Here is a 112985-nt window from a genome sequence, read left to right as displayed (position 1 = left end):
CACCGCGAGGGCGTGGCCAGCCTGACCTTCAACCCGGCCCTGGGCGTCGAGCGCACTGTCGCCCTGGATCTGGCCCGCATCGCGCCCAATCAACTGGTGGGCTTGCTGCGCGACGTCACCGTCGAGCGAAACCGCGAGACCGCTCTGGATCAGGCTCGCGTCGACGCCGAGGCCCTGGCCGCCGGCCGCGCTCGCTTCCTGGCCAACATGTCCCACGAGCTGCGCACGCCGCTGAACGCCATCATGGGCTTCTCGGACATCATGCGCGCCAGGATGTTCGGCCCCCTGAGCGACCGCTACGCCGAATATGCCGAGTTGATCCACGAGAGCGGCGGACATCTGCTGGACCTGATCAACGACGTGCTGGACATGTCGAAGATCGAGGCCGAGCGCTTCGAGTTGCAGCGCGGCGTGTTCGACGCTCGCGAGGCGGTGCAGGCGGCCATGCGCCTTTTGCGCGTCCAGGCCGACGGGGCCGGCGTCCAGTTGCGCGGCGTGCTGCCGCCGGGCGAGCTGGAAGTCGACGCCGACCGCCGCGCCCTGAAGCAGATCGTGCTGAACCTCGTCTCCAACGCCCTGAAGTTCACCCCGCGCGGCGGCCAGGTAACGGTCACGGCCCACGGCTATGACGGCGTGCTGGAGATCATCGTCGCCGATACCGGCGTCGGCATCAGCCCCGAGGACCTGGAACGTCTGGGTCGTCCCTATGAGCAGGCCGGCGGCGTCGAACAGCGCGCCAAGGGCACGGGCCTGGGTCTGTCCCTGGTCCGCGCCTTCGCCAAGCTGCACGGCGGCGAGATGACGATCGAGAGCCGCCTGGGCGCCGGCACCAGCGTGGCTGTGCGCCTGCCGGTGCTGCTGGCGCCTCTGAAATCGGTGACGCTGGAAACCCTGACCGAGCCCGCGCCGCCGGCCGAAACCCCGATCGAGGGCGAGCCCAAGCCCGCGCCGACCGCCCTGGGCGACAACGTCATCGCCTTCGCGCCGCGCTGATCAGCGCAGGAACGCGCAGCCCGCCGCGAAATCGCCCACCTCGATATAGGCCTTGCGGGTGACCTCGTCGCCGCCGCGGCCCTGGAACACGAACTCCACCGTGACCGCCTCGCGCGGATCCAGCTTCAACATGGAGTCGATCGCCGCCGGCGGGAAACGGAAGGCTAGGCCGGTCTTGGCGCTGGTCGGCAGCAGGGTGAGGGGCGATTCCTCGCGGGTCTGGGCGGCGAACACCAGGCTGGCGTTACGCGGCGCGACCTTGGCCGCCAGATTCCTGCCCGCGTTGGAGGCGATGTAGGGGCCCAGGGTCCGGCTCGTGTCCCGCATGATGATCCGCGCCGCATAGGGGCGTTGGCCGTTGTCGAAGGTCGCCACCGCCGTCAGCGCCAGGTTGCGGCCCACCAGGCCGAACATCAGACGGTCGCCACCGAAGGTCGCTGGCTGCGACAGCCGCCAGACGGGGATGGTCGCCGACACCGAGCGCTCGGCCTTCCAGGACGCGACATCGCCCGGATAGGTCATGGCCAGCATCTGGGTATAGCCTTCGAAGGCCTTTTTCACCCGCGAGGCGGCCAGGATCAGGTCCTTGGAATCGCAGGCCGCGCCAGCGGCCTTGGCGCGGGCGCGCTGCTCCAGGGCGGTGACCTGCAGTTCGCTGGCGCCGGAGCGCAGGGTCGCACCGCGCGCCTGGGCGCGCGAGGCGTCGAGGGCGACCGAGACGGTAGGCGTGAACAGCCTGCAGCGACCGTCGGCCGCGGTCATCAGCGTGCGTTCGTAGAGCTGGTCGGCGGCGTTGGCGTACAGCGCCGTCGGAACGGCCGCGGCCGTCAAACCGATCAACACCCCGATCCATCGCGCCCAGCGACCTTTCTGGTGCGTCCCGAAGCGCGATAGCCGAAAGTGGAAGCCGGTTTCGGCGGCCATCGCGCGTCAACTCCTGGAAATTCCGCTCACTCATTTAAGGGAGCGGAGGGGCGAGGTTTTCTCGTATGCTTCGAGACTTAGAGGGCGACCTATGCGCCCCGTGGGGTTGCGGTTCGGTTAGCGATGCTTCTTTCGACGGATATCTGGGTCGGCGCGTTGATCCGCCGCGCCGAACTGGGCGGCGCCTTCGCCATGGTCGCCCGCAAGGGCGACGCGCGGGCCGGGGCGGTGCTGGTCAAGATCGTCGACCGCCGGGCCGGAACCGCGCGGCTCTACAGCGAAGCCACGCGCGGTGACGGCGAGCGCTTCTGGATGCAGCCGGTCCGTTCCGAATTCGAGCCCGATCTCGACGCCTATGCGGAGCGCGCCGCCCGAATCGACCCGGACGTATGGGTGGTGGAGATCGAGGACCGTGACGGCCGTCACTTCCTGACCGAGCCGGTGGAGCCCTAGGCGCTTTCAATATCGGTGGAAGGATTGGGGAGAACTCGACTCTAGGGAGCCATTAACCCTGCTCCTAAACCGGACCTAAAGCTCATTTTGGGCATGCTGCGCGAGCTTTCGAACCCCCTCCCCAGAGTTCAGCAGCCAGTATCCGCCATGCTTTTTCTCATGAACGACGTCATTCTAAGCTTTGACGCGGCCGACCTCGCGCCCCCGATGGCGCGCGACCGTTTCGCCGCGCTGTCGCTCAACTATGTCGGCGAACTGGGCAAGGAACTGTTCGCGGAAGAGCCGCTGCTGCACCACAAGGACCGTGAGCGAGCCGAGCGCCTGGCGGCGCTGATCGTGGCCAAGGCGCCGGACGTCAATGCCGCGTTGTTCATCGCGCCGGGCCGCGGCTGCCGCAAGGAAGACGTTCAGGTTCGCTATGCGCAGCTGAGCATCGAAATCATGGCCGCGCTGCTGCAGCGCCAGAATTCCGGCGCGCTCACTAACCTGGAAGCCGATCGTCAGGTCTGGCGGCGCCTGGCCGCCTAGGGCCTCAGAATCGAACCAGGGTCATCAACCAGCCAAGCGTAACGGCCAGAACGACCAGTCCGGCCAGGGTGACGCCGAAGCAGAGCGCGCTATTGGCCGGATGTTGTCGGCCGGGCGCGCGGTGATGGTCAAGCAGGGCCATCGTTCGATTTCCTCCATTCGCCCGACGATCTGACGCCGCCGGTGCCGAATAAGGAAAGCATGACTCCAAACCCATTCTTCGAATAGGGGCATTTTGACCCATTTCCGGGCGAATTGCGGCTTTCAGAAGAACGCGGGTGTGCGAGGCTTCATCAAACCGACGTCTCACCGTCGCCGACTCGACAAGACCCGCCGCTACGCCGCGCTGAAACTCTCCAGTGCAGGTTGACGATGAAGCTCATGTCCACGGTCGCTTGGGGCGCGCTCGCCCTGGCCCTCTCCAGCCAAGCCCACGCCCAGCAGGCGGCTCAGCAGGCGACCGCCACCGAGGTCGACACCGTCGTCGTCACCGGCACCCGCCGCGTCGATCGCACGGCCTTCGAGTCGGTCGCCCCCGTGGACGTCGTCAGCCAGGAAGCGCTGAAGAACACCGTCTCTGACGAGATCATGGACAAGCTGGCGGCGACGACGCCGTCGTTCAACGTCCAGCGTCTGCCGGCCGCCGACGGCCAGGCCTTCGTGCGCCCGGCCACCCTGCGCGGACTTTCGCCCGACCAGACCCTGGTGCTGGTCAACGGCAAGCGCCGCCACCGCTCGGCGGTGCTGGGCGGACGCGGCCAGCAGGGCGTCGACCTGGCGTCCCTCGGGACCAGCGGCATCGAGCGCATCGAGGTGCTGCGCGACGGCGCCTCGGCCCAGTACGGCTCTGACGCCATCGCCGGGGTGATCAATATCATCCTCAGCGACAAGACCGGCTTCGACGGCTATGGCCAGTTCGGTCGCTACTATGCCGGCGACGGCGACAAGACCGAGATCGGCGCGCGCTACGGCCTGGCGATCGGCAAGGGCGGCAGCCTGGTCGGCGCGATCGACTACACCAACGCCGAGGCCACCTCGCGCACTCGCCAGCGTCCGGACGCCATCGCCTTCCAGGCCGCCAATCCCAGCATCAAGGTGCCGAACCCCGTACAGCGCTGGGGGCAGCCGGACCGCGAGGTGTGGCGCGGCTCGCTGAACCTGGTCCTGCCGATCAGCGAGGCGGTCGAGGCCTACGGCTTCGCCACCTACAGCGACCTGCACGGCGTCACCGACTTCAACTGGCGCAACCCGTCAACCGACACCTCGTACAGGACCAGCCCCGTCTTCCCCGGCTGGTCGCTGAGCCAGATCTATCCGGCCGGCTTCTCGCCGAAGTTCGGCCAGGACGAGACCAACGCCTCGGTCAATGGCGGCCTGCGCGGCGACGCCATGGGCTGGTCGTGGGACCTGTCGGCCGGCTGGGGCAAGGACAAGGTCGACTACTTCCTCAACAACAGCATCAACGCCTCGTTCGGTCCGCAGTCGCCGACCAGCTTCGACGCCGGTGCGCTGATACAGGAAGAGAAGACGCTGAACTTCGACGCCTCGCGCCCTCTGGACTGGTCGGTCCTGGCCAAGCCGGCCAACCTGGCCCTGGGGTTGGAAGCCCGCAAGGAGACCTACACGATCCAGGCGGGCGACCGCTATTCGTGGGACGTCGGCCCTGGCGCGCCGGCCGGCCTGCCCAGCGGCTCGAACGGCTTCCCGGGCTACGCGCCCAGCCAGGCCGGAGCGTGGGACCAGACCAGCTACGCGGCCTATGTCGACCTTGACCTGCCGATCACCGACAAGCTGGACGCCGACATCGCCGTGCGCCACGAGGACTTCTCGGAGTTCGGCCAGACCACCGACGGCAAGATCGCCGCGCGCTATGAGTTCACGCCGAACTTCGCCCTTCGCGGCGCGGTCTCGACCGGCTTCCGCGCCCCGACGGCGGGCCAGATCAACAACACCCGCACCTCGCAGGGCCTGAACACCACGACCCTGCTGCTATTCACCTCGGGCCGCCTGTCGCCGATCAATCCGATCTCCGTGGCCCTGGGCGGCAAGCCGCTCGAGCCCGAGGAATCGAAGAACCTTTCGTTCGGCGCGGTCTTCCGCCAGGGCGGCTTCACCGCCTCGGTCGACTACTACCGCATCGAGGTCGACAACCGCTTCGCCGTGTCGCCGAACTTCACCGTGACCCCGGCGCTGCGGGCCCAGTTGGTCGCGGCCGGCGTCCCGGGCGCCGACAGCCTGACGACGGTCAGCTACTTCACCAACTCGTTCGACACCCGCACCCAGGGCGTCGACGTGGTCGGCTCGTGGCGCGGCCAGCTTCTGGGCGGCCGGGCCGGCGTCACGGCGGCCTGGAACTGGAACGACACCAAGGTCACCCGCTCCAAGCTGACCGAGGTCTCGAACCTGGCCCGCATCAATCTGGAAAACGGCCTGCCGCAGAACGCCGCCAACGTGTCGTTCGATTACGCGCGCGGCATCTTCAGCGGCATGGTCCGCGCTCGCTGGTCGGGTGAGTGGACCGACGCCCAGGCCAACGGCGCGGCCGACCTGATTCAGAAGTTCGCGGGCAAGACCCTGGTGGACCTGTCGGTCAGCGCCCAGGTCACCGACGCGATCAAGCTGACGGTGGGCGCCGAGAATCTGTTCGACACCTATCCGGACGAGGCGACGTTCCAGGCCTCGCGCGGCCTGATCTATTCGCGCAACGCGCCTTACGACACCGACGGCGGCCTCTGGTACGCCCGCGTGTCGGCGAAGTTCTGACGGGCAAGTCCGCGCGGCGAGGTTGTGTCACGACGCGATCGCATGTCAGATCGCGTCGTGGCTTGAGTGACCGAGGAGTGGCGTGATGCGTCGAAGGATGTCGCGGCGGATATTCGTGACCAGCGTCGCCGCCGCGCCTCTCCTGCTCCGCGCTGGAAGGGCCGTGGCGCTCGGGAGCGCGGCTTGGCTGCACACGGAAACGCGATCCTTCTCCCTGTATGGGCGGGTGAGCGAGCGGGTGCTCACGCAAATGGCGCGGGACCTCGAGGACTTCGATCGGTTGCTCCGGGAGCTACACGGTGTCGACGCGCGGCAGGCCCGGCCGCTGCCGATCTATCTGGTTCCGCGCGACATCGATCTTCGCAAGGTAAGGCCGACCCTGTCGAAGGACATCAGCGGCTTCTACTCCGCATCCGTCGGCGATGTCTTCGCGGTCATGAGCGTGGACGACGGGGAGGAGCGTGGTCGCCGCGTGCTGTTCCACGAGTACACGCATCATTTCATGATGCAGCACGCGCCCGCCGCCTATCCGTCATGGTTGGTCGAGGGTTACGCTGAATACTTCTCGACCGCCCGCTTCAAACCCGACGCTGTCGAGCTGGGCGTCACCAGTCCCCGCATAGCTTGGCTGCGCGGCACGAGCTGGACGCCGTTCGAGGATATTCTGGGGCGGAGGGCCCTCTGGGGCAATCGATCCGACATCGCCGCCTTCTATGCTCAATCCTGGCTCCTCACGCACTACATGATGTCCGATCCCGAGCGGCTGGCGCGCTTGGCTCGCTATGCCGAGGCGGTCGCGGCAGGCGGCGATCCGGTGACCCTGATGTCCGAAGCCGTCGACGCGCCGCTGGACAGGCTGCCGCTCGTGCTTCGTCGCTACATGGACGCCCTGCCGGGGCGCCGGATGTCGCGACCGCCCTCGACGACGACGCCGTCGCCGATCACGCGTCTGCCCGACTCGGCGGACGATCTGCTGCTCGAGAACCAGCGCCTGAAGATGGGCGTGCCGCCGGACGAGCGTCCGCAAGTCCTGGCCATGATCCGGGATCGAGCCGCGCGCTACTCCGGCGATCGGCTGGCGGACATGACGCTCGCGCGGGCCGAGAACGACTTTGGGGATCGCGCGAAGGCCCAGGCGCTTCTGAAGCGGCGGATCGAGATCGACCCCCGCGACGTGGAGGCCCTGCAGACACTCGGCTGGTCCTGCATGCGGCAGGCGGCGGCGGAGCCGGCCCAGGCGCAGCGCTTGCTGAACGAGGCGCGCGACTGGTTCGGCAAGGGCTTCGCCGTGGATCGCGACAATCCGCTGCTGTTGTTCGACTACGGGATCAGCCGGCGTGGAGAGCCCGGCTATCCCAGCGACAATGTTGTAAACGTGCTGCTGCGCGCTCAGGAATTGGCGCCCCAGGTGGCGCCGTTCCGTATGGCCGCGGCGGACGCCTTGATGCGGCGAGGACGCTTCGACGAGGCGGCCGCCATGGTGCAGCCGGTGTTCAATGATCCGCACGCCGGCCCCGAACGGCTCGAGGCTAAAAGGCGGTTCGACGAGGCCTTGGCGCGTCGGCGACCGACTGATACGCCGTCGGAAGGTGACAAAAAGGGCTGATGGGGCTAGTCCCCGCGCATGAGCTCTTCCCCCGCCGCTGAAGCCGCCCGTCGGCGCACCTTCGCCATCATCAGCCACCCCGACGCCGGCAAGACGACCCTGACGGAAAACCTGCTGCTGGCCGGCGGGGCGATCCGAGCCGCGGGCGCCGTGCGGGCGCGCGGCCAGACCCGCCGCACCCAGTCAGACTGGATGAAGATCGAGCGCGAGCGCGGCATCTCGGTCTCGGCGTCGGTGATGACGTTCGACCACGACGGCCTGATGTTCAACCTGCTGGACACGCCTGGCCACGAAGACTTCTCGGAAGACACCTACCGCACCCTGACGGCCGCCGACGCGGCGATCATGGTGCTGGACGCGGCCAAGGGCATCGAGCCCCAGACCCTGAAGCTGTTCGAGGTCTGCCGCCTGCGCGACATCCCGATCATCACCTTCATCAACAAGATGGACCGTGAGGCGCAGGATCCGTTCGAACTGCTGGACGAGGTCTCGTCCAAGCTGGCCCTGGACCCGGCGCCGCTCTACTGGCCGGCCGGTTCGGGCGGCCGCTTCAAGGGCATGATGGATCTGCGCGGCAAGAAGTTCGTGCCCTATGCCAAGAAGAGCTCGACCGACGAGGAGGGCCACCCAGACCCCGTCGCCTTCAACTCCAACGCGGTGGTCCAGTACCTGACGCCCGAGGAGCAGGCCGAGGTCGAGGAGGGCGCGATGCTTGTGTCCGAGGCCAGCAAGCCGTTCGACGTGCAGTCGTTCCTGGAAGGCCACATGACGCCGGTGTTCTTCGGCTCGGCCCTGCGCCACTTCGGCGTCTCGGAACTGCTGGCCGGCATCGGCGCCTACGCCCCGGCCCCCAAGCCCGCCGCCGCCACGCGCAACGGCGTGGAGACCCACGTCGCCCCGGGCGACAGCGAGGTGTCTGGCTTCGTGTTCAAGGTCCAGGCGAACATGGACCCCAACCACCGCGACCGGATCGCCTTCCTGCGCCTGACCAGCGGCCGCTTCACGCGCGGCATGAAGCTGAAGGCCCAGAACACCGGCAAGGCCATGAGCGTCAACGCGCCGATCATGTTCTTCGCGTCCGACCGCGAGCTGGCGGAGGACGCCTTCGCCGGCGACGTGATCGGCATCCCCAACCACGGCGTCCTGCGGGTGGGCGACAGCCTGTCCGAGAGCGGGACCCTGCGCTTCGCAGGCCTGCCCAACTTCGCTCCGGAAATTCTGCGTCGCGTGCGGGTCAAGGATCCGCTGAAGGCCAAGCATCTGAAGAAGGCGCTGGAAGGTCTGGCCGAGGAGGGGGTCACCCAGCTGTTCCGTCCAATGATCGGCAGCGATTTCATCGTCGGCGCCGTGGGCCAGCTGCAGTTCGAGGTCATGGCCGATCGCCTGGCCAACGAATACCAGCTGGAGTGCATCTTCGAAGCCAGCCCCTATGCCGAGGCCCGCTGGCTGGGCGGCGACAAGGCCGACGTCGAGGACTTCGTGAACAAGCACAAGTCGGCCATGGGCCAGGACATCGACGAGCAGCCGGTGTTCCTGGGCAAGTCGTCCTGGGAAATCGGCTACGTCGCCGAGCGCTACCCGAAGGTGCGCTTCGAGCGGACGAAGGAACGGGCGTAACCGCTACGCCGCCCTAAAGGGTGGCGTAGTAGTCCAGTTCCGCGTGCTGGGCGTGGTCGCCCAACGCCATCGGCTTGGCGTCCATGACCTCTTTGAACGCGACCTTGAACTTGGCCATCTCCTCGGGCGTGCCGACCGAGACGCGGACGGCGTTGGGCCAGATGGGCCAGGTGCGGCCGATCAGGACGTTCCTGGCCTTCATCGCCGCGAACACCGCTTTGCCGTTGCGGCCGGTGTCGATCATGAAGCAGTTGGTCTGCGGATCGCCGATGACCTTGTAGTTGTTGGCCTTCAGCCAGGCCAGGGTGTCGCGGCGGGTGTCGCCGATGATCTTGCGGCGGGCCGGGACCAGGTCCGAGTCCTCCAGCGAGGCCCGCGCGGCCGCCGAGCCGGTGATCGGCATGGCGTTCTGGCCGAACGGCGTCAGCTTGGCCAGCAGGTCGGGCCGGGCGACGGCGAAGCCGCAGCGGATGCCCGCCATGCCGTAGATTTTCGAGAAGGTCCGCAGGACGATCAGATCCTTGCCGGCGGCCACCAGGTCCAGGGTGTCCTGGGCGTCGGTCAGGTGGATATAGGCCTCGTCGACCAGCAGGATCGAACCGGTCGGCTTGTTTTCCAGCGCCCAGACGATGTCCTGCTTGGTGGTCAGCGTGCCGGTCGGATTGTTCGGGTTGCAGATATAGATGACGCCGGCCTGGGCGTCGGCCTTGACCATGGCCTTGACGTCGTGGGCGCAGTCGGCGGTCAGGGGCACCTTCACCACCTTGGCCTGGCTGGTCTTGGCCGCGTACATGCCCGCCTCGTAGGACGGATCGGCGGTGACGAAGCTCCGCGTGGGCGAGGTGAAGGCCAGCACGCTGTAGTGCAGGGGCTCGGACGAGCCGGCATAGACGGCGACGTTCTCGAGCTTGAGGCCGTTCTGGGCGGCGAAGGTTCGCGCCAGAAGGTCGGTCTCGCCGTTCAGGTCGTAGCGCCCACCCAAGGGGGCGACCCGGGCGATCGCGTCGCACGCGGCCTTGCTGGGACCCAGCGGGTTTTCGTTGGCGTTGATCAGCGTCATGCCCGGCGGCGGCGCATTGGGACTCTGGCCGTGCAGGGCCATGCCGGACGGCGGCGTGCTCGTCTGGGCGGCCATGGCCAGCTGGGCCTCGGTCAGGATTGGCGCCGCGGCCGCCAGGAAGGCCGCGCTCCGCAGAAAGGATCGGCGCCCCAGCGCCGGCTCGCCAGTCATCCGTTTGGTCATGATCGTTCTCCCCATCGCCCGACAGGCTCAGGACGAACCTCTCCGGCGGCGGGCGCAAGAGGTGGCCGGCGCAAAAGCGCGCCGTGCTCAAGCCGCGAGCACAGCGATGCTTGCCATCGGCGCGGGGGCGCGAAATGAGTGCGGCCCCAGCCGTTCCGGAATCGCGCCATGCCCGCTCCCCTCGCCATCGGTCTCGTGGCCCACGACGACAAGAAGGCCGCTCTGGTCGACTGGGCCGTGGCGCACGAAGGCTATCTCAAGGACAAGGCGCTGTTCGCCACCGGCACGACCGGCGGCCGGATCCTGGACGCGCTGCCGCATCTTGATCTGGTGCGGCTGAAGAGCGGTCCCTTGGGCGGCGACCAGCAGCTCGGGGCGATGATCGCGGAGGGGCGGTTGGACGTGCTGATCTTCTTCGTCGACCCGCTGTCGCCGCAACCGCACGACGTCGACGTCAAGGCGTTGATCCGCATGGCGACCCTGGCGAACATCCCGTTCGCCTGCAATCCGGCGACGGCGGACCTGATCGTGGGCGCCTAGCCTGGGAACTTGAGCAGGTTCGGTCTCGGGATCGCGGCCTTGAAGCTGCCGCGCGACTTGGCCGTGTCCAGCCCGAAATCGGCCCAGGCGTTCAGAAAGCCGTTCGCCGGGGCGGAGGACGGCGTGGGGACCAGTTCCAGAACGGGACGGCCCGCGAGCGCGGCGCGCGCGGCGGCCCAAGCTTCCGGCTCGGCCGTGGCGTAGGCTCCGTCGGACGCCACCAGTTCCGCGGCCAGATCAGGATCGGCGAAGCGCAGGATCACCGGCGTGTCCTTGGGTAGGTCCGAGAGGCAGTCCAGCGCCTCGGCAAGGGCCGTCAGGCTCATCTTCGCGGCGCTGGTGCGCCGCTCGCCGCCAGCCGCGCCCTTGATCGCCGCCGCGCCGGTCTCGCCGTCCAGCCGCCGCACAAAGGACCAGCCGCCATAGCCCGGATCGGGACGGCAGACGCTGGCGATCCACAGGGTGACAGCGGCCATGGGTGGGCTCCAGAAAAGGCGTTCCTGGCCCGGTTCTAGCCTGCTTCGCCGTGAGAAGGGGAGGGCGCCCGTGAACGAAAGGTAAACCAGGGCTTAAATCTTATGGTTAACGTCATTTTCAGTTCAATGAACGAAGTTCTAACAAGTCGCGTCGATTGTCGGCTCCGCTTGTATTCAGAAAAGCAAGAAGTGTGCCAATTCACTACATGTTCAACCAAATTGGCCGAAATTTGAAGCAAGGTGTAAAAATATGGAAAATATTTATGGTTAACGCGCTGTAAACACCTGTTAACCACTTGTTAAAGTCGCTGGCTCCGGTTTTGCTGATTATGCGTTGAACCTCCGTCGGGCTGTCCCGACGTGGGACGATCCGTAGGCGGAGTGCGCAAGGCGATGTTCGAGTTCGGACGGGATCTAAAGCGGTTGTTTGGTGTGGACGCCGACTCCAAGGGAGCCTGGCGTGAAGGTTTGACCGGCGGGGACACCTCGCTGCTCGAGCTGCTCGACCTGCGCCTGCTGAACAATGAGGCCCGCTCGGCCGACGTGGTCGCCGGCCGGATCGGCGCCAAGGATCGCGGCGCGCGTCTGCTGGAGGCCGCCGTCGTCTGGCGCGAGCTGGCCCGCCGCGGCGGCGACGCCGCCGCGCTGCGCAAGGGCGCGGCCCAGGCCGAGGCCGGCGTGAAGATCTTCGAGGCCGAGCGCCGATCCGAGGCCTTGGCCGCGGCGCGCTGCGAGCAGGCCATTCTGGCCATTCTGGGCGCGGACCTGTTCGGCGACGAGGGCCTGATCGCCGCGGCGTCCGCCACCCTGGCCCGCACGCCGGTCAGCCAGCGCACGCCGCTTTGCAACGCCTTGGCCGCCGGCCTCGAAGGCCGAGCCGCCCTCTCCGAGAACAATGTCGACCGCGCCTTGGCCGCGGTGCAGGCCTATGAGGCGCCGCTGCGCGCTCTGGCGGCCGTCAAGCGGGTGAAGGGCGGTCCGGCCCGCCTGTTGCTGGCCGACCAGCGCGCCGCCCGTATCGAACTGATCCTGGCCTGCGCCGAGCGCCTGAAGGATCGCGCCCTGGCCGAACTGGCCGCGGTCGAAGCCAAGACGGCCGCCAGCGCGCTCGACTCCGACTTCGAACCCCTGGGCTGGGCCCGCCTGGAAGGTCTGCGTGGTCAGGCCCTGGTCCTGCTGGGCGAGCTGGACGGCGAGCTGACCCACATCACCAACGGCGTCGAGGCCCACTTCGCGGCCGTCGACGTGCTGGCGATCGAGCACAGCCCGATGGACTGGGCCCGCGCCGGCGCGTCACTGGGCGCGGGGCTGCAGGCCCTGGGCGAAGCCTCGACCAGCGAGCGCGCCTTCGAGCAGGCCGTCTCGGCCTATGACCGCGCCACCCAGGTGCTGAAGGCCCAGCCGGCCCTGGCCCTGCGCGCCGTGGTCGCCAACAACCGCGCCCTGTGTCTCGCGCGTTGCGCCGAGCTGACCGCCGATCTCGCGGTGCTGGACGCCGCCGAGATGGCCTTCAAGGCCGAGCTGGCCGCCGCGCCCGGCGGTCGCGATCCGGCCAGCTGGGCCGTGGCCCAGATGAACCTGGCCCGCCTCTACGAGGCCCGGGTCGAGATCACCGGCCGCGACGATGGTCGCCTGGCGCGCGCCGGCGCGGCCCTGGCCAGCGCCTTCGACGTTTTTTCCGAGCTGGGTTTGCGCTCGCTCACGGACTTGGCGGCACAGGGCCTGCAACGGCTGAAGCAGGCTCAGGCCGCCTGATCCGAAACGGAACACTCCCAAAGCGGGAGAAGGGGCGGCGGAAGGCCGGCCAACAAAGATAAGTAAGGGATGAACTCGTGATCGCTTCGCTCGCTCTCGCCGCCGCCGTCGTCGCCACTCCGGCTCAAGCCAAGGCTCCGTCGGACCTGCTGACCCCCGTGTCCGAGCCGCGCGTCGCTGTCGCCCTGCTGAACTGCATGGTCAAGCAGGACGGTCGCCTGACCGCCTGCACCGTGCAGGAAGAGAGCCCGAACGACCTCGGCGTCGGCCAGGCCGCCTTGTCGATGATCTCGCAAACCCAGGTCGACCTGCTGGGTCCGGACGGCAAGAGCCGCGCGGGATCGTACATCCAGGTGCCGGTGCGGATTCGCATCCGCTAGGCGCGCAGGCGGGGCGTCCCGGCGCCTTCGTCCTTCATGACGCGGAATAAACGCGACAGCCTGCCCCGAGCCCGGCCAGATTAAGCCGTGGCTTGGAGGGGGCGATGACGGCGGTTGATGCGAACGCGGGAACGACGGTCCCGCCGATCAAAGCCAAGGCGCGGATCCAGGCGCTGGACCTGATCCGCGGCCTGGCCATTCTGGGCATCCTGGCGGTCAACGCCGACGGTTTCGCCGCGCCGATGCTGGGCTCGCTGAACCCGGCCACTTGGCCGTTCCCCCACGAGGGCTGGACGGCGATCGCGTTCTGGATCGTCCAGGCCTTCTTCCACGAGAAGTTCGTCACCCTGTTCTCGATGCTGTTCGGCGTCTCGCTGTTCCTGGTGGGCGGCGAGCTGTCGGACAGGACGCGCGGCAAGTTCCTGGCGCGGCGCCTGGTGGTGCTGCTGGTCCTGGGCATGATCCATGGTTTCGGGATCTGGTGGGGCGACATCCTCACGCTCTACGCCTCGGCCGGCGCGATCATGTTCTTCTGCCGCTCGCTGTCGGCGCGGACGCTGATGATCGTCGGGGTGCTGCTCTACGGCGTCATGACGCTGCGGCACCTGCCGCCCGGCGCCCTGCCGCTCGCGCCGCCCGAGGCGCGGGCCAGGGCCGAAGCGCAACTGACGCCGCCGCCCGCCGCCATCGCCAAGCGCAAGGCCAGGGCCGAGGCCGATCTGGCCGAGGCGAAAGGTTCTGGGGCCGGCGCCTATCGCGTTAACACTAAGGAATACCAGCGGCTGCTGTCAGGCTATCCGCGCCTGCTGCCTTCGACCCTGGGCCTGATGATGATCGGCCTGTCGCTGTTCAAGTCCGGCTTCCTGGCCGGCCGGTCCAGCACGCGGCGCTATGGGGTGATCGCCGCTGTCGGCGCCGTTGGGCTGGCGATCGTGTCGTGGCTGGCCTGGCGCGGCGTCATGGTCGGCGCGCCGATCCTGGGCGGGGAGGTTCTAGGCCGACTGCTGACGCCGTTCATCTCGCTGGCCTATGCCAGCGTGCTGATCCTGCTGCTGAAGGCCGGCGCGGCGGCGGTGCTGTCGCCCCTGGCGGCGGCCGGGAGGATGGCCTTCACCAACTACCTGACCCAGTCGCTGATCATGACCGGCATCTTCTACGGCGGCCGAGGCGCGCTGATGGGGCAGGTCGACCGGCCGGCGCTGTGGGGCATCGTCCTGGCGATCTGGGCGCTGCAGCTGACCTGGTCGCCGCTGTGGCTCAAGCGGTTCGAAATGGGGCCTTTCGAGTGGATCTGGCGCTGCCTGACCATGGGCCGCCTGCTGCCGATCCGGAAAAGCGCGGCGGGCGGGGCGACGGCCTGAGCTCCACGCCCGCGACCCACCGTCGCGCCCCGCTTATCCAGGCGTCCGGGTGACAACCCCTAACGCCCTGTTAACCATATTTCGCCCATCTTCGGGCCTCGAAACAACGCGGCCAGTACGGCCGATTCCCACGAGGCTTCGCATGACGGGCGCAGAGGTTCTTGATGTCGGCCGGGACGCGATCTGGCTGACGCTTCAGCTGTGCGCCCCGTGCCTGATCGTCGGCCTGGTGATCGGCGTCGCTATCGGCCTGTTCCAGGCCCTGACCCAGATCCAGGAACAGACCCTGGTCTACGCCCCCAAGATCGTCGCCATCTTCGTGTCGCTGCTGATCTTCCTGCCGATGATGGGCGCGCTGATGAGCGGCTTCATGCGCCAGATCGCCGCCCGCATCGCCGGCATGTAGCGCAAGGGCAGGGGCCTTCAGGTGAACTCCTTCGCCACGGCGTTCCAGGTCTATGTCGCCGGCCTCGTCTTCGCGCGGGTCGGGGCCATGGTCATGACCATGCCGGGCATCGGCGAGCAGTCGGTGCCGCCGCGCGTTCGCCTGGCCTTCGCCCTCTTGATGGCCCTGCTGCTGGGGCCGCTGGTGCAGAACACCGCGCCGCCGATTCCGACCACCCTGGGCGGCCTGGTCGGCGGGGTGATCCACGAGATCCTGATCGGCCTGATGATCGGCTCGGTGCTGCGCCTGTTCATGAGCTCGCTGACCACGGCCGGTGAAATCATCTCGATGCAGACCACCCTGTCCTTCGCCCAGAGCGTGAACCCCTCGATGCAGGGCTCGAGCACGGCGGTGGCCACCTTCCTGTCGATGATGGGCCTGACCCTGGTGATGGCCACGGGGATGCATCACCTGTTCATCGGCGCGATCGTCAAGTCGTACACGATCTTCCCGTTCACCCGCGCCGTGCCGATCAACGACGCCGTCACCCTGGCGGTGCGGACGGTGGCGCAGTCGTTCTCGCTGGGCATCCAGCTGGCCGCGCCGGTGATCGTGTTCTCGCTGGTCTTCAACCTCGCCACGGGGCTGGTCGGCCGGGTCATGCCCGCCTTCCAGATCTTCTTCGTGACCTCGCCGCTCAGCGTGATCCTGGGCCTGTCCTTGCTGGCGCTGTCGCTGGGCGGCATCGCCATGGTCTGGACCGATCGCTACCGCGAACTCCTGGCCGTGTTCAACTAGGGGCGCGGCATGGCGGAAGATTCAGATCCCGAGTCGAAAACAGAAGAGCCGTCAGCCAAGAAGCTGTCGGACGCTCGGGCCAAGGGCGATGTCGTCAAGTCGGCGGACATCCCGCAGCTGGCCTCGCTGACCGGCGCGGTCTCGGTGATCCTGCTGGCCGGCGGCTGGCTGACGCGCGACCTGGTGAGCGCGCTCTATCCGTTCATCGCCCACGCCGGCACGATCGAGATCTCCAGCGGCGGCGCCGTGCTGATCATGAAGCAGGCGGTGATGGCCGCCCTGCCGCCGCTGCTGCTGGTGATGATCGTCACCGCCACCCTGGGCGTGATCGCCAACGTTTCGCAGACCGGCTTCATGCTGACGCCGGACAAGCTGAAGCCCGATTTCAGCAAGCTGAACGTGCTGAAGGGTCTCACCCGCATCTTCGGCATGGACGGGCTGGTGCAGTTCGCCAAGTCGGTCCTGAAGATCGGCGTCACGGCCTTCATCGCCTGGATGGTGCTGAAGCCCAATGTCGGCGAGGTGCGCAACCTGGTCGGCATGGACGTGTCGCTGCTGATCCCCGAGGCGCTCAAGCTGTCCAAGAAGCTGCTGATCATGGTGATCATCTTCCTGGTCGCCACCGCCGCCTTCGACTACTTTTGGCAGCGGATCCGGTTCATGAACCGCATGCGCATGACCCTCCAGGAGGTCAAGGACGAGTACAAGCAGTCGGACGGCGACCCGCACATCAAGGGCAAGCGCCGCCAGATCCAGATGCAGCGCTCGCGCCAGCGGATGATGCAGGCCGTGCCCAAGGCGACCGTCGTCGTCATGAACCCCACCCACTACGCCGTCGCGCTGAAGTACGAGGCCGGCGAGACCCCCGCGCCGATGTGCGTGGCCAAGGGCGTCGACGAACTGGCCTTGAAGATCCGCGCCCTGGCCGAGGAGCACGGCGTGCCGGTGCTGGAGGATCCGCCCCTGGCCCGCGCCCTCTACGCCAGCGTCGAGGTCGACCAGGAGATCCCTGTCGAGCACTTCGAGGCTGTCGCCAAGGTCATCAGCTTCATCATGAACGGAAAGAAGCCCCAATCGCGGCCCGAGGGGCGCGGCGGGCAGCGCGCGCGTCCTCTATAAGACTCAATTTCCGGAAAACTGACCTAGCTGTCGGGAAAGGCTATTCTTTTCCGATTACAGGTGAGTCGCGGCTTCGCCGTAACAAAGGTAACAATCCCGCCCATGGCCGATTTCCAGCTCCAGGACAAAGCTACGACCGGCGCGCCCCGCCGGCGCTTCGATCCGTGGCTGGCGGGCGCGGCGGTATTCTTCGTGGCCGCGGCGGCGTTCGCCGTGGCGCCGGCGCTGAAGGCCGGGCCGGTGACCCTGGCCGGCCTGCTGCTGCTGCTCGGCGTGGCCGGCGTGGCGATCCTGGGCCTTGTGGCCATCCGGGGTTCGGCGGTGACGGGCGCCGACGTCGACCAGGCCGAGGGCTTCATCGACGCCCTCAGCGAGCCGGCGGCCCTGGCCGCGCCGGACGGCCGCCTGCTGGCCGCCAACCTGTCCTGGCGCGAGGTGATGGGCGACCAGCGCCGCCTGCCCAAGGGCGTGGCCGGCTCCAGCCTGTTCGCCGCCCTGGTCCAGGCCCGCAAGGGCGAGATGGCTCAGGGCGTGCTGCGGGCCAGTGGCGTCGACCATACGGCCAATGTCTCGCGCCTGGCGGGCGGTCGCCTGCTGATCCGTCTGACGCCGATCGTCGAGCTTGAACGCGTGGTCGAGACGCTGGCGGCCGCGCCGGTCGCCGAGCGCGTCGCCCCGCCGCCGACCACCCTGGACGCCTTCGCCGGCGCCTCGCCGTTCGGTGCGGCTCTGCTTGAGGGGCTGGATCCCTTCAAGTCGAGGGTGCTGGAGGTCAATCCGGCCCTGACGACCATGACCGGCGGAAAGGCCGGCATGGTGTTCGGAGACCTGATCGATCCGGCCTCGCGCGCCGAGGCCGAGACCCGCCTGAACGAGGGCAAGGCCGGCCCGTTCGAGGTGCGTCTGGCCCGCGATCAGACCCGCATCGCCCATCTCTATCTCTACCGCGCCGAGGGCCGTGTCGTGGCCTACATGATCGACGTGTCCGAGCAGAAGCAGATGGAGCTTCAGCTGGCCCAGTCGCAGAAGATGCAGGCCATCGGCCAGCTGGCCGGCGGCGTCGCCCACGACTTCAACAACCTGCTGACCGCCATCCAGTTGCGCCTGGACGAACTGCTGCACCGTCACCCGGTCGGCGACCCGTCGTACGAGGGCCTGAACGAGATCCGCCAGACGGGGGTGCGCGCCGCCGACCTGGTCCGCAAGCTGCTGGCCTTCTCGCGCAAGCAGACCGTCCAGCGCGAAGTGCTGGACCTGGGCGAGCTGATCTCGGAGTTCGAGGTCCTGCTGCGTCGCCTGCTGCGCGAGGACGTCAAGCTGATCACCGACTACGGCCGCGACCTGCCGAAGGTGCGAGCCGACAAAAGCCAGCTCGAGACGGCGGTCATGAACCTGGCCGTCAACGCCCGCGACGCCGTTCGCGCGGCCAAGGGCGGCGGCATCGTGCGCATCCGCACGGCGCGCCTGACCCGTGACGAGGCCATCGGTCTGGGCTTCCCGGCCGCCGAGAGCGACGTCGCCTTCATCGAGGTGTCGGACGACGGTCCGGGTATCCCGCCCGACGTGATGGGCAAGATCTTCGACCCGTTCTTCACCACCAAGCCGGTGGGCGAGGGCACGGGCCTGGGCCTGGCCACGGTCTATGGCATCGTCAAGCAGAGCGATGGCTGGATTCACGTCCACAGTCGTCCAGGCGAGGGCGCGGCCTTCCGCATCTTCCTGCCGATCTACGACGCTCCGGCCGGCGCGGCCGCCGTCCAAGTCGCCGCCGAGCCGGTGAAGCCGCGCGCCGCCCGCGACCTGTCGGGCGCCGGCCGCATCCTGTTCGTCGAGGACGAGGACGCCGTCCGCAGCGTGGCCGCCCGCCTGCTGCGCGCGCGCGGCTACGAGGTGCTGGAAGCCGCCGACGGCGAGGAGGCCCTGCTGATCGCCGAGGAGCACGCCGGCACGATCGACCTGCTGATCTCCGACGTGATCATGCCCGGCATCGACGGCCCGACCTTGCTGAAGAAGGCCCGCGGCTATCTGGGCAATGCGCCGGTGATGTTCATCTCCGGCTATGCCGAGGCCGAGTTCAGCGATCTGCTGGAAGGCGAGACTGGCGTGACCTTCCTGCCCAAGCCGATCGACATCAAGACCCTGGCCGAGCGGGTCAAGCAGCAACTGCAGGCCGCGTGAGGCTCGTTGGCCGCTCCCCTATCGTGAAGCGACCGAGGTCTTGGCCGGCAGGAAACGCGGGTTTCGCACCAGGGCCGCGCTGACCAGGGCGACCAGCAGGCCGACGGGGAAGATCTCGGCCATGGTCATTGGTATGCGGAACAGCGGGTTGGCGTAGCTCGCCTTCATCTGCTCCATCTGGGCGACGGCCTTCGCATAGTCCGCGCCGCTGATGCCGGCGGCCTTCTTTTGGGCCAGCATGCTGGCCGTGTACTCGTCCATGAAGCGGTAGTGGGTGATCGCCAGATAGACCTCCCAGACGGCGGCGTAGGCGATGGTCGCCACGACCGCGACGCCGAGGCCGATCAGGAAGGCCGGCCAGAACCTGATGACCCCGCCCAACGCCTTGTCGCGGTGCGACTTCACGGCCAGCAGGATCGCCGACAGGCCGATCAGCATGATCAGGTAACCTAGCCAGACGCTGCCGTGCGAATGGCCGCCGGGGTTGAAGACGATCGTCGCCAGGATCCCCAGCAGGATGATGACGCCCGAGATCAGGCCGTAGGTCAGGATGGTGCGTGCCATGGGATTTCCTCCTCCGCGCCGCCCCGCGACGCGTCCCGAGGCTGCCGTCGCCGTGTCCGCGACGGTATCGCCCGAAAGGGTGAGATCGACAGTTTCGTCCTAACGGGCGGCGGTCAAGCTAGGGGATCAGCGCCAGATCCCGGGCCTTGCCGATCGCCTGGGTGCGACGGCTGACCTCCAGCTTGGCGTAGAGGTTGGCGACGTGAGTCTTGACCGTGTTGGGCGAGAGGCCGAGGTCGCGGGCGATCTCCTTGTTGGAGCGGCCGGCCGCCAGGCGCTCCAGAACCTTCACCTCCTGGCCCGTCAGGCCCAGGGCGGCGAGGGCCGCGTGGTTACGCTGGAAGCTCTCGGGTCGCGCCCGCGCCGCCAGCTTCCAGCCGACCCAGACGCCGCCGGCCGCGAAAGCCGCGCCGATCAGGCCGACATAGATTTGCCAGGAGAAGGCGCGGGCCACGAACCGGTACTCCAGCCACTGCAGCGCGAACGCGCCCAGCGCCAGGACCAGCGCCCACAGGAGGATCGTGCGGATCATCTCCCCCCGCATGATCCGGTTCAGCCTAGACGCGCCTTGGCCTCGGGCGGGGCGACCTGGTCGAACAGGATCTTCAGATGCTGGTCCTTGGCGTGGTCGTTGTGCAGCTCCCACGCCAGCGAGACCGGCAGGCGCAGGCGGCCGCCGTCGGGCAGACGGGCGATCAGCACGCGCCAGGAGAAGCCCTCGCCAGGATCGCCCAGTGGGTCCTGGAACTCGACCAGGGCCGGATCGCGCAGGCGGAAGCGCCGTTCGGGATGAGCCTCGAACCAGGCGCGGTCGGCCTCCGCGGTCGGATCCTTGATGACTTTGGCGGTGACTTTGCGAACCATGGACGCGTCCTAGCACCGGATGCGGAAACTTCCCATCGTGCGTCCATGAGGACCGTGGTCGAACAGCTGGGCCTGGAGCCCGTCTAGGAGAGGACGGCGTTGGCCGCCGGACTTTGGGAGAAGTCCAGCGGCCCTCGCGCTAGAAGCCGAAGCGCGCCCCGATCCGCAGGCCGCCGCCCTGTCGACCGCCGCCGTAGTCGCCGCCAGCCTCCGCGAAGGTGATCATGCCGCCAGCGGACCGGTAGCTGACGCCGACGGTGACTTGGCCAAAGGTGCGGCCGCCGTCCTTCGACAGGTGCTCGCTCTCACCGCCGCTGACCAGGGTGAGGCCGTTCTTGACCGTGAAGTCGTGGACCACGAACGCCGCGCCATAGGTGGTCAGGGCGCCGCCCAGCAAGTCGTTCCGCGCCGCGCCGCGCAGGCCGGCCCTGGCGGTGAAGCCAGTGGCGTGATCGAAGTCCAGGCGCTGGCCCAGGGTCTCCATGTCGTCGAGGCGCGTGCTGACATAGTTGACGCCCAGCAGCGTCTCATAGGCCAGATCGCCGTCGCCGAACCGATGGCCGGTCTCGACCTGGGCGCCGTAGGCGGTCCCGTCGAACTTGGCGTCGATGCCGTCGACATCGTTGCGCGCCTTGATCGACTGGCGGTCGGCCTTGGCCAGGGCGTTGAGGAAGAAGCCGCCCTGGGTCAGGGCGACATAGCCGCCGAAATTGACAACCCTAAGCTTGACCTCCTGGCCCGCGACGCCGCTGAACCGCATCTTCGCGTCGGCGTAGCCACCGGTCAGGCCCAAGGCGATGCGTCCGTCGTCCAGGCCGGCGTTGAGCAGGTCCAGACCCATCTGGCCGCCATAGGTGGTCTGCTCGTAGTCGACGGCGACCTCGCGCTGGGCCGACGCGGCGACATCGTCATCGCGGTCCTGCCGTCCGCCATAGGACTGCCCCCACAGGCCCGCGCCGTTGGCGGCGGAGCCGGCGTCGCGCAGGCTGGCCACATGCGCGCTCCAGGCGTCAGCCGATTGGCGCCAGACGGACCCGGCGCCCTCGGAGATCTTCAGCGCTTCATAGGTCCTTTGACCCGCCACGCCCTTCAGGCGGTAGGTGGCGGTCTTCGCGTCGAAGAGCAGGCCGTAGCGGATCAGACCGATCTCGTAGTTCTCGATGCGGAAGGCGTCCGCCTTCGAGTCCGCGCCGGCCTGGATCAGGATGGGGCCCTTGTCGCCGGTGAGGACGGCGGTCTTCGCCGAAACGCCGCCCAGGAGAATCTGCGTGCTGCCGTTGGCGACGTCGCCGACGACAAGCATGTCGGCGCCGTTCGGCCCGACATCGAGGCCCAGGCGCGCCTTGCTGGTGGCCCCGTTATAGTCGCCTGAAAGCGTCAGGACGTCGCCGACATGGCCGTTGCGCAGGTCGATCAGGCCCTGGTTCTTGAGGGCGTCGAGCGACAGCAGGGACACTTTCACGGGGGCCGTCGCGCCGGCGCCGACCGTGATGACGTCGTTGTTCACCAGCGCGTCGGAGCCGGCGAGGAAATCGACGTCCGCGGTAAGGTCGACGGGACCGTTGTTGGTGACCTCGTCGTCACCGTCCGTGAGCGGCTTGTCGCCGAAGATCGGGCTGGCCTTGGACGGATCGTCGGCATGGGCGGCGACGGGCGACAGCAGCAGCATGGGGGCGAGGATGGCCGAGAGCGCGGTCGACACGCGGAATCGGCCCGTGGCCGGCGTGAGCGCGCCAGCCCGGTGAGCAGAACTCAACACTTACTTGGACTCCGTAAGCGATCGCGCCCCCGCGACGCCGCGGAACCTATGGGGCGCGACGGCCCGGATCAAGCTGAAGTTTCGTAAAAACTGTACAAGCGTTACCGACGCCGCTCCAGCATCATGATCGGCGAGCCCCTGAACGTCGTATGGGTCTTGACGGTGAAGCCGACCTTGGCGGCAAGGGCCAGGGAGGCGGCGTTTTCGGGGCCGATGATGCAAGGCACGACCGGCGGGGCAAGGGTCTCGTCGATCCAGGCCAGGCCCGCGCGGACCGCCTCCGCACCGAAGCCCTGACCGTGCGACCAGGCCGACAGCACCCAGCCCATCTCCGGCAGGCCGTACAGGCTGGGCTGGATATCGCGGCGCAGGTCGGCGAAGCCGACCTCGCCGACATAGCGACCGGTCGAGGTCTCTCGCACCGCCCAGTAGCCGAAACCCAGCACCTCCCACAGGCCCCGGGCCCGCATCAGCCGGGTCCAGGTCTCCTCGTCGGTGAACGGTCGGGCGCCGACGTGGCGGACCACCACCGGATCGGCCCACATGTCGCGGCTGTCCTCGAAGTCGCTGAGTGTCGGAGGCGCCAGGGTCAGGCGGGCGGTGGTCAGGGTCGGGGCGGGCATCGCGGCTCTGAGTTTGCGTCGAACAATGAGCAAGCTACACCGGCGCGCAGAGTAGGGAAGACCATGACCACGCCGGAAGACGCCATCGCCGCCCGCCGCAAGCTGACCAACAAGCTGATCGCCGCCAAGGACGCCGCGCGCCTGCGGCCGTTCTTCGATCCGCGCGTCACCCTGATCGCCGGCGACGGCTCGCTGCTGCTGGGGGCCGAGGACGTGCTGGCCGCCTTCGCCAGCCAGTTCGCCGAGAAGGGCTTCGGGGCCTACGTCCGCACGACAGAAGAGATCAGCCTGAACGCCGAAGGGACCCGCGCCGCCGAGCGCGGCCGCTGGGTCGGCCAATGGAAGGACGCCCCCGAGCAGTCGGGAACCTACCTGGCCACCTGGAAGAAGGTCACCGGCCAGTGGGTGATCGAGAACGAACTGTTCGTGACGCTGGCGTGAGCTTGATGATTGCAATCGCCCGCATGAAGCGGAATTAATTTCGCCAAAGCCGGGCGGGGGCTTACGCCTTCGCCCTCAATTGGGGCCCTGGGGAGGAAAAGCCTTGCTCAACCGTCGTCACATGATGTTCGCCACCGCCGCGGCCGGCTTCGCCGCCACCGGCGGCCTTCCGTCCCTGGCCTTCGCCCGCGAAGGCGAGGTCGCCAAGCTTAACGTCCTGTTCGACGAGATCATGGCCAAGCAGCTGCGCCAGTCGCCCGAGACGGCGACCGGCCTGGGCCTGGACAGCGGTGACCTGGCCTGGACCAAGGGCTTGCTCAGCGACCGCTCGTTCGCCGCCATCAAGGCCGGCGCGGCCCAGACGTCCGAGCAACTGGCCGCCCTGCGCGGCATCGACCGCCGCGCTCTGAAGGGCATGGACGCCGCCAACTACGACACCGTCGAGTTCGTGCTGGCGGTGCAGGACGAGGGCAACAGGAAGTTCACCTGCGGCGGCGGCGGTTCGGGCGCGCCCTACGTGCTTAGCCAGCTGACCGGCAGCTACCAGCAGATGCCGGACTTCCTGGACACCCAGCACAGCATCGAGACCAAGGCCGACGCCGACGCCTATCTGTCGCGCATGGAGGGCTTCGCCCGCCTGATGGACCAGGAAAGCGCGATCGCGAAGCAGGACTTCGCCGACGGCGTGATCCCGCCGGACTTCATCATCGACAAGACCCTGGTCCAGATGAAGGCCTTCGCCGACACCCCGACGGCCGACGCGCCGCTGGTCAAGTCGATCGCGCGCCGGACGAAAGAAAAGAACATTGGGGGCGACTGGGCCGCCGAGGCCTCGCGGATCTACGAAGGCTCGGTCCTGCCGGCCCTGAAACGTCAGATCGCCCTGCTGGAGAGCGTCCGTGGCAAGGCCACCCACGACGCCGGCGTGTGGCGCCTGAAGGACGGCGGCGACTACTACGCCGTGTCGCTGAAGAACTACACGACCTCGGACCTGAAGCCGGACGAGATCCACCAGCTGGGCCTGGACCTGGTGAAGTCGATCAACGCCGAGGCCGACAAGCTCTTCAAGAGCATCGGCATGACCAAGGGCACGGTCGGCGAGCGCCTGGCCAAGCTGGGCGAGGACATCTATCCGAACACCGACGCGGCCAAGGAACAGCTGATCAAGGACCTGAACGAAAAGGCCGCCTGGATCCAGAAGCAGCTGCCGGCCTATTTCGGCGCCCTGCCCAAGGCGCCGCTGGAGATCCGCCGTGTGCCCAAGGCCATCGAGGCCGGCGCCCCGGGCGGCTACTACAACTCGCCCTCGCTCGACGGCAAGCGTCCGGGCATCTACTGGATCAACCTGCGCGACACCAAGGAGCAGGCCAAGTACACCCTGACCACCCTGACGGTGCACGAGGGCGTCCCGGGCCACCACCTGCAGCTGTCGATCTCGAACGAGGCCAAGGGCCTGCCCATGATCCGCAAGATCATCGGCTTCTCGGGCTACACCGAGGGCTGGGCGCTCTATTCCGAGCAGTTGGCCGTCGAGATGGGCATCTACAAGACCGATCCGCGCAGTCACATCGGCATGCTGCACGACGCCCTGTTCCGCGCTGTCCGCCTCGTGGTCGACACCGGCATGCACTACAAGAAGTGGAGCCGCGAGCAGGCCGTGAAGTACATGGCCGAGACCATGGGCGACGAGGAGAGCGGCGCGATCACCGAGATCGAACGCTACGTCGTGTGGCCGGGTCAGGCCTGCAGCTACATGATCGGCAAGATCGTCTGGCTGCGCGCCCGGGCCAAGGCCCAGAAGGCGCTCGGCAAGAAGTTCGACATCCGCGAGTTCCACGACGCGGGTCTGCTCTCGGGCATGACCCCGCTGACCACGCTGGAACGCGTGATCGACGACTACATCGTCAGCAAGGGCGGCAAGGTCTGAGCTAGCTGGAAATCTCCTCCCCCAGGCGGGGGAGGAGGGTTATGGTCTACCCCCAGCTCTCCGACGCTCCTGTCCGGCGGGCCACCGCGGCGACCGCGGGGGTGGGGCGCAAGGGCGGGCTCGGCTTGTCGGCTGGCTTGCCATAGAGCCAGCCCTGGGCGAAGTCGACGCCGGCCGCGCGGACGATATCGGCCACCTCCACCGTCTCGACCATCTCGGCCACGGTGCGGATCTTCAGATCCTGGCACAGCTCGACCAGACGACGCACCAGGGCGCCATCGCGCCCATTGTCGGCCAACTCGCGGACATAGCGGCCGTCGATCTTGACGATGTCGAGCGACAGCTGCTGCAGATAGGCGAACGACGACGAGCCCGCGCCGAAGTCGTCCAGGCAGACCATCGAGCCCAGGCTGCGCAGGCCTTGGATATGACGGTTGGCGCGCGGCAGGTCGTCGATCGCGGCCGTCTCCGTGACCTCGAAGATCAGCCGGCCCTTGGCTTCGTCGTGCTTGGACAGCAGGCGGCCGACGTGGTCGACGAAGGTCTCGTTGACGATCGTTCGTCCCGAGACGTTCACCGCCAGCTTCAGCTTCCGGTCCTGGTCGTTGGACAGCTTCTTCACCGCCTGTTCGACGATGGCATGGTCCAGCTCCTCGATCAGGTCGAATTCCTCGGCCATGCGGATCAGGGCGAACGGGCTGCCGCCGTCCTCGAAGCGCACCAGCACCTCGTGATGGTGCGCTTGACCGGTCATCAGCGACACGACCGGCTGGTAGGCGAGGTTGAAGCGGCGCTGGCTGACAGCCACGCCCAGGGCGCCGGCGCGGGCCAGGGTGCGCTTCACGGACCGGTTCATCGCCTCTGACAGCGTCATCGGCGGCATGTCCTTCAGGCCCTCGCGCAGGAAGTCGTCGAGGGCGTAGCGAAGCGCGCGAAGCGCGCGGGCCGAGCTGCCGCCGGCCTCCAGGGGCACGATGTGGGCGCGGGCCTCGGTGCTGACCATGCGGGTCAGGCGCTTGATCATGTTGTCCGGACGGTCGTCGCGGGTGCGCAGCAGGGCGAAACGATCGGGCGACAGCTGGGTGGCGGCCGAACCGCCGTGTGACTCGGCGCGCACGGCGCTGGCCACGCGCATGTCGAGGGCAACCGCCTCGCCGGGCGGCAGGCCGTCACGCATCGTCTCCAGACCGGCGAACTCGACCATGGCCAGTTCCAGCTCCAGGCCGGTGACCCGGGCGGCCTCGAACAGACCCTTGGCGATGTCGTCGAACGACTCGCGGGGATGCAGCGTACCGGCCGTCAGCGGCGGACCGGCCGACTGGGCTGCGGTGACGGCCAGCGAGACCCGGCCGTCGTTCTCGGGCAGGGCGCGCAGGATCACGCGGACGTGGCGGTTTCCGGGACCACCGAGGCGCAGCACCACCGGACCACGGCGCACGCCGTCGTCGGCGCAGTTCAGCATGGCGTCCATCAACGGCTGGTCATCGGGGTGGAACAGGTGCGGCCACACCTTGCCGGTCAGCCCCGCCTCGCTTTGGCCCATGACTTTCTGCGCGGCGCCCAGCACCAGGCGCACGCGGCCGTTTTGCAGTTCGACGAGGAGATCGGCGCTGGCGAACGCCAGGCCCAGAAGGCGACGCGGATCGATAGACAAGTCGGTAGTCCCCCCAGAAAACCGGGCCCCTAAGAAGCGGCGAAGCTGGCATGACGGGACTTAAAGAGCCGTTTCGGGCAGGGACGGGCGACCTCATATCCGGTTATCGCCGGTGCGACACTATGACCTACGACAGAAACGGTCGTTTCTATGGAGGGGAACATCTTGCGAACATGGAACAAAGAGCGTACGACTTGATCATGTTCCACAGGTCGTTGGGACGCGGCGCGGGAAGCGCCGATCGGGCGACCGGAATCATGGGATAGAGGGCGGACAACAATGGCTAGTCAGGCGGCTTTGAAACTCGTGGGCAAAGAAGAAGGCGACAAGCAACGCGCGCTAGAGGCGGCTCTCGCCCAGATCGACCGCGCGTTCGGCAAGGGCTCGGTGATGAAGCTGGGCGAAAAGGGCAAGGTCGAGATGGAGTCGGTGTCGACTGGCTCGCTGGGTCTCGACATCGCGCTTGGCATCGGCGGCCTGCCCAAGGGGCGGATCATCGAGATCTATGGCCCTGAAAGCTCGGGTAAGACGACCCTGGCCCTGCACGTGGTGGCCGAGGTCCAGAAGGCCGGCGGCACCGCCGCCTTCGTCGACGCCGAGCACGCCCTGGATCCGGGCTATGCGTTCAAGCTGGGCGTCAATCTGGACAATCTGCTGGTCTCGCAGCCTGACAACGGCGAACAGGCCCTGGAGATCACCGACACCCTGGTGCGTTCGGGCGCCGTCGACATCGTCGTGATCGACTCGGTCGCGGCCCTGACGCCGAAGGCTGAAATCGAAGGCGAGATGGGCGACAGCCTGCCGGGCCTGCAGGCCCGTCTGATGAGCCAGGCGCTGCGCAAGCTGACCGCTTCGATCAACAAGGCCAACACCATCGTCATCTTCATCAACCAGATCCGTCACAAGATCGGCGTGATGTACGGCAGCCCGGAAACGACCACGGGCGGCAACGCGCTGAAGTTCTACGCCTCGGTGCGCCTGGATATCCGCCGCACCGGATCGGTGAAGGTGCGTGACGAGATCATCGGCAACAACGTTCGTGTGAAGGTGGTCAAGAACAAGGTCGCCCCGCCGTTCCGCGAAGTCGAGTTCGACATCATGTACGGCGAGGGCATCTCCAAGCTGGGCGAAGTCATCGACCTGGGCGTCAAGGCCGGGATCATCGACAAAGCCGGCTCGTGGTTCTCGTACGGCAGCCAGCGCATCGGCCAGGGCCGCGACAATGTCCGCGAGTTCCTGAAGACCAATCCCGACGTCGCCGCCTCCATCGAGGCCGCGGTTCGCAAGTCGTCGCAGAAGATCGAGGAAGAGCTTCTGGTCGGCGGCCCGGAGGACGGCGAGGAGGAATAGTCTTCTCGCGAGGTTTCGCGGCCCTCGCCCGACCCCGGGCGTCCCCGCCTTCAACACGCCCGCGGCCGGACCGCCGCGAGGGCCGCGATCGCAGGCCGCCTGGACCCCATGCCAGGCGGCCTTTTTCGTTCGTCGGATGAAGATGCTCCCCCGCATCGCGGGGGAGCATCGGCGCGCCCAACCCGCCCTTTTCCGCTCCGTCCCGAGCCCCCATCTGCCGAGTCGGTTTCCCCTCCGCCAAAAACCGCGCTATGCAGCGCGCGACTCCCGGCCGCTCGCCGGACGCCCAGACTTGAGACGCTCATGCCCAGCCTGAACGAGATCCGCAGCACCTTCCTCGACTATTTCGGCAAGGCCGATCACGCCGTCGTCCCGTCCGCGCCGCTGGTGCCGCAGAACGATCCGACGCTGCTGTTCGTCAATGCCGGCATGGTGCCGTTCAAGAACGTGTTCACCGGCGCCGAGACCCCGGCCTATCCGCGCGCGGCAAGCTCGCAGAAGTGCGTCCGCGCCGGCGGCAAGCACAACGACCTGGACAATGTCGGCTATACCGCCCGCCACCACACCTTCTTCGAGATGCTGGGCAACTTCTCGTTCGGCGACTACTTCAAGGAACAGGCGATCCATCATGCCTGGACCCTGCTGACCCGCGAGTTCAAGCTGCCGAAGGAAAAGCTGCTGGTCACGGTCTACCACACCGACGACGAGGCGGCGGACCTGTGGAAGAAGATCGCCGGCCTGTCCGACGATCGCATCATCCGCATCCCGACCAGCGACAACTTCTGGTCGATGGGCGACACCGGCCCCTGCGGCCCGTGCTCGGAAATCTTCTTCGACCATGGCGAAGGCATCCCTGGCGGCCCTCCGGGCAGCCCCGATGAGGACGGCGATCGCTTCATCGAGATCTGGAACCTGGTGTTCATGCAGTTCGAGCAACTGGCCGGCGGCGAGCGCGTCGCGCTGCCCAAGCCCTCGATCGACACCGGCATGGGTCTGGAGCGCGTCGCGGCCGTCCTGCAGGGCGTGCACAACAACTACGATGTCGACCTGTTCAAGGCCCTGATCGCCGCCAGCGTCGAACTGACCGGCGTCAAGGCCGAAGGCGACCAGGCCCCGTCGCACCGGGTCATCGCCGACCACCTGCGCTCGTCCTCGTTCCTGCTGGCCGACGGCGTCACCCCGTCGAACGAAGGCCGCGGCTACGTCCTGCGCCGGATCATGCGCCGCGCCATGCGCCACGCCTATCTGCTGGGCGCGAACGAGCCGCTGATGCACCGCCTGGCCCCGACCCTGGTGGCCGAGATGGGCCAAGCCTATCCGGAGCTGCGCCGCGCCGAGGCCTCGATCGTCGAGACCCTGCGCCAGGAGGAAGAGCGCTTCCGCGTCACCCTGGGCCGCGGCATGGGCCTGCTGGACGAGGCGACCGCCAACCTGACCGCCGGCGGCGTGCTGGACGGCGAGACCGCCTTCAAGCTCTACGACACCTACGGTTTCCCGCTGGACCTGACCCAGGACGCCGTGCGCGCCAAGGGCCTGACCGTCGACACCGACGCGTTCGACGCGGCGATGCAGAAGCAGCGCGATATGGCGCGCGCCAACTGGGCCGGCTCGGGCCAGCAGGCCGGCGCGGCCGCCTGGTTCGCGATCAAGGAAAAGGCCGGCGCGACGGACTTCGTCGGCTACGAGACCACCGAGACCACGGGCGTCGTGAAGGCGATCGTCGTCGATGGGGTCGAGGTCGAAAGCGCCACGGGCGGGGCGACCGTCGAGGTGCTGCTGGATCGCACCAGCTTCTACGCCGAGAGCGGCGGTCAAGCCGGCGACACCGGCGTACTGGAAGCCAACGGTCGCGAGAACCGCGTGGTCGACACCCAGAAGCAGGCCGGTGAGCTCTATGTGCATCGCGTCGAACTGTCGGGCGATCTGAAGGTCGGCGACCAGGTCGTAGCCTCGGTCGACGCCGAGCGGCGCCACACCACCCGTTCCAATCACTCGGCCGCTCACCTGGTGCACGCCGCCCTGCACCACGTGCTGGGTCCGCACGTCGCCCAGAAGGGCCAGATGGTCGACGGCGAGCGCATGCGCTTCGACTTCAGCCACGGCGGCCCGCTGACGGCCGAGGAACTGGACAAGATCGAGGCCGAGGTCAACGCGGTCATCCGCCAGAACGTCCCGGCCGAGACCAAGGAAATGGCCCCGCAGGAGGCCATCGAGGCCGGCGCCGTGGCCCTGTTCGGCGAAAAGTACGGCGACAGCGTCCGCGTGCTTACGCTCGGCAAGTCGCTGAGCGATGAGGCCAAGGCCTATTCGGTCGAGCTGTGCGGCGGCACCCACGTGGCCCGCACGGGCGATATCGCCCTGTTCAAGATCGTCTCGGAGCAGGGCGTGGCCGCCGGCGTGCGTCGCATCGAGGCCCTGACGGGCGAGGCGGCCCGCCGTTTCCTGCTGGACCAGGCGGGCGTCGCCAAGTCGCTGGCCGAGCAGTTCAAGACCCCGGTCGCCGAGGTGACGCTGCGCGTCGACGCCCTGATCGCCGACCGCAAGCGTCTTGAGAAGGAACTGGCCGAAGCCAAGAAGCAGCTGGCCCTGGGCGGCGGCGGTGGCGCGGCGGCGGGCCCGGAAGACGTCAATGGCGTCGCCCTGATCGCCCGCGTCCTGGACGGCGTCGGCGGCAAGGAACTGCGCGGCGTCGCCGAGGAGTTCAAGAAGCAGCTGACCTCGGGGGTCGTGGCCCTGGTCGGCGCCTCGGACGGCAAGGCCGCCGTCACCGTGGCCGTCACCGCCGACCTGACCGGCAAGTTCAGCGCCGCCGACCTCGCCAAGGCCGCCGTGATCGCCATGGGCGGCCAGGGCGCCGGCGGCAAGGCCGACTTCGCTCAGGGCGGCGCGCCGGACGACAGCAAGGCCAACGAAGGCTTGGCCGCCGTCAAGGCGATCCTGGCCGGCTGATCGGCCTACGATCGCCTGTGATAGAAAAGACCCGCCGCGTCGCGCGGCGGGTCTTCGTCGTTCAGGCCGCCTTGAACATCGCCGACAGCTTGTTGCCGTCCGGATCGCGGGCATAGGCGATGTAGAAGCCTTCGCCATACTGCGGACGCGGACCGGGCGGACCGCCGCAGGTTCCTCCGTGGGCCAGGGCCGCGGCGTGCATGGCGTCGACCTGGGCCGTGCTCTCCGCCTCGAGCCCAATGGTCACGCCGTTGGCGGCCTGGACCGGCTGGCCGTTCTCGGGTTTGCAGATATAGACCGACGCCTCCACGCCGGGCGGCCCGTAGGCGATCCAGTCGCCCTGACGCCAAGCCTGCACAGCGCCGAGCGCGCCCAGCACCGCGTCATAGAAAGTCGCCGCCCGATCCAGGTCGCTTGCGCCGATGGTGATGTAGTTCAGCATGTCCATTCTCCCGCACCGTCGAGGGACGGCGATCGCGGGGATCGAACCTCATCGCCGCGCCAGGACGAGTCAGCAGGAGCAGCGTGGGGCGCGGGTCTTCCAGCCGTCAGCGCTTCAGCAGCAGCGCGACAACAGACAGGGTAATCGCCGAGAGCGCCGTGGTCAGGGCCACGATCCGCGCGGCGCCGCGCGGCCAGACGCCGTACGCGCGGGTCTGGATGAAGACGTTGACCGCCGTCGGCGCGGCCGCCAGCAGGGTCGCGCCGGCGCGGAAGAGGGGCGGGGCCGGGGTCAGGCCGACGGCCAGCCAGACCAGCAGCGGGAAGGCGGCCAGCTTGACGAGCGTGGCCAGGACCACCGGCGCGGTCGCTGGGGCGGCCTCGTCCTCCGCCTCGTTCAGGCCCAGGGCCGCGCCCAGCGCCACCAGGCCGACCGGACTGCCCGAGGCGGCGGCCATGCCGACAGCGCGGTCCAGCGGCTCGGGCAGGGCGATGTCCAGCAGGGCCAGGGCGACGCCGCCCAGGGCCGCGGCCACGACCGGATTGCGGAAGGCCTGGGCGGTCGAGCGCCAGACCGACCGTCCGGCCGCCCAGCCGAGCAGGCCCACGCCGGCGGTCGCCAGCACCGCGAAGTCGATGGCCACCACGCCCGCGGCCAGCCGCGCGGCTTCGGCCCCGAGGACCGCGGCGGTGACGGGCAGGGCCAGGAAGGCGCTGTTGCCGACGCCGGACGCCATGCCAGCCCCGGCGCGCTCGGCCCGGTTCCAGCCCAGCGTACGGCCCGCCGCCACGGTCGCGGCCATCAGCAGAAGGCCGATACAGGCATAGGCGACCAGGCCCAGGATCAGGTCATGGCTGGGCCGGCCCAGGCGCGACAGCGAGTGAATCAGCAGGGCGGGAAAGCCGACCCAATAGACATAGGCCGACAGACCTTGGGTCATCCGTCCGTCCAGCAGGCGCAGCCGGGCGAGGGCCACGCCGGCGCCGACCAGCAGGAAGAAAGGCCAGACCCGGGCCAGAACGTCGAGGACGAGAGGCGTCACGAGAGGCGGATCAACCTTGGCGCTCGTCGCCGGGCAGGCGGATGTGCACCAGCTTCCAGGTGAACAGCGCCCTGCGCTCGAAGGTGAAGATCGTGACCCTGCCGCTGCCGTCCGGTCGCTCGACCGCGATGCGCACGCGGTTGGGGTCCCAATAGGCGATGCCGGGATAGGGGCCCTTGATGGTGTCCTTGACCTGGTCGCCCAGCGAAGCATCGCGGGACATGGCGGGCGGGGCCTTGCCGGGGGCGTAGCCCCGGGTCAGGGCCGAGACGCCGGCCACGGTCAGGTAGCGGTCGACCTTGGGTTCGGGCGGGGCGAGCGGTTCGATGGCCTTCCTGAAGACGTTGAGCGGGTCGCGCCAGATCGACGGGGCTTCCGGCTGGGCGGCGGGGGCCTCGGCCACCAGCTGGCCGGTCAGGCTGCGGCGCACGGCGGGGAAGTCGACCAACTCGCCGATCGCCTGCACGTCCTCGTACTGGGCGGCGGCTTTCAAGGCGCGGAACGCGAACCACGGCGCGGTGGCGAAGGCGGCGGCGAAGACGAAGATCGCCAGCACGATCAGGTCCCAGATCCGCTTCTGCAGGGTCATGCCGCCTCCGAAAGGTTAACGCCGGATATCCCAGCTATCGCCGTTCCCCGCAAGACCGCTCGCGCGAGAGGCGCGGAGGGTGGGAGAGGGGCTGGCGAAGTGACCCGCGGAAACGAAAAACGCCCCGGAGGCGATCCTCCGGGGCGTTCTCGTTCAGGCCGGAGCCCGGAGTGTCTAGGCCATGGCCTTCTTCAGGTTCTCGTCGATCTTGTCGAGGAAGCCTTCGGTGGTCAGCCAGCCTTGCTTGTCGCCGACCAGCAGCGCCAGGTCCTTGGTCATGAAGCCGCTTTCGACGGTGTCGATGCAGACCTTTTCCAGGGTCAGGGCGAAATTGGCCAGGTCCTGGTTGTTGTCCAGCTTGGCGCGGTGGGCCAGGCCACGCGTCCAGGCGAAGATCGAGGCGATCGAGTTGGTCGAGGTGCTCTCGCCCTTCTGATGCTGGCGGTAGTGCCGGGTGACGGTGCCGTGTGCGGCTTCGGCTTCCACCGTCTTGCCGTCCGGCGTCATCAGCACCGAGGTCATCAGGCCCAGCGAGCCGAAGCCCTGGGCGACGATGTCCGACTGCACGTCGCCGTCGTAGTTCTTGCAGGCCCAGACGTAGCCGCCCGACCACTTCAGCGCCGAGGCGACCATGTCGTCGATCAGGCGGTGTTCGTAGTGGATGCCCTTGGCCTTGAAGGCCTCGGCGTATTCGGCGTCGAAGATCTCCTGGAAGATGTCCTTGAAGCGACCGTCATAGGCCTTGAGGATCGTGTTCTTCGTGGAGAGGTACACCGGATAGCCGCGGCCCAGGCCGTAGGCGAACGAGGCGTGGGCGAAGTCGCGGATCGACTCGTCCAGATTGTACATGCCCATGGCCACGCCGGCGCCGGGAGCCTTGTAGATCTCGTGCTCGATGACCGCGCCGTCCTCGCCGACGAATTTCATCGTCAGGGTGCCCTTGCCCGGGAACAGGAAGTCGGTGGCCTTGTACTGGTCGCCGAAGGCGTGGCGGCCGACGATGATCGGCTGGGTCCAGCCGGGCACCAGGCGCGGCACGTTCTGGCAGATGATCGGTTCGCGGAAGATCACGCCGCCCAGGATGTTGCGGATCGTGCCGTTCGGCGACTTCCACATCTTCTTCAGATTGAATTCCTTCACGCGGGCCTCGTCCGGCGTGATGGTGGCGCACTTGACGGCGACGCCATGCTTCTTGGTCGCGTTGGCCGCGTCGATGGTCACCTGGTCGTCGGTGGCGTCGCGGTTCTCGACCGACAGGTCGTAGTAGTCCAGCTCGAGGTCGAGATACGGGAAGATCAGCTTGTCCTTGATGAGCTTCCAGATGATGCGGGTCATTTCATCGCCGTCCATGTCGACGACGGGATTGGCGACTTTGATCTTGGCCATTGCGGGGATGTTCCTCTGGCGGTGGCGCGACTGTGGCGATCTGGCGCACAGGGCCAGGAAGCGGCGCGGTCCGGGAGGCTATAGACTGTTGCGTCGCGGGGGAAAAGCGGGTCGGTTGGACCTCGTGATCAAGTTCGGTTTTCCAGCGTAGGGTTTCGAGGGCGACGGCCCAGGGGCGCGGGCCAGGCCGTGTTTCTTGAAGCACGGCTCTTTCTTGAGGACGCGAGCCGGTCTGTCCCAGACGGGCTGGGGGAGCAATTTTTGAATACGAGTTCCGGAGCAGTCACGAGCGTGACGACGCCGCTGGCGCGGCGGCTTCTGACCATGGTGGCGATCCTGTCGATCGCGGTGACAGGCGTCGCGACGGCGGCGGCCTTCGTCTTCGTGCGCAAGAGCGCGGCCGACACCCAGACGCGGCACCTGGCCGAATATGTCGGCGAGCGGGTCAAGACCGAGGACCGGCTGTTCTCCGACCTGGTCAAGGTCCACGACGCGGCGAGCGAGGCGCTGACGCGGCGTCTGAACATGGGCGACGATCCCGAGATCTTCGCCCAGTTCCAACGGCTGTTCCCGGAAAAGGGCGACGGCACCCGGCGCTCGGTCGACGGTCTGTTCGACGGGGCGCGGATCGGTAACCGCTACGTCTACGGCATCGGCGGCTACCTCCCCAATGCCGTAACAATGAGCCTGCCCGAGCGGGAGTTGTTCGTCGCGGCCACGGACGTGGTGGCCGCGACCGGCGAGGCCCAGATCCGCCACTACGACAACTTCTACTTCTTCACGCCCAAGACGCGGATGGTGATGTTCGGTCCGCACCGGCAGGACAAGCTGCTCTACTACCGACGCGACGCACCGCCGACCCTTTCGATCGCCAGCGAGGAGATGACCCTCCTGACCCTGCCGGAGAACAATCCGGACCGGGTGATGAAGTGCACCAAGCTGCGGCGCCTGATCTCCGATCCCAGCGGCCGAGGGCTGAACGCGGCCTGCATGACGCCCTTCTACTACAAGGGCCAGTTCATGGGGGCGTTCGGCACCAGCCTGTCGCTGGACAGCTACCTGCTGCGCGCCGTGGCCGACGCTCTGCCGGGCGGGCGTAACCTGATCGTCGCCGACGATGGCGAACTGATCGGCGCCCAGGGATTGGCTCGAGACGGCGTGGTCGACGTTGGCCTGCTGCGCAAGTTCGAGGCCGACAACGACCTGAAGAACCTGGTGGACACGATCCGCGCCCAGAAGCGCGACGTGGGCGCCGTCCTCACACCAAGGGGCGACCGACTGGTGGCCTATGGCCGACTCGTCGAGCCGGGCTGGTGGTTCTTGATGACCTTCCCGCCGGGCGACATCGTTCTGTCGTCGCTGAAGACCGCCTCCTGGGTGCTGCTGTTCGGCTTCGTCGGCGTGGCCCTGCAGGTGCTGCTGCTCTACCGCCTGACCAATCAGATGGTGGCCGCGCCGCTGGAGGCCCTGGCCGAGACCCAGCGACGGGGCGATCCGACCGCCGCCGAGCCGATCGAGGCCCGCACCGACGAGATCGGCTCATTGGCTAGAGCGCTCCGCAGCCAGCGGGAGCGCAACGAGGAGCTGCGCCGCTCACTGGAGGACCGCGTGGCTGAGCGCACCGCCGAGCTTGAGCGCGCCAACCAGGCCAAGTCGGTGTTCCTGGCCAACATGTCTCACGAACTGCGCACGCCGCTGAACGGGGTGATCGCCATCGGCGACCGCCTCGGCGACGAGGACGATCCGATCGCCCGTCGCGAACTGGCGGCTTTGGTCTCGTCGTCGGGACGCCTGCTGGAGCAGGTGCTGGGCGACATTCTGGACGTCTCCAAGATCGAGGCCGGCGAGTTCCAGCTGACCGTCGGGCCGTTCGACCTGACCCAGCTTGTGCGCGGCATGGCCGAGCTGCACGCCGCCGCCGCCGAGGCCAAGCACCTGGTGTTCCGCTGGTCGGTCTCGTCCGAGGCGGAAGGGACCTATGAGGGCGACTCGGGGCGGATCAGCCAGATTCTCTCGAACCTCCTGGCCAACGCCGTGAAGTTCACCGTGCGGGGCGAGGTCTCGCTGGAGGTCGACCGGGCGGACGACAAGGTCCGCTTCGTCGTGCGCGATACCGGGCTCGGCTTCGACGAGGGCGTGCGCGATCGCCTCTTCAAGCGCTTCGTCCAGGCTGATCAGTCGATCACCCGCCAGTTCGGCGGCACGGGCCTGGGCCTTTCGATCTGTGCGGCCCTGGCCGAGATGATGGGCGGCGGCATCAGCGCCGACGCCTCGCCGGGCCACGGCGCGCGCTTCGAGGTGCTGCTGCCGCTGAAGCGCTGCGCGACCCTGGCCGAGACCGCCGTCGAGGAGGATCGCGAGATCTCGCTGGAGGGCATGCGGGTGCTGGTCGCAGAGGACCACCCCACCAACCGCAAGGTCGTCGAGATCGTTCTGGAGCCGTTCGGCGTCGACCTGACCATGGTTGGCGACGGCGAGGCGGCGCTGCGGGCGCTGGACGAGGCCAGCTTCGACGCGGTGCTGATGGACATGCAGATGCCGGTCATGGACGGACTGACGGCCACGCGGGCGATCCGGGCTCGCGAGGCCGCCTCGGGCGCGCCGCCGATCCTGGTGGTCATGCTGACGGCCAATGCCATGGAGGAGCACATCGCCGCCGCCGAGGCCGCTGGCGCCGACCTGCACCTGGCCAAGCCGTTGCATCCGGCGCAGTTGCTGGAAGCCCTGGCGCGGGCTCGAAAGGGTTAGAACTCCTTCAAGACCGCTCGGCCGACGTCCGTGATGATCGCCTCACGCTGGGCCGCGTCGGCGGTCGAGGCGGTCAGAAAGACGACGAAGGCGATCCGGCGGCCGTCCTTCAGTTCGACGAAGGCCACGGCGTGGTTGGTGGGCTGGACGCCGAGGTCCGACCGCGGGGCGCCGGCCGACTGGATGATGCTGGCGCCGTCGGGCAGGGCGTCGGCCAGGTAGCCAGGATCGCGGTCCAGCAAGCGCGCCGGATCGGGTTTGAACAGCAGCTCGCGATTGATGAAGGCTTCCAGCAGGCGGACCAGGCCGATCGGGGTGGCGGTGTCGCGCGGGTCGGTCGCGCGCGCCCGGGCCGCGCGGGCCCGGGCGTCGGCCGGCACGGCGTCGACCGCCTTGCGCCAGGCGGCCTCGCCTTTCCAGTCGGCGCGGAACGAGGCCAGGCCGCGGGCGTCGGTGGCGATCTGGCGGCGGTAGCGGTCGACGCTGACGTGCTCGATCCGCTTGACGTCCAGCCAGCCGTTGACGCCGCCCGGCCCGCCGACCCGCTTGATAAGCAGGTCCAGCGCCGTGTTGTCGCCTTCGCGCGCCAGGGTCTCCAGCTCGGCGACGCTCCAGGTCCGGCGGCCCGGCCAGGCGTCGGCGACGGCGCTGGGCGGCGGCGACAGGTCGACATCACGAACGGTCAGGATTTCATCCAGCGGCAGGCGCCCGGCCTCGGTCTCGGCCATCACCGCCGCCAGGATCGGGATGCGCGCGGCTCCGCCCAGCGGGAACGGCCGGTCGCCGTTGAACGCCCAGAGCTGGCGCGTGCCGAGATCCTCGACCGCCACGCCCAACACGGCGGGCGCGGCGCGGACGGCGATGGCCTCGATACGCTTCTGGAGGTCCTTCGGCTTCATGGCCGGCTCTTCCTGCCCCAGCATCGGCTTCTCGCCGCAAGAGGCCAGCAAGGGCAGGGCGAGGAGGGCGGTCAGGAGGGCGCGGCGGGACATGCGGGCTAAACGCGGCCGTGGCGGTTCGGCTGCGCTGCCTCTTGCATACGGTGCGCGGTCGGCGGCAAAGGGTGCGGATGACCGAAGACTTCAAGCCCGTCCCGCCCAAAGTCACGCCCCCTTGCGTGATCCTTAACGAGCCCCAGTTGGCCGAGAATATCGGCGCGGTGGCCCGGGTGATGGCCAATTTCGGGCTCTACGACCTGCGCCTGGTGCGGCCGCGTGACGGCTGGCCGCAGGAGCGAGCCTGGGCCAGCGCCTCCGGCGCCAACTGGCCGCTGGACGACGCCAGGGTGTTCGACACGCTGGAAGCGGCGATCGCCGATCTCAAGCTGGTCTACGCCACCACCGCCCGCCCGCGGGAGACGCGCCTGCCGGTCTACACCCCGCGCGAGAGCGCCGGCCACCTGGCCGAGGAGGTCGCCCTGGGCCGCGGCGTCGGCCTGCTGTTCGGCGGCGAGCGCGCGGGGCTTGAGACCCACGACATCGCTCTGTGCCAGGCCATCGTCTCGATCCCGATCGACGAGCGCTTCCGCTCGCTGAACCTGGCCCAGGCGGTGTCGATCAACGCCTACGAATGGAAGATGACCCAGGACGACCGCCCCTGGAAGAAGTTCGAGCAGAACGTCGAGGAGCCCGCCGATCAGGCGACCCTGATGGGCCTCTACGAGCACCTCGAGGGCGAGCTGGACAAGGCCGGCTTCTATCATCCGCCGGAGAAGAAGCCCTCGATGGTGCGCAACCTGCGCGTCCCCCTGGCCCGCGCCCGCCTGACCGACCAGGAGGTCCGCACCTTCCGGGGTGTGATCACCGCGCTCAGCAAGGGGCGCGGCCGCGTCCTGGCCAAGCTGGCCGCCAAGGCCGCCAAGAGCGAGGCTCCTTAAGGATCAAAGCTCGGCGCGAATTTGACTTTAATCATCCTTTCGCCGCTCCGGCGGGCGCACGCTCCAGCCGTGGCAAAGTAAGGAACGTCCATGACCCCCGATGCAACAACCCTGATCGTCGTCGCCGATGGACGTCGCGCCCGGCTGCTGGAGCAGACGCGGATCGACGGACCGCTGCATGATCGGCCCGAATGGCTGGCTGACGTGAAGGAACATCACGACCACGCCGCGCCCAGCCATATCACCCACTCGGGCGACGCGCACGATCGGGCCGAAAAGGCGTTCCTCGCCGATCTGGCCAAGCGCGTGGAAACCCTGGTGGCCAAGCATGACCTGAACCAAGTGGTCCTCGTGGCGCCGCCCAGGGCCCTAGGACATCTGCGCGAGGCCCTGTCGTCGGCCGTCGCCAAGAAGGTCGTCGGCTCGGACGCTCACGACCGCGTCGACGCCACGCTGATCACCCTGGAAAGTGTCGTTCACGCCGCGCGTTTCGCAAGCGCGGACTGAACCGACTGACGGCGCGCGACGCTTGCGTCCCGCGCCGTTCCCGCGTTCACTCCCTTCAAACAAATGTTGGGGAGGGCGGAATGAACCGTCGTGAACTGCTGGCTCTGGCCGGATTCGTGGGGCTAACGCCGAGCTTGGCGCGCGCCGCTATCCAGGAAAAAATGGATGGCGACGCCATCGCCGCGCGCAACGCCTATCTCTACGCCCTGCCTCTGATCGAGATGGCCACGACCCGCACGCGCCTCCTCAAGGCCCCCGGCGCGGCGATCAACAGGCTGAGCCATACCCGCACCCTGTCGGACCATGCGGCCCGCTGGGTCACGACGCCCAACAACGACACCCTCTATTCGTCCGCCTTCCTGGATCTTTCCAAGGGGGCGGTGACCCTGACCATCCCGCCGATGGGCAAGCGCTACTATTCGGTGGCGGTGATGGACATGTTCACCAACAACAATGTGGTGCTGGGGACGCGCACGATCGGCGGCGAGGGCGGGACCTTCACCCTGGTCGGACCGGGTCAGGCCTCGACGGGACCGAACCCCGTCCGCATCGCCACGCCGCATGCCTGGACGCTGATACGTATCCTGACCGACGGTGGCGAAGACCTGGCCGCCACCCACAAGGCCCAGGACGGCTTCGTGCTGAAGGGGCCGGCTGGCGGCCCGCTCGCCGCCTACGCCGCCCGCGACGCCAAGCCGGCGGACTATTTCGCCGCCGCGCGGACCCTGCTGGCCAGCGACCCGGCCCCGCCGACCGACCTGAAGATCCTGCGTGGCACGGGCGCCTTCCTCGGTGCGGGACCCTTCAGCGAGACCGCGGCCGCCGACGGCGTCGACGAGGCCAAGATGATCACCGTCTTCGCCAAGGGGCGGCAGGTGTTCACCGGCGGCTGGTCGTATCCGCGGCCCAATCTCGGCGACTACGGCCAGGACTATCTCTATCGCGCCATCGTCGCCCTGCAGGGCCTGGGCGCGCTGCCGGTGGCCGAGGCCATGTACCTGAAGGCGGCCGGCGACGACGGGGCGGGGACCTTCACGGGCGATGGCCCCTATCGCCTGAGCCTTCCGGCCCAGCTGCCGCTGGACGGCTTCTGGTCGCTGTCGATGTACGAGGCCACCGCCGACGGCCAGTTCTTCTTCACCGACAACCCGCTCAAGCGTTACGCGATCGGCGACCGCACGCAGGGCCTGAAGCGCAACGCCGACGGGACCCTCGACCTCTGGATCGGCCGCGCCGACCCCGGCGGCGACAAGACCGCCAATTGGCTGCCCGCGCCCAAGTCCGGCCCGTTCGCGATGTACCTACGGGCCTACCTGCCCAAGGCGGAACTGCTGGACGGCCGCTTCCGGTTGCCGGCGGTGGTCAAGGTCTAGCCGGCCTCGGCCAGGCTGCGCTCCAGGTGCTCGACCAGCAGGCGGGCCTTGGCGGGCAGCAGGCGCAGGTGCGGATAGACGGCCCAGACGCCCTCGTCGGCGGGGCGGTGGGCCTCCAGCAGCGGGACCAGACGGCCGTCGGCGATGGCGGCGTCGACATAGAAGTTCGGCAACTGGCAGATCCCCAGCCCCTGCAGCGCCGCGTCCAGCACCGCCTGGCCGCTGTTGCAGCGCCAGCGCCCTTGCGGCTTGAAGGCGATCTCGCGCTCGCCGTCGGGGCCATGCTCACGGAGCGGCCAGGTGTCGACCGCGCCCAGCACGCAGGCGTGGCGCGAGAGGTCGGCGATGGCGCGCGGGGCGCCGGCGCGCGCCAGGTAGCCGGGCGCGGCGCAGAGTCGGCGGGTGCGCGAGGCCAGGCGCTTGGCGATCAGTCGGCTGTCGGTCAGGCGGCCGAAGCGGATGGCCAGGTCGAAGCCCTCGCTGACGATGTCGCGCACCGCGTCGTCCAGCTCGATCAGGATCGACAGTCTGGGGTGGACCAGCATGAACGCGTTGACCGCCGGGGCCACGAACCGCTCGCCATAGGCCGTCGAACAGGTCATGCGCAGCAGGCCTTTCAGTTCGCCATCCTCCTCGCCGACGGCGGCCAGGGCCTCGTCGCGGTCGAGGATCAGCTGGCGGCAACGAGTCAGGAAGGCGCGGCCGGCGTCGGTCAGGCTGACGCGGCGGGTGGTGCGATAGAGCAGGCGGGTCTGCAGCCGCTCTTCCAGCCCCGCGACGGCGCGGCTGACGCCCGAGGTCGATAGGGAGAGGCGCAGGGCGGCCCTGGAGAAGCTCTCGGCCTCGGCCGTGGCCACGAATTCGTCGATCCCGTCCCAGCGGCTCATGGGCCAGAGATGCGATGATTATATTGTATAGGCAACAATGTTTTGCGCAGATCGGGATTATCGACGCGGCCCGCGCGGCGTACCAAGATCGCGCAAATCTCTAGGGAGTCTCTCCATGAAAACCCGCGCCGCCGTCGCCTTCGAGGCCAAGAAGCCGCTGGAGATCGTCGAGGTCGACCTGGAGGGGCCGAAGTTCGGCGAGGTGATGGTCGAGATCAAGGCGACCGGCGTCTGCCACACCGACGCCTACACGCTGGACGGTCTGGACAGCGAAGGCATCTTCCCGTCGATCCTGGGCCACGAGGGCGCGGGCGTGGTGGTCGAGGTCGGTCCGGGCGTCACGTCGGTGGCGGTCGGCGATCACGTGATCCCGCTCTACACGCCCGAATGCCGTCAGTGCAAAAGCTGCCTTTCCGGCAAGACCAACCTCTGCACGGCCATCCGCGCCACCCAGGGCAAGGGGCTGATGCCCGACGGCACCAGCCGCTTCTCGTACAAGGGCCAGGCCATCGCCCACTATATGGGTTGCTCGACCTTCTCGAACTACACGGTGCTGCCCGAGATCGCGGTGGCCAAGATTCGCCGCGACGCGCCGTTCAAGACGGCCTGCTACTGCGGCTGCGGCGTGACCACGGGCGTCGGCGCGGTGACCAACACCGCCAAGGTCGAGCCGGGCGCCAACGCCATCGTCTTCGGCCTGGGCGGCATCGGCCTGAACGTCATCCAGGGTCTGAAGCTGGTCGGCGCCAACATGATCGTCGGCGTCGATCTCAACCCGGACCGCGAGGCCTGGGGCCGCAAGTTCGGCATGACCCACTTCGTCAACCCGAAGACCGTCGACGGCGATCTGGTTCAGCATCTGGTGGCCCTGACCGACGGCGGCGCCGACTACACCTTCGACGCGACCGGCAACACCACGGTCATGCGTCAGGCGCTGGAGGCCTGCCATCGCGGCTGGGGCGAGAGCATCATCATCGGCGTGGCCGAGGCGGGCAAGGAGATCTCCACCCGCCCGTTCCAGCTGGTCACCGGCCGCGTCTGGCGCGGCACCGCCTTCGGTGGCGCGCGTGGCCGCACCGACACGCCCAAGATCGTCGACTGGTACATGGACGGCAAGATCCAGATCGACCCGATGATCACCCACGTCCTGCCGTTGGAAGACATCAACAAGGCGTTCGACCTGATGCACGCGGGTGAGAGCATCCGGACCGTGGTGACGTTCTAGGATGACCGTCGAAACCACCGCCACCCATCGCGTCCACGGCGGAACGCTGCGCTACTGCAAGCACGCCTCGACCAGCACCGGCACGCCGATGAAGTTCACGGTGTGGGTTCCGGACGGGAAGGGGCCGTTCCCCTATCTCGTCTGGCTGTCGGGTCTGACCTGTACCGAGGACAATTTCACGGTGAAGTCGGGCGTCTACGCCTATGCGGCCCAGCACGGCGTGGCGATCGTGGCGCCGGACACCTCGCCGCGCGGTGAGGGCGTGGCCGACGATCCAGCCTACGACCTGGGGCAGGGGGCGGGCTTCTATGTCGACGCCACCCAGGCGCCGTGGGCGCCGCATTTCATGATGCATTCGTACGTCACCGGCGATCTGCTGGCGGCCGTCGATGGGGCGTTCCCGCTGGACCCGGCGCGCCGGGGGATCTTCGGCCACTCGATGGGCGGCCATGGCGCCCTGACCATCGCCTTGAAGCACCCCGAGCTCTTCAGGTCGGTCAGCGCCTTCGCCCCGATCGTCTCGCCGTTGAACTGCCCGTGGGGCGACAAGGCCCTGACTGCTTATCTCGGCCCCGACCGCGCGGCCTGGCGCGCCCACGACGCCTGCGCGCTGATCGAGGACGGCAAGGGGGCCGCGTTCGACGACATCCTGATCGACCAGGGCCTGGCCGACAACTTCCTGGAAAGCCAGCTGAAGCCCGAGCTGATCGAAGCCGCCGCCGCCAAGGCCGGCCGCAAGGTCACGGTCCGGCGGCAGGAGGGCTACGACCATAGCTACTTCTTCATCACAACCTTCATTGGCGAGCACGTGGGATATCACGCTCAACGGCTGTGATCTTCAAAGCCAGTCATTGAAGTGGCGGGGCTATCTGTCATGCTGGCTCAATGGCTCTGGAACCGTCTATCTTTGAGGCTATCGAGGATGCCGAAGCAGCGGCCGACGCCGAAGGCATGGCGGATATCGTCGCCGGCCGTGTGGTCCCGCATGAGGAGGTCGCAGCCTGGCTCAATGCGTGGGGGACGCCCCATGAAGAAGCCGCTCGAGCCAGATTAGGCAGGGTATGGCCAGAAAGCTGAGTGGACGTTTCGAGGCGCGGCCAATCGCGGCGATTAACATCACGCCAATGATCGGCGTGTTGCTGGCGGTATTCGCCGTGTTGACGATTCCTGCGGCGATCACGATCGGAAGTAGCTTGTATCAGGCGCCGATGGACTGTTTCGGGCAATGCAGGGCCAGTGATCCGCTGTTCATCAGTCTCCGCTCGGACGGCTTGATATTCCTGGGTGAGCAGCAGGTCGACGAATCCGAGTTGATGCAACTTCTAGCGTCTCACGACCCCGCACGGGCGTCGCTCGGTGTGCGCGCTGACGCGGAAGTTCCCTACAGCCGGATGTTTCAGGTGATGCGGAAAATCAAGGCGGCGGGGTTCAAGCCCTATCTGATCAACGAGGACCTTCACTAGCCCCGCCCACATTGACTCCCCGCCACCCCTCCGGCATAAACCGCGCCTTCACGCCGCCGGCTCGCCGGACGGCGCGAAAAACGCATGACGGATTGACCCGAAGCCGCCGTTGAGATCGCACCTCGTTCGAGGGGCCGGCACGGATCGAATAAAAAGAGTGACTTATGTCCAAGCGCCATAGCGCCAAGTACAAGATCGACCGTCGCATGGGTGAAAACCTGTGGGGCCGTCCCAAGTCCCCGGTCAACCAACGCTCGTACGGCCCCGGCCAGCACGGCCAACGCCGCAAGCAGAAGGTTTCGGACTTCGGCCTGCAGCTGCGCGCCAAGCAAAAGCTGAAGGGCTACTACGGCAACCTGACCGAGAAGCAATTCTCGCGCACCTACGAGGAAGCTGCTCGCCGCAAGGGCAACACCTCGGAGAACCTGATCTCGCTGCTCGAATCGCGCCTGGACGCCATCGTCTATCGCGCCAAGTTCGTGCCGACCGTGTTCGCCGCCCGCCAGTTCGTGAACCACGGCCACGTGACCGTGAACGGCAAGCGCGTGAACATTCCGTCGTACCGCTGCAAGGCCGGTGACGTGATCGCGGTCCGCGAAAAGTCGCGCAACATGGCGCTCGTGCTCGAAGCCGTCGCCTCGAACGAGCGCGACTTCGCCGAGTACGTGTCGGTCGACGCCAAGGGCCTGTCGGCCACCTTCGTCCGCGCTCCGGAACTGTCGGAAGTTCCGTATCCGGTGAAGATGGAACCGAACCTGGTCGTCGAATTCTACGCTTCGTAAGCGTCGGATCCGAACAGATACGGAAAAGGCCCCGGAGCGATCCGGGGCCTTTTTTGTTGCACCCTCCGCGCATCGCGGGGGAGGGTCTTGTCCTTAAGGGCTTCGCGCCTCTTGAAACGGCTAGGGCGCTATCCCAGCTTTAGGAGGCGGGACCGGGCCCCTCTGGCGAGTGATGCAAGCACTCGTGATGTCGGACCGCATCGGGTGTTCTCGATGTCTGGGTCCGGCCGCCACCGCCCCCCTCCCCAAAGGCGCCGCCTGTCATCGAGGACACCCGATCCATTCCCTTGGACCGGAGGTTCCTTGATGCCCCTTCTGATGTGCCCCAACTGCGATGGCTCCATGCAGGCCGTGCAGCGCGCCAGTGTCGAGTTCGACATGTGCCCGCGCTGCCGAGGCGTCTGGCTGGACCGGGGCGAACTTGAAAAGCTGATGTCCCTGGAGCGCGAAGAGACCCAGGCGATCTACAACGAGCCGCGGCCCTACACGCGTCCCGACCATCACCACGATCACCATAAGCGCGATCATGGGCGCCATGACCATGACGATGACCGTCGCCATTCGGGCTCGTACGGCCAAAAGAAAAAGCGCTTCGACCTATTCGACATCTTCGACTGACGACCCTGATAGACCGATGAACCACCTCAAGACCTACATGCTGCTGGCGGGCCTGACCGCGCTGTTCATGGGCGCCGGCTATCTGATCGGCGGTCCCACGGGGATGCTGATCGCCCTGGCCTTCGCCGTGGCGTTGAACGCGTTCTCGTATTGGAACGCGGACAAGATCGTGCTGCGGACCTATGGCGCGCAGACGGTGGACGAGAGCCATCCCGAGCCGCTGATCCGTCACTATGTGACGGACGTCGTGGAGATGGCGCGGAAGGCCGGCCTGCCGCGTCCGCGCGTGACGGTGATCCAGAGCGACCAGCCCAACGCCTTCGCCACCGGCCGCGACCCGGCCCACGCCGCCGTCGCCGCGACCACGGGCCTGTTGTCCCTGCTGACTCGCGATGAGATCCGGGGCGTGATGGCCCACGAGCTGGCCCACGTGAAGAACCGCGACACCCTGACCATGACCGTGACGGCCACCATCGCCGGCGCGATCTCGGCCCTGGCCAATTTCGCGTTCTTCTTCGGCGGTTCGCGGGACGAGGAGCGGCCGGGCGGCGTGATCGGGGCGATCGCCATCGCCATCCTCGCGCCCATCGCCGCCATGCTGGTGCAGATGGCCATCAGCCGGACCCGCGAGTACGAGGCCGACCGCATCGGCGCGTCGATCGGCGGCGACCCGGCGGCCCTGGCCCGCGCGCTGGAGAAGATCGAGGCTTACACCCGCGGCGGCTATGTGAACTACGAGGCCGAGCGCAATCCGGCCACGGCCCACATGTTCATCATCAACCCGCTGAACGGCAAGGGCGCCGACAGCCTGTTCTCGACCCACCCGGCGACCCGCAACCGCGTCGAGGCGCTGATGCGGCTGGGCGTCTCGCGCCAGGCCCGTCGCCCCGTCCCGGCCATGGCGACCGCGCCCTCGGTCCCACCCAGCTCCGACCGCGAGCCCGGTCCCTGGGGGTAGCCAGCCGATCCTCGTTAGGGGATGCTCCGCCTCCGGGCGGTTAGCGACATGTGGAGTGGATGGCGAGCGGAGGCTCACGCAGGCGTTTCATGCTCTCCGGCGCGGCGTTCGTGCTGGCCGGCTGCGCGACGACGCCGAGGCTTGTCTCCGGCGAAACCTGGCCGGAGCTGGAGCCTCTGCTCATGGTCTCGCTGGAGCGCCGCGCGGTGACGATCCGGATCGAGAGCCGAGGCTGCGCCAACCGGGCGGATATGGCCTTCCGGGTGGACCGCGAGGATGGCCGGGCGGTGGTCGCCTTCGCCCGTCGCCGACTGGAGACCTGCAAGGGTCCCAAGGTCTGGGCGGACATGACGTTTAGTTATGAAGAGCTTGGTCTGAAGCGCGGCGAGCGGGTCTTGATCGCCAATCCGACAGTGTCTGAAGGGCAGCGGCGAGGGGGCCTCTGATGTTCGACAAAATCCGGAAGGCCCTCGGCAACTTCGCCGAGAATGTGGCCCGAGAGTCGAGCGCTTGGAAGATCCAGTGCACGAGCTGTGGTCGGCAGCGGTCGTTGGCCTCCACGGGCGGCATCCGCTACGGAGGCTTTGGAACGAGCTACACGCTCGGCACATGTTCGCGGTGCGGCGGCCTCCGGATGCTCCGGATCTGCAAGCCTGAGAAGACGCTTCCCTAACCCTTCGGCGTGAAGCGCTCGATCATCCAGGGCAGGACGCGCGCGGGGCGCTTGGCGGCGATGTCGAGCAGCACCCAGTCGGTGCGGCTCTGGGCGCACATCTCGCCGTCCGGGCCGTCGATGCGGACATAGCGCTCGAAGCGCGGACCTTTCAGCTCGCCGACCCAGGTGTAGCCGGTGGCGATTTCGCCTGGCAGCAGCTCGCGGCGATAGTCGATCTCGTGGCGGCGCGCGATCCAGCTCCAGGGCGCGCGCTGCTCCTCGGTCGCCCAGGCTTCCCAATGGGCGATGGCCAGGTCCTGGGCCCAGCCCAGATAGACCACGTTGTTGACGTGGCCGTTGGCGTCGATGTCCGACGCCCTGGGCTCGAAGGTCAGGGAATAGGCGTCACCCGGAGGGACGAACAGGCGGCTCACGCGCGGATCAGGCCGCGATGAGGCCCTGGTCGACGAAGAGGGTCTTCAGTTCGCCCGACTGGAACATCTCGCGGATGATGTCGCTGCCGCCCAGGAACTCGCCCTTCACATAGAGCTGCGGGATGGTCGGCCAGTCGGTGAAGGTCTTGACGCCCTGGCGCAGGTCGTCGTCCTGCAGGACGTCGACGCCGATGAACTCGACGCCCAGGTGGTCGAGGATCTGGACGACGACCGACGAGAAGCCGCAGCGCGGCTGGTCCGGCACGCCCTTCATGAACACCACGACCGGATTTTCGGCCACGGTCTTGGCGATGAAGTCGAGGGCGGGGGAGGAGGCGACGTCGGTCATCGGGATTGTCCTGGAACTCAAGGCTTTCAGCTAGGCACCCCGGGCCGAAGGGTCAAGTGCGCCCTGTCTATCAAGTACGATTGGCGGCCTTCTCGCGTTCCTGGGCCGAGAAGCGGGCCATCTCGATCTGGGCGCAGACGCCGTTGGGCAGGTCGCGCTCGACCACGGCGGCCAGGCGCTCGACATCCTGGCGGGTGTCTGCGGTGATGCGCACGGTCGACAGCGACGGCTCGGTCAGGGCGTAGCCCAGGCAGATATCCTCGCCGCTCCAGCCCTGGGTGGCGTGCAGGAACTCATAACCGCCGATGTCGGCCAGAGGGTCGGATCGGCGCCGCCAAAGGGACGGCTTCGGAGCGGCCAGGCCGCCGCCCTCGCGCAGGACCTGGGGCCAGAAGTCCTCGCCGATCACGGCGAAATCGTGCGTCGAGGCGTGGCGGATGCGGTGGCGCTCGGCCCAGCCGGACGACAGGTTGAACGGCGAGGAGATGGTCGTGACCATCCCGTTCTTCAGCAGATGCGGATCGATGTCGCCGCGGCTGGCGACGCCCAGGCCATGGATCGCGTGGCTGTCGTACAGCGAGCGCAGGCCGGCCTCGAAGACGGGCGGCAGGGCCGGGGCCAGCGGGTCGTTGATCAGTACGAGGTCGAGATAGTCTAGCGAAAGACCCTCGAACGCCGACTTCAGCAGGTCGTCGACGGCCTCGTGGCCCAGGGCCGCCGCGTCGCCGCGCACCCGCCAGGTCAGGAACAGCAGCCGCCGCTCGACGCTGGCGAAGGCCTCGGCCGCACCCTTCAGCAGTTCGGGCGAGTCGCCCTCGACCTGGAAGCTGTTGATGCCGTTTTCCAGCGCCGTGAAGATCAGGGCGCGCCATTCGCTGGTCCGGAGGCGCGAGCTGTCGGCCAGGCGCAGCGTGAGCGCCGAAATCGCCATGCCCGAGGCGCCGAAGGGCCGGTAGCGCACGCCCTTCTCCTATTCCGCCGGAGCAGCGGTTTCGAGGGCCAGGGCGTGCAGAGTCCCGCCCAGCACGTCGGCCAGGGCCTTGTTGACCAGCTGGTGCTGGCGCACGCGCGGCAGACCCTTGAAGGCCGGCGAGACGATGCGGGCCTTCCAGTGGTCGTTGTCGCCGGCCAGGTCGGTCAGCACGATCTCGGAATCGGGGAAGGCCTTGGTGAGGCGGGCCTCAAGCTCGGCATGGGACATGGGCACTGGGAAGGCTCCGGTCTCTGAAGGGCTTATGTGGCCGGGATTTCTTAACAACGAGCCTACGCTGACAGCGTTGGTCACGAGGGTCCACGGCGATATGAGCGAGATTTAATTGAATTCGCCACCTCGCGCACGGCATGTAGGCGCCATGATCCGTCTTTCTGCGCTGATCGCCGCGGCGATCCTCTCCGCCGCCGCGCCGGCGCTGGCCGCTCCCGGCGACAAGGCCATCGACGATGTCCGCACCCTGTCGGCCGACGACATGCAGGGCCGTGCGCCCGGCACGCCGGGTTCGGAAAAGGCGCGGACCTACATCCTGTCGCGCTTCGCGCAGATCGGCCTCTCGCCGATCGGCGACAGGTTCGAGCAGCCCTTCGAGTTCGCCAAGCGCGACGGGACCAAGCTGCAGGGCGTCAACCTGGTGGCGCGCATCAAGGGGGCCAAGCCCGGCAAGGCGATGGTCGTCTCGGCCCACTACGATCATCTGGGCGTCCGTAACGGCGAGATCTACAACGGCGCCGATGACAACGCCTCGGGCGTGGCGGGTCTGCTGGCCGTGGCCGAAGCCTTCAAGGCCAAGCGGCCCAAGCACGACGTGATCTTCGCGGTGGTCGACGCCGAGGAGAGCGGCTTGCGCGGCGCCAAGGCCTTCGCCGCCGCCCCGCCGGTTCCGCTGGAGACCATCGCGCTCGACGTCAATTTCGACATGCTGAGCAAGAACGCCAAGAACGAGCTCTACGCCTCGGGCGCTTCGCCGTTCCCCTTCCTGAAGCCGATCCTGGTCAAGGTCGCCACGACCGCGAAGGTGACGCTGAAGCTGGGCCACGACACCGACACCGACGGCAAGGAAAACAACTGGACCACCCAGTCCGACCACTACGCCTTTGGCGAAAAGGGCGTGCCGTGGGTCTATTTCGGGGTCGAGGACCATCCCGAATATCATAAGCCCACGGATGATTTCGCGACCGTGCCTCAGGACTTCTTCAAGCGTTCGGTGGCGACCGTCGTCCAGGCCAGCCTGGCGCTCGAAAAGGACCTTGACGTCGTGGCCAAGGCTTCGGGGCGCTAAGTCTCGGGTTTGATTTGAATTTCCGCGCGACGAAATGTCGCCGCGGCTGGCGGAGCCACGCAATCTTTCCTTATTCTGGCGAGGTGCAACGTGATTCAGTCGGCAGCGGGAGCACACCATCAACCTGGGCGTCTTGAAAGATCGGATCTTTGGAACCGCGCCGACGGTGGCTCTCATCGTGTGCGCGGTCATGGCGACGGACTATCTGGTCAACATCGTCCTGTTGAACACGCCGAACGCCTACACGCCCCTCTCGACCCTGCTGATCGCGCTGGTGGTGGCCGCGCCGCTGTCCTACTGGCTGACCAGCCAGCGCCTGCGGCTGGAACGCTTGCGCGACGACCTCTCCGCCAGCCTCGACGCCAAGCAGGAAGCGATCGAGGAGGCCGACCGTCGCCGGGTCGAGGCGGAGGAGGCCGAACGCCTCTATCGCCTGCTGAGCGACAACCTGACCGACCACGTGGCCCTGTGGTCGCCGAAGGGCGAGCGCGTCTATAGCTCGCCCAGCATCCAGCGGATCACCGGCTATACGCTGGACGAGTTCATGGCCTTGCCGCCCCAGGCCATGGTCGGCGAGGTCGATTTCGCGCGCGTCCAGAAGCTGATCCGCGGCCTGACGCCCGGAGGCCCGCCCGCCACCGCCGACTACGAGTGCACGCGCAAGGACGGAACATTGATCTGGCTGGAGAGCGCCTATTCTCTGCTGGGCGACGGCTCCGGGATCCTGCTGGTCACCTCGCGCGATATCACCGAGCGCAAGCAGCTGGAGTTGGACATCGCCAAGGCGTTGGAGCTGGCCGAGACGGCGTCGGCGGCCAAGTCCGACTTCCTGGCCAACATGACCCACGAGCTGCGCACGCCGCTCACCGCCATCATCGGTTTCGCCGAGGTGCTGCGCCGCTCGCGCGGCCTGAGCCAGACCGCCGCCCGCCAGGTCGGCCACATCCTCGACGCCAGCAACACCCTGCTGAGCGTGGTCAATGACGTGCTGGACTTCTCTCGGCTGGAGGCCGGCGGGCTGGAGCTGGACCCGGCGCCGTTCGATCCCGCCGCCATGGCCTCGTCCTGCGCGGCGCTCGTCGAGGAGCGGGCCGTCGCCAAGGGCCTGGTCATCAAGGTCAAGACCAGCAAGGGCCTCAGGCCCATGAACCTGGACGGGCCGCGCCTGTCGCAAGTGCTGCTGAACTTCCTGTCCAACGCCGTGAAGTTCACGGCCCACGGCTCGATCACGGTGGCGCTTAGCCAGAAGGTCGAGGGCGACGCGGCGCTGTTGCGCGGCGCGGTGAGCGACACCGGCATCGGCATCGCGCCGGAGCATCTGGACAACATCTTCGATCGTTTCTCGCAGGCCGACGCGGCTGTCTCGCGCCGGTTCGGGGGCACGGGCCTGGGCCTGGCCATCTCGCGCCGCATCGTCGAGCGTATGGAGGGCCAGATCGGCGTCGACAGCGTCGAAGGGCAGGGTTCGACCTTCTGGTTCGAGGTCCGCGGGCCGCTGGCCGAACTGGCCGCGCAGGAGGCGGAGGCCACGCCGCTGCTGGACGGCGAGGCGGGCGTGCGCCTGCTGCTGGTCGAGGACAACGCCGTCAACCGCGAGCTGATCAAGACCATGCTGGAGCCGTTTGGCGTGGACGTGGAGACCGCCAATGACGGCGTCGCCGGCGTCGAGGCCATGCGCCAGGGCCATTTCGACCTCGTGCTGATGGACGTGCAGATGCCGGTCATGGACGGCTTGACCGCCACCCGCGAGATCCGGGCCATGGAGGGCGCGCGCGGCGCGGCCACCCCGATCGTGGCCATGACCGCCAACGTCCTGCCCGAACAGATCGCCACCTGCCTGGCGGCCGGCATGGACGACCACCTGGGAAAGCCGATCAACCCGACGAAGCTGCTGGAGACGGTGGCGCGGTGGTCGGGCCGGACGCACGCTGCCTGATTCGACTTGGTTGTATATCGGCGTTATTCTAGTTTGGATTGCGATCCACGCTGGGAGGATAGCCATGCCCGCCGACACCGCTGAACCGCTTGCCGCCGCCTCGACGGAGGTGGCCGCGCCAGATTTCGTCAACGAGTCCAACGACCGTAACCAGGCCGACGTCACCGCTTTCGCTCAGGCGGGCGATGAGCGGGACGGCCATGCCGTCAAGCTGAACTTCATCAATCAGTCGAACGATCTCAACAGCAGCGACATCGTGATCTTCGGCAGGAACGCCTCGACATCGTTCGACGAACTGGCGGTGGCCTGGCGGGTCATCAAGAACTGCGGCCAGGGCTGGAACCACCCCTTCACCTATCCCATGAGCAACATGGTCTCGGCTTCCGACAGCTATGGCAATTATTCGCCGCAGATGTCGGCGGCGAATGGCCAGGCGTTCGCTCTGTCGCTAACGGCCTCGGGCGACACGTTGCAGGCCGCCGGTCCGGCGACCAGCGTGACCGAGATCGAAGTCCGCAACAACCTGGCCATGGGTGCGATCAACGCCAACATCTACAAGGCCGGAAAGCTCTTCGCGAGCAAGACCAGCATCGCGCCCGGCCAGAAGGCCGTCTTCTCGTTCAGGCCGACGATCTGGATCGGCGTGGTCTCTCAGGTCGTTGAGGGCGAGGTGATGAACGCGGCCATCCTGTCCCAGGTCAACACCGAGATCTCACTTCTGGGCTTGGCCAGCGCGGATATCGTGATGACCGGCGGCGGGCCGGGACGAACGTCCACGCCCTTCGCCTTCAGCCTGGAGAACGTGACCTACGCCTGACCCCGGGCGGGATCAGTCGACGCAGATCGCCCCGGTCGACTTGCCGTTCACCACCTTGGCGTAGCAGCCGAACTGGCGATTGGTCTTCTGGCACTGGCCGGTGACGTCGCTCGCGGGTTCCAGGTTGCCCTCGAGGATGCACGCGCCCTCGCACTGGCTCTTGTCGGTGCAGGCCTTGCCAGCGTCGGCATAGGGCACGACGCAGGTCGGGATCTGGGCCTTGCCGACCGGCTGGATCGAACCGCCCTTGGCCGAGCACTGGGCGGCCAGGGTCTGGGCGGACGGAGCCGGTTCGGCGGCCTGTTGGGCGCTGGGCGCCGCGCAGGCGCTCAGCATCAGGGCGGCGATGGCGGCGGTCAGGGCGGGGATACGCATCGTACTGGAGCCTTTCGGGCTTAGGCCTTGGGGGCGTTCATGTAGCCCGGCAGCCAGGCTTCGTGAGCCGTGCGCAGGGCGTCGAGCGAGACGCTGAAAAGGTCCTTCGACGCGAAGTCGTTCCCCCCCGCGACGCCGGCGACACTGGCGCGAACGTCAGCGTCCTTGGCCGCGTCCAGCACCGCGTCGGGATCCGGCGTGGCGATCAGGTAGCGGGCCTGATCCTCGCCCAGCAGATAGTGGTGGGCGTGGGCGGTGCTGGTGGCGTTCAGGGTGACGCCGACCTTGCTGGCCAGCGCGATATCGGCCGCGGCGATCAGCAGGCCGCCGTCGGACAGGTCGTGGACCCCCGCGACAAGGCCCGAGCTGATCAGGCCGCGCACGAAGTCGCCGTTCTTACGCTCCAGCGCCAGGTCGACCGGCGGCGGCGCGCCGTCCTCGCGGCCCAGGATCTCGCGCAGATAGATCGAGGCGCCCAATTCGCCGCGCGTCTCGCCGATCAGCACCAGCGTATCGCCCTCGGCGACGCTGGAGAAGTCGGTGCGCAGGTCGTAGTCTTCCAGCAGGCCCACGGCGCCGACGGTCGGGGTCGGCGGAATGGCGACGCCATTGGTCTCGTTGTAGAGGCTGACATTCCCGCTCACGACCGGGAAGTCCAGCGCGCGGCAGGCCTCGGCCATGCCGTCGGTGGCGCGGACGATCTGGCCCATGGTCTCGGGCTTTTCGGGGCTGCCGAAGTTGAGGTTGTCGGTGATGGCGATCGGCAGGGCGCCGGCGGCCGTCAGGTTGCGCCAGGCCTCGGCCACGGCCTGTTTGCCGCCCTCGTAGGGATCGGCCTGGACGTAGCGCGGGGTGCAGTCGCTGGTGACGGCGATGGCCTTGCCCGTGCCGTGGATGCGCACGATGCCGGCGTCGCAGCCGGTGGCGCTGTCTTCCAGGGTGTCGGCCATCACGTGGCGGTCGTACTGCTCCCACAGCCAGCGCTTGGAGGCCATGTCGGGGCAGCCGACGATCTTCAGGACCGCTTCGTTCCAGTCGATCGGGGCGGGGATGGTCGCGGGATCGAGGCGCGGGTCGAGCTTGGGCTGGACCCACGGGCGGTCATACAGCGGCGCGTCGTCGAACAGCGGCGCCAGCGGCACGTCGCAGACCGTTTCGCCGTGGTGCTTCAGCACCAGGCGGCCGGTGTCGGTGGTGTAGCCGATGACGGCGGCGTCCAGGCCCCACTTCTCGAAGATGGCGTGGCCGTCCTGCTCGCGGCCAGGCTTCAGGACCGCCAGCATGCGCTCCTGGCTTTCCGACAGCATCATCTCGTAGGCCGACATGCCGGTCTCGCGCTGCGGGACCATGTCCATGTTCAGCTCGATGCCGACGCCGCCCTTGCCGGCCATCTCGACCGACGAGGAGGTCAGGCCCGCCGCGCCCATGTCCTGGATGGCGGCGACCGCGCCGGTGGCCATCAGCTCCAGCGTGGCCTCGATCAGCAGCTTCTCGGCGAAGGGGTCGCCGACCTGGACGGTGGGGCGCTTTTCCTCGGAGTCCTCGGTGAACTCGGTCGAGGACATGGTCGCGCCGTGGATGCCGTCGCGGCCGGTCTTGGAGCCGAAATAGACGACCGCCAGGCCCGGGCCCGGGGCGGCCGAGTAGAAGATGCTGTCGGCCTTGGCCAGGCCCACGCACATGGCGTTGACCAGGATGTTGCCGTTGTAGCCCTTGTGGAAGTTGGTCTCGCCGGCGACCGTGGGCACGCCCACGCAGTTGCCGTAGCCGGCGATGCCGGCGACCACGCCGTCCACCAGGCGCTTGGTCTTCGGGTGCTCCGGATCGCCAAAGCGCAGGGCGTTCAGCAGGGCGATCGGCCGCGCGCCCATCGTGAAGACGTCACGCATGATGCCGCCCACGCCCGTCGCCGCGCCCTGGTAAGGCTCGATGTAGGACGGGTGGTTGTGGCTCTCCATCTTGAAGATGATCGCGTCGCCGTCGCCGATGTCGATGACGCCGGCGTTCTCGCCAGGCCCGCAGATCACGCGCGGTCCGTCGATCGGGAACTTCTTCAGCTGGTTCTTCGAGGACTTGTACGAGCAGTGCTCGGACCACATCACCGAGAACACGCCCAACTCCACCAGGTTGGGCTCTCGCCCCAGGCGCTTGAGGACAACGTCATATTCGGCCGGTTTCAGGCCGAACTCGGCGGCCAATTCGGCCATGGGCTTTTGGGGCGTGCTCATGGGCGCGCCTTCTACCCCGGTCGTTCAGATTCCGCCACAGTCTGTCGCTCTTCTTGCCGGCCGAACGGCGGGCTACATCGACCTGATGAGGCGCTCCATGTGGGCGCCGCCCTCGCCGAGCCAGTGATCGATCACGACGCCACCCTTCTCGACCGAGCCCATGCGCAGCGACACGCCGATGACCACGGCCCCGAACAGGGCCAGCAGGATGAGGACTAGATTCAGCAGGGGATGCACGCTGGAGCGCTTGCGGCGCTTGGCCCAGACGGGCACGCCGCTGACATAGGTCTCGGGGAACCGAACTTCGTGGTCGGCCATGGTGTTTTGACTCTGTGCGTCTTCGGAGGGCTCCGCCGACGCCTCCCCATTCAGTGTTCGGCTGACGTTGCGCGCTGCGAAACGAGGATTCCAGTTCTCTCCCCCGCAAAGTGCGGATTAACCTTGAATCTCACGCTGGAGGCGAAAGCTTTGCTTTAAGTGGCGCGATCAGCGGAATGAACGTTTCGGCTTCGGGCGATCGCGGCAGCGTGGCGAGGGTTTCTGGCAAAGCTGTGTAAATTCCAAAGCTTAGCCTGAATTAAGGCGGCTCGGCCGTAGGAACGCCGCGAGTCCCGACCCGTTCTATCTCCGTGCGTCACGAGCGCGCTGTGTAACAGGAGTAAGGCCCATGGCTGACAACAACCGCGATCCGCAGCAGCAGCAGAACGACCAGCAACGCCGAACGCCCGGCCAGCAACAGCAGCAAGGGCAACCCAGGCAGGACGGACCCAGGCAGGACGAGCAGGGCCGCAACCCTGGTGGCGAGGCCAATCAGCAGGATGAAAACGTCAGGCGCGGCGACCGCTGACCTGATCGACACTCTCTCCGTAGAAGGAAGGCCGGCGGTGACCCCGCCGGCCTTTCTCGTTGTTACTTGGCGTCCACCACCGGCAGTTCGATGAAGCTGGCGTCGGCGCCGCTGTGGAACACCCTCTGCGTGGCCTTCACGTAGTCGGCCGGTTTGGCGAAGAAGATGTTCGGGACGAAGGTCTGCGGGTTGCGGTCGTACAGCGGGAACCAGCTGGACTGGACCTGCACCATGATCCGGTGGCCCGGCTGGAAGGTGTAGTTCGCGGTCGGCAGGATGAACTGGTACTTCAGCGGCTTGTTGGGCGTCAGGGCCTTGGGTTCGCTGAAGCTCTCGCGATAGCGGCCGCGGAAGATGTCCATACCCACGGCCAGTTCGTAGCCGCCCAGTTCGGGCTGGCTGGGAACCTCGTCGGGGAAGACGTCGATTAGCTTGACCACCCAGTCGCTGTCGGTGCCGCTGGTCGAGGCGAACAGGTTCACCTTCGGCACGCCGGCGATCTTCAGCGGCTCCTTCAGCGGCTCGGTGACATAGCTCACGACGTCGGTGCGGCTCTCGGCGTGGCGCTGGTCGCTGACCAGCCAGGCTTTCCAGCGGTCGCCGTCGGCGAACTGCACCGGACGCTGCACGTACGGCACCGGCTTGGCCGGGTCGGAGACGTACTCGTCATAGGCCGCCGCGCCCTTGGCCGGCGCCGGGGCCGAGAAGGAGAGGGCGCCCTGGGCGCTGAGATAGAGGTTCTTGCCGGCCTTCGCCTGCGTTCCTCCCTGGGGCCAGCTGGCGTAGCGGTTCCACTTGTTCTGGCCCGGATCGTAGATCAGCACCGGCGGGGTGTCGGCCTTGGGGCCGTCCTTCAGATACTGGTCGAAGAACGGCTTCATCACGTCGCGGCGGAACTGCAGGGCGGTGTCGCCGTCCCACTTGAACGGACCCAGGTTGTAGCCGTCGTAGTTCACCTGGCTGTGCCGCCAGGGGCCCAGCACCAGATAGTTCTTGTCGTTGTTGACGTCCTTGGACTCCAGCGCCGGGTAGCTGTGCACCGCGCCCCAGATGTCCTCCTGGTCCCACAGGCCCTGGATCCACATGGTCGGCACCTTCAGCGGCGTCTTCTCCATGGTCTTGTCGAGGGCTTGCTCGCTCCAGAAGCTGTCATAGGCCGTGTGCTGGGCCAGCTTCTTCCACCAGGTCAGCTGGTCCAGGCCATGGTTCTTGGCGTAGTCGCCGGCCGAGCCCTCGCGCAGGAAGTTGGCGTAGTCGTCATAGCCCTGGCGCTGGACGCCCTCGCCGGCGCCCCGGACGGTGGTCTGGCGCGCGAAATAGTCGAAGTTGATCTGGCGGAACGCGCCGTACTGGAACCAGTCGTCGCCCATCCAGCCGTCGACCATCGGGCTCATCGGCGCGGCGACCTTCAGGGCCGGGTGCGGATTGACCAGGGCCATCACGACCGTGAAGCCCTCGTACGAGCTGCCCAGCATGCCGACCTTGCCGTTGGTCTCGGGCACGTTCTTCACCAGCCAGTCGATGGTGTCGTAGGCGTCGGTGGAGTGGTCGACCTCGGACGAATTCAGCGGCCCCTTCAGCGGCCGCGTCATCACGTACTCGCCTTCCGAGCCGTACTTGCCGCGAATGTCCTGGAAGACGCGGATATAGCCGCCGTCGGCGACGAACGCCTCGTCGCCCTGGGGCATGGCGGCGACCATGCGCGGGCTGTCGGCCCGGGCGGCGCGCCTGGCGGCGTTGTAGGGGGTGCGGGTCAGCATGATCGGCAGGTTCTTGCCGCCCTTGGGGACCACGATGACTGTGTAGAGCTTGGTCCCGTCGCGCATCGGCACCATGACCACGCGCTTTTCGTAGTCGTAGTTGATCTTGGCGGCGACGTACTTGCCGTCGATGTCCGGCGTCATCGGCGTGACCTGGGCGTGGGCGGCGACGCCGAAGACGGTCATGGCCGCGGCGGCCAGCAGGCCCGCGCGCAGGGTGGAGACGAGATTCATAGTTGGCCCTCCTACAGAGGGGCGCACCTTAGGACCGGGATTTTTCGGCTGCTACACAGTAACAGCGTCGCCGAGCCCATTTTTCGTCGGCGGACGGAGGGAGGTCGGCCTCAGGCGCTCTGGAAGATGCTGCGGAACAGCACCGCGCCGTCGTCCGAGCCCAGGTCCGGGTCGAACGAGCGGTCGGGGTGGGGCATCAGGCCCAGGACATTGCCGCCCTTGTTGACGATGCCGGCGATGTCGCGGGCCGAGCCGTTCGGGTTCTGCTTGTAGCGGAACACCACCTGGCCCTCGCCCTCGATCCGGTCGAGGGTCTCCTCGTCGGCGAAGTAGTTGCCCTCGCCGTTGCCGACGGTCATGACCGCCTCGCGCTGCTCGCCGTAACCGGCGGTGAAGCGGGTCTGGCCGTTGACGATGTCGAGGTCGACGGCCTTGCAGACGTACTTCAGGCCAGCGTTGCGCAGCAGGGCGCCGGGCAGCAGGCCGACCTCGGTCAGGACCTGGAAGCCGTTGCAGATGCCGACGACGGCGACGCCCTTGTCGGCGGCGGCGGCGACCTCCTTCATGACCGGGCTCTGGGCCGCCATGGCGCCGCAGCGCAGGTAGTCGCCATACGAGAAGCCGCCGGGCAGGACGATCAGGTCCAGGTCGTCCGGCAGCGCCGTCTCCTGGTGCCAGACCATCTCGACGCGGGCGCCGGCGGAGCGCTCGATGGCGACCTTGCAGTCGCGGTCACAGTTCGAACCGGGGAATACGACGACGGCGGCTTTCATGGCGCGGGCCTGTAGCACCGTTCGGACGGGATGTCAGTCCCGCGCGGCGGGAAAGTCAGGCGCATTCGTCCAACTCGGGTTCGACCGGTTCGCCCGTGGGCGGGGGGAAGGGCGACTTGAAGGTGAAGGCGGCCGGCGTCGGGCCGTGGGCCTCGAGCAGGGCGAGCTTCTCCAAGGCCTCTTCGACCGTCGGCGTGTGGCCGGCGGGGACCCACCAGAGGGCCATGTAGAGGTCCATATGCTCGAACCACTCGCGGCGACGGCGCATGATCTCCACATGACCGCTGCGATAGACGTAGGCGCCGAGGGAGGGGATGTCCTCCCAGACCGACAGGTTCGGGATGAACAGGGGATCATTGTCGATCGCCAGGTCGGTGGCGTTGTTTCCCTCGCCCGTCAGCCGCCAGACGAAGCCGGGCGAGCTTTCCGCGAGCGCGTTGATCCGGTCGAGGTTGTCGGCGAAGTCCCGGATCATCGGGTGATCGATCGGGGCCTTGAGCCGGCCGACATTGACCTCGGCCAGATGGAATTTGGCGTTCATCGGCGATCTCCCTTCCGCTCCGGCCGAACATCGTGCGGCGAAGCTTCGAGCGGAAGGGGGCGGTGCGGGAATTTTGAGGATCGCAAGTTCCACCGCGCTTGGACGCCGCGCGTGAGCCGATCCGATACGGGCTCAGGCTAGCGTCAGGATTATCGGTCCTCGGCGGGTCGCGACCAATGTGTGCTCGTACTGCACCGTGGCCTGACGCAGCGGTGGACGCAGCGTCCAACCATCATCCTGTTCCTCGACCCACTCCGCGCCCAGCGACAAGAATGGCTCGATGGTGAAGACCAAGCCCTCCGGGATCGTCCGGCGGTCACGCGGCTCATACCAGGTCGGGATTTCCGTTGGCTCGTCGTGCAGAGAACGGCCGACGCCGTGGCTCGCCAGATTGCGCACCAGGCTGTAACCGTGCTTCCGGGCGAAGGTCTCGATGGACCGGCCGACCTCGTTCAACGAGGAGCCGGACTTCACGGCCCGAATTCCAGCCCACATCGCCCGGCGGCCGTCGCGGCAGAGGCGTTCAATGCGAGCGCTCGTCGGCGGAACCGCGAAGCTTGCGCCGGTGTCGCCAAAGAACCCGTCCAGTTCGGCCGAGACGTCGATGTTGATCAGGTCGCCCGCCTTCACCACGGTGTCATCCGGTATGCCATGCGCGCAGTCAGGCCCCACCGAAATGCAGGTCGCGCCCGGAAAGCCGTAGGTGAGCTCAGGAGCCGAACGCGCGCCTTCCTTCTCCAGCAGAGCGCGGCCGTAATCGTCCAACGCCTTGGTCGTCATCCCGGGCTCCAGCGCCTCGCCCATCGCGGCCAGGGTGCGAGCCACCAGGGCGCCAACGGCGCGCAGCTTCTCAAGCTGCTCTTCGGTCTCGATGGTCATGAGGGCGTCCGAGGAACCTTGGCCTTTGTCATGTTGCCGCGCCGGCAGGATCAAGGGCGTCGACACCCGCATCCCGCAGCTCACGCGCCACCAACTCCTGGAAGGTGAGGCCCGGGTTCAATTCGCAGAGCATCCCGATCTTGATCCAGAACGCCGCCTGGGCGTTGATCGACCGATAAGACGCCTTGCTCGCGCGGCGCAGCCGCTCGTGCAGCTCATCCTCGATATTGACGATACCCACCCAGCGCTCCGGAATATACGATACGTATATATTTCATATATTCCAAAACGGCTCATGGCAACTGGACCTGGCGCGCGCCTCATCGATCAGGAAGCCGCAGACGTCGCGGCGGATGTTCCGTCATCTCCCGGCGGGAATGACGGGGCGTTCAGGAGGATCTCCTAGCTGGCGCTACAGCTCGATCATGTCGAAGTCGGACTTGGGCGTGCCGCACATCGGACAGATCCAGTCATCGGGGATGTCGACCCAGCGGGTTCCAGGCGCCAAGCCTTCACCCGGATCGCCCTGCTCCTCGTCGTAGATGTAGCCGCAGGTGCGACACTGCCAGACCTTGAAGGGTTCCGCGCTCATCGTTCCGCCCTTCAGTGCATCTTGAAGCGGATCGGCACCGACTTCGGACCGCAGACGAAGTTGGCGACCATGCGGGTGGGTTGGCCGTCCAGTTCGACGCTGTCGAGGCGAGCGAACAGCTCTTCCCACAGCACCCGCATCTCCATGCGCGCCAGGTGCTGGCCCAGGCAGATATGGGCGCCGTAGCCGAAGGCCACGTGCTTGTTGGGCGTGCGGTCGACGCGGAACTTGAACGGGTCCTCGAACACCGCCTCGTCGCGGTTGCCGGACGGGTAGGACAGCATCATCCAGTCGCCCTTGGCGATCTTGCGGCCCGCCAACTCGGCGTCGGCGGTGGCGGTCCGCATGAAGTGCTTCACTGGCGTGACCCAGCGGATCGACTCCTCGATCAGGCCGGGGATCAGCGACGGATCGGCCTTGACCTTGGCGAACTGCTCGGGGGTCTCGGCCAGGGCCCATAGCGCGCCGGCGGTGGTCGAGGAGGTGGTGTCGTGCCCGGCCGTGGCGGCGATGATGTAGTAACTCATCGCCTCCAGGTGTCCCATCGGCTCGCCGTTGATCTTGCCGTTGGCGATGATGCTGGCCAGGTCCTCGCGCGGCTTGGCGCGACGGTCCTCGGTGATGGCGTTGAAGTACATCATGAAGTCCATGACGACCGACTGCAGGCTGTCGATGCCCTCGTTGACGTCGGTGACCGACTTGCCGGACCGGTTCAGATCCGGGTCGGCGTTGCCGAACAGCTCCTGGGTCAGCTTCAGCATCCGGGGCTCGTCGCTTTCCGGGACGCCCAGCACCTCCATGATCACGTGCAGGGGATAGAGGAAGGCCACGTCGCGGGCGAAGTCGCAGCGGTCGCCGTGCTCGGCCATGCGGTCGACGAAGCCGCGGGCGATCTCGCGGATCCGCGCTTCCAGCGCCCGCAGGTTCTGTGGCAGCAGCGAACCCTGGGTGACCTTGCGGTAGGCGAAGTGGTCGGGGTTGTCCATCTGGACCAGCGAGCGGACGAGATGGGGCGAGCCGCCCATCATCTCGCGGACCTTCTTGTCGGCCTCGATCGTGGTCACCACCGTGGCGCGGTCGCCGTTGTGGAACAGCTCGTTCTGGCGTTCGACCTCGAGAATGTCGGCGTGGCGGGTCACCACCCAGAACGGATCGAAGCCGTCGGGCTGGGCCACCTCCAGCGGCGCTTCGCGGCGCAGCTGGGCGAAAGCCTGGTCGACGCGATCGCCGTCGGCGTAGGCCTTCGGGTCGACGATGGTGTTGGCGATGTCGGTCGAGATCGTCATGGCGGCTCCTCGTTCCTCCCGGCGGCCTAGGGGCCGTCCTTCTTATTTGCTTGTTGTCCAACAAATAACTATGTTCCGCAAGATGATCGCGACCCTTAAGGCGCCCGCCGCGCGCCGAACCCAGCTTGACCGCCGCCAGCAATCCGAGAGCGAGCTCCTTCGGGCGGCGGCCGAGCTGATCGCCGAGCGCGGCGTGGCGGCGGCCACCTTCGAGAGCATCGGCCAGCGCGCCGGCTACAGCCGGGGGCTCGTCACCCAGAGGTTCGGTTCGAAGCAGGGGCTGATCGAGGCGCTGATCGCGCGGCTGGGGGCGCGGGTCGAGGCGCTGCTGGACGCCCGCCAGCTGGACACGCTGAACGGTCTGGAGGCCGTGCTGGGCTTCGTCGACGTCTTCCTGCGCAACCTGACGCGCGACGGCGAGATGCGGGCCTATTTCACGCTGATGGCCGGGGCGGTGTCCGACGTCTCGGACCTGCGCGCGCCGTTCGCGGCCGCGCACAGGGACGTCGAGACCCGCCTGGAGGCGTTGGTCCTGCGGGGGCAGCGCGAGGGCGTGATCCGCGCCGGGCTGAACGCCGACGCGGTCGCGTTGATGGTGGGGGCTTTGCTGCTGGGGCTCTCGACCCAGCTATTGGTCGATCCCGGCATGGACCTGGAGCCCATCCGGGAGACCAGCCTGGCGGCGCTGAGGGCCAGCTTCAGCGCCTAGATCGCGCTCTAGAATCAGACGTTTAGAGCCCTTTTGAACGGCTCTAGGCGATGTCGATGCGGTAGCTTTCGATGACCATGTTGGCCAACAGCTTCTCGCACATGGTCTTGACCTCGGCCTTGGCGGCTTCGGCGTCCGCGCCGTCGAGGTCGAACTCGATGACGCGACCGACGCGGGCGTCCTTCACCGACGGCCAGCCCAGGCCATGCAGGGCGTTCTCGACGGCCTTGCCCTGAACGTCGAGCACGCCGGGCTTCAGGAACACGTGGACGGTGGCTTTCACTGACAGATTCTCCCCGCGCGGCGCTCCGGGCCGCGCTGCTTCCAGATGAAGGGTTTAGTGCACGCCGCCTTGGATGACGGTCGGCATTTCCTTCATGATCCCCAGGCGGCGGGCCACCTCGGTATAGCTCTCGATGACATTGCCCAGGTCGCGACGGAAGCGGTCCTTGTCCAGCTTCTCGTTGGTGACGGTGTCCCACAGGCGGCAGCTGTCGGGGCTGATCTCGTCGGCCAGGATGATCCGCGAGAAGTCACCCTCGTAGATGCGGCCGAACTCGATCTTGAAGTCCACCAGCGTGATGCCGACAGCGCTGAACAGGCCCGACAGGTAGTCGTTCACCCGCAGGGCGGTGGCCATCATGTCGTCGATCTCCTGGGTCGCGGCCCAGTTGAACGCGGTGATGTGCTCCTCGGAGACCATCGGGTCGCCCAGCTTGTCGTCCTTGTAGTAGAATTCGATGATCGAGCGGGGCAGGGGCTGACCCTCGGTCAGGCCCAGGCGCGTGGCGATCGAGCCGGCGGCGATGTTGCGCACCACGACCTCGAGCGGGACGATCTCGACTTCCTTGATCAGCTGCTCGCGCAGGTTCAGGCGGCGGATGAAGTGGTTCTGGACGCCGATCGAGTTCAGGCGAGTCATGATGTACTCGCTGATCCGGTTGTTGATGACGCCCTTGCCTTCCAGGATGGCCTTCTTTTGGGCGTTGAAGGCCGTCGCGTCGTCCTTGAAGTACTGGATCAGGGTGCCGGGCTCGGGGCCTTCGTAGAGGATCTTGGCCTTGCCTTCGTAGATCTTCTTGCGACGGGTCGTCATGGCTCTCGTCGAGGCCCTTCTGTAAGCGCGCGCCGCTCCTCAAGTCCGGAATCTTCCGGAGAAACGAAAAGCGCGCGCGGCGGATAGCTGCGCGCGGCGTTCGACTCAAGGCCGCTCACTGGAAAATGTCGCGCGGAACCTACCTGAATCAGCGCGGCCGCGCAAACGAAGGACAACTTTCGGACGGTGTTCGGGCTATGTTATGGTTGGAAACGTCATCCGCGGCCTATCCGCCGATTGCGGCGGAGACCGCCGCAGGATATGCAGCCGGCGTAAGAGCATGATAGTCGAAAGTGGACGCCGGTTTCGGCGACCATCATGCTCTAAACGTTTAGAATTAGAGCCTGTCGCGGCCAGATGACTTATCTTGCCGCGACAGGCTCTCGGCGACTTTGGGGCCTTCATGACCACCTTCGACGAACGCGAACAGGGTTTCGAACGCAAGTTCGCGCACGACCAGGAAATCGAGTTCAAGGCGGCCGCGCGCCGCAACCGCCTGCTGGGCGAATGGGCGGCCGGTCTCATGGGCCTGGCGACCGTCGAGGAATACGCGCGCGCCGTGGTGAAGTCCGACTTCGAACAGCCGGGCGACGAAGACGTGCTGCGCAAGGTCTTCGAGGACCTCAAGGGCTCGGGCGTCGCCGCCTCCGAGGGCGAGGTTCGCATGAAGATGGACGAACTGCTGGCCGTCGCACGCGAGCAGATCAAGGCCGGCGAGTAAGCCTCAAGCCTTGATGGTCTGAACGAGGCCGCCCCTTGGGGCGGCCTTTTTCATGGTCAGTGGCTCTCGTAGGCGGCCTTGCCGCCGTTGATGGCGAAGGCCTCCTCGGGCGACAGCACCAGCTTCTTGCGGCCGACGGCGGCGAAGTAGGCGATTCCCACCGCGAACCAGATCGCCACCCCGATGACTCCGGTCCGATAGACCGGGTCCTTCAGCTGGTAGAAGATCGTGACCAGCGAGATGATCACGGTCACGCCGGCCCCGGCCACGCCGAACACGCTCTTATAGGGCCGTTCCAGGTTCGGGAGTTTCCGGCGCAGCAGGATGTAGGACGCGCCCTGGGCGACATAGGACAGCATGGCCCCGAAGACGGCCATGTTCAGCAGGGTTCCGCCGATCACCGCCGCGCCCTTCTCGGCGCCGAGGGCGAACCAGACGACCAGCATCACCGCCAGGCCGGCCAGCGAGCCGGTGATCAGGGCCACGTCCGGGGTCTTGCGCACGCCATGGGTCACCGACAGGGCGCGCGGGAAGTAGCCGGCCCGCGACAGCGAATAGATCTGCCGGCCATAGGCGAAGATGATCGCGTGGAAGCTGGCCACCAGGCCGGCCACGGCCACGGCCGCCAGGACCTTGGCCAGCGAGCCGCCGTAGATCGCCCGGAAGCCGTCCAGGATCGGCTCGCCCGATTTGGACAGGGCGAAGGTCCCGGCTGGGATCGCGCTGTTCAGCCACAGCACCAGCAGGGCCGAGACGATCAGGGTCAGCATGCCCAGGATGATGCCCTTGGGCAGGTCGCGCTGCGGGGTGTGCGATTCCTCGGCGGCGAGGGGCAGTTGCTCGATGGCCAGGAACAGCCAGACCGCGAACGGCAGCTGGGCCAGGGCGCCGCCGATCCCGGCCGGCAGGAAGGGGCCGTGGCCGTCCTTCAGCTCGGTCCCGCCGGGGCCGACGTTCAGGGCGTATCTGCCGAAGTCGGCGTGCGGGAAGGCGCTGACCCAGAAAACGACGAGGCAGGCCAGGGCCAGCAGGGTGATGAACACCGTGAAGCGGAACGACATCGCCACCCCGCCGGCGTTGAGGCCGACGAACACGACATAGGCTCCGATCCAGTAGAGCGGCTGGACCCAGGCCGGCGTCTCGAAGATCCCGCCCAGATAGCTGCCGATGAAGAAGCAGACCACGGCCGCGGTCAGCACATATTCCACGTTCTCGCACAGGCCGGTGACGAAGCCGCCCCAGGGACCCATGGCCGAGCGGGCGAACGAATAGGCGCCGCCGGTATGGGGCTGGGCCGCCGCCATCTCGGCGATCGAGAAGGTCAGGCCCAGATACATGACGGTGATGATCAGGGTGGCGACCAGCATGCCGCCCCAACCGCCGACGCCCATGCCCAGGTTCCAGCCGGAGAACTGGCCCGAGATCACCGCCCCGACGCCCAACGCCCACAGCGAGAACACGCCCGCATAGCGCTTGAGGCCGCGCTTTTCGAAATAGCCGTCGTCGACGGTCTCGTAACTGACGCCGCCGCCCGGTCCTGGTTCGCTCATGACCCGTCCCTCCATGGTCTGGACGTCGAGGGTGCGCCCCGCGTTCGCCCGCGGACGAGTCCTGGAGGATGTGTCGGTCGCCCGACCCCGATCGCCGTTTACTATTTCATCACGGAGAACGCGGTTCGTCCAAATCGCGGGCGATCGCCGGTTGCTCGACAACGCCGGGCAGGCCCTCGATGTCGCTTTCGTCCTTCAGCGACACGCCGGTGGCCGACAGGCGCAGCGCCTCGCGCATCAGCCAGGCCAGCTTGAAGGCGGCCTGGTCGTAGGAGAGCCCCTCGGCGCGGATGTTGGAAACGCAGTTGCGTTCGGCGTCGGTGCGCCCGACCCGCGGCTGGAAGGTCAGGTAGGCCCCGAGGCTGTCGGGCGAGGACAGGCCCGGCCGCTCCCCGACCAGCAGCAACACGAGCCGCGCGCCGAGCAACTCGCCCACCTCGTCTCCGAGGGCCACGCGGGCCTGACTGGCGACGGTGATGGGCGCGAGGCTCCAGCCTTCGGTTCTGGCGTAGGGCAGCAGGGCGGCGACCAGCGGCGCGGCGTGGGCGTGGACGGCCGTGCTGGAGAGGCCGTCGGCCACGACGATCGCCAGGTCGGCCGGACCGCGCGCCGCGGCCAGGGCGATGCGGCTGGCGTCGGAAAGGCGGCGGCCCAGGTCCGGCCGGCGCAAATAGGTCGCGCGGTCGGGCGCGGCGCTGTCGACGCGCAGCGTGGGGACGCCCAGCGCCTCGATCCCGGCGGCGACCTGCTCGGCCGCGAACGGCGTGTGGACCGCGTCGCGGGCCTGGGCGTGGGCCAGCGAGAAGGCCAGCACCTCGCGAGTCGGCAGGCTGGACCCGGAGCGACCGATGGCGATGCGGGCCGGGGTGCGTGCGCGCAAGGCGCTCCAGGGGTCGGGCGGGACCAGCCGGCTCATGCGCTGGCCAGCAGCGGATGGCCGGCGCGGGCGGGAGCCAGCCGGCCGTCGTCGCCGGTGATCCTCAGCCGCTCCAGCCAGGCCTCGAACTCGGGCGCGCGCTTCAGGCCCAGCAGCTCACGGACATAGAGCGCGTCGTGGAACGAGGTGGATTGGTAGTTCAGCATCACGTCGTCCGCCCCCGGCACGCCCATGACGAAGGTGACGCCCGCCGCGGCCAGCAGGGTCAGCAGGGTGTCCATATCGTCCTGATCGGCCTCGGCGTGGTTGGTGTAGCAGACGTCCACCCCCAGCGGCGCGCCCAGGAGCTTGCCGCAGAAGTGGTCTTCCAGCCCGGCGCGGATGATCTGCTTGCCGTCATACAGGTACTCGGGGCCGATGAAGCCGACGACGGAATTGACCAGCAGCGGCTCGAACGCGCGCGCAACGCCGTAGGCCCTGGCTTCGAGCGTCTGCTGGTCGACGCCGTGGTGCGCCCCCGCCGACAGGGCCGAGCCCTGGCCGGTCTCGAAGTACATGAGGTTGTCTCCGACGGTCCCGCGCTTCAAGGAGCGGCCGGCCTCCAGCCCTTCCTTCAGCAGGGCCAGGGTGACGCCGAAGCTGGCGTTGGCCGCCTCGGTTCCGGCGATCGACTGGAAGACCAGATCCACCGGCGCGCCGCGCTCGACCAGTTCCACGGCGCTGGTCACGTGGGTCAGGACGCACGACTGGGTGGGAATCTCGAACCGCTGGATCAGGTCGTCCATCAGCCGCAACAGGTCGCCCAGCACCGAGAGGTTGTCGCTGGCCGGGTTGATGCCGATCACCGCATCGCCGCACCCGTACAGCAGCCCGTCCAGGATCGAGGCGGTGATCCCGGCCGGATCATCGGTCGGGTGGTTGGGTTGCAGCCGCACGGCCATGGTTCCTGGCTGGCCGATGGTGTCGCGAAACTTCGTGACGACCCTGCATTTGCTGGCGGCCAGGATCAGGTCCTGGTTGCGCATGATCTTGCTGACGGCGGCGGCCATCTCGGGGATCAGGCCCGGCGCGAGGCGGGCGAGGGCGGCTTGTGTCGCGGCTTCAGAGAGCAGCCAGTCACGGAACTCGCCGACGGTCAGGGACGCGACGGGCGCGAAGGCCGCCGGGTCCTGGCCGTCCAGGATCAGACGGGTGACCTCGTCGGTCTCGTAGGGGACCACGGTCTCGGACAGGAAGGCCTTCAGCGGGACGTCCGCCAAGGCGTGCTTGGCGGCGACGTTCTGCTGGGCGCTGGTCGCGGCGATCCCGGCCAGGGCGTCGCCCGAGCGCGGTGGAGAAGCCTTGGCCAGCAGGTCGGCCAGGCCGTCGAACCGCCACGTTGTCGCGCCGATGGTTGAGGCGAAGGTCATGCTCTCTCCGAGGTCGCGGAGAGGGTGCCCCGAGAAGCGCGGCGCCGCAAACGCGAAGCGGGGGCGCCGATGCGACGCCCCCGCCCATGCTTTTCGGTTGGTCAGTTCCGCTGCTACCAGATACGCGAGCGCTTTTCCGGCGGCAGGTAAAACTTGTCGCCCGGCTTGACGCCAAAGGCCGCGTACCAGGCGTCGACATTGCGCGTCGGGCCGATGACCCGGAAGTTCGATGGCGCGTGCGGGTCGGAGGCCATCTGCTGCTTCAGCGAGTCGGGGCGGGACTTGTCCTGCCAGGCCTGGGCGAAGGCCAGGAAGAAGCGCTGGTCGCCGGTCATGCCGGCCACGACCGGGGCGGGCTTGCCCTTCAGCGAGGCGTGATAGGCGTCATAGGCCACCTGCAGGCCGGCCAGGTCGGCGATGTTCTCGCCCATGGTCAGCTGGCCGTTGATGCGCATGCCCGGCACCGGCTCGTAGGCGTCATATTGCGCGCCCAGCACCGCGGCCTGGCTGTCGAAGCGCTTGGCGTCCTCGGCCGTCCACCAGTCGCGCAACTTGCCGGTCTCGTCGATCTTGCGGCCCTGGTCGTCGAAGCCGTGGCTGATCTCGTGGCCGATCACCGCGCCGATCGCGCCGTAGTTCACCGCCGGGTCGGCGGCCGGATCGAAATAGGGCGCCTGCAGGATGCCGGCCGGGAACACGATCTTGTTCTCCAGACCGCCATTGTAGGCGTTCACCGTCTGCGGGGTCATGCCCCACTTGGCGTGGTCGACGGGCTTGCCCAGGTCGTTCAGGGCATAGGCCCACTCGAAGGCGCCGCTGCGGCGGACATTGCCGTAGAGGTCGCCGGCGTCCAGCTTCAGGGCCGAATAGTCGCGCCACTTGTCCGGATAGCCGACCATCACCGTCATCTTCGACAGCTTGGTCAGCGCCGCCTGCTTGGTGGCCGGAGCCATCCACGGCGCCTTCTGAATCCGCTCGGCCATGGCGATCTTCAGATTGGCGATCAGCTCGACCATCTGGGCCTTGGACGAGGGTGGGAAGTACTTGGCGACATAGGTCTGGCCGACCACCTCGCCGAGGCTGCCGTCGACGAGCTGCACGCCGCGCTTCCAGCGGGGGCGCAGCTGGGTCTGGCCGCTCAGCACCTTCACATATTCGAAGCGGCTGTCGACGAAGCGCTTGGACAGATAGGGCGACATCTCCTGGACGCCCTGGACGGTCTGCCAGGCCTTCAGGGTTTCCAGCGGCGTGGCGGCGAACAGCTTGGCGATGTCGCGGACGGCGGTCTTCTCACCCAGCACCACCTGGTCGCGGCCGGTGACGCCGGCGGCGGCCAGATAGTCCGCCCACGGAATCTCGGGGGCATAGGCCTGCAGTTCGGTGAGGGAGACGGGGTTGTAGACCTTGTCGATGTCGCGGCGGTCGGCGACCGGCCAGCTGACCTTGGCGACGGCGGTCTCGAACGCCACCACGTCGGCGGCGGCCTTGGCCGGATCCGCGTAGCCGGCCATCTTCAGCGCCCGCTCGGCGAAGGCCCGGTAGGCTTCGAGCTGCGGCTTGAAGCCGTCGGTCAGGTAGTAGTCGCGGTCCGGCAGGCCCAGGCCCGACTGGCCGATATAGAGCGTGTTGATCTCGGGGGTCTTGGCGTCGGCGAAGATGTCCAGCGAGAACAGGTCAGGGCCGAAACCGCCGTGGGCGCGGCCCATGGCCTTGGCCAGTTCGGCCTTGGACGTGATCGCCTGGATGGCGGCCAGATCGATCTTCAGCGGCGCGTCGTCGACCTGCTCGACCTTGGCCTCGTCGACGAAGCTCTTGTAGAGCGCGCCGATCGGGGTCGAGGCGTCGGCCGTCTCGATCAAGGTGCGCAGCTGGTCCTGCGAGCGGTTGTAGACGTCGTAGCCGACGCCGGCCGAGGCCTGGTCGGCCGGGATGGTCGTACGCTTCTCCCAGGCGCCGTTGGCGAACTTGTTGAAGTCGTCGCCCGGCTTCACCGTCAGGTCGCGCGACGTCAGGTCGACGCCCCAGGTTCCATACATCGGCTTGTCGGCGGCGAAGGCCGCGCCGGAAATCGCAGCCGCGGAAACTGCGGCCAGCAGGAAGATGCGCATGTGTAGGATTCCCCTCTGAGCTGGGGATGCTGCCCCAAGCGCGGCCGGCGCGCAGATGAATTTCCCGTAATGTCGTCGCCGGCTCGCCCGGACCGGGGCTAGGAGACGAGAAAAGTCTTGAGGCGGGCCCAGGCGTCCGCCTTCTCGCCGAAGCTCCGCGCCGCGTGGGCGGGGCTGGACGAGGGCAGGGCGATCGTCGGCGTCCGCTCGCCGATCAGCCGCGCGCCGAGCTTCGCCGCCGCGCCGCCGTTGAAGGCGACGCACCGCAGCGCCGGCAAGGTCTCGATCAGCTTCAAGAGGTCGTTGGCCGCCGGATCGCGAATAGCCGCGTCCAGACTGCCCTCGCGCTTGGCCTCGGCGATCACGTCCCATAGGCCGACGCCGTGCTCGAGCAGCGTCGCCAGCCGCGCCTCGTAGGCCAGCGGCGTAAGCGGCGCGTCGATCACGCCTTCCATCAGCCGCCAGAAGGCGTTCCGTGGATTGCCGTAGTATTGCCTGATCGCGAGCGAGGCCTCGCCGGGCAGGCTGCCCAGCACGAGAACACGGGTGTTCGCGTCGACGACCGGCGGGAAGCCGCGCTTAGCCGCCAATGGGGGCGCCGGCGCCATTGGGCGGATCGTTGCGCAGCCAGCCGGTGACCGTCAGGCGCGGGGCGCCGGCATAGGGCGCGACCGGGGCCACCGAATGTTGCTGGGGCACCTTGAACAGGGTCAGGACATTGAACGCCGGCGCGAAGCCGCGCGCCACGTCGCCGTGATCGTCGTGGAACAGCAACTGGCCGCCCCAGTCCGGCCGCCACTGGCGGGTGAGGCCCAGGGTATAGGCGGCCAGGCGCTCGCCGACGCCGGTGTCGTCGTGCTGGGTCAGAAAATCGCCCGGGCGGTAGCAGGTCGCCTGGCCGTCGATCTTGGTGATCCCCGCCTCGCCGGTGACGGCGGCGCCGAAGGCGATGAACTCGGGACTGTTCAGGAACGCCGTCAGGGCGTGGATCGGATGGCCCGGGTCGCGGCCTTCGACATAGGCGTTGATCATCGGATAGCCGAGATAGACATAGGCGAAGCCGGTGCGGGCGCGGACCGTGGCCGCGTACAGCTTGCCCGCCACGACCTGATCGCCCAGCTCGGCCCGGCGGGCGCGGGTGATGACCTCGGCCCCGCCGTGTTCATCCGAGCAGATGATGTCCCAGTCGATGGTCTGTTCGAGAATGCCGGCCAGGCGATCGACGACCGCCGGCTCGAACGCCTCGGGAATACGCACCAAGCCGTCGCGCGCATAGGTCTGCGCGAAGACCGCCGGATCCAGCGCCGGATTGAGGCGAAGAACCGGCGGTTCGCTCATGCTCAGGCCTGCTCGCCGAAGACGCGCTTGAAGATCACGTCGACGTTCTTGGTGTGGTAGCCGTAGTCGAACAGCTCCTCGAGCACGGTGTCCGACAGGGCCTTGGAGACGACGGGATCGGCCTTCAGGAAGTCGATGAACCGGCCTTCGCCGCGCCAGACCTTCATGGCGTTGCCCTGCACGGCGGCGTAGGCGTCTTCGCGCGAGACGCCTTCCTGGGTCAGGGCCAGCATGACGCGCTGCGAGAAGACCAGCCCCCCCAGCTTGTCCAGGTTCTTGGCCATGTTGTCGGGATAGATGTTGAAGCGTTCGATCACCCCGGCCAGACGGCGCAGGGCGAAGTCGAGATGGACGGTGGCGTCGGGGCCGATGCCACGCTCGACCGATGAGTGGCTGATGTCGCGCTCATGCCAGAGGGCGACGTTCTCCATGGCCGGGACCACGGCCGAGCGGACCAGGCGGGCCAGGCCCGTCAGGTTCTCGGTCAGGATCGGGTTGCGCTTGTGCGGCATGGCCGACGAGCCCTTCTGGCCCGGATCGAACGGCTCTTCGGCTTCCAGGACCTCGGTGCGCTGCAGGTGGCGGATCTCGGTGGCCAGGCGCTCGACCGACGAGGCGACCACGCCAAGGGCCGCGAAATAGGCGGCGTGGCGGTCGCGCGGGATCACCTGGGTCGAGACCGGCTCGACCGCCAGGCCCATCTTGTCGGCGACGTGCTGCTCGACGCGCGGGTCGACATTGGCGAAGGTGCCGACGGCGCCCGAGATCGCGCAGGTGGCGATCTCGAACCTGGCCATGGCCAGGCGTTCCTTGGCGCGCTGGAACTCGGCGTAGTAGCCGGCCAGCTTCAGGCCGAAGGTGATCGGTTCGGCGTGGATGCCGTGGCTGCGGCCGACGCAGACGGTCATCTTGTGCTCGAGCGCCCGGCGCTTCAGGGCGGCCAAAACGAGGTCGACGTCTTCCAGCAGCAGGTCGGTGGCCTTGCTGAGCTGCACGGCGAAGCAGGTGTCCAGCACGTCCGAGCTGGTCATGCCCTGGTGCAGGAAACGGGCTTCGGGGCCGACGATCTCGGCCACGTGGGTCAGGAAGGCGATCACGTCGTGCTTGGTGACGCGCTCGATCTCGTCGATGCGGTCGCTGTCCCAGACCGCGTCGCGGCCCTTTTCCCAGATCGTCTCGGCGGCGAGCTTCGGGATGGTCCCGATCTCGGCCATGGCGTCGGCGGCGTGGGCCTCGATCTCGAACCAGATCTTGTACTTGGTCTGGCTGGACCAGATGGCGGCGGCTTCGGGGCGGGCGTAGCGGCTGATCATGGGCGGGCGTTTCGGCCCGCCCGCCCCGGGAGTCAAGGGAAGAGGCTTATTACTTACGCCGCTTCGCGCGACTTCATGTGCTTGACCATGCCGATGGCGGCCAGGGCGTAGTGGACGCCGGCCCAGGCGTAGAAGCACAGCGAGATGATGATCCCCTGCTGGCTGGACAGGGCCAGGGTCGAGCGGCACTGCGCCGCCAGTTCGGGCGCCGAGCCCTTGGGCGCGATGCCGCCGGGGCAGGTCGCCGCGAAGCTCTGGCCGCCTTCGACGCCAAACGAGCCCAGCAGGCTGTGGACCACGCCGGCCGCGTCCGGGGTGTTGAAGTGGTACTGCGCCAGATGGTCGATCAGCCAGCCGGTGAAGACCGGTCCGCCGCCCAGGGCGATCAGGTTCAGGAAGAAGAACAGCAGGGCCGTGGCCGTGGCCCGGCGGCGCGGCTCCACCGAGTTCTGGACCACGGCGAAGGTCGGGGCCAGGTAGACATAGTGGAAGATGCCGGGGATCAGCAGGATCATCGCCGTCGCCTGCCAGTCGCTCTGCAGATAGGCGAGGATGTAGATCGGCGTGCAGATGATCAGGCCGATGGCGGGGACCCAGGCGTACCACTTGACGCTGCGCTTGCCGGCCCAGTCGCTCAAGAAGCCGCCGACCAGGGTGCCGACGCCGGCCGAGAAGCCGCCGATCAGGCCGGTGATCAGGCCGACCTGCGCCAGGCCCAGGCCGAAGGCGCGCACGAAGTAGGACGGCACGAAGGCGCCTGAACCGTAGGAGCCGAACGAGGCGATGGTCACGCCCAGCACCATGTGCAGGACGGGCCATTTGAAGAACAGGATCTTGAAGACCGCCCACAGCTCGGCGAACTCGTTGGCCATGGAGAAGGCCGGCTTGGGCGCGGGCTCGACCACGAGGTTCTCGGGTTCGATCGGGCGCTCGACGATCTCGGAATGGCCGCGCGGCGGCTCCTTGATCACCAGCTTGACGATCAGGGCCAGGATCACGCCGGGCAGGCCGACGATGACGAAGGCCACCCGCCAACTGAACTCCTGGGCCAGCCAGCCGCCGGCCACCGCGCCGAACATGGTGCCCAGGGGGATGCCGAACGAATAGATCGACAGGGCCGAGGCGCGCTTCTTGGGCTCGTAATAGTCGCTGATCAGCGAGTGGCTGGGCGGCGAGCAGCCGGCCTCGCCGACGCCGACGCCGAAGCGGAACAGGGCCAGCTGGGCGAAGCTCGTCGCCGCGCCGCACAGGGCGGTGAAGCCCGACCAGACGACCAGCGACAGCGAGATGATGGTCACGCGGTTCCAGCGCTCGGCCAGACGCGCGATGGGAATGCCGAGCAGGGTGTAGAGCAGGGCGAAGTAGAGGCCGCCCAGCAAGCCCAGCTGGGTGTCGGTCAGCTTCAGGTCGACCTTGATGGCCTGACCGATGGTGGCGATGATCGTCCGGTCGATGAAGTTGAAGGTGTAGGTGGCCAGCAGCAGCCCCAGCACCGTCGCCTTGTAGCCATTCGAATAAAGCGGCCGTTCGCCGCCGGACGCACGCGCGTCGGCCATACTGACTCTCTCCCTTCAAACATTTGTTCTAATTGTTGAGGGGACTGTGACGGAGCGGAAGCCAAAGCGCCAGAGGCTAAATTCCGGGCCCCTGGCGCTCTGGAAATCAGGCGACCATCTCCTCGCGGATGCTGTTGCGGGCGGCCCAGAACAGGCCGAAGGCGGCCAGGCCCAGCGTGGCGGAGACGATCAGCGCCCAGCGGACGCCCTGCGCCTCGCCCAGGCCCATCTGACCGGCCAGCACGTCGCTCAGGAGGCCGACGGCCACCGGCCCCAGGCCCAGGCCGATCAGGTTGATGATCAGCAGCAATACCGCGGAGGCGGTGGCCCGCATGTGGGGTTCGACGATGCTCTGAGCCGTGGCGTAGACTGGGCCGTACCACAGGGTGGCCAGCAGGGCGTTGATCGATAGAAAGCCGATCGCGTGCATCGGCGCGTCCAGGCTGACGGCGGTGATGAAGATGGGAATGGTCACCAGCGACGCTAAGGCCGGCACCATGACATAGGCCCGCAGGTCACGGGCCCCCAGGCGGTCGGCCAGGACGCCGCCCAGCCAGGCCCCGACCACGCCGGCGGTGCCGCCGATCAGGCCCAGCGCCAGACCCAGGAAGCCGGCGGACTTCAGGCCAAAGCCGGCGGCCAACTGGGCGATCTCGGGTCCATGGTTGCGAAAGAAGAACGAGGCGATGAAGGGCGCGTAACCATAACCGATGAAAGCTTTGATCGAGGCGGCCAGGGCCACCAGCCAGAAGGTCTTCTTGGTCGCCAGCACCGCAATGGCGGCGGCGAAGCTGATCTGCGAGCTCGCGCGGGCGGCGATGTCGGCGGCCAACTGGCGGCGCGGCTCGACCAGGGTGAAGGCCGCGATCAGCGCGAAGATCACGCCCGGCGCGCCGGCCACCATGAAGGCCGCGCGCCAGCCATAGGCGTCAGCGACCAGGCCGCCCATGGCCATGCCGGCCAGGGTGCCCAGGGGCGTGCCGATCGAATAGAAGGCGATGGCGCTGGCTCGCTTCTCGCGCGGCACGTAGTCGGTGATCAGCGAGTGGGCGGGCGGCGTGCAGCCGGCCTCGCCGACCCCTACGCCAATCCGCGCCAGGATCAGCTGCCAGAAGTTCTGGGTGAAGCCGCACAGCACGGTGAACGCGCTCCACGCGGCCACCGAGGCGCCGATGATGAAGGGCCGGTTCTTGGTCTCGGCCAGGCGAGCGATCGGGATGCCCAGCACGGTGTAGAAGATGGCGAAGGCCAGGCCCGTCATCATGCCCAGCTGCCAGTCGGCCAGGCCAAGGTCGCGCTTGATCGGCTCGGCCAGGATGTTGACCACCTGCCGGTCCAGGAAATTCAGGGTGTAGATGATCAGCAGCACCCATAGGGCGTACCGGCGATAACCCGTCGAAACGGGATTGATGACCGGTGACGGTGTAGCCGCTTCCGCCATGAGCGCTCTCCCTCGAACAGTTGTTCTAATCGTTGAGGCCACCTTAGACGCAGGGTAAGCCGGGCGGCAATCGCATCAGGGAGCGCGCGCCATGGAACTCGTGATCGGCACCAAGAAGTGGTCCAGCTGGTCGTTGCGGCCGTGGCTGGCGCTCAAGCGCACCGGCGCGCCGTTCCGGGAGATCGAGATCCCGCTGCGTCAGGGCGCGGCCAGCGATGCGGCCATCGCGGCGCACTCGCCCAGCCGGCAGGTGCCGGTGCTGAAGGTCGGCGACCTGACGATCTGGGACTCGCTGGCCATCTGCGAATACCTGGCCGAGACCTATCCCGAGGCCAAGCTGTGGCCGGAAGATCCGATCCTGCGGGCGCTGGGCCGTTCGTCGGCGGCCGAGATGCACGGCGGTTTCCAGGCGCTGCGGAGCGAATGTCCAATGGCGCTGGAGACCCGCGCGCCGATCGAGGTCTCCGAGGCCGTCGGGAAAAACGTCCGGACGATCGTGGAGCGCTGGAACCAGCTGCTGGCGAAGTCCGGCGGGCCGTTCCTGCTGGGCGACTGGTCGATCGCCGACGCCTTCTACGCGCCGGTGGCGACGCGCTTCCGCACCTACGGGATCAAGCCCGCGGACTACGGCGACACCGGAACGGCGCAAGCCTACGCCGAGCGCCTGCTGGCGACGCCGGAGTTCCTGGAGTGGGAGCGCGCGTCGCGGGCTTAGAGACCCGCGGGCGCCCCGTTGGTGACCGGCGGCGGCTTGCAGCGGCCGGCGCGGGCCTGGACCACGTAGAACAGCGCGCGACCCTGGGCGAAGCTGCTGTGCTCGGCCAGCGGGTTGGTGGGCTGGCCGGTGGTCAGGCTCAGGGCCTGCTCGCCAGTATTGCCGGTCTGGCCCAGCGAGGCCTGGTTCCAGCGGCTGAGCACCGGGGCGCAGGCGGCCACGACCGCTTCGGCAATGATCTCGGCGCCGTCCCTGGAGCCGGCCAGGCTGTAGGCCCAGCGGCGGGCGCACTCGTCGACCGGCGTCGACGGGTCCGAGGCCGCCGTGGCGCCGGGACCGGCGTTGTTTCGGAAGTCGGCGCAGATCTTCGGGTTGGACATGGCCTCATGCCCGTTTTCGCAGGCGGCCAGGGCGAGGGTGGCGAGGGCCACGGCGGCCATCACGGGCTTGCGGATCATCTTTTTGATTTCCGTGTGTTTCTAGCGGGGGCAGATCTGGACCGGGCGCTGGGCCAGGCGGCCGCGCTCGTCGTAGTAGGAGATCGTCGCGTTGCGGCACGTCCCGCCGGTCGGCGCGGTGGCCGAGACCTGCTGGAAGGTCCCGTCGCGGACTTCGCCGGTCGCGACCGGGTTGCCCATGTGGTCGTAATAGACCTGACGGACGGGCGCGGGCCGCGCTGGCGCCGCCGAGGCGGCGCGATAGCTGGAGCCGGAGCTGTAATAGGCCGTGCGGGTGCGGCAGCCGCTCTTGCCGATTTCGCGGCCGACCAGGGCGCCGCCGACGCCGCCGATCAGCAGACCGCCGCCGCCCTTCGAGATGGCGTTGCCGACCAGGGCGCCGCCCAGGCCGCCGATGACGGTTCCGGTGGCCTTGCGGCTGCGGCAGGTGGCGGCGTCGGCGTCCGTGGGCGCCAGCGTCGCGGGAAGGGCGATGGCGCCGATGGCCAGGCCGATGATAATGAGACGCGTCATGTGATCTTCGCCTTGGTGAAGGTCCCTCGGGCTTCACAACGCGTCTCGTCGGCAGAAGGATGCGCGAACGGCGGGATGTCGACTCAATCCCGCCATTCGCGCTTTGGGTCTTTAGGCCTTGCGCGCCTCGCGACCGGCCCGAACCGCCGCCGCCAACTGGTCGAGCAGGCGCACCGAGGTGTCCCAGTCGACGCAAGCGTCGGTGACCGACTGGCCGTAGGTCAGGGGCTGGCCGGGGACGATGTCCTGGCGGCCCGCGACGAGGTTGCTCTCGATCATCACCCCCATGATCGGCGAAGTTCCGGTCGCCACCTGAGCGCAGACGTCGGCGACCACGGCCGGCTGGTTCTCGTGGTTCTTGCCGCTGTTGGCGTGGCTGACGTCGACCATGATCCGGGCCGGCATGCCCGCCTTGGCCACGGCTTGCGCGGCGGCGGCCACGCTGGCGGCGTCGTAGTTGGGCGTCTTGCCGCCGCGCAGCACGACGTGGCAGTCGGTATTGCCGGTGGTGGTCGCGATGGCGGCGCGGCCTTCCTTGGTCACGGCCAGGAAGTGGTGCGGTTGCGAGGCGGCGGTGACCGCGTCGACCGCGACCTTCACGTCGCCGTTGGTGCCGTTCTTGAAGCCGACCGGGCAGGAGAGGCCCGAGGCCATCTCGCGGTGGATCTGGCTCTCGGTGGTGCGCGCGCCGATCGCGCCCCAGGCCACCAGGTCGGCGATGTACTGGGGCGTGGTCACGTCCAGGAACTCGCAGGCCGTCGGCAGGCCCTGGGCGCTGACGTCCAGCAGCACCCGGCGCGCCAGGCGCAGGCCCTCGTTGATCCGGAAGCCGCCGTCCAGGTCCGGATCGTTGATCAGGCCCTTCCAGCCGACCGTGGTGCGGGGCTTCTCGAAATAGACCCGCATGATCACTTCCAGCTCGCCGGCGTGGCGCTCGCGCTCGGCGGCCAGGCGATGGGCGTAGTCGAGGGCGGCCTTGGGATCGTGGATCGAGCAGGGGCCGATCACCACCACCAGGCGGTCGTCGCGGCCGTGCAGGATCTCGTGGACCGCCGCGCGAGCCTCGCCGACGACCTCCGCGACCGACGAACTGGCCGGCGCCTCGCCGATCACCTGGGCGGGCGGGCTGAGCGTCTGAAGCTTTTCGATGCGCAGGTCGTCGGTGGGGACGGGCAGCGAGACGAGATGGACGGTGGAAGGCATGGCGTACTCCGAAAGATCTTGGGGGAAATTCCGCGAGGTCCGGCGGCCATGAAAAAAGCCGCCCGGGGAACCCCTGGCGGCTGGTGAAGGTGTCCTTGGTGGCCTGATGTCAGGCCGAACGAAACCCTCCCGGCGCCAGAGGCGTCGGATAGCTAAAATACCAAAACAGCTGTTGGCTGGCGGCGAGGGTCATCACCGCGACCGTAGCGCCACCTCTTCCACATGTCACCCCCGATTGCGGCGTCCGCGACCGATCGTCCTGGATTCACGATTAATCGGGATTCACCAAGCCTCGCGACCCCGCCTTAACCATCCGCCTGCATCTTGTCTCGAAACGGGATAGGAGGCGGCCGCATGGGCCAGCACGTGGAGACCCTGGTGATCGGCGCTGGCCCGGCCGGCCTGACGACCGCCTACACTCTGGCCAAGGCCGGCCGCGCCGTGACCGTGCTGGAGATGGATCCGACCTATGTCGGCGGCATCAGCCGGACGGTCGACTACAAGGGCTTCAAGTTCGACATCGGCGGCCACCGCTTCTTTTCGAAGAGCAAGGAGATCGTCGACCTCTGGAACGAGATCCTGCCCGACGATTTCATCGACCGGCCGCGCCTGTCGCGCATCTACTACCGCGAGAAGTTCTACGCCTATCCGCTGAAGGCCTTCGAGGCGCTCGCGAACCTGGGCGTCTTGACGGCGACCAAGTGCATGGCCTCGTTCGGCTGGGCCAAGGTCAAACCAATCGCCAACCCGACGACCTTCCACCAGTGGGTCCGCAACCAGTTCGGCGAGAAGCTGTTCTCGATCTTCTTCAAGACCTACACCGAGAAGGTGTGGGGCATGAGCTGCGACGAGATCTCGGCCGACTGGGCCAGCCAGCGCATCAAGGGCCTGGACCTGGCCTCGGCGATCATCAACGGCGTCAAGCGCTCGCTGGGCGTCAAGGCCAGGGCGGGCGAGGGGGCGCCCAAGACCCTGATCGAGAGCTTCCGCTATCCCCGCAAGGGTCCCGGCATGATGTGGGACGCCTGCGCCGAGAAGATCACCGCCCTGGGCGGGCAGGTCCGCATGGGCCGCAAGGTCGACGGCCTGCACTACGACAAGCTGGCCAAGATCTGGACCGTCAGCGTCTCCTGCGCCGACGGCAAGAAGGAAATCTACACGGCCGACGACGTCGTCTCGTCCGCCCCGATCCGCGAGCTGATGCAGTCGGTCAGCCCGACCCCGATCAGCGTCTTCCACGCCGGCGAACTGATGTACCGCGACTTCCTGACCGTGGTGCTGATCGGCAAGCCGCAGAAGGAGCTGCCGGACAACTGGATCTATATCCACGATCCGTCGGTGAAGGTCGGCCGCGTGCAGAACTTCCGCTCGTGGTCGCCGGAAATGATCCCGGACGGCGTTTCGACGTGCCTGGGCCTGGAATACTTCTGCTTCGAGGGCGACGGCCTCTGGACCACCTCGGACGAGGATCTCGTCATCCAGGCCAAGCGCGAGATCGCCAAGATCGGCCTGATGGACCCGGCGGACGTCTACGACGCCTGCGTGGTGCGCCAGCACAAGGCCTACCCGGTCTATGACGACGCCTATGCCGAGCACATCAAGATGATCCGGCTGGACCTGAAGATGCACTTCCCGGGCCTGCACCTCGTGGGCCGCAACGGCATGCACAAGTACAACAACCAGGACCACGCCATGATGACCGGCCTGCTGACGGCCGAGAACATCATCGCCGGCGAGACTCTGCACGACGTGTGGGAGGTCAACGAGGACGCCGAATACGGCGAGGCCGGCGTCTCCGGCGCCCGCGAGGCCCTGCGCAGCGAGCGCCTGGTTCCGGCCAAGGTCGCGGCCTGATCATGGCCCTGGCTCCGCGGCTCTGGCGGCGTCTCCCCGAGGAGCTGCGCGAGCTGATGCTCTATGGCTTCGCCAGCGCCCTGGCCCTGGGGCTAGACTGGGGTCTGCTGCTGGCGCTGACGACGCTGGGCGTGAACTATCTGCTGGCCTCGGCGATGGGTTTCGTGAGCGGTATCGCGGTGACCTATCTGCTGTCGGTTTCGATGGTGTTCCGCTATCGCCCGGTCGCCGACCGCTGGCGCGAGTTCGTCGGCTTCGTCGGCGTGGGCCTGGCCGGCCTCATATTGACGCAGGGCCTGATGGCGCTTTGGGTCGAGGTCCTGCGCCTGCATCCGGGCGTGGCCAAGATCCCGACCGCCGCGATCGTCTTCATGTTCAACTTCACCGTCCGCCGGGCGCTGCTGTTCAAAGCCCCCAGAAGCCCCGGGGACGCCGACCCCGTCCAGTCGTGAGCCGCCTCGATAAGTTCGCCGATAGCCGCTGGCTTGGGTGGCTGGTCGCGTTTGGCCTGTTCCTGCTGAGCCGTCCCTATCTCGGCATCTATCACGACGGTCGCCTCTATGTGGCCGACGCCCTGGCCAAGCTGGACCCGGGCGGGGTTGGGCGCGACCTGATGTTCGTCCATGACGGGCAGTTCGGCTTCAGCCTCTACACGCCGATGCTGGCGCGATTGATCGCACTGCTGGGTCCGTCCGCCGCGACGATGGCGATCGTGGCCCTGACGCTGGCGCTGTGGTTCACGGCGGCGGTCTTGATGGTCGAGCGGCTCCTGGCGGATCGGTCGCCGGCGCTGCGCTGGGCGGCGTTGGTCTTCGTGGTCTCGTTGCCGTCTCTCTACGGGCCACTGAACGTCATCGGCTTCGGCGAGCCCTACGCCACGCCGCGCGGCCTGGTCGAGGCGGCGGGCCTGGCCGGCATGGCCGCCTATCTGTCCGGACGACCTTGGCTGGGCCTTGGCCTCTGCATCGTCGGCATGCTGTTTCACCCGATCATGGGCCTGTGCTCGGCCGCCGCGATCGGCGCCGCCCTCTGCTTGGAGGACCGCCGTTGGCTATGGGCGGGTCTGACGGGAGTCGCCGTCGTCGCCGTGGCGGGCCTGGCGCACCTGCCCGTCGCCGACCGTCTGGTGACCGTCATGGACCCGGCCTGGCGGGCGGTGGTCGAGACCCGCAGCCCCATTCTGTTCCCCTCGCTCTGGCCGGTGGAAGCCTGGAGCCGTCTGGCCGTGCAGGCCTGCACCGTCGCGGCGGCGGGCTTTCTGCTCCAGGGCGCGCCGCGCCGCCTGGTCCTGGGCGCCTTGATCGCCGGTCTCGTCGGAGTCGGCGTCGCCGCCATCCTCGGCGAACGTCTGTCGCTGATCCTGTTTCTGCAGATCCAGAGCTGGCGCACCCTGCAACCCGTCGCCGTGCTGGCTCTGGCCTGCCTGGCGCTGCTGGTCGCCGAACTGCCCCGACGCGGAGCGGCGGGGCTGCTCGGCATGTCCCTGATCGGCGTGGCCTGGCTGTTCCGCGATGTCGGCGCGCTCGGCCTGCTCGCGGCGCCGACGGGCCTGCTGCTTGTCGCCGTGGGCGGCAAGCTGCGCTTTACGCGTCCGAGACTTTGCATGGGCTTGGCGCTCGGCCTGCTGGCCGTGGCGGTGATCGGCTATGCTGGATTGGCCGGCGAGGGCCTGGCGGACAAACTGACGCGAGCGGGGCGCTATAGCGAAAGCATCGTCTGGTTCAGCGATCTGCCCGCCTTGGCGATCGCGGTGGCGATCGGCGTCTGGTTGGCCCTCGGCCGACCGACGCCGCCGGTCATGGCGCGCATCGTGGGGGCGGGTGCGGTCTGTGTGCTGGCGATCCTCCTGTGGGACGATCGTTCCGACTACATCCGCGCGCGTGACCGGGGGAAGGATCCGGGGCTGGTCGCCATGACCGCCTCTCGGCCCGGGCCGGTGCTGTGGCTGGTCGGCGACATGGAGCCTTGGTTGCTGCTGGGTCGACCCAGTTGGTCCGCTCGGGTGCAGGGCGCCGGCGTGGTGTTCTCGCGATCGATGGCCCTCGAGATCCGCGACCGCGCCGAGCGCCTGACCAACCTGGGACTGGCGAGCGAGGACTTCATTCGGCCGCTGACGGCGCCGGAACGTCGCCTGCCGCCACCGAGTCTGGCGCAGGTCCGGGCTTTCTGCGCGGCGCCGGACGCGCCGGCCTGGATCCTCTGGCCACGCTGGGACGACGCCCCGCCGTTGGCCGCCGAATTGGCGGCGCGAGACTGGACGCCCAAGGCGCCGTTCATCCGCGAACAAGTCGATCAGGGCGCGCTCCGCGCTCTGAAGGCCAGCCGCTACGCCGTGATTCCCTGCGGCGGCGACTGAGTCTCGGCGGGCTCGCGCGGCGCCTTGAGGCGCTCGATGCTCCAGCCCAGGAAGTGCACCAGCGCGTCGGCCAGGCCGACCATCGCCGCCAGCACGAAGAGGCTGGACATCAGAAGAACCATCAGCGCCGACATGAGAAACTCCCGGTTCTCAGGATCAAGCGACGGGAGGGACGAGCGGTTCCCGTGGTAGCGCTATCAGGCGCCGAAAAAGCGCGCGTGAGGTTGACAACGTTGTCACGCTTCCTGTGAATGGCGCGTCCGCGCAAAGACGGATTCCACGAATAACGTCCCTAGGGAGTGGTGCAGTGATTGCGGTGAAATACAGCCTCGAGGGCGCCGTCCGATGACCGACGCCGCGATCGCGAAGACCACGACGAAAGGCAACGGCGTGAAGCTCGCCGTCGTCTATGTAACCTGCCTGTTCTTCATCTGGGCGCTGGTCACCAACCTGCTGGACCCGCTGCTGAAGACCTTCAAGACGGTCTTCACGCTGAGCCCCGTCGAGGCCAGCCTGACGGGCTTCGCTTTCTTTATCGCCTACGGGATCATGTCGCTGCCGTCGGCCGCGTTCTTGTCCAAGCTTGGCTACGCCAAGTCGGTCATGGTCGGCCTGGGCGGCATCGTCGCCGGCTGTTTCATCGCCATCGCGGCGGCCAAGCTGCACACCTTCGGCGTCTTTCTGGTCGGCCTGTTCGTGATGGCCTCGGGCGTGACCCTGCTGCAAGTCGCGGCCAACCCGCTGATCGCGTCGATGGGCAAGCCCGAAGAGTCCTCGTTCCGTCTGAACCTGTCGCAAGCGTTCAACTCGCTGGGCGCGGCCTGCGGCCTGTGGTTCGGCGCCAACTTCCTGCTCAAGGGCGAGATCTTCACCAAGGGCGTGGTGATCACCCAGGCCATGCGCGAGCAGGCCCTGGGCTTCGTCTCGAACGTCTATCTCGCCATCGGCGTGGGCCTTGCCCTGTTCATCCTGCTGATTTTCCTGGTCCGCCAGAAGATCACCGACGCCGCGCCGAAGACCGGCCAACTGGTCAATCCGTTCACCGCCCTGACCTCGAAGTGGGCGAACCTGGGCGCGATCGGCATCTTCCTCTATGTCGGCGCCGAGGTGGCGATCTCGCTTCACCTGCTGCTGTTCCTGGAGCAGTCGCGCATTCTGGACATTCCGTCCGAGCAGGCCGGCAAGCTGACGACCTTCTACATGGTGTTCGCCATGATCGGCCGCTTCGCCGGCTCGGCCATGCTGAAGACGATCAAGGACTACGCCCTGCTGACCGCCGTGGCCGTCGGCGCCATCGCGCTGTGCCTGGTCGTCATCCTGACCAAGGACATGACCCCCACGGCTCACACCGGTACGGTCAACCTGTTACTGGCCTCGGCCCCGCTGACCAGCGGCCTGATCCCCGCCTTCGCGGCCCTGCTGATCGGTCTGTTCAACTCGATCATGTTCCCGACGATCTTCACCCTGACCCTGCAACGGTCCTCGGCGCCGACCTCGGCGACCTCGGGCCTGCTGTGCATGGCCATCGTTGGCGGCGCCTTCCTGCCGCTGGCCTTCGCCAAGATCGAGGAGCTGACCGGTTCGATCTCGATGGGCTTCATCGCCCCGTTGGCCTGCTACGTCTATGTCCTGTGGTTCGCGCTGGTCGCCAAGAAGGCCCCGACCCACGAGATCCAGGAGGGCGTGGCTGGCGGTCACTAGGCCGCGCCGCGAGCCCTCCGATAGCCGAAGACCTGCAAGCGCACCCCGGGAGGCTCGTTCTCCCGGGGATTTTTTTGTCCTCGGGGCCGGGCCGGAACATGTTGGCGCCTCAGCCCGGTTTGCGGCCGCGCGGGCTGGCCCCGGTCCAGCGCTTGAAGGCGCGCGAGAAGGCGCTGGTTTCGGAGAAACCGACCAGATAGGCGGTCTCGTTGACAGACAGCTTCTCCAGATAGGTCTCGGCCATCCGCCGGCGCAGGTCGTCCAGCACCTGGTCGAAGCTGACGCCTTCGGCCTTCAGGCGGCGATAGAGGGTCTGGCGCGACAGGCCCAGGGCCGCGGCGACCGCGTCCATGGCCAGTTCACCGGTGTGCAGCAGCGGGATCAGCAGGGCCTCGACCCGGCCGCGCGTGGTCTTGGATTCTTCCAGGCTGGCCAGCAGCGCGTCGGCGTGGCCGTTGAACATGCCGAAGGCGTAGCGGTTGGGCCGGTGGATCGCGAGGTTCAGCCACGAGGGCTCGATCCGCAGGGCGTTCCAAGCCGCGCCGAAGGTCACCGGCGCGCGTAGCACCCGCTCGTATTCGGCCGCGTGGGCCGGACGCGGACGGGTCAGGTGGACGGCCAGGGCGAAGGTGAAGTCCGGATAGTGCCGGGTCATCTCGCACGTGAAGCGGGCCAGGGCGGCCTCGATCAGCTCCGGGAAGTCCTCCGCGCAGCGGTCCTCCAGCCAGAGTTCGCCGTTGCGTGGCGTCAGCTGGAAGCGCGGCCCGTCCGAGACGCCGTCGACCTCGACCACCAGGCGCGAAAAGCGGTTCAGCTGCTTCAGGGCCCCGCCCATGGTGTCGGCTGCCTGGCAGATCAGGCCGACGATCGAGATCTGCTCGAAGCGGGTGGCTTCCGGAAACTTCAGGGCCAGGGCCGGCTCGCCGGTCATCTCCTGGCCGGCGCGATAGAGCGCCTTGTAGCGCTCCAGCGGGATGCGGGCGTCCTGGTCCGCGAAGTCGGTCTCGGCCACGCCGGTTCGATCCAGCAGCGCCGCGCGGTCCGCGCCCAGCGATACCGCGAACGCCAGCAGGGCGCTGAAGAACCCGCCCGACACCGTCGCTTGAACCACGCTTGCTTCAGAACGGATGGCCATGGCGCGAGCGGTAGCAGGGTGATCGCCAGGGTCAAGTTCGTGTCGCCTGGCGTCATGGCTCGGCTGGGCCGCGCTCATTAAGCCTGCGAACGAGCGATGCGTTGGCGGGTTGGTACACATGGAGAAGATCGCTAACCGGGCGCTGAGCGTCTCGGCGACCGCGTGGTTCATCGCCCTGATCATGGGGCTGTGGGCGTTCGGGGTCTATATCGTCGGGCTCTACGGCGTGGGCGCCGTCACCGGAGACTGGGAGCGCTGGAACGCGGTGCTGCCGGCGGGGCACGGCTACAATCATGGTGACACCGCCGGAAATCTGGCGCTGGGCGTCCACCTGCTGATGGCGGTGTTCGTGACCTTCGCCGGCTCGCTGCAGCTGGTTCCCGCGATCCGGGCCAAGGCGCCGGGTTTCCACCGCTGGAACGGGCGGGCGTTCATCACCGTGGCCCTCGCCATCGCGTTGTCTGGCCTGTTCATCGCCTTCACCCGGGGCGCGGTGGCCGGGATCTATATGGCGATCGGCAACACGCTGAACGCGGTGCTGCTGATGCTTTGCGCCGGGCAGGCGTTGCGTTTCGCGCGGAAGCGGCGGTTCGACCTCCATCGGCGCTGGGCCCTGCGGGCGTTCGTGCTGATGCTGGGCGTGTTCTTCTACCGTCTGGGCATGATGCTGTGGTTCGCCGCCAACCAGGGACCCGTGGGGCACACCAAGGCGTTCGACGGACCGTTCGACATCGCCCTGGCCTTTGGTCACGTGCTGGTCCCGGTCGCGATCCTGGAGCTCTACCTGCTGGCGCAGGACCGGGGCGGGGCGGGGGCCAAGCTGGCCATGGCGGGCGGCATGGCGGTGGTCACCCTGGCGACGGCGGCGGGCGGCTTCCTCGCTATGATGGGACTGTGGCTGCCGCGTCTTTAGGCACAGGCTCCGTTTCAGTTTTCCTGGGGGCGACCACCGGAAAACCTCGCTCGTAAATCCCACCGCGCGGCACGACATTCTGTCCTCAAGTTTGTCGAGGATCGCGCATGGCCGTCGCCCAGCCGAAGAGCAGCCGTTTCATCAGCGGGTTCGGAGTCCAGGTCCTGGTCGCCATGGCCCTGGGCCTGGGGCTGGGCCTGCTGGCCCGCAACCTGGGACCGGGCGAAGGCCAGGCGGGCTATGCGCTGGCCGAGACCTTGCACCAGATCGGCTCGATCTTCGTCCAGCTGCTGCGCACCCTGGTGCCGCCGCTGGTGTTCACCGCCATCGTCGCCTCGATCGCCAACATCGCCCAGCTGCAGAACGCCGCGCGCCTGGTCTGGCGGACCCTGTTCTGGTTCGCGGTCACCGCCCTGATCGCTGTTCTGATCGGCATCGCCCTCGGTTTGATCCTGCAGCCTGGCCTGCACACCAGCGTCGCGGCCGCCGCCGCCAAGGCGCCCAAGACCCACGGCTCATGGCTGGACTTCCTGACCGGCCTGGTTCCCGGCAACATCCTGGGCCTGGCCGCCTCGACCAAGGTTTCCGACGCGGGCGTGGCGACGACCTCGCTGTCGTTCAACGTGCTGCAGATCGTGGTGATCTCCCTGGTCGCCGGGATCGCGGCCCTGAAGGTCGGCGAGGCGGGCGAGGCCTTTCTGAAGTTCAACGCCTCGGCCCTGGCGATCGTGCGCAAGGTGCTGTGGTGGGTGATCCGCCTGACGCCGATCGGCACAGTCGGCCTGTTCGGCAACGCCGTGGCGCAGTACGGCTGGACGACGCTCGGCCAGCTCGGCGCCTTCACCGGCGCGATCTATATCGGCCTGGCCTTGGTGCTGCTGGTCGTCTACCCGACGATCCTGGCCCTGAACGGCCTCAACCCGATCAAGTTCTTCCAGGGCGCCTGGCCGGCGATCCAGCTGGGTTTCGTCTCGCGCTCGTCGGTCGGCACACTGCCTGTGACCGAGGCCGTGACCGAGACCAGCCTGGGCGTGCCACGCGCCTACGCCGCCTTCGCCGTGCCGTTCGGCGCGACCACCAAGATGGACGGCTGCGCGGCCATCTATCCGGCGATCTCGGCGATCTTCGTGGCTCAGTTCTTCGGCGTGCACCTGGCCTGGTCGGACTATTTCCTGATCGTCTTCGTCTCGGTGATCGGCTCGGCCGCCACGGCGGGCCTGACCGGCGCGACGGTGATGCTGACCCTGACCCTGTCGACCCTGGGCCTGCCCCTCGAGGGCGTGGGCCTGCTGCTGGCCATCGACCCGATCCTGGACATGGGCCGCACGGCCGTGAACGTCGCCGGCCAGGTGCTGGTCCCGACCATCGTGGCAAAACGCGAAGGGATCCTGGATCTCGCGACCTACAACACCGCTCGCGTTCCGGCCGAGACGGTCCTGCATCCCGCCGAATAGGCGAGCGCGGTTGCGCCGGGACGCTTTAGCGGCAATTTTGCCGGCCTCGTAAAGCGTCCCCGGGGGATTCCATGGCTTTGAAGACGACGAACGGCGGCCCGCAGGGGCCGAGCCGGCGCGCCTTCCTGTCCAGCGCCACGGCCCTGATGGGGCTGGCCGTCACCGCCCCCCGCGCCTTCGCCCGGGCTTCGGATCGCATCGAAGGGCTGCTGGCCCAGATGACGATCGAGGAGAAGGCCGGCCAGCTGTCCTGTTTCGCCGACATGATCCGGCCGCCGATCGGCGACATCAATCCGCTGGTCAATATCCGCAACGCCGAGATCCTGCTGGCCGAGGTGAGGGCAGGCCGGATCGGGATGCTGTTCAACGGGGTGGGCGCCCAGGCCGCGCGCGACACGCAGAAGGCCGCGATCGAGGACTCGCGCCTGAAGATCCCGCTGCTGTTCGCGGCCGACGTGATCCACGGCTTCCGCACCGTGTTTCCGATCCCCCTGGGCGAGACCGCCAGCTTCGACCCGCACCTGGCCGAGCGCACCGCTCGCGCCACCGCTCTGGAGGCGACCGCGTCGGGCCTGCACTGGACCTTCGCGCCGATGGTCGACGTCGCCCGGGATCAGCGCTGGGGCCGGGTGGCCGAAGGGGCGGGCGAGGACGTCTTTCTGGGCGAGGTGATGGCCGCCGCCCGCGTGCGCGGCTTCCAGGGCAAGGACCTCAAGGCCGACGACAGCATGCTGGCCACGCCCAAGCACTTCGCCGCCTACGGCGCGGTGATGGCGGGCCTGGAGTACAATTCGGTCGAGGTCTCCGAGGCCACGCTGCGCGAGGTGCACCTGCCGCCGTTCCAGGCCGCCTTCGCGGCCGGCGCCCAGACTACCATGTCGGCCTTCAACGACGTCAACGGCGTCCCGGCGACCGCCAACAAGAGGCTGCTGACCGACATCCTGCGCGGAGAGTGGGGCTTCAAGGGCGTGGTGGTCTCGGACTACACGGCCGACCAGGAGCTGGTGGCCCACGGCTATGCCGCCGACGACCGCGACGCCGCGCGCCTGGCCATCCTGGCGGGTGTCGACATGAGCATGCAGAGCGGCCTCTACAATCGATACCTGCCGGAGCTGGTCGCCTCGGGCGCCGTGCCGATGGCCACGGTCGACGCGGCCGTGCGCCGGGTTCTGGCCCTGAAGGAGGCGATCGGCCTCTTCGACAACCCCTACCGCTCGCTGGATCCGCGCGACGAGGCGGCCCGCACCGCCACACCCGCTTTGCGCGCCCTGAGCCGCGAGGCCGGCGCGCGCTCGATCGTGCTCTTGAAGAACGATCAGGCCCTCCTGCCCTTGCCCAAGGCCGGCAAGCGCCTGGCCTTGATCGGTCCGTTCGCCGACGACCGCGACAACGTGCTGGGGGCCTGGGGCGGCTTCTTCGCGGACCGTCGCCTGAACGTCGATCTGGCCACCGGCGTGCGCGCCCAGCTGGCCGATCCGGCGAGCCTGATCGTCGAGCGCGGCTGCGAGGTCGAGACCACCATCGCCGGCGGCTTCGAGCGCGCGGTGGCCGCGGCTCAGGCCGCCGACATCGTCCTGCTGGCCGTCGGCGAGAGCCAGGACATGACCGGCGAGGCCAAGTCGCGCACGGATATCCGCATCCCGCCGGTGCAGCAGCGCCTGGCCGAAGCGATCGCCGCGACGGGAAAGCCGGTCGTCGTCCTGTTGCGGCACGGCCGCGCGATCCAGCTGGAGGGCGTGGTCCGCGACGCCCCGGCGATCCTGGCGACTTGGTTCCTGGGCAGCGAGATGGGCAACGCCGTGGCCGACGTGCTGTTCGGCGTGGTGAACCCCTCGGGCCGACTGCCGGTCAGCTTCCCGATCGACAGCGGCCAGGAGCCGTTCTTCTACAACGGCCGCACCACCGGCCGCCCGGCCCCGGCCGATCCGAACGGCCAGGAGTACAAGGCGCGCTGGCGCTCGATCCGCAACGACGCGCTCTATCCGTTCGGCTTCGGCCTCAGCTACACGCGCTTCGACGTCACCGATATGAAGCTGTCGACGGAGCGGCTTGGCTGGAACGACACGCTGCACGTGACCGCCAAGGTCAAGAATAGCGGCGACCTGCACGGCGACCATGTCGTCCAGCTCTACATCCGCGACCGGGTCGCCAGCCGCACCCGGCCGGTGCGCGAGCTGAAGGGTTTCCAGCGTGTCTCCCTGGCGCCGGGGGGCGAACGCGAGGTGCGGTTCGAGCTGAAGCGCGAGAACCTGATGTTCGTCGGCGACAACGACTACTGGATCGCCGAGCCGGGGATGTTCGACGTCTGGCTGGCCAGTTCCGCCGTCGACGGCCTGATGGCCAGCTTCGAGCTGCTAGGGGCGGGGCTGGGCTGAACCCGAATCGGTGGCGTTAGGAGTTTGGGCCAAAAAGCGGCCGACGCCTCGCTTCAAGGCGTTCGCGTTAAGCGCGCGCTAAGCTTGACGTCGCGTGTCCAGGCGCTGTGAACGGACGGTGCAAGACGAAGCTAACATCTTACTTTATAAGGCTTATGCGCGCATCCAACAGGCCGAAATATAGGTGCGCCCGTAAACTCGCGTGGCATGTATAACGCTGCGTCGGCATGTCTCGTTGAAAGGACTTGGAAAGGAAATATGGTTACCGGAATCAAGCCATAGTTGGGCTTGTTGCGGGACGCTTGATTTTGGGGGGCGTCTCCATGGTTTGCGTCCGGGCCCGCAGGTGCGTGTCCGCCAGCAAGGGTGGGTGAATGTCGATCTCGAGCCTTTCTGCAGCGCAGATCTCGAACCTCTCGATCACGGCGATCCAGGGGCTGTCCACGACAGACATCCAGTCGCTCAACGGGTCTCAGATCGCCGCGATCAGCGCGACAGGGATCGGCGCGCTCGCCGACACCCAGGTCGCCGCGCTCAGCACGACCCAAGTCAAGGCGCTCACCGCCACCCAGATCCCGAAGTTCGCGACTTCGGTGGTCTTCGACGTCACCCAGCTGACGCAGCTCTCGACCAACCAGGTTTCCGCGCTCACGTCGACCCAGCTCGCGGCCCTCGACGTGTCGCACATCGCCAGCCTCGGCTCGACCCAGATCGGCGCCCTGTCGGCGACCAACTTCTCGGGCCTGGTCGGCACCCAGATCGCCGCCCTGAGCCAGGACCAGATCAAGGGCGTCAGCGTCGTCCAGGCGAAGGCGCTAAGCGTCGCCGACGTCGGCGAGCTGGTCGGCACCCAGATCGCCGCCCTTGGCGTCGACCGCGTGGCCGCGCTGTCGACGACCAACGTGTCGGCGCTCGACGCCACCCAGATGGGGTCGCTGACCACCACCCAGATCAAGAGTCTGACGGCCGCGCAGGTCAAGGGGCTGACCACCACCGACATCGGCGAGATGTCGACGACGCAGGTCGGCGCTCTTTCGGCCGTGCAACTGGGCGCGCTGACCACGGGCGCGTTCTCGGCCCTGGCGGCCACGCAGATGGCCGTGCTGACGGCGACCCAGCTCAAGGGCGTCACCAACGACCAGATCAAGGCCCTGACGGTCACCGACGTCGGTGAGCTGTCCTCGACCCAGGTCGGCGGCCTCAGCGTCGCGCAGCTCGGCGCCCTGACCACGGGGCAGGCGGCGACGCTGTCGACGGACCAGATCGCCATCCTGGCCTCGACCCAGGTCGCGGCCCTGTCGGCTTCCGCGTTCTCGGCCTTGAACGCCACTCAGGTCGGCGGGCTGACCGAAAACCAGATCAAGGGCCTGACGGTCCAGCAGATGTCCGCCCTGAGCGTCAGCGACGTCGGCGAGCTGACCTCCACACAGGTCGGCTTCCTGAGCGCGACCCAGCTGGGCGCGCTGACCACCGGCGCGTTCTCGGCCCTGGACGCCACGCAGGTGGCGGCGTTGTCGACGAGCCAGATCAAGGGTCTGACGGCCAACCAACTGAAGGCCCTGACGACCACTGACATCGGCGAGCTGACGACGACCCAGATCGGCTCCCTGGCGACCAGCCAGTTGGCCGCCATCACCTCGACCAACATCTCGGCGCTGGCCGACACCCAGGTGGCGGCGCTGACGACGACCCAAATCAAGGGTCTGACGATCGACCAGATGAAGGGGTTGAGCGCCGCCGACGTGGGCGAACTGTCCACGACCCAGGTCGGGGCCCTGCTGCCGAACCAGCTGGGCTCGCTGACGGCGGCGGCCTTCTCGGCCCTGGCCGACACTCAGGTCGCCAGGCTGAACAACAGCCAGATCGCCGGCATCAGCGCGACCCAGATCCGCGGCATGACGGTCACCGACATCGGTGAGCTGTCCTCGACCCAGATCGGCGGCCTGACGACCGCCCAGGTGGGCGTGCTGGCCACCACCCAGGTGCAGTCGCTGACGACCACCCAGATCGGCGGGCTGACCTCGACGCAGCTGGGCGCGGTCAGCACGACCAACCTGACCCTGATGGACGCCACGCAGCTGGGCGCCCTGACGACGACGCAGCTCAAGGGCCTGACCGCCCAGCAGATGGGCTCTCTGACCGTCGCCAATGTCGGCAACCTGGTCGACACCCAGATCGGCGGGCTTTCGTCGACGCAGCTGGGCGCCATCTCGACGACAAGCTTTTCCTCGCTGAGCGCCACCCAGGTCTCGTTGATCAACGAGACCCAGATCAAGGGCCTGACCGCCAACCAGATCAAGGCGCTGACGACCACCGACATCGGCGAGCTGTCGACCACCCAGGTCCGTTCCCTGACGACCGCCCAGTTGGGCGCGATGTCCTCGACCAATCTTTCGGCGCTCGACGCCAACCAGATGGCGGCCCTGACCGAAACCCAGGTGAAGGGCCTGACAGCCGTTCAGCTGAAGAACCTGACGACCACCGACATCGGCGAGCTGACCACCACCCAGGTCAAGGCGCTGAGCGCCGACCAGATCAAGAACCTGAGCGCGGCCGCCGTCTCGGCGATGGTCGACACCCAGGTCGCGGTGCTGAGCAGCACGCAGGTGAGAGGTCTGTCCGCGGCCCAGCTGCAGGCCATGACGGCCAGCGACATCGCCGAACTGGCCGATACCCAGATCGGCGCCCTGGCGACCTCTCAGCTGTCGGCTCTGAACCTGACCAACGTGAAGAGCCTTTCGACGGCTCAGCTGAGCCAACTGACCGCCACGCAGGTCGGTTCGCTGTCGGCGACGAACTTCGCGGCTCTCGACGCCACGCAAGTCGGCTCGCTGACCGAGAGCCAGGTCAAAGGCCTGACCAGCGCTCAACTGGCCGCCTTGACGGCCTCCGACATCGGCGAGCTCGCCACGACCCAGATCAGCGCCCTGAGCGCGGCCCAGGTCGGCTCCCTGACGGCGACGGCATTCACCGCGCTGGACGCGAACCAGACGGCGGCCCTGACGACCACGCAGATGAAGGGGCTGACCTCTTCGCAGCTTAAGGCCCTATCGACGACCGACATCGGCGATCTGGCCGGCACCCAGATCGGCGCCCTGACGGCGACTCAGCTGGGCGCCATGACCTCGACGGGCTTCTCGGCCCTGAACGCCACCCAGATGGCCCAGATCTCGACGGGCCAGATCAAGGGCCTGACAGCCGATCAGCTGAAGAACCTGACCGTCACCGACATCGGCGAGCTGTCGACCACCCAGGTCTCGGCCCTGACGGCCGACCAGATCAAGAACCTCTCGGCGGCCAGCATCTCGGCCCTGGCCGACACCCAGATCGCCGTCCTGGTCAACACGCAGATCCAGGCGCTGAACACGACCCAGCTGAAGGGCCTGTCGGTCTCCGACATCGACGAGCTGTCGGCGACCCAGGTCGGCGCGTTGTCCGCGGCCCAGCTGACCGCTCTGGTCTCGACCCAGGTTCAGGAGCTTTCGACCACGCAACTGGGCGCCCTCACCGGCACGCAGGTGGGCGCGATCACGGCGACCAACTTCAGCCTGATGGACGCCACCCAGATGGGCGCCCTGACCTCGACCCAGCTGAAAGGCCTGACCACCGCCCAGGTGGCGGCGCTGACGACCACCAACGTGGCCGCCCTCGCCGACACGCAGATCCAGGCGCTGAGCGCGAGCCAACTGGGCGCCATGGCCGCGACCAGCTTCTCCGCCCTGAATTCGACCCAGGTCTCGCTGATCAACGCGACGCAGATCAAGGGCCTGACGACCGCGCAGGTGAAGGGTCTGTCGGTCACCGATATCGGCGAGCTGAACACGACCCAGCTGTCGGCCCTGTCGACGGCCCAGATCGGCGCGCTGTCGGCCGCCAACTTCTCGGCCCTGGTCGACACCCAGGTGGCGGCGCTGACGGCGACCCAGATGAAGGGCCTGACCGCCGCCCAGATCAGCGGTCTGTCCCTCACCGACGTGGGCGAACTGTCCGCGACCCAGATCGGCGCCCTGGGCGCTGACCAGATCAAGAACCTCGCGCCCGCCAATCTCTCGGCCCTGGACGCGACGCAGACCGCGGCTCTGACGACGAGCCAGATGAAGGGGCTGACCAACACCCAGATCGCCAGCCTGACCGTCACCGACATCGGCGAGCTGAACCAGACCCAGATCGGCGCGCTGTCGAGCGGCCAGATCTCGGCGCTGAACGTCGCGGACCTGTCCACCACCCAGATCTCGGGCCTCAGCGCCTCGGTGATCGGCGCGCTGGGCGCGACCAAGTTCGCCGCCTGGGACGCCACCCAGGTCAGCGCGCTGAACGACACCCAGATCAGGGGGCTCACCGCCTCGCAGCTGGGCGCGCTGAACGCCACCGACATCGCCGAGTTCTCGACGACCCAGGTCAAGGCCCTGACGCCGACCCAGTTGGGGGCGATTTCGGCGACGGGCTTCTCGGCCCTTGACGCCACCCAGGTCGGTGCGCTGACCACGACGCAGATCAAGGGCGTCTCGGCCAACCAGCTGAAGGCGCTGACGGTCACGGACGTCGGTGAACTGTCGACCACCCAGGTCGGCGCGCTCTCGCCGGCGCAGGTCGGCGCGCTGACGGCCACGGGCTTCTCGGCCCTGGACGCCAATCAGGTCGCCGCCCTGACGACGACCCAGATCAAGGGTCTGACCGCTGACCAGCTGAAGAACCTGACCGTCACCGACGTCGGCGAGCTGCTGACGACCCAGATCCAGGCCCTGACGGCCGACCAGGTCAAAAACCTCTCGGCGGCCAGCATCTCGGCCCTGGCCGACACCCAGGTCGCGGTTCTGGCCAACACCCAGATCCAGGCGCTGAACGCCACCCAGCTGAAGGGCCTGTCGGTCACCGACATCGACGAGCTGTCGGCGAACCAGATCGGCGCGCTTTCGGCCCTGCAGATCGGCGCCCTGGCCGGCACCCAGGTGCAGGAGCTGTCGACGACCCAACTGGCCGGCCTGACCGCCAGCCAGGTGGGCGCGCTCAGCAACACCGCCTTCCTGGCCCTGGACGGGACCCAGGTGCAGAGCTTGACCGCCACCCAGATCAAGGGCCTGACGGCCACCCAGCTGAAGGCGCTGGACGGCTTCAACACCTCCGAGTTCTCGACCTCGGTGGCCAAGCTGTCCGCCAGCCAGCTGGGGGCGCTGACTACCACCGCCCTGAACGCCCTGGATCCGACCCAGATCGACGCCTTGACGACCACCCAAATGGCGGGTCTGACCGGCACGCAGGCGAACGGTCTGTCGGGCTCCTTCCTGCTGTATATCGACGAGACCCAGGCGGCCTCCATATCGACCAGCCTGCTGTCGGCGCTGTCGACGACCATGCTGGACAACCTGGACAGGACCAAGGCCCAGGCCTTGACGGCGACCCAGCTTAAGGCGCTGACCGTCGCTCAGATTGGCGGCTCCGCCGGCAATATGCTGCACGAGCTGACCGGCACGCAGCTGAGCAGTCTGACGACGGCGCAGATCGGCGCGCTCAATGCGACCAATATCAGCGCGCTCGACGCAACGGCGGTGAAGTCGCTGACCACCAGCCAGATCGGCGCGATCAAGAAGGAAGCCATCAGCAACTTCGCCAACTCCTTCTATGACGACCTGCAAGCCAGTCAGATCCCGGGCCTCACGGCGATCCAGATCGGCGCGCTGCCGCAGGGCATCCTGGGCGCCTTCGGCGACACCAATGTCGCCGCGCTGTCGTCCACCCAGATCGGCGCGCTGTCGACGACCAACCTGAGGTCGCTGTACCAGACCCAGACCGCCGCCCTGACCACCACTCAGGTCAAGGGCCTGACGGCGACCCAGATCAGCGGCATGGGCTATGACGCGTTGGATCTGAGCGAGACGGCCATTGGCGCGCTCAGCCCGACCCAGCTCGGCGGCTTCGAGGCCACGTCCTTTAACAACCTGAGCGAGACCAAGTTCGCGGCGATCACCTCGACCCAGGTCAAGGGCCTGACCGCTACCCAGATCAAGGGTTTCGCTCAGGGCGGTGCGCTTGACCGTCTGGCCGACACCCAGATCCAGGGGCTGTCTGCCCTGCAGGTCGGCGCGTTCAGCACCACGGGCTTCTCGCTGCTGAACCAGACCCAGGTCGCGGCGCTGAACGCCACCCAGGTCAAGGGCATCGCGGCCAGCCAGCTGCAGAGCCTGACGGTCACGGACATCGGCGAGTTCTCGACCACCCAGATCCGCGCCCTGACCGCGGATCAGATGAAGCAGCTCTCGGCGACCAACATCTCGGCCCTTGCCGACACCCAGGTCGCGGTTCTGGCCAACACCCAGCTCCAGGCGCTGAACGCCACCCAGCTGAAGGGCCTGTCGGTCACCGACATCGACGAGCTGTCGGCCACCCAGATCGGCCAGCTCGCGCCGGCCCAGATCACCGCCCTGGTCCCGAGCCAGTTGCAGGAACTGTCAACCACCCAGGTTGGCGGCCTCACGGCCACCCAGCTGGGCGCGATCTCGTCCACCAACGTCGCGCTGATGCGCGACACCCAACTGGCCGCGCTGACGACGACGCAGATCAAGGGCCTGACGACGCAACAGATGGGCGGCCTGAGCACGGCCAACATCGCCGCCCTGGCCGATACGCAGGTGCAGGCCCTCAGCTCGACCCAGCTGGGCGGCATGACGCCGACCGGCTTCTCGAACCTGAGCGCCACCCAGGTGGGCGTGCTGACCTCGGTGCAGCTGAAGGGTCTGACGACGGCTCAGGTCAAGGGGCTGACGGTCACTGACGTCGCCGAGTTCGACGAGACCCAGATCGGCGCGCTGTCGGCGGCCCAGATCGGCGCCCTGAGCGCGACCGCCTTCTCGGCCCTGGTCGACACCCAGGTGGCCGCGCTGACGACGACCCAGATCAAGGGCCTGACGGCCGACCAGCTGAAGGGCCTGAACACCACCGACATCGGCGAGCTGACGACCACCCAGGTCGCCAGCCTGGCCCCGACCCAACTGGCGCAGATCTCGGCGACCAACCTCTCGGCTCTCGACGCCAACCAGACCGCCGCGCTGACGACGGCGCAGGTCAAGGGCCTGACCCTCGACCAGGTGAAGGGTCTGTCGACCACCGACATCGGCGAGCTGGCCGACACCCAGGTCGCCGCCCTGACCGCGCCCCAGGTGGGAGCCCTGAGCGCGGCCCAGACCGGCACTTTGTCGGCCGCCCAGATCGCCCTGATGGCCGCCACCCAGGTCGGCGCCCTGTCGACCACGGCCTTCTCGGCCTTGGCTGGCACGCAGGTCGCCGCGCTGACCAGCACCCAGGTGAAGGGCATCGTGCCCAGCCAGCTGGCGGCCCTGAGTCCGGCTGATGTCGGTCAGTTCATCGACACCCAGATCGCGGCGTTGAGCATCCTGCAACTGGCGGCGATGTCGGCGACCAACATCTCGGCCCTGGACGCTACCCAGACCGCCGCCCTGACGACGACCCAGGTGAAGGGGCTGACGGCTTCGCAACTCAAGGGCCTGTCGGTGACCGACGTGGGCGACCTGGCGGCCTCGCAGCTGTCGGCCCTGACGAGCACCCAGCTCGGCGCCTTGGGCACGACAGTGATCGACGCGATGAGCACGACCCAGATCGGCCAGTTGCAAGCCACGCAGATCTCCGGCCTGACCGCCACCCAGCTGGACTATCTGTCGACGACCAACATCGCGGCGCTGACCTCGACCCAGGCCAACGCCCTGACGCCCGCCCAGGTGCAAAGCCTGAACGACGCCCAGATCGCGGCCTACCTGACCGTGAGCTGATCCCGGCCGCCGTCCACGCCTCCCGAGGCGCGGACGGCGGACCGCTTGCGATCCTTGCTCTCGGGCATTGGTCGAGTTTCAAACCCCATGCCATGATCACGCAGCGCTGACTCGCGCGCCGCTTTCGCGCGCGCCTGTCCGCCGCCCATCGGTTTCAGGAAGACAATGGCCGACATCGATACGCTGAACCTGCTCAGCACGCTGACCGCCGAGGGATGTTCGCTCGGCGACCTGATCACCCTTGCCTCGAAACTTGGCGCGGAGGGCCAGCCGGCCCTCGCCGACCAGGCCTACAAGGTCTGGATCAAGTTCAACGCCGAGCACCCGCAACTGTCGGTGGCGTTGTTCAACCGCGCGGTCCTGCAGGCGGCTCTGGGCGACAACCCCGGCGCGGCGGCCTCGCTGGAGCAGGCGATCAAGCTCAATCCCGACTTTCTGCCGGCCTATGTGAACCTGGGCGGCATCCAGGAACGGGCTGGGCTGGGTGAGCTGGCCGTCGCCACCTGGGAGGCGGGCGCTAACCGCCAGGTCGTGATCAGCGGCGTGGGCGCCGGCTACGCCTTTACCTGCCTCAAGCAGATCGCCCGCCTGCTGGGCGACATGCACCAGTCGGCCCGCGCCGAACTGGCCCTGCAGCGCGCCGCCGAGCTGGACCCCTCGGCCATGGACGTGATCGGCCAGCTGGTCGCCACGCGCCTGTCGCTGTGCAAGTGGCCGGCCCTGCAGCCGACCGAGCGCGTCCCGCGCGAGACCTTGCTGGAAGGCGTCAATCCGCTGTCGGTCGCCGCCTATACCGATGACCCGTTGCTGCTGCTGGCCGCGGGCAACCACTTCGTCGAGCGCGAGGCCAAGGTCACGCCCGAACAGATCCGCGTCGACCGCCGCGACGCCCCGATCGACATCGCCGGTCGCCGTCCGCGCATCGGCTACATTTCCTCCGACCTGCGCGACCACGCCGTCGGCTACCTGATGGCCGAGCTGTTCGAGGTTCACGACAAGTCAAAGGTCGAGGTCTTCGCCTACTACTGCGGTCCGGAGTCCAGCGATGGCCTGAACACCCGCATCCGCGCGGCGGCGGAGCACTTCACCGACATCCGCCCGATGTCGGACGACGAGGCCGCCCAACGCATCGTCGACGACGGCATCGACATCCTGGTCGACGTCAACGGCCACACCCGCGACGCCCGCACCTCGGTCTTCGCCCGCCGTCCGGCCCCGATCATCGTCAACTGGCTGGGTTATCCGGGGACGATGGGCAGCGACTACCACCACTACATTATCGCCGACCCGTGGATCATCCCGCCGGAGATGGAGCTCTACTACTCCGAGGCCGTGCGCCGGATCCCCTGCTATCAGCCCAATGACCGCCGCCGGAAGGTGGAGGAGACCGTCCCGACCCGCGCCGAGGCCGGCCTGCCCGAGGACGCCTTCGTGTTCTGCTGCTTCAACGGCACGCAGAAGATCACGCCGCACGTCTTCGATCGCTGGATGGAGATCCTCAAGCGCACGCCCGGCAGCGTGCTGTGGCTGCTAGACAGCAACCCCGAGACCAACGCCCGCCTGCGCGACGCGGCCGAGGCGCGGGGCGTGGATCGCACCCGCCTGGTCTTCGCCCAGAAGCTGCAGAACGCCTTCCACCTGGCCCGCTACCGCCTCGCGGACCTTTTCCTGGACACCACGCCCTACGGCGCCCACACAACGGCCTCGGACGCGCTGTGGATGGCCGTGCCGGTCCTGACCTGGTCGGGCCGCTGTTTCGCCTCGCGGGTCTGCGGCAGCCTGGTGCGTAGCGCCGGCCTGCCCGAACTGGTCGTCGACAGCGCGGAGGCCTATGTCGAGAAGGCCGTCGAGCTCGGCGCCGACCGCGCCCAGGCCCAGGCTCTGCGCGACACGCTGGAGGCCAACCGCGACAGCTGCGTGCTGTTCGACATGGACCTGCTGGCCGGCAAGCTGGAAGCGCTTTACGGCGAGATGATCGCCGAGCATCAGGCCGGCCAAAGGCCGCGCCCGAACCTGACCAATCTCGACACCTACTTCCGCATCGGCCTGTCGCTGGACCGCGACGACCGCGAGATGCAGACCGAGCCCGACCTGCACGCCCTTTACCGCCACGAGTTGGCGCGGCGCGACCAGGTCAAGACCATCCCCGCCGATGGCCGGCTCTGGGAAGGTGGCGCTTCGTGAGCCAAGTCCCGCCGGGCGATCTGTTCAAGCGTCGCGCGACGCGGCCTTCGCAGTTCGGCCAACTGGCGAGCTTGGGCGACCTGTCCGGGCTGGTGGCTCAGCTCCGGCTGTCCAAGGCCGAGGACCCGAACTTCCGAATCCTGCTGGTCGGCGACGGTCCGCCCGGTTGGCCGGAAGATCTGCGCGACGCCGCGCTGGGCGGGGTGGGCGCCGATTTTCCCGGCGACCTTTCCGATCCCGAGACCTACCGCGCCGTGCTGGCCCATGTGGCGCGCGAGGGCCGCTTCGACTGCGTGCTGGCCACGCATGTGGTCCAGACCCTGGCCCGGCCGTCCGTGTTGCTTGAGCGCCTGCCGCTGATCGCCGAGGCCGGCTGGATCACCACGCCGTCACGCTATCTGGAGGCCCTCAAGCCCGAGGGCGCCTATCGTGGCTTCGCCCATCACCGCTGGGCCGCCGACCACCTGGACGGCGCCCTGGTGCTGGCCCCCAAGACCCCGCTACTCGAGCACCTGACCTTTCCGGGCGAGGCTGTGTGGGCGCAGGCCCCGCAGCGTTTCGAGCTGCAGGTCGGCTGGCGCGGCGGCCTGAACTTCGCGGTGATGCTGGGCGAGGGAACCCTGCCGGTCGGCGCCCAGGCCCTGGCCCTGCTGGGCCGCTTCTTCGAGGGCGTGCCGGCCGAGGCGCCGCCCGCCGCCGCGCCGTCGGCGGAATCGGCGCTAGACGTCGCCGCCGAGCTGAGCAAGGCCATCGCCACCGCGCGCGATACGCAGGCGGGCCTGCATCCGCTGGGCCGGATGAAGTTCTACCACGACGCCGTCAGCCTGATCCTCTGCGAGCCCCTGACCCGCGAGCGTCTCGAACTGTTCGAACTGCTGCTGGCCGAGGCCGCGGCCATGGGCATGGAGTCGCCCGGCCCGGAGTGGGGCGACTGGGTCAATCACTACCGCGCGGTGATGGAGGCCCTGACCGGAGCGGATCTCGATGGGCCGACCCCGCCCGCGCCGGACGACGGCCCCCAGACCTTCCTGACCGGCGATGGCAGGACCTTGGACGGCGAGGGGCTGAAGGCCCACGCCGACGCCCTCGGGGCCGAGGTGGTGTTCTTCGCCGCTGGCGACCCCCGCTATGTCGAGCTGTACGGCCGCTGGCTGGCGCTGTCGGTGCTCAAACACAGCGACACGCCGTTCCTGGTGTTGATCCATGTGATCGGCGGCGCGGGGAAACTGGCCGAGGCCGCCGCGACGGTGCGGATCGACGACCCGCGCGTGGTTTTCGTCGGCGACGACTTCGACGCTTCGGCGGTGACCACCCAGTGCTTCGAGGCGCCGCCGAAGGGGCTGATCGAGATCCCGGTCGCCCACTACCAGTCGGTGCGGTTCCAGCGCCTGGGCGGGTTGCTGGACCTGCTGCAACGGCCCGTCTTCGTGTCGGACATCGACCTGCTGCTGCAGCGCGGCGTCGCCGACCTGCTGGAGCAGTGGACCGACGCCGATCTGGTGCTGAACCTGAACGACAAGAATTTCCAGGCCGGTTCGCGGATCACCGCCAACTTGGTGCTGGCCCGACCGACTCCGGAGACGTCGATCCTGCTGCGCTGGCTGCGGGCCTATCTGGATGAGCGGCTGTCGCGCGCCACCGTCACCCGCTGGATCGACCAGGTCGCCCTGAACCTGGCCCGCCGTCACCTGGAGCTGCACGCTCCGGGGGCGAAGGTGGGAACCTTCGACACCCAGAGCGACATCAACAACGTGATGTTCAAGGAATATGTCGAGGGCCACCCGTTCCGGTTCCTGTCCCTCTACCACGGGTTCGATACGTCGACCCTGGAGGAGTAGGGCGGCCTAGAAGGTGGCCTTGGCCTTCATCACGACCGCTCCGCCGACCTCCGCCCACAGCGCCGCGCCGTCGTCGGTGAGATGTCCTCTGGCCGCGATGGTCTCACCAGCAAACGCCGGCTGCAGCGCCCGGAACGAAAAGCGCGTCAGCGGCCGGGCGGGCATGGCCTCGAGCAGCAGCAGGGCGATCAGCGGACCGTGGACGACGAGGCCCGGATAGCCTTCGACCTCGGTCGCGTAGGGCAGGTCGTAGTGGATGCGATGACTGTTCGAGGTCGCCGCCGAAAAGGCGAACAGCAGCACCGGATCGGTCGGCGTGTCGCGGCTCCACTCAGCCTGAGGAAGCTCGGCGTCGGGCGTGCGCGGCGCGGGCGGGGCGGCGGTGTAGACGATCGTCTGGCGCTCGGTGACGCGGACCTCGCCGGCCTGGCTGAACGTCCGGTCGACCGTGACGAAGGTCAGCGGCCCGCTAGCGCCGGGCTTTTCCTCGATCTTGGAGATGGTCTCGACGAGCTCGGTTTCGAGATCGGGCAGGAGGGGACCAGCGAAGGTCATGTCCGCCGCCGCGAACATCCGCCGAGGCGCTTCGATGGTCGGCAGGAACAGGCCGCGCCTTTGATGGCCGTCGGGGCCGAGATCGGCGCGCGGGATCGGTTCGGCCAGGCATCCCCAGTGCCAGGCGGGCGGGACCGCGGCCGGCGTCGGCCGGTCCAGCACCGCCGCCAGGCGCGCCAGGTCCGAAGCCGCCAGGATCGCCGTCCGCCGCCTTTGCATCAGTACGAGCGGGGCAGGCCGAGCACGTGCTCGGCGACATAGGCCAGGATCAGGTTCGTCGAGATCGGCGCCACCTGGTAGAGCCGCGTCTCGCGGAACTTGCGCTCGATGTCGTACTCCTCTGCGAAGCCGAAGCCGCCGTGGGTCTGCAGGCACATGTCGGCCGCCGCCCACGAGGCCTCCGAGGCCAGCATCTTGCCGATATTGGCCTGCTCGCCGCAGGGCAGCCCGGCGTCGTAGCGAGAGGCCGCGTCATAGATCGTCAGCCGCGCGGCGTGGGCCTGGGCGTAGGCGCGGGCGATCGGGAACTGAACGCCCTGGTTCTGGCCGATCGGGCGGCCGAACACGACGCGACTGTTGGCGTAGTCCCGCGCCTTGCCGATCAGCCAGGCGGCGTCGCCCAGGCACTCGGCGCCGATCAGGATCCGCTCGGCGTTCATGCCGTCCAGGATGTAGCGGAAGCCCTTGCCTTCCTCGCCAATCAGGCTGTCGGCGGGGATCACCATGTCGTCAAAGAAGAGTTCGGTCGTGGCGTGGTTCAGCATGGTGGCGATCGGGCTGATCGAGAGGCCGTTTCCCTTGGCTGCTCGCATGTCGACCAGGAACACCGACAGGCCATCCGCCTTGCGGGCGACTTGATCCTTGGGCGTGGTGCGGGCCAGCAGGACCATCAGGTCGGAGTGCTCGGCCCGGCTGGTCCAGACCTTCTGGCCGTTGACCACATAGGTCTCGCCCTCGCGGCGGGCGAAGGTCGAGATCGAGGTGGTGTCCGTTCCGGCCGTGGGCTCGGTGACCCCGAACGCCTGCAGGCGGATCGAGCCGTCGGCGATCCTCGGCAGCCAGGTCTCCTTCTGCTCAGGTGAGCCATGCCGCAACACCGTGCCCATCGTGTACATCTGGGCGTGCACGGCGGCCGCGTTGCCGCCACTGGCGTGGACCTCCTCCAGGATCGCAGCGGCCGCTGTCAGGCCCAGGCCGCCGCCGCCATACGCCTCGGGGATCAGCACGCCCAGTAGTCCGGCCTGGGTCATGGCGGCCACGAACTCGGTCGGATAGGCCTTCTCGCGATCCAGGGCGCGCCAGTAGGGCGGCGGGAAGTCGCGGCAGAGGGCGCGCACCGTCTGGCGCAGGGCCTCGATCAACTCCGGATCCGCCAGCGACACTAGACGCGCTCGAACGACAGCGCCGCGCCCTGGCCGACGCCGATGCAGAGGGTGGCGAGGCCGCGCTTGCCGCCGGTCGCCTCCAATTGGCGAAGGGCGGTCAGCACCAGCCGCGCGCCGGAGGCGCCGAGCGGGTGGCCCAGGGCGATGGCGCCGCCGTTCGGGTTCACATGCGCGCCATCATCGGGCAGGCCCAGCTGACGCAGCACCGCCAGCCCCTGGGCGGTGAAGGCCTCGTTCAGCTCAACGGTGTCGAAGTCGCCGATCGACAGACCGGTCCTGGCGAGCAGCTTCTGAACGGCGGGGACCGGGCCGATACCCATGACGCGCGGCGCGACGCCGGCGGCGGCGTAGCCGGTGATCCGGGCGCGCGGCGTCAGGCCGTGGCGCTTGACGGCGTCCTCGGAGGCGACGATCAGCGCCACCGCGCCGTCATTGACGCCCGAGGCGTTGCCGGCGGTCACGGCGCCACCCTCGCGGACGACGGGCTTCAGCTTGGCCAGAGCCTCGATCGTGGTCTCGCGCGGATGCTCGTCGCGCTCGACGAGGGTCGGGCCGGCCTTGCCGGGGATCTCGACGGGGGTGATCTCGCCGGCCAGGAAGCCGCTGGCCTGGGCCGCGGCGGCCCGCTGCTGGCTGCGCAGGGCGAAGGCGTCCTGATCCTCGCGGTTCACACCGTAATCGGCGGCGACGTTCTCGGCCGTCTCGGGCATGGAGTCGACGCCATAGGCCTTGCGCATGGCCGGATTGACGAAGCGCCAGCCGATCGTGGTGTCGAAGATCTCGGCGTTGCGCGAGAAGGCGCTGTCGGCCTTGCCCATCACGAACGGCGCGCGGCTCATGCTCTCGACGCCGCCGGCGATCAGCAGGTCGTTATGGCCCGACAGGATGGCGCGGGCGGCGTAGCCGACGGCTTCCAAGCCGGAAGCGCACAGACGGTTGACGGTCACGCCCGGCACGCTGACCGGATAGCCGGCCAGCAGCAAGGCCATGCGAGCGACGTTGCGGTTGTCCTCGCCGGCCTGGTTGGCGCAGCCCAGCACCACCTCATCGAGGGCTTCCAGGTCGAGGCCGGCGTTGCGCGCGGCCAGGGCCTTCAGCGGGATGGCCGCCAGGTCGTCGGCGCGAACCTTGGAGAGCGCGCCGCCGTAGCGACCGATAGGCGTGCGGAGGCCGTCACAGAGATAGGCGGTGGTCATGCGAAGGCTCCCGGATCGTCGCGCTCAAACAAGTGTTAGAGTCGCGAGAGGCGAGCCTCAACAGTTTTCAGCGCCAGCCGCCGCCCAGGGCCTGGACCAGCGCCACCGCCGTCGTCTGGCGCGAGACCGCCGTCTGCAGCAGCGTCCGCCGCGCCGACAGGGCCGAGGCCTGGGCCGTGACCACGTCGGTATAGGCGACCTGGCCGGCCTTGTACTGGTTCAACAGCATCTGCTCGGTCTGGTCGGCGGCCTGGGAAGCCGTCAGCTGAAGGGCGTACTGCCGCTCCAGGGCGCGGGCCGCGGCCAGCTGGTTCTCGACGTCCTCGAAGGCCAGGAGAGCCGTCTGGCGGTAGTCGGCGGCGGTGGCGTCATAGGCCGCGCGCGACTGCTCGACGCGGGCCTTGCGGGCGCCGGCGTCGAACAGGGTCTGGGCGGCCGTCAGGCCCAGCGACCAGGTATTGGCCGAGGTGGTGAACAGGTCGCCCAGCACGCTGGAGGTCGAATTGCCGTTGGCCGACAGGCTGAAGGTCGGGAAGAAGGCGGCGCGGGCCACGCCGATGTCGGTATTGGCGGCGGCGACGCGGCGCTCGGCGGCCGCGACGTCGGGGCGACGCTCCAGCAGGGTCGACGGCACGCCGATCGGGATCTCCGGCACGACCGGCTTCCAGTCGCCGACGGCGGCGATGCGGAAGCCGCTGGCCGGTTCACCGACCAGCACGGCGATGGCGTTCTCGAAGGTCGCGCGATCCCGCACGAGGCCCTCCAGCGTCGACTGGGCGTTGGCCAGCTGGACCTGGGCCTGCAGTACGTCGGACTTGGGCGCGATGGCGGCGTTGTAGCGGTTGGTGGTGATCCGCAGGCTGCGCTGATAGCCCTCGACCGTGGCCTGGACCATGGCGATCTCGGCGTCGGCGCGGCGCAGGCCCAGATAGCTGGTCGCCAGTTCGCCTTGCGCGGAGAGCTTGGCGGCGGCGAGGTCGGCGGCGCTGGCTTCGGCGCTGAACTTGGCGCCGCTGAGGCTGGCGCGGATGCGGCCCCAGAGGTCCGGCTCCCAGCTGGCGCCGATGCCGACCTGATAGCGCTGGGTGTCGCCCGCGCGGGTCGCGCCGCCGACGGAGGTCGTGGTCTTGGTCCCACCGCCGCCCGACTTGGTGGCGGAGCTGGAGAGGTCGATCGACGGGAACAGGCTGGCGCGCTGCTCGCGGACCAGGGCGCGGGCCTGGCGATAGGCGGCCTCGGCGCGGGCGATGGTCTGGTTGTCCACCTTCACGCGCTCGGCCAGGACGTTGAGCCGCGGGTCGCCCAGCAGCGTCCACCAGTCGCCGCGATCCAGATGGTCGGACGGCGTGGCGGTCTTCCAGCCCTCCAGGGCCTTGAACTGAGCTGGCGGCGCAGACTTTAGCGCGGGCGTCTCGTAGGCCGGCGTCATCGAGCAGGCGCCAAGGGCGAGGAGCGAGGCGGCGCCGATCAGGCGCGAAAGACGGATCATCTGGCGGGTTCCGGCGCGGTCGGGTGGTGGGTCAGATGCCGCTCGTCCTTGCGCGTCTTCCCGCGCAGGCGATCGAGATAGACATAGACCACGGGTGTGGTGATCAGGGTCAGCAGCTGGCTGGCGATCAAGCCGCCGATGATGGCCACGCCCAGCGGACGACGCAGCTCGGCGCCTTCGCCAAAGCCGATGGCTAGGGGAAGCGCGCCGAGGGCCGCGGCCAGGGTGGTCATCAGGATCGGGCGGAAGCGCAACAGGCTGGCCTCGCGCACGGCTTCCTGGGCGGACAGGCCCCGACTGCGCTGGGCGTCCAGGGCGAAGTCGATGATCAGGATGGCGTTCTTCTTGACGATGCCCAGCAGCAGGAACACGCCGATCAGCGCGATGATCGAGAACTCCATCTTGAAGATCAGCAGGGCGACCACCGCGCCGACGCCGGCGGCGGGCAGGGTGGACAGCACCGTGATCGGGTGGACGTAGCTCTCGTAGAGGATCCCCAGCACGATGTAGATCGCCACGATGGCGGCCAGGATCAGCAGCGGCTGCTGCTTCATCTGGTCGTTGGCCTGGCGGGCCTGGCCCTGGAAGCTGCCGCGCACGCTGGTCGGCATGCCGATCTCGGCCTCGGCCTGGGCGACGGCGACCTGGGCGTCGCTCAGCGACTTGCCGTCCGCCAGGTTGAACGAGACCGTGGTGGCCAGCTCGCCGTTCTGGTGATTGACCGAGGTCGGGGTGGCGTTCTGGCTGACGCTGGCGATGGCCGACAGCGGCGTCATGGCCGTGGCGGCGGTATTCAGGGCCGAACCGGTCGACTGGTCGCGCAGGGCGGGATTGACGCTGGGACCGGTGGCCTTCGCCGTTCCGGATGGCCGCGTTGGCACGTGGACGTCGTTCAGCGCCTCGGGTCCCTGGGCGAACTTCTGCTGCCACTCGAGGATCACGGCGTACTGGTTGACGTCCTCGTAGATGGTCGCGACCTGGCGCTGGCCGAAGGCGTTGTAGAGTGCGTTGTCCACGGCGCGCGGGGTGACGCCCATCCGGGCGGCGCTGTCGCGGTCGACGGTGACCAGGGTCTCGACGCCGTTCTCCTGCTGGTCGGAATCGACGTCGGTCAGCACGTCGTCGTGCGCTTTCATCGCCTCGGCCAGCTTGGCGGCCCACTCCTTGAGGGGGGCGCTGCTGTCGCTGGTCAGGGTGTACTGGTAGGTCGAGTTGCTCTGCCGGCCGCCCATGCGCAGGTCCTGCACCGGATTCAGGAACACGCTGATGCCGGTCACGCGCTGCAGCTGCGGACGCAGGCGGGCGATGACGGCCGAGCCCTTCTCCTTGCGCTCGCCGATCGGCTTGAGGTTCACGAACATGAAGCCGCCGCCCGCGCGGCCGCCGCCTGTGAAGCCGACCACGGTGTCGACGGCGGGATCCTTGTGGATGATGCCGACCACCTGGCGCAGCTTCTTCTGCATGGCCTGGGACGAGACAGACTGGTCGGCGCGCATGCCGGCCATCAACTGACCGCTGTCCTGCTGCGGGAAGAAGCCCTTGGGCACGGCGATATAGAGCCAGGCGGTCATGGCGATCACCGCGACCAGCAGGGCGATGACCAGCGGCTTGGCGTGTAGCGCCCAGTCCAGGCTGTGCTCGTAGGTCTTGTGGACGCGGTTGAACGCCGCCTCGAAGAAGCGCGACAGGCGGCCTGCCTTGTCCTTCTTCTCGGGGCGCAGCAGGTAGGCGCACATCATCGGCGTGGTGGTCAGGCTGATGACCAGCGAGATCAGCACCGCCGCCGACAGAGTGACCGCGAACTCACGGAACAGGCGCCCGACCTGGCCGCCCATGAACAGCAGCGGGATGAAGACGGCGACCAGCGAGATGCTGATCGACAGCACCGTGAAGCCTACTTCGCGCGCGCCCAGCAGGGCCGCCGCGAAGCGGTCCATGCCCTTCTCGATGTGGCGGGCGGTGTTCTCCAGCACGACGATGGCGTCGTCGACCACGAACCCAGTGGCGACGGTGATCGCCATCAGGCTGAGATTGTTGAGGGAAAAGCCCAGCAGGTACATGACCCCGAACGTGCCCAGCAGCGAGACGATGGTCGCCGCCGCCGGGATGAAGGTGGCGCGGGCGCTGCGCAGGAAGACGCTGACCACCACGATGACCAGGATGATCGAGATCAGCAGGGTGACCTCGATCTCGTGCAGCGAGGCGCGGATCGAGTTGGTGCGGTCGCTGGCGACGTCGACGGTGATGTCGCTGGGCAGCTGGGCGCGAAGCTCGGGCAGGACGGCGCGGACGCTGTCGACCGTCTCGATGATATTGGCGCCCGGCTGGGCGGTGATCAGGACGATGATCGACGGCTTGCCGTTGAACAGGCCCAGGGTGCGGGTGTCGGCGACGCTGTCGGTGACTTGCGCGACGTCCGACAGGCGGATCGGCGCGCCGTTACGCCAGGCCACCACGAGGCCGGCATAGTCGGCGGCCTTGCGACCCGCACCGGTCGTATAGATCTGGTAGCGCTGGCCGTTGCCCTCCAGCGCGCCCTTGGGACGGTTGGCGTTCGCCGACTGGATCGCCGCGCGGACGTCCTCCATGGCGACGCCGTACTGGTTCAGCAGGAACGGGTTGGCCGAGATGCGGACGGCCGGCAGTGAGCCGCCGCCGATCTCGACGTCGCCGACGCCGCTGACCTGGGCCAGGCGCTGGGCCACGACGTTGGAGACCGCGTCATAGATCTGGCCGGGCGTCTTGCTGTCCGAGGTCAGGGCCAGGATGATCACCGGCGAGTCGGACGGATTGGCCTTGCGATAGGTCGGGTTGCTGCGCAGCGTCGCGGGCAAGTCGGAGCGGGCGGCGTTGATCGCGGCCTGCACCTCGCGCGCTGCGCCGTCGATCTGGCGGTTGAGGTCGAACTGCAGGGTGATCCGCGTCGACCCCGTCGAGCTCTGCGAGGTCATCTCGTTGACGCCCGAGATCGTGCCCAACCGTCGCTCCAGCGGCGTGGCGACGCTGGACGCCATGGTCTGGGGACTGGCCCCCGACAGGTTGGCCGACACCGAGACCGTCGGGAAATCCACCTGCGGCAGGGGCGAGACCGGCAGCACGAAGAAGGCCGCGATACCCGCCATCGCCAGGCCGATGGTCAGCAGGATGGTGGCGACCGGCCGCCGGATGAAGGGGCCCGACAGGTTCACGACGGCGCCCCCGGGATCGGCTCGGGATCGATGCGATCGGGGTGCGGGCCGTCATCGCGGCGCTCGCGCTTGGCGGTCGGGGCCAGGCGGTCGAAGGCCAGATAGACGACCGGGGTCGTGAACATGGTCAAGAGCTGGCTCAGCAGCAGGCCGCCGAAGATGGCGATGCCCAGCGGGCGGCGCAGTTCGGCCCCTTCGCCGAAGCCCAGCATCAGCGGGATGGCCGCGAACAGGGCCGCCAGGGTGGTCATCAGGATCGGGCGGAAGCGCAGGATGGCCGCCTGGAAGATAGCGTCGCGCGGGCTCTTGCCTTCCTCGCGTTCGGCGTCGATGGCGAAGTCGATCATCATGATCGCGTTCTTCTTGACGATGCCGATCAGCAGGATGATGCCGATGATCCCGATCACGCCCAGGTCGTTGCCGGTGATCCACAGGGCCAGCAGCGCGCCGACGCCGGCCGACGGCAGGGTCGACAGGATGGTCATCGGGTGGACGTAGCTCTCATAGAGCACGCCCAGCACGATGTAGACGCAGACCACGGCCGCCAGGATCAGCCACAGCTGGTTGGACAGCGAGTTCTGATAGGCCCCTGCCGCGCCCAGGAAGGTGGTGGTCACCGAGACGGGCATGTCGATCGTCTTCATGGCCTTGCGGATCTCGTCGACCGCGTGGCCCAGCGAGACGCCGGGGGCGGTGTCGAAGCCGATCGTGGTGGCCGGAAACTGGGCGACGTGGGTGACCTGCAGCGGCGACTGCTGGGTCTTGATGGTCGAGAAGGCGGCCAGCGGAGTCGGCGCGCCGCCGCCGGTCTTCAGGTTCAGATTGCCCAGGGTGGTCGGGTCGACCAGGACGCCGGGCTTGGCCTCCAGGATCACGCGGTACTGGTTGGTCTCGGTGAAGATGGTCGAGACGATCCGCTGGCCAAAGGCGCTGTAGAGGGCGTCGTCGACATCCGAGGCGGTGATCGACAGGCGCGCGGCCGTGTCGCGATCGATGTCGACATAGGCGGCCTGGCCGGTGGCCGAGGCGTCGGAATAGACGTTGCGGACGGCCTTCACCTTCGCCAGTTCGGCGGTAAGCTTGCCGGCCCATTCCTTGATCGTGGCGGTGTCGGCGCCTTCCAGCGACAGGCGGTATTGGGTGGGGCCCGTCTCGGCGTCGATGGTCAGGTCCTGGGTGGGCTGGAGGTACAGCGTCACGCCGGGGACATTGGCCACGCGTTCGCGCAGCCGCTGCATGATCTTCTCCTGCGAGCCGGAGCGGTCGGCCTTCAGGTTGATCTGCATCTGGCCGGTGTGGAGCATGGCGTTGTTGGCGCCGTCGACGCCGATGAACGAGGCGACGTTCTCGACCGCCGGATCGTCCAGGATGGCCTCGGCCGCCTGCCGCTGCAGGGCCGCCATGCGGTCGTAGGAGACCGACTGGGCCATCTCGGTGCGGGCTTGCAGC

The 112985-nt window shown here is 68.0% G+C and carries 98 protein-coding genes and 2 pseudogenes (2 of these 100 only partly in view); 47 read left to right on the top strand and 53 right to left on the bottom strand.

Annotated elements, in window-relative coordinates; translation table 11 throughout:
• Positions 1-993: the 3' portion of a cell cycle sensor histidine kinase DivJ gene (gene divJ, locus AC07R7_RS02205; protein WP_494633958.1), read on the top strand. It extends 759 nt beyond the left edge of the window; 993 of the gene's 1752 nt are visible here — the last part of the coding sequence; the start codon falls outside the window, past its left edge; it ends in the stop codon at positions 991-993.
• On the opposite strand, the gene AC07R7_RS02200 is transcribed toward divJ, so the two are convergent.
• Positions 994-1917 (bottom strand): hypothetical protein, encoded by a 924-nt coding sequence (locus AC07R7_RS02200; protein ID WP_494633956.1) that lies wholly within the window; start codon positions 1915-1917, stop codon positions 994-996.
• A 123-nt stretch (positions 1918-2040) separates the two neighbouring features.
• Here AC07R7_RS02200 and AC07R7_RS02195 point away from each other — a divergent pair, with 123 nt between their 5' ends.
• Together AC07R7_RS02195 and AC07R7_RS02190 are read left to right on the top strand one after the other, a co-directional pair.
• On the top strand, positions 2041-2370 hold the full coding sequence (locus tag AC07R7_RS02195; RefSeq protein ID WP_492883244.1) for a DUF1491 family protein: 330 nt from the start codon (positions 2041-2043) through the stop codon (positions 2368-2370).
• 147 nt (positions 2371-2517) lie between these two features.
• Positions 2518-2898 carry a hypothetical protein gene (locus tag AC07R7_RS02190; RefSeq protein ID WP_492836067.1) on the top strand — a complete coding sequence of 127 codons (381 nt, stop codon included), beginning with the start codon at positions 2518-2520 and terminating at the stop codon, positions 2896-2898.
• Positions 2899-2902: 4 nt separating this feature from the next.
• On the opposite strand, the gene AC07R7_RS02185 is transcribed toward AC07R7_RS02190, so the two are convergent.
• Positions 2903-3040 carry a hypothetical protein gene (locus AC07R7_RS02185; protein ID WP_492835127.1) on the bottom strand — a complete coding sequence of 46 codons (138 nt, stop codon included), beginning with the start codon at positions 3038-3040 and terminating at the stop codon, positions 2903-2905.
• 239 nt (positions 3041-3279) lie between these two features.
• Here AC07R7_RS02185 and AC07R7_RS02180 point away from each other — a divergent pair, with 239 nt between their 5' ends.
• From AC07R7_RS02180 to AC07R7_RS02170, 3 genes are all read left to right on the top strand, one after another.
• Entirely contained in the window at positions 3280-5661 is a 2382-nt protein-coding gene (locus tag AC07R7_RS02180) for a TonB-dependent receptor (protein ID WP_494633953.1), read from the top strand.
• A gap of 85 nt (positions 5662-5746) precedes the next feature.
• Positions 5747-7267 (top strand): DUF1570 domain-containing protein, encoded by a 1521-nt coding sequence (locus tag AC07R7_RS02175; RefSeq protein ID WP_494633952.1) that lies wholly within the window; start codon positions 5747-5749, stop codon positions 7265-7267.
• An 18-nt stretch (positions 7268-7285) separates the two neighbouring features.
• A complete protein-coding gene (locus AC07R7_RS02170) occupies positions 7286-8884 on the top strand; it encodes a peptide chain release factor 3 (RefSeq protein WP_494633950.1) in 1599 nt (532 codons plus the stop codon).
• A gap of 13 nt (positions 8885-8897) precedes the next feature.
• Here AC07R7_RS02170 and AC07R7_RS02165 read toward each other — a convergent pair whose 3' ends face one another.
• A complete protein-coding gene (locus AC07R7_RS02165) occupies positions 8898-10127 on the bottom strand; it encodes a pyridoxal phosphate-dependent aminotransferase (RefSeq protein ID WP_494633949.1) in 1230 nt (409 codons plus the stop codon).
• Between the two features lie 168 nt (positions 10128-10295).
• Between AC07R7_RS02165 and AC07R7_RS02160 the strand changes: the two genes are divergently transcribed.
• On the top strand, positions 10296-10667 hold the full coding sequence (locus AC07R7_RS02160; protein WP_492883255.1) for a methylglyoxal synthase: 372 nt from the start codon (positions 10296-10298) through the stop codon (positions 10665-10667).
• Here the strand turns inward: AC07R7_RS02160 and AC07R7_RS02155 are convergent.
• Positions 10664-11143, bottom strand: coding sequence for a ribonuclease H family protein (locus tag AC07R7_RS02155; RefSeq protein WP_492883257.1), 480 nt, complete (start codon positions 11141-11143; stop codon positions 10664-10666). The two genes, AC07R7_RS02160 and AC07R7_RS02155, sit on opposite strands and share 4 nt — an antisense overlap.
• A gap of 381 nt (positions 11144-11524) precedes the next feature.
• On the opposite strand from AC07R7_RS02155, the gene AC07R7_RS02150 reads away from it, so the two are divergent.
• From AC07R7_RS02150 to cckA, 7 genes are all read left to right on the top strand, one after another.
• On the top strand, positions 11525-12898 hold the full coding sequence (locus AC07R7_RS02150) for a hypothetical protein (RefSeq protein WP_494633946.1): 1374 nt from the start codon (positions 11525-11527) through the stop codon (positions 12896-12898).
• Between the two features lie 77 nt (positions 12899-12975).
• Positions 12976-13278 (top strand): hypothetical protein, encoded by a 303-nt coding sequence (locus tag AC07R7_RS02145; protein ID WP_492835112.1) that lies wholly within the window; start codon positions 12976-12978, stop codon positions 13276-13278.
• 104 nt (positions 13279-13382) lie between these two features.
• Positions 13383-14639, top strand: a complete 1257-nt coding sequence (locus tag AC07R7_RS02140; protein WP_494633944.1) for a DUF418 domain-containing protein — start codon at positions 13383-13385, stop codon at positions 14637-14639.
• Between the two features lie 142 nt (positions 14640-14781).
• A complete protein-coding gene (gene fliQ / locus AC07R7_RS02135; RefSeq protein WP_099580251.1) occupies positions 14782-15045 on the top strand; it encodes a flagellar biosynthesis protein FliQ in 264 nt (87 codons plus the stop codon).
• Positions 15046-15066: 21 nt separating this feature from the next.
• On the top strand, positions 15067-15822 hold the full coding sequence (gene fliR / locus AC07R7_RS02130) for a flagellar biosynthetic protein FliR (RefSeq protein ID WP_494633942.1): 756 nt from the start codon (positions 15067-15069) through the stop codon (positions 15820-15822).
• A gap of 9 nt (positions 15823-15831) precedes the next feature.
• A complete protein-coding gene (gene flhB / locus AC07R7_RS02125; RefSeq protein WP_492883265.1) occupies positions 15832-16941 on the top strand; it encodes a flagellar biosynthesis protein FlhB in 1110 nt (369 codons plus the stop codon).
• A 102-nt stretch (positions 16942-17043) separates the two neighbouring features.
• Positions 17044-19119, top strand: coding sequence for a cell cycle histidine kinase CckA (gene cckA / locus AC07R7_RS02120; RefSeq protein WP_492835104.1), 2076 nt, complete (start codon positions 17044-17046; stop codon positions 19117-19119).
• An 18-nt stretch (positions 19120-19137) separates the two neighbouring features.
• Here cckA and AC07R7_RS02115 read toward each other — a convergent pair whose 3' ends face one another.
• From AC07R7_RS02115 to AC07R7_RS02095, 5 genes are all read right to left on the bottom strand, one after another.
• Entirely contained in the window at positions 19138-19683 is a 546-nt protein-coding gene (locus AC07R7_RS02115; protein ID WP_494633939.1) for a DUF4199 domain-containing protein, read from the bottom strand.
• Between the two features lie 118 nt (positions 19684-19801).
• Positions 19802-20215: a response regulator transcription factor gene (locus tag AC07R7_RS02110; protein WP_492883269.1), complete on the bottom strand. Its 414-nt coding sequence runs from the start codon at positions 20213-20215 to the stop codon at positions 19802-19804.
• A gap of 20 nt (positions 20216-20235) precedes the next feature.
• Positions 20236-20547, bottom strand: a complete 312-nt coding sequence (locus AC07R7_RS02105) for a hypothetical protein (protein ID WP_492835098.1) — start codon at positions 20545-20547, stop codon at positions 20236-20238.
• 139 nt (positions 20548-20686) lie between these two features.
• Positions 20687-22249 (bottom strand): autotransporter domain-containing protein, encoded by a 1563-nt coding sequence (locus tag AC07R7_RS02100; RefSeq protein WP_494633937.1) that lies wholly within the window; start codon positions 22247-22249, stop codon positions 20687-20689.
• 158 nt (positions 22250-22407) lie between these two features.
• Positions 22408-22929 (bottom strand): GNAT family N-acetyltransferase, encoded by a 522-nt coding sequence (locus tag AC07R7_RS02095; RefSeq protein WP_494633935.1) that lies wholly within the window; start codon positions 22927-22929, stop codon positions 22408-22410.
• A 63-nt stretch (positions 22930-22992) separates the two neighbouring features.
• Between AC07R7_RS02095 and AC07R7_RS02090 the strand changes: the two genes are divergently transcribed.
• The gene (locus AC07R7_RS02090) at positions 22993-23370 is read left to right on the top strand and encodes a nuclear transport factor 2 family protein (protein WP_494633933.1); all 378 of its coding nucleotides are present in this window, start codon (positions 22993-22995) and stop codon (positions 23368-23370) included.
• Between the two features lie 103 nt (positions 23371-23473).
• A complete protein-coding gene (locus tag AC07R7_RS02085) occupies positions 23474-25297 on the top strand; it encodes a DUF885 domain-containing protein (RefSeq protein WP_494633931.1) in 1824 nt (607 codons plus the stop codon).
• 46 nt (positions 25298-25343) lie between these two features.
• Here the strand turns inward: AC07R7_RS02085 and AC07R7_RS02080 are convergent, their stop codons facing one another.
• Positions 25344-26951 carry an EAL domain-containing protein gene (locus AC07R7_RS02080; protein ID WP_492883281.1) on the bottom strand — a complete coding sequence of 536 codons (1608 nt, stop codon included), beginning with the start codon at positions 26949-26951 and terminating at the stop codon, positions 25344-25346.
• Between the two features lie 279 nt (positions 26952-27230).
• Here AC07R7_RS02080 and recA point away from each other — a divergent pair, with 279 nt between their 5' ends.
• Together recA and alaS are read left to right on the top strand one after the other, a co-directional pair.
• The gene (gene recA / locus AC07R7_RS02075) at positions 27231-28301 is read left to right on the top strand and encodes a recombinase RecA (RefSeq protein WP_099580226.1); all 1071 of its coding nucleotides are present in this window, start codon (positions 27231-27233) and stop codon (positions 28299-28301) included.
• A 303-nt stretch (positions 28302-28604) separates the two neighbouring features.
• Positions 28605-31250, top strand: coding sequence for an alanine--tRNA ligase (alaS, locus tag AC07R7_RS02070; RefSeq protein ID WP_492883284.1), 2646 nt, complete (start codon positions 28605-28607; stop codon positions 31248-31250).
• Between the two features lie 61 nt (positions 31251-31311).
• Here the strand turns inward: alaS and AC07R7_RS02065 are convergent, their stop codons facing one another.
• From AC07R7_RS02065 to AC07R7_RS02050, 4 genes are all read right to left on the bottom strand, one after another.
• Positions 31312-31692: a VOC family protein gene (locus AC07R7_RS02065; RefSeq protein WP_492883286.1), complete on the bottom strand. Its 381-nt coding sequence runs from the start codon at positions 31690-31692 to the stop codon at positions 31312-31314.
• A gap of 106 nt (positions 31693-31798) precedes the next feature.
• Complete coding sequence (locus AC07R7_RS02060; RefSeq protein ID WP_494633928.1) at positions 31799-32734, bottom strand: AEC family transporter; 936 nt, start codon at positions 32732-32734, stop codon at positions 31799-31801.
• A 10-nt stretch (positions 32735-32744) separates the two neighbouring features.
• The gene (locus AC07R7_RS02055; RefSeq protein ID WP_492883290.1) at positions 32745-33323 is read right to left on the bottom strand and encodes a DUF2939 domain-containing protein; all 579 of its coding nucleotides are present in this window, start codon (positions 33321-33323) and stop codon (positions 32745-32747) included.
• A 174-nt stretch (positions 33324-33497) separates the two neighbouring features.
• Positions 33498-34709 carry an NADP-dependent isocitrate dehydrogenase gene (locus AC07R7_RS02050; protein WP_494633925.1) on the bottom strand — a complete coding sequence of 404 codons (1212 nt, stop codon included), beginning with the start codon at positions 34707-34709 and terminating at the stop codon, positions 33498-33500.
• Positions 34710-35033: 324 nt separating this feature from the next.
• Between AC07R7_RS02050 and AC07R7_RS02045 the strand changes: the two genes are divergently transcribed.
• Complete coding sequence (locus tag AC07R7_RS02045; protein ID WP_494634267.1) at positions 35034-37457, top strand: ATP-binding protein; 2424 nt, start codon at positions 35034-35036, stop codon at positions 37455-37457.
• Here the strand turns inward: AC07R7_RS02045 and AC07R7_RS02040 are convergent.
• Positions 37454-38449, bottom strand: coding sequence for a serine hydrolase (locus AC07R7_RS02040; RefSeq protein ID WP_494633924.1), 996 nt, complete (start codon positions 38447-38449; stop codon positions 37454-37456). The two genes, AC07R7_RS02045 and AC07R7_RS02040, sit on opposite strands and share 4 nt — an antisense overlap.
• Before the next feature lie 77 nt (positions 38450-38526).
• On the opposite strand from AC07R7_RS02040, the gene AC07R7_RS02035 reads away from it, so the two are divergent.
• The 3 genes from AC07R7_RS02035 (at position 38527) to AC07R7_RS02025 (ending at position 41213) form a co-directional block, all read left to right on the top strand.
• Positions 38527-39333 (top strand): RNA methyltransferase, encoded by an 807-nt coding sequence (locus AC07R7_RS02035; RefSeq protein WP_492835074.1) that lies wholly within the window; start codon positions 38527-38529, stop codon positions 39331-39333.
• Between the two features lie 90 nt (positions 39334-39423).
• Complete coding sequence (locus AC07R7_RS02030; RefSeq protein WP_494633922.1) at positions 39424-39840, top strand: host attachment protein; 417 nt, start codon at positions 39424-39426, stop codon at positions 39838-39840.
• A gap of 80 nt (positions 39841-39920) precedes the next feature.
• Positions 39921-41213, top strand: coding sequence for a DUF1254 domain-containing protein (locus AC07R7_RS02025; protein WP_494633920.1), 1293 nt, complete (start codon positions 39921-39923; stop codon positions 41211-41213).
• Here AC07R7_RS02025 and AC07R7_RS02020 read toward each other — a convergent pair.
• The gene (locus tag AC07R7_RS02020; RefSeq protein WP_494633918.1) at positions 41210-42100 is read right to left on the bottom strand and encodes a LysR family transcriptional regulator; all 891 of its coding nucleotides are present in this window, start codon (positions 42098-42100) and stop codon (positions 41210-41212) included. The genes AC07R7_RS02025 and AC07R7_RS02020 overlap by 4 nt on opposite strands.
• Before the next feature lie 115 nt (positions 42101-42215).
• Here AC07R7_RS02020 and AC07R7_RS02015 point away from each other — a divergent pair, with 115 nt between their 5' ends.
• The 8 genes from AC07R7_RS02015 to AC07R7_RS01980 all read left to right on the top strand — a co-directional run bounded on the left by AC07R7_RS02015 (position 42216) and on the right by AC07R7_RS01980 (position 47592).
• On the top strand, positions 42216-43325 hold the full coding sequence (locus AC07R7_RS02015; protein WP_492883302.1) for an S-(hydroxymethyl)glutathione dehydrogenase/class III alcohol dehydrogenase: 1110 nt from the start codon (positions 42216-42218) through the stop codon (positions 43323-43325).
• A 1-nt stretch (position 43326) separates the two neighbouring features.
• Complete coding sequence (gene fghA / locus AC07R7_RS02010; RefSeq protein WP_494633917.1) at positions 43327-44160, top strand: S-formylglutathione hydrolase; 834 nt, start codon at positions 43327-43329, stop codon at positions 44158-44160.
• 50 nt (positions 44161-44210) lie between these two features.
• On the top strand, positions 44211-44402 hold the full coding sequence (locus AC07R7_RS02005) for an antitoxin (RefSeq protein WP_494633915.1): 192 nt from the start codon (positions 44211-44213) through the stop codon (positions 44400-44402).
• A complete protein-coding gene (locus tag AC07R7_RS02000; protein WP_494633914.1) occupies positions 44387-44788 on the top strand; it encodes an ExbD/TolR family protein in 402 nt (133 codons plus the stop codon). The genes AC07R7_RS02005 and AC07R7_RS02000 overlap by 16 nt, the downstream gene beginning before the upstream one ends.
• 164 nt (positions 44789-44952) lie before the next feature.
• Entirely contained in the window at positions 44953-45570 is a 618-nt protein-coding gene (gene rpsD / locus AC07R7_RS01995) for a 30S ribosomal protein S4 (RefSeq protein WP_099580201.1), read from the top strand.
• 306 nt (positions 45571-45876) lie between these two features.
• Positions 45877-46188 carry a TFIIB-type zinc ribbon-containing protein gene (locus AC07R7_RS01990; RefSeq protein ID WP_492883305.1) on the top strand — a complete coding sequence of 104 codons (312 nt, stop codon included), beginning with the start codon at positions 45877-45879 and terminating at the stop codon, positions 46186-46188.
• A 16-nt stretch (positions 46189-46204) separates the two neighbouring features.
• Positions 46205-47146 carry a zinc metalloprotease HtpX gene (gene htpX, locus AC07R7_RS01985; protein ID WP_494633912.1) on the top strand — a complete coding sequence of 314 codons (942 nt, stop codon included), beginning with the start codon at positions 46205-46207 and terminating at the stop codon, positions 47144-47146.
• Positions 47147-47235: 89 nt separating this feature from the next.
• Complete coding sequence (locus AC07R7_RS01980) at positions 47236-47592, top strand: hypothetical protein (protein ID WP_494633911.1); 357 nt, start codon at positions 47236-47238, stop codon at positions 47590-47592.
• Between the two features lie 223 nt (positions 47593-47815).
• Here AC07R7_RS01980 and AC07R7_RS01975 read toward each other — a convergent pair whose 3' ends face one another.
• The 4 genes from AC07R7_RS01975 to AC07R7_RS01960 form a co-directional block, all read right to left on the bottom strand.
• Positions 47816-48235 (bottom strand): acyl-CoA thioesterase, encoded by a 420-nt coding sequence (locus AC07R7_RS01975; protein ID WP_494633909.1) that lies wholly within the window; start codon positions 48233-48235, stop codon positions 47816-47818.
• A gap of 7 nt (positions 48236-48242) precedes the next feature.
• Positions 48243-48584: a Grx4 family monothiol glutaredoxin gene (grxD, locus tag AC07R7_RS01970; protein ID WP_492835053.1), complete on the bottom strand. Its 342-nt coding sequence runs from the start codon at positions 48582-48584 to the stop codon at positions 48243-48245.
• 70 nt (positions 48585-48654) lie between these two features.
• Complete coding sequence (locus AC07R7_RS01965; RefSeq protein ID WP_492835051.1) at positions 48655-49545, bottom strand: hypothetical protein; 891 nt, start codon at positions 49543-49545, stop codon at positions 48655-48657.
• 9 nt (positions 49546-49554) lie between these two features.
• Positions 49555-49791 carry a BolA/IbaG family iron-sulfur metabolism protein gene (locus AC07R7_RS01960; protein ID WP_492835049.1) on the bottom strand — a complete coding sequence of 79 codons (237 nt, stop codon included), beginning with the start codon at positions 49789-49791 and terminating at the stop codon, positions 49555-49557.
• Positions 49792-49936: 145 nt separating this feature from the next.
• On the opposite strand from AC07R7_RS01960, the gene AC07R7_RS01955 reads away from it, so the two are divergent.
• From AC07R7_RS01955 to AC07R7_RS01945, 3 genes are all read left to right on the top strand, one after another.
• On the top strand, positions 49937-50857 hold the full coding sequence (locus AC07R7_RS01955) for a M20/M25/M40 family metallo-hydrolase (RefSeq protein WP_494633907.1): 921 nt from the start codon (positions 49937-49939) through the stop codon (positions 50855-50857).
• Positions 50858-50975: 118 nt separating this feature from the next.
• On the top strand, positions 50976-52793 hold the full coding sequence (locus AC07R7_RS01950; protein ID WP_494634266.1) for a PAS domain-containing hybrid sensor histidine kinase/response regulator: 1818 nt from the start codon (positions 50976-50978) through the stop codon (positions 52791-52793).
• Between the two features lie 64 nt (positions 52794-52857).
• Positions 52858-53610, top strand: a complete 753-nt coding sequence (locus AC07R7_RS01945) for a hypothetical protein (protein WP_494633906.1) — start codon at positions 52858-52860, stop codon at positions 53608-53610.
• Positions 53611-53622: 12 nt separating this feature from the next.
• Here the strand turns inward: AC07R7_RS01945 and AC07R7_RS01940 are convergent, their stop codons facing one another.
• From AC07R7_RS01940 to AC07R7_RS01930, 3 genes and pseudogenes are all read right to left on the bottom strand, one after another.
• Positions 53623-53985 carry a hypothetical protein gene (locus AC07R7_RS01940; protein ID WP_494633905.1) on the bottom strand — a complete coding sequence of 121 codons (363 nt, stop codon included), beginning with the start codon at positions 53983-53985 and terminating at the stop codon, positions 53623-53625.
• A gap of 20 nt (positions 53986-54005) precedes the next feature.
• Complete coding sequence (purL, locus tag AC07R7_RS01935) at positions 54006-56213, bottom strand: phosphoribosylformylglycinamidine synthase subunit PurL (RefSeq protein ID WP_492835041.1); 2208 nt, start codon at positions 56211-56213, stop codon at positions 54006-54008.
• A 117-nt stretch (positions 56214-56330) separates the two neighbouring features.
• Positions 56331-56531, bottom strand: a pseudogene (locus tag AC07R7_RS01930) (hypothetical protein); the annotation flags it as partial.
• 349 nt (positions 56532-56880) lie between these two features.
• Here AC07R7_RS01930 and AC07R7_RS01925 point away from each other — a divergent pair.
• Complete coding sequence (locus tag AC07R7_RS01925; protein WP_492883322.1) at positions 56881-57060, top strand: hypothetical protein; 180 nt, start codon at positions 56881-56883, stop codon at positions 57058-57060.
• A 62-nt stretch (positions 57061-57122) separates the two neighbouring features.
• On the opposite strand, the gene AC07R7_RS01920 is transcribed toward AC07R7_RS01925, so the two are convergent.
• The 7 genes from AC07R7_RS01920 to AC07R7_RS01890 all read right to left on the bottom strand — a co-directional run bounded on the left by AC07R7_RS01920 (position 57123) and on the right by AC07R7_RS01890 (position 63125).
• Positions 57123-59054: a CocE/NonD family hydrolase gene (locus AC07R7_RS01920; protein ID WP_494633904.1), complete on the bottom strand. Its 1932-nt coding sequence runs from the start codon at positions 59052-59054 to the stop codon at positions 57123-57125.
• 110 nt (positions 59055-59164) lie between these two features.
• The gene (purQ, locus tag AC07R7_RS01915; protein ID WP_494633902.1) at positions 59165-59827 is read right to left on the bottom strand and encodes a phosphoribosylformylglycinamidine synthase subunit PurQ; all 663 of its coding nucleotides are present in this window, start codon (positions 59825-59827) and stop codon (positions 59165-59167) included.
• Between the two features lie 55 nt (positions 59828-59882).
• Positions 59883-60368, bottom strand: a complete 486-nt coding sequence (locus tag AC07R7_RS01910; protein ID WP_494633900.1) for a DUF3291 domain-containing protein — start codon at positions 60366-60368, stop codon at positions 59883-59885.
• Positions 60369-60500: 132 nt separating this feature from the next.
• The gene (map, locus tag AC07R7_RS01905; RefSeq protein ID WP_494633899.1) at positions 60501-61301 is read right to left on the bottom strand and encodes a type I methionyl aminopeptidase; all 801 of its coding nucleotides are present in this window, start codon (positions 61299-61301) and stop codon (positions 60501-60503) included.
• A complete protein-coding gene (locus AC07R7_RS01900; RefSeq protein WP_492883330.1) occupies positions 61276-61488 on the bottom strand; it encodes a ParD-like family protein in 213 nt (70 codons plus the stop codon). The genes map and AC07R7_RS01900 overlap by 26 nt, the downstream gene beginning before the upstream one ends.
• A gap of 171 nt (positions 61489-61659) precedes the next feature.
• Positions 61660-61839: a rubredoxin gene (locus AC07R7_RS01895; RefSeq protein ID WP_494633897.1), complete on the bottom strand. Its 180-nt coding sequence runs from the start codon at positions 61837-61839 to the stop codon at positions 61660-61662.
• An 11-nt stretch (positions 61840-61850) separates the two neighbouring features.
• A complete protein-coding gene (locus AC07R7_RS01890) occupies positions 61851-63125 on the bottom strand; it encodes a cytochrome P450 (protein WP_494633896.1) in 1275 nt (424 codons plus the stop codon).
• Positions 63126-63207: 82 nt separating this feature from the next.
• Here AC07R7_RS01890 and AC07R7_RS01885 point away from each other — a divergent pair, with 82 nt between their 5' ends.
• On the top strand, positions 63208-63834 hold the full coding sequence (locus AC07R7_RS01885) for a TetR/AcrR family transcriptional regulator (RefSeq protein ID WP_494633894.1): 627 nt from the start codon (positions 63208-63210) through the stop codon (positions 63832-63834).
• A 43-nt stretch (positions 63835-63877) separates the two neighbouring features.
• Here the strand turns inward: AC07R7_RS01885 and purS are convergent, their stop codons facing one another.
• The gene (gene purS / locus AC07R7_RS01880; RefSeq protein ID WP_494633893.1) at positions 63878-64117 is read right to left on the bottom strand and encodes a phosphoribosylformylglycinamidine synthase subunit PurS; all 240 of its coding nucleotides are present in this window, start codon (positions 64115-64117) and stop codon (positions 63878-63880) included.
• Positions 64118-64171: 54 nt separating this feature from the next.
• On the bottom strand, positions 64172-64930 hold the full coding sequence (gene purC, locus AC07R7_RS01875; RefSeq protein ID WP_125156313.1) for a phosphoribosylaminoimidazolesuccinocarboxamide synthase: 759 nt from the start codon (positions 64928-64930) through the stop codon (positions 64172-64174).
• Between the two features lie 403 nt (positions 64931-65333).
• Between purC and AC07R7_RS01870 the strand changes: the two genes are divergently transcribed.
• Positions 65334-65651 (top strand): DUF1476 domain-containing protein, encoded by a 318-nt coding sequence (locus tag AC07R7_RS01870; protein ID WP_125156314.1) that lies wholly within the window; start codon positions 65334-65336, stop codon positions 65649-65651.
• Positions 65652-65707: 56 nt separating this feature from the next.
• Here AC07R7_RS01870 and AC07R7_RS01865 read toward each other — a convergent pair whose 3' ends face one another.
• From AC07R7_RS01865 to AC07R7_RS01825, 9 genes are all read right to left on the bottom strand, one after another.
• A complete protein-coding gene (locus AC07R7_RS01865) occupies positions 65708-67201 on the bottom strand; it encodes an amino acid permease (protein WP_494633892.1) in 1494 nt (497 codons plus the stop codon).
• A 109-nt stretch (positions 67202-67310) separates the two neighbouring features.
• On the bottom strand, positions 67311-68117 hold the full coding sequence (gene eutC / locus AC07R7_RS01860; RefSeq protein ID WP_494633891.1) for an ethanolamine ammonia-lyase subunit EutC: 807 nt from the start codon (positions 68115-68117) through the stop codon (positions 67311-67313).
• Positions 68114-69487, bottom strand: coding sequence for an ethanolamine ammonia-lyase subunit EutB (locus AC07R7_RS01855; protein ID WP_494633889.1), 1374 nt, complete (start codon positions 69485-69487; stop codon positions 68114-68116). The genes eutC and AC07R7_RS01855 overlap by 4 nt, the downstream gene beginning before the upstream one ends.
• 113 nt (positions 69488-69600) lie before the next feature.
• Positions 69601-71595, bottom strand: coding sequence for a M13 family metallopeptidase (locus tag AC07R7_RS01850; protein ID WP_494633888.1), 1995 nt, complete (start codon positions 71593-71595; stop codon positions 69601-69603).
• Between the two features lie 98 nt (positions 71596-71693).
• Complete coding sequence (locus tag AC07R7_RS01845; RefSeq protein WP_494633886.1) at positions 71694-72185, bottom strand: DNA-deoxyinosine glycosylase; 492 nt, start codon at positions 72183-72185, stop codon at positions 71694-71696.
• A complete protein-coding gene (locus tag AC07R7_RS01840) occupies positions 72175-72933 on the bottom strand; it encodes a 2OG-Fe(II) oxygenase family protein (RefSeq protein ID WP_494633884.1) in 759 nt (252 codons plus the stop codon). Before AC07R7_RS01840 ends, AC07R7_RS01845 begins: the two co-directional genes overlap by 11 nt.
• 2 nt (positions 72934-72935) lie before the next feature.
• Positions 72936-74246: an adenylosuccinate lyase gene (purB, locus tag AC07R7_RS01835; RefSeq protein WP_494633882.1), complete on the bottom strand. Its 1311-nt coding sequence runs from the start codon at positions 74244-74246 to the stop codon at positions 72936-72938.
• 53 nt (positions 74247-74299) lie between these two features.
• Positions 74300-75802 (bottom strand): spinster family MFS transporter, encoded by a 1503-nt coding sequence (locus AC07R7_RS01830; RefSeq protein ID WP_492835009.1) that lies wholly within the window; start codon positions 75800-75802, stop codon positions 74300-74302.
• A gap of 106 nt (positions 75803-75908) precedes the next feature.
• Positions 75909-77243: a spinster family MFS transporter gene (locus AC07R7_RS01825; protein ID WP_494633880.1), complete on the bottom strand. Its 1335-nt coding sequence runs from the start codon at positions 77241-77243 to the stop codon at positions 75909-75911.
• A gap of 91 nt (positions 77244-77334) precedes the next feature.
• On the opposite strand from AC07R7_RS01825, the gene AC07R7_RS01820 reads away from it, so the two are divergent.
• Positions 77335-77958, top strand: a complete 624-nt coding sequence (locus AC07R7_RS01820) for a glutathione S-transferase family protein (protein ID WP_494633878.1) — start codon at positions 77335-77337, stop codon at positions 77956-77958.
• On the opposite strand, the gene AC07R7_RS01815 is transcribed toward AC07R7_RS01820, so the two are convergent.
• From AC07R7_RS01815 to AC07R7_RS01800, 4 genes are all read right to left on the bottom strand, one after another.
• Positions 77955-78416, bottom strand: coding sequence for a hypothetical protein (locus AC07R7_RS01815; protein ID WP_494633876.1), 462 nt, complete (start codon positions 78414-78416; stop codon positions 77955-77957). The two genes, AC07R7_RS01820 and AC07R7_RS01815, sit on opposite strands and share 4 nt — an antisense overlap.
• Positions 78417-78437: 21 nt before the next feature.
• A complete protein-coding gene (locus AC07R7_RS01810; RefSeq protein ID WP_494633874.1) occupies positions 78438-78929 on the bottom strand; it encodes a hypothetical protein in 492 nt (163 codons plus the stop codon).
• 111 nt (positions 78930-79040) lie between these two features.
• Positions 79041-80132 (bottom strand): 3-deoxy-7-phosphoheptulonate synthase, encoded by a 1092-nt coding sequence (locus AC07R7_RS01805; protein WP_494633872.1) that lies wholly within the window; start codon positions 80130-80132, stop codon positions 79041-79043.
• A gap of 109 nt (positions 80133-80241) precedes the next feature.
• On the bottom strand, positions 80242-80325 hold the full coding sequence (locus AC07R7_RS01800; RefSeq protein ID WP_125156646.1) for a hypothetical protein: 84 nt from the start codon (positions 80323-80325) through the stop codon (positions 80242-80244).
• Between the two features lie 161 nt (positions 80326-80486).
• On the opposite strand from AC07R7_RS01800, the gene AC07R7_RS01795 reads away from it, so the two are divergent.
• The 3 genes from AC07R7_RS01795 to AC07R7_RS01785 are packed head-to-tail and all read left to right on the top strand — an operon-like array spanning position 80487 to position 84342.
• A complete protein-coding gene (locus tag AC07R7_RS01795) occupies positions 80487-81986 on the top strand; it encodes an NAD(P)/FAD-dependent oxidoreductase (RefSeq protein WP_494633871.1) in 1500 nt (499 codons plus the stop codon).
• Positions 81987-81988: 2 nt separating this feature from the next.
• Positions 81989-82438, top strand: a complete 450-nt coding sequence (locus AC07R7_RS01790) for a GtrA family protein (protein WP_494633870.1) — start codon at positions 81989-81991, stop codon at positions 82436-82438.
• Positions 82435-84342 carry a hypothetical protein gene (locus AC07R7_RS01785; RefSeq protein ID WP_494633869.1) on the top strand — a complete coding sequence of 636 codons (1908 nt, stop codon included), beginning with the start codon at positions 82435-82437 and terminating at the stop codon, positions 84340-84342. The genes AC07R7_RS01790 and AC07R7_RS01785 overlap by 4 nt, the downstream gene beginning before the upstream one ends.
• Here AC07R7_RS01785 and AC07R7_RS01780 read toward each other — a convergent pair.
• A complete protein-coding gene (locus AC07R7_RS01780; protein WP_492883371.1) occupies positions 84312-84476 on the bottom strand; it encodes a hypothetical protein in 165 nt (54 codons plus the stop codon). The two genes, AC07R7_RS01785 and AC07R7_RS01780, sit on opposite strands and share 31 nt — an antisense overlap.
• 211 nt (positions 84477-84687) lie before the next feature.
• Here AC07R7_RS01780 and AC07R7_RS01775 point away from each other — a divergent pair, with 211 nt between their 5' ends.
• Entirely contained in the window at positions 84688-86043 is a 1356-nt protein-coding gene (locus AC07R7_RS01775; protein ID WP_494633868.1) for a sugar MFS transporter, read from the top strand.
• 109 nt (positions 86044-86152) lie between these two features.
• Here AC07R7_RS01775 and AC07R7_RS01770 read toward each other — a convergent pair whose 3' ends face one another.
• Positions 86153-87154 (bottom strand): AraC family transcriptional regulator, encoded by a 1002-nt coding sequence (locus tag AC07R7_RS01770; protein WP_494633867.1) that lies wholly within the window; start codon positions 87152-87154, stop codon positions 86153-86155.
• 142 nt (positions 87155-87296) lie between these two features.
• Between AC07R7_RS01770 and AC07R7_RS01765 the strand changes: the two genes are divergently transcribed.
• The 6 genes and pseudogenes from AC07R7_RS01765 to AC07R7_RS01740 all read left to right on the top strand — a co-directional run.
• A complete protein-coding gene (locus tag AC07R7_RS01765) occupies positions 87297-88091 on the top strand; it encodes a DUF2306 domain-containing protein (RefSeq protein ID WP_494633865.1) in 795 nt (264 codons plus the stop codon).
• 107 nt (positions 88092-88198) lie between these two features.
• Complete coding sequence (locus AC07R7_RS01760) at positions 88199-89545, top strand: dicarboxylate/amino acid:cation symporter (protein WP_494633863.1); 1347 nt, start codon at positions 88199-88201, stop codon at positions 89543-89545.
• A gap of 71 nt (positions 89546-89616) precedes the next feature.
• The gene (locus AC07R7_RS01755) at positions 89617-91920 is read left to right on the top strand and encodes a glycoside hydrolase family 3 N-terminal domain-containing protein (RefSeq protein ID WP_492883381.1); all 2304 of its coding nucleotides are present in this window, start codon (positions 89617-89619) and stop codon (positions 91918-91920) included.
• Between the two features lie 374 nt (positions 91921-92294).
• Entirely contained in the window at positions 92295-99701 is a 7407-nt protein-coding gene (locus AC07R7_RS01750) for a beta strand repeat-containing protein (RefSeq protein ID WP_494633861.1), read from the top strand.
• A gap of 165 nt (positions 99702-99866) precedes the next feature.
• Positions 99867-101885 (top strand): O-linked N-acetylglucosamine transferase, SPINDLY family protein, encoded by a 2019-nt coding sequence (locus AC07R7_RS01745; protein WP_494633859.1) that lies wholly within the window; start codon positions 99867-99869, stop codon positions 101883-101885.
• A 20-nt stretch (positions 101886-101905) separates the two neighbouring features.
• Positions 101906-103723, top strand: a pseudogene (locus AC07R7_RS01740) (FkbM family methyltransferase); the annotation flags it as partial.
• A 6-nt stretch (positions 103724-103729) separates the two neighbouring features.
• On the opposite strand, the gene AC07R7_RS01735 reads toward AC07R7_RS01740, so the two are convergent.
• The 6 genes from AC07R7_RS01735 to AC07R7_RS01710 all read right to left on the bottom strand — a co-directional run.
• Positions 103730-104497 (bottom strand): HTD2 family dehydratase, encoded by a 768-nt coding sequence (locus tag AC07R7_RS01735; protein WP_494633857.1) that lies wholly within the window; start codon positions 104495-104497, stop codon positions 103730-103732.
• Positions 104497-105660, bottom strand: coding sequence for an acyl-CoA dehydrogenase family protein (locus AC07R7_RS01730; RefSeq protein WP_494633855.1), 1164 nt, complete (start codon positions 105658-105660; stop codon positions 104497-104499). Before AC07R7_RS01730 ends, AC07R7_RS01735 begins: the two co-directional genes overlap by 1 nt.
• On the bottom strand, positions 105660-106859 hold the full coding sequence (gene pcaF, locus AC07R7_RS01725; protein ID WP_494633853.1) for a 3-oxoadipyl-CoA thiolase: 1200 nt from the start codon (positions 106857-106859) through the stop codon (positions 105660-105662). Before pcaF ends, AC07R7_RS01730 begins: the two co-directional genes overlap by 1 nt.
• A gap of 67 nt (positions 106860-106926) precedes the next feature.
• Positions 106927-108348, bottom strand: a complete 1422-nt coding sequence (locus tag AC07R7_RS01720) for an efflux transporter outer membrane subunit (protein WP_494633851.1) — start codon at positions 108346-108348, stop codon at positions 106927-106929.
• The gene (locus tag AC07R7_RS01715; RefSeq protein ID WP_494633849.1) at positions 108345-111536 is read right to left on the bottom strand and encodes an efflux RND transporter permease subunit; all 3192 of its coding nucleotides are present in this window, start codon (positions 111534-111536) and stop codon (positions 108345-108347) included. Before AC07R7_RS01715 ends, AC07R7_RS01720 begins: the two co-directional genes overlap by 4 nt.
• A protein-coding gene (locus tag AC07R7_RS01710) for a multidrug efflux RND transporter permease subunit (RefSeq protein ID WP_494633847.1) crosses the window boundary here: on the bottom strand, positions 111533-112985 show its final stretch. The gene runs 1679 nt beyond the window's last position; only the last 1453 of its 3132 coding nucleotides appear in the window; its start codon lies off the right edge, out of view — the gene reads right to left on this strand; the stop codon is at positions 111533-111535. The genes AC07R7_RS01715 and AC07R7_RS01710 overlap by 4 nt, the downstream gene beginning before the upstream one ends.

This window comes from Caulobacter sp. GW821-FHT05F04 (genome assembly GCF_059419665.1).
Note: the sequence above shows the minus strand (reverse complement) of the source record. Positions and strands in the feature narration are given on the sequence as shown.

Bases quoted from the DNA above. Each gene is read 5' to 3' on its own strand.
- AC07R7_RS02200 (WP_494633956.1), bottom strand. From the start codon at position 1,917: ATGGCCGCCGAAACCGGCTTCCACTTTCGGCTATCGCGCTTCGGGACG.
- AC07R7_RS02195 (WP_492883244.1), top strand. From the start codon at position 2,041: ATGCTTCTTTCGACGGATATCTGGGTCGGCGCGTTGATCCGCCGCGCC.
- AC07R7_RS02190 (WP_492836067.1), top strand. From the start codon at position 2,518: ATGCTTTTTCTCATGAACGACGTCATTCTAAGCTTTGACGCGGCCGAC.
- AC07R7_RS02185 (WP_492835127.1), bottom strand. From the start codon at position 3,040: ATGGCCCTGCTTGACCATCACCGCGCGCCCGGCCGACAACATCCGGCC.
- AC07R7_RS02180 (WP_494633953.1), top strand. From the start codon at position 3,280: ATGTCCACGGTCGCTTGGGGCGCGCTCGCCCTGGCCCTCTCCAGCCAA.
- AC07R7_RS02175 (WP_494633952.1), top strand. From the start codon at position 5,747: ATGCGTCGAAGGATGTCGCGGCGGATATTCGTGACCAGCGTCGCCGCC.
- AC07R7_RS02170 (WP_494633950.1), top strand. From the start codon at position 7,286: ATGAGCTCTTCCCCCGCCGCTGAAGCCGCCCGTCGGCGCACCTTCGCC.
- AC07R7_RS02165 (WP_494633949.1), bottom strand. From the start codon at position 10,127: ATGACCAAACGGATGACTGGCGAGCCGGCGCTGGGGCGCCGATCCTTT.
- AC07R7_RS02160 (WP_492883255.1), top strand. From the start codon at position 10,296: ATGCCCGCTCCCCTCGCCATCGGTCTCGTGGCCCACGACGACAAGAAG.
- AC07R7_RS02155 (WP_492883257.1), bottom strand. From the start codon at position 11,143: ATGGCCGCTGTCACCCTGTGGATCGCCAGCGTCTGCCGTCCCGATCCG.
- AC07R7_RS02140 (WP_494633944.1), top strand. From the start codon at position 13,383: ATGACGGCGGTTGATGCGAACGCGGGAACGACGGTCCCGCCGATCAAA.
- fliQ (WP_099580251.1), top strand. From the start codon at position 14,782: ATGACGGGCGCAGAGGTTCTTGATGTCGGCCGGGACGCGATCTGGCTG.
- flhB (WP_492883265.1), top strand. From the start codon at position 15,832: ATGGCGGAAGATTCAGATCCCGAGTCGAAAACAGAAGAGCCGTCAGCC.
- cckA (WP_492835104.1), top strand. From the start codon at position 17,044: ATGGCCGATTTCCAGCTCCAGGACAAAGCTACGACCGGCGCGCCCCGC.
- AC07R7_RS02115 (WP_494633939.1), bottom strand. From the start codon at position 19,683: ATGGCACGCACCATCCTGACCTACGGCCTGATCTCGGGCGTCATCATC.
- AC07R7_RS02110 (WP_492883269.1), bottom strand. From the start codon at position 20,215: ATGATCCGCACGATCCTCCTGTGGGCGCTGGTCCTGGCGCTGGGCGCG.
- AC07R7_RS02105 (WP_492835098.1), bottom strand. From the start codon at position 20,547: ATGGTTCGCAAAGTCACCGCCAAAGTCATCAAGGATCCGACCGCGGAG.
- AC07R7_RS02095 (WP_494633935.1), bottom strand. From the start codon at position 22,929: ATGCCCGCCCCGACCCTGACCACCGCCCGCCTGACCCTGGCGCCTCCG.
- AC07R7_RS02090 (WP_494633933.1), top strand. From the start codon at position 22,993: ATGACCACGCCGGAAGACGCCATCGCCGCCCGCCGCAAGCTGACCAAC.
- recA (WP_099580226.1), top strand. From the start codon at position 27,231: ATGGCTAGTCAGGCGGCTTTGAAACTCGTGGGCAAAGAAGAAGGCGAC.
- alaS (WP_492883284.1), top strand. From the start codon at position 28,605: ATGCCCAGCCTGAACGAGATCCGCAGCACCTTCCTCGACTATTTCGGC.
- AC07R7_RS02065 (WP_492883286.1), bottom strand. From the start codon at position 31,692: ATGCTGAACTACATCACCATCGGCGCAAGCGACCTGGATCGGGCGGCG.
- AC07R7_RS02055 (WP_492883290.1), bottom strand. From the start codon at position 33,323: ATGACCCTGCAGAAGCGGATCTGGGACCTGATCGTGCTGGCGATCTTC.
- AC07R7_RS02050 (WP_494633925.1), bottom strand. From the start codon at position 34,709: ATGGCCAAGATCAAAGTCGCCAATCCCGTCGTCGACATGGACGGCGAT.
- AC07R7_RS02045 (WP_494634267.1), top strand. From the start codon at position 35,034: ATGGTGGCGATCCTGTCGATCGCGGTGACAGGCGTCGCGACGGCGGCG.
- AC07R7_RS02040 (WP_494633924.1), bottom strand. From the start codon at position 38,449: ATGTCCCGCCGCGCCCTCCTGACCGCCCTCCTCGCCCTGCCCTTGCTG.
- AC07R7_RS02035 (WP_492835074.1), top strand. From the start codon at position 38,527: ATGACCGAAGACTTCAAGCCCGTCCCGCCCAAAGTCACGCCCCCTTGC.
- AC07R7_RS02030 (WP_494633922.1), top strand. From the start codon at position 39,424: ATGACCCCCGATGCAACAACCCTGATCGTCGTCGCCGATGGACGTCGC.
- AC07R7_RS02025 (WP_494633920.1), top strand. From the start codon at position 39,921: ATGAACCGTCGTGAACTGCTGGCTCTGGCCGGATTCGTGGGGCTAACG.
- AC07R7_RS02020 (WP_494633918.1), bottom strand. From the start codon at position 42,100: ATGAGCCGCTGGGACGGGATCGACGAATTCGTGGCCACGGCCGAGGCC.
- AC07R7_RS02015 (WP_492883302.1), top strand. From the start codon at position 42,216: ATGAAAACCCGCGCCGCCGTCGCCTTCGAGGCCAAGAAGCCGCTGGAG.
- fghA (WP_494633917.1), top strand. From the start codon at position 43,327: ATGACCGTCGAAACCACCGCCACCCATCGCGTCCACGGCGGAACGCTG.
- AC07R7_RS02005 (WP_494633915.1), top strand. From the start codon at position 44,211: ATGGCTCTGGAACCGTCTATCTTTGAGGCTATCGAGGATGCCGAAGCA.
- AC07R7_RS02000 (WP_494633914.1), top strand. From the start codon at position 44,387: ATGGCCAGAAAGCTGAGTGGACGTTTCGAGGCGCGGCCAATCGCGGCG.
- rpsD (WP_099580201.1), top strand. From the start codon at position 44,953: ATGTCCAAGCGCCATAGCGCCAAGTACAAGATCGACCGTCGCATGGGT.
- AC07R7_RS01990 (WP_492883305.1), top strand. From the start codon at position 45,877: ATGCCCCTTCTGATGTGCCCCAACTGCGATGGCTCCATGCAGGCCGTG.
- htpX (WP_494633912.1), top strand. From the start codon at position 46,205: ATGAACCACCTCAAGACCTACATGCTGCTGGCGGGCCTGACCGCGCTG.
- AC07R7_RS01980 (WP_494633911.1), top strand. From the start codon at position 47,236: ATGCTCTCCGGCGCGGCGTTCGTGCTGGCCGGCTGCGCGACGACGCCG.
- grxD (WP_492835053.1), bottom strand. From the start codon at position 48,584: ATGACCGACGTCGCCTCCTCCCCCGCCCTCGACTTCATCGCCAAGACC.
- AC07R7_RS01955 (WP_494633907.1), top strand. From the start codon at position 49,937: ATGATCCGTCTTTCTGCGCTGATCGCCGCGGCGATCCTCTCCGCCGCC.
- AC07R7_RS01945 (WP_494633906.1), top strand. From the start codon at position 52,858: ATGCCCGCCGACACCGCTGAACCGCTTGCCGCCGCCTCGACGGAGGTG.
- AC07R7_RS01940 (WP_494633905.1), bottom strand. From the start codon at position 53,985: ATGCGTATCCCCGCCCTGACCGCCGCCATCGCCGCCCTGATGCTGAGC.
- purL (WP_492835041.1), bottom strand. From the start codon at position 56,213: ATGAGCACGCCCCAAAAGCCCATGGCCGAATTGGCCGCCGAGTTCGGC.
- AC07R7_RS01925 (WP_492883322.1), top strand. From the start codon at position 56,881: ATGGCTGACAACAACCGCGATCCGCAGCAGCAGCAGAACGACCAGCAA.
- AC07R7_RS01920 (WP_494633904.1), bottom strand. From the start codon at position 59,054: ATGAATCTCGTCTCCACCCTGCGCGCGGGCCTGCTGGCCGCCGCGGCC.
- purQ (WP_494633902.1), bottom strand. From the start codon at position 59,827: ATGAAAGCCGCCGTCGTCGTATTCCCCGGTTCGAACTGTGACCGCGAC.
- AC07R7_RS01910 (WP_494633900.1), bottom strand. From the start codon at position 60,368: ATGAACGCCAAATTCCATCTGGCCGAGGTCAATGTCGGCCGGCTCAAG.
- AC07R7_RS01895 (WP_494633897.1), bottom strand. From the start codon at position 61,839: ATGAGCGCGGAACCCTTCAAGGTCTGGCAGTGTCGCACCTGCGGCTAC.
- AC07R7_RS01890 (WP_494633896.1), bottom strand. From the start codon at position 63,125: ATGACGATCTCGACCGACATCGCCAACACCATCGTCGACCCGAAGGCC.
- AC07R7_RS01885 (WP_494633894.1), top strand. From the start codon at position 63,208: ATGATCGCGACCCTTAAGGCGCCCGCCGCGCGCCGAACCCAGCTTGAC.
- purC (WP_125156313.1), bottom strand. From the start codon at position 64,930: ATGACGACCCGTCGCAAGAAGATCTACGAAGGCAAGGCCAAGATCCTC.
- AC07R7_RS01870 (WP_125156314.1), top strand. From the start codon at position 65,334: ATGACCACCTTCGACGAACGCGAACAGGGTTTCGAACGCAAGTTCGCG.
- AC07R7_RS01865 (WP_494633892.1), bottom strand. From the start codon at position 67,201: ATGAGCGAACCAGGACCGGGCGGCGGCGTCAGTTACGAGACCGTCGAC.
- eutC (WP_494633891.1), bottom strand. From the start codon at position 68,117: ATGAGCCGGCTGGTCCCGCCCGACCCCTGGAGCGCCTTGCGCGCACGC.
- AC07R7_RS01855 (WP_494633889.1), bottom strand. From the start codon at position 69,487: ATGACCTTCGCCTCAACCATCGGCGCGACAACGTGGCGGTTCGACGGC.
- AC07R7_RS01850 (WP_494633888.1), bottom strand. From the start codon at position 71,595: ATGCGCATCTTCCTGCTGGCCGCAGTTTCCGCGGCTGCGATTTCCGGC.
- AC07R7_RS01840 (WP_494633884.1), bottom strand. From the start codon at position 72,933: ATGAGCGAACCGCCGGTTCTTCGCCTCAATCCGGCGCTGGATCCGGCG.
- purB (WP_494633882.1), bottom strand. From the start codon at position 74,246: ATGATCAGCCGCTACGCCCGCCCCGAAGCCGCCGCCATCTGGTCCAGC.
- AC07R7_RS01830 (WP_492835009.1), bottom strand. From the start codon at position 75,802: ATGGCCGACGCGCGTGCGTCCGGCGGCGAACGGCCGCTTTATTCGAAT.
- AC07R7_RS01825 (WP_494633880.1), bottom strand. From the start codon at position 77,243: ATGGCGGAAGCGGCTACACCGTCACCGGTCATCAATCCCGTTTCGACG.
- AC07R7_RS01820 (WP_494633878.1), top strand. From the start codon at position 77,335: ATGGAACTCGTGATCGGCACCAAGAAGTGGTCCAGCTGGTCGTTGCGG.
- AC07R7_RS01815 (WP_494633876.1), bottom strand. From the start codon at position 78,416: ATGATCCGCAAGCCCGTGATGGCCGCCGTGGCCCTCGCCACCCTCGCC.
- AC07R7_RS01810 (WP_494633874.1), bottom strand. From the start codon at position 78,929: ATGACGCGTCTCATTATCATCGGCCTGGCCATCGGCGCCATCGCCCTT.
- AC07R7_RS01805 (WP_494633872.1), bottom strand. From the start codon at position 80,132: ATGCCTTCCACCGTCCATCTCGTCTCGCTGCCCGTCCCCACCGACGAC.
- AC07R7_RS01800 (WP_125156646.1), bottom strand. From the start codon at position 80,325: ATGACCCTCGCCGCCAGCCAACAGCTGTTTTGGTATTTTAGCTATCCG.
- AC07R7_RS01795 (WP_494633871.1), top strand. From the start codon at position 80,487: ATGGGCCAGCACGTGGAGACCCTGGTGATCGGCGCTGGCCCGGCCGGC.
- AC07R7_RS01790 (WP_494633870.1), top strand. From the start codon at position 81,989: ATGGCCCTGGCTCCGCGGCTCTGGCGGCGTCTCCCCGAGGAGCTGCGC.
- AC07R7_RS01780 (WP_492883371.1), bottom strand. From the start codon at position 84,476: ATGTCGGCGCTGATGGTTCTTCTGATGTCCAGCCTCTTCGTGCTGGCG.
- AC07R7_RS01775 (WP_494633868.1), top strand. From the start codon at position 84,688: ATGACCGACGCCGCGATCGCGAAGACCACGACGAAAGGCAACGGCGTG.
- AC07R7_RS01765 (WP_494633865.1), top strand. From the start codon at position 87,297: ATGGAGAAGATCGCTAACCGGGCGCTGAGCGTCTCGGCGACCGCGTGG.
- AC07R7_RS01760 (WP_494633863.1), top strand. From the start codon at position 88,199: ATGGCCGTCGCCCAGCCGAAGAGCAGCCGTTTCATCAGCGGGTTCGGA.
- AC07R7_RS01755 (WP_492883381.1), top strand. From the start codon at position 89,617: ATGGCTTTGAAGACGACGAACGGCGGCCCGCAGGGGCCGAGCCGGCGC.
- AC07R7_RS01750 (WP_494633861.1), top strand. From the start codon at position 92,295: ATGTCGATCTCGAGCCTTTCTGCAGCGCAGATCTCGAACCTCTCGATC.
- AC07R7_RS01745 (WP_494633859.1), top strand. From the start codon at position 99,867: ATGGCCGACATCGATACGCTGAACCTGCTCAGCACGCTGACCGCCGAG.
- AC07R7_RS01735 (WP_494633857.1), bottom strand. From the start codon at position 104,497: ATGCAAAGGCGGCGGACGGCGATCCTGGCGGCTTCGGACCTGGCGCGC.
- pcaF (WP_494633853.1), bottom strand. From the start codon at position 106,859: ATGACCACCGCCTATCTCTGTGACGGCCTCCGCACGCCTATCGGTCGC.
- AC07R7_RS01720 (WP_494633851.1), bottom strand. From the start codon at position 108,348: ATGATCCGTCTTTCGCGCCTGATCGGCGCCGCCTCGCTCCTCGCCCTT.